The organism is Candidatus Campbellbacteria bacterium (assembly GCA_016699465.1).
Lineage (GTDB): Bacteria > Patescibacteriota > Minisyncoccia > Phycocordibacterales > EsbW-18 > EsbW-18.
This window is the reverse complement of the sequence record CP064977.1, coordinates 513,390-625,513: the sequence shown is the minus strand read 5'-3', so window position 1 is coordinate 625,513 and position 112,124 is coordinate 513,390. Positions and strand designations below refer to the sequence as shown.

The window sequence follows — 112,124 nt, the reverse complement described above, 5'->3', positions numbered from 1 at the left end:
CCATCAACAACTGAAATAGAAATATCAGTCTTAAATGATCGGCGAAGTTCACCGAGAGGACCTTTTACAACCACGTCGCCATTCACAACAGTGAGTTCTGTCTTCGGTGGTAGTGTGATGTGTTGTTTTCCGATGCGGGACATAAATGATGGTGTAAGTTCAAAATCTAAAATTCAAAGTTCAAAAAATTAGATTTAGATTTTATTTTTGGATTTTGTGCTTTGTGTTTTATGCTTTTATTATCTTTTACCAAATCTCAAAAAGGACTTCTCCTCCAACCTTTGCTTTCTTTGCTTGCTGACCAGTCATAATACCTTCTGGCGTTGAGAGAACGAGATGTCCGTATCCATTCTTCACTCCGTAAATCTCAGAAACTCCAAGATACATACGACGAGATGGTTTTGAAATGCGCTTTACACCATGAACGTGTGCTTCACCATTGTCATATGCAAGCGTTACCTCAATCTTACTTGTCTTTTTACCCTTACGTTCAACACTTGAAAGATATCCTTCCTTTTTCAAAATAGTTGCAACGGAATCCTTGAGGCGTGAATGAGGTACCACAACGGTTTCAACACCAGCTTTTGCTGCGTTTTGAAGTGCTGTTATGAAGTTTGCGAGAGGATCGGTTATCATAATTTCAAATTCAAAGTTCAAAATTCAAAGTTCAAAAAAGTTAGATTAATATTTTTGGATTTTGTGCTTTGAGCTTTGTGCTTACTCTATTACCAACTTGCCTTCTTAACACCTGGAATCATTCCCTTGTTTGCGAGTTCACGGAAACAAATACGGCAGAGGCCGAATTCGCGCATATATCCTCGTGGGCGACCGCATTTAAAACAACGATTCTTTGTGCGAACCGGTGATGCATTTTTGCGCAATACCTGAAGACCCTCGTAATCGTGGGCTTCCTTGAGCGCTGCTCGCTTGGGAGCTGACTTCACTCGCATCGCTACTCTTTTTTTGTCTCGTGCAATAATTGCTTTTCGTGCCATATATTTTTTCCAAAAAAAATGCTGCCTCTCGATGTGTCCATGGACCAATTCTTGCGAATTGACCGGCTGACAGATAACGAGGCGATGGTCTCCTCCGGTGCCTATTGGCTCTAAGAGGACAAGCTCAACTCAAAGTTAAGCCCACGTATACTACCAGAACCCGGCTTTTTGTGCAATAGAAAAGGAAAAACCCCACCCTCTTTGCCGGGCGGGGCTTTTCTGTCTCTTATTTTTTCTTCTTTGTTTTTACTTCCCCTGCTTTCTTAAATGGAATGCCGATGTATTCAAGGAATTTCTCCGCTGTTTCCTTATTCTTTGCTGTTGTTACGATACTTACAGCAAGGCCGAACACATCTCGAATTTCTTCGTCGGCTGTTTCAGGAAAAATACTGTGTTCTTTGATACCAATAGTTATGTTTCCCATAGGATCAATGGAGTCTCGTTCAATACCACGGAAGTCACGCGTACGAGGAAAAGCAATGTTGATGAGTCGATCAAGAAAATCGTACATACGATCACCACGAAGTGTAATCTGATAGCCAATCACCTGTCCTTCTCGAAGTTTAAATGATGCAATTGATTTCTTTGCAACACGTCCAGCTGGTTTCTGCCCAGTAATTTTCATCAAACGATCCTGGATAACCTCAATCTTGTTCTTATCCTTTGCTGAACCTGTACCAACAGACACAATAACCTTCGTAACACGTGGAATAGCCATGCGGTTTTTAACACCGAGTGTTTCCTTGAGGGCTTCAAATGCCTTATTCTGTTTTTCTTTTACCGTAATCATGATATGTATAAATCCAAAGTTCAAATTTCAAAGCTCAAAATTTTTGATTTGGTATTTTTTAATTTTTTTGGATTTTGTGCTTTGAGCTTTATGCTTTTACCTTCTTTACGTTCGACACGTGAATTGGCATAGACTTCTCAAGAATTTGACCTTTCTGGTTACCTTTTCGTGCTTTCTGGTGTCGTTTTGCTTTGTTTACACCCTCAACAATAACCATATCCTTCTTTGGCAACGCCTTAAGAATCGTGCCTGAGGCTCCTTTGTCTTTTCCGGTTAGTACGGTGATTTTGTCTCCTTTTTTAACGTGCATAATGATGATGATAAATCCAAAGTTCAAATTTCAAAGCTCAAAATTTTTGATTTGGTATTTTTTAATTTTTTGGATTTTGTGCTTTGTACTTTGTGCTTATTCTTATATCTATACCACTTCTGGTGCCATTGAAACAATCTTTTGAAAACCGTGATCAGCAAGTTCGCGTGGCACTGGACCAAAGATACGGTTTGCCTTTGGCTCTGGTTTTACCTTATCAACAAGCACTACTGCGTTTTCATCAAAACGAACGTATGAACCATCTTTACGACGAAACGCCTTTGTTTGACGAACAACTACCGCGTGTACCACGTCTTTCTTCTTTGTTGTCTTACGAGGTTGTGCAACTTGAATTGAAATAACTACCTTGTCGCCGATTTCGGCATAGCGACGCTTTGAACCACCGAGCACTTTGAACACACGTCCGAGAGTTCCTCCGGAGTTATCAGCTATCACAACAATTGAACGTGGTTGAATCATATAAATGTATTATGCAACTCGAAAGTGCTTATCTTTTGAAATTGGTCGTGTTGCAACAATCGTTACCTTGTCACCAATCTTTTTTGTATTACCGGCATCGTGTGCCTTAAATTTTTTGTGCTTTACAACGTACTTCTGATACTTCTCGTCTTTGACGTAACGCTCAACAAGCACCACAATTGTGTCTTTCATTTTGTCTGACACCACAGTGCCGACAAGTGTTTTTTGTTTTGTATCTTTTGTTTCCATACTATTTGTTTCTCTGTGCGAGTGCTGTGAGAGCGCGTGCAACATCTTTTTTACTCTCTCGCATCTTCTTTACATCACGACCCTTACTTCCTGAGAGGGCAAATCGATCTTGTCGAAGCGCTTCCCTCTTTTCTGCTACAAAAGCCATCAGTTCGTGGTCGCTTTTCTTTTGTATATCGAGTATTTTTGTCATGTTCGCGTATACTACAGTCTTCACACTATTTCTGCAACTAACGGCTTCGTGTAACAACCTTTGTCTTCACAGGCATTTTTGCACCACCTTTGCGCAATACTTCTCGTGCAATTGCCTCTGATACACCGTCTACTTCAAACAATACTCGTCCTTGGAATACCTCAACAACGAATCCTTTTGGATCTCCTTTTCCTTTACCCATACCTACCTCAGCACCTTTTGCTGTGTACGGACGATCAGGAAATACGCGAGTCCAAATGTTTCCATTCTTACCAAGTGCGCGTCGCATCACACGGCGGGATGCTTCAATCTGATTTGATGTCACACGTGATGGTGACATGGCCTTGAGACCAAACGAACCAAACGCAAGCGTTGATCCACGTGTTGCAGTAATCGCCTTTTTTGGATTTTGGCGCTTTGTCTGCCACTTTCTGTATTTTACTTTCTTAGGAAACAACATATAGGTATTGGTTTATTTCTTCTCGAAGATATCCCCACGGTAAATCCACACACGAATACCAATCTGACCCTGTGGAATGTGTGCCTCATCATGCGCGTAATCAATATCCGCACGGAATGTCTGAAGGGGAATACGCCCACGCTTAATTTGTTCACGTCGTGCCATGTCAGCACCACCAAGGCGCCCTGAAAGATGGATACGAACTCCTTGTACATCGCGATTTGCCATAACCTTTTCAACAGTCTGCTTCAACACACGACGGAATGGGGTTCGTTTTTCAATACCCTCAACCGCCATCGCCGCAACAATTGCTGCCTGTGATTCAGGAGATTTGATTTCTTCAACTTCCAACTTAAGTGTGTCTGCGCTTGCAAGCTTATTCTTTACCACAAACGCATCCAACTCTTTCTTAAGCTTTGCGATACCCTCACCAGAACGTCCAATAATAAGACCAGGACGGGATGTTTTGATGACGATACGCAACTGTGAGTTACGTCGTTCGATATCTACACCACTCACATACATCATTCGAGTAAGCTGTGCGATTTTGCGACGAAGCAACACATCGGTTCGGAGAAATGCTTGATACTCGCCTGCACGAGCAAACCATCGTGACTGCCAGTCACGCAAGATACCAAGACGGTGTGCAAATGGATGTACTCGATGTGTCATAAATGATAAATGAAATTCAAAATTTAAAATATAAAGCTCAAAAAATTATTGTTTGGTTTTTGGTGTTTTAGGTTTTGTGACTTTATTCGTTTTGAGCTTTGAACTTTGTGCTTTAGGCTTCTCACTTGGAGCTACTGCGAGAGTGAGGATGATGTTACTTGAGTGCTTATCAATCTTTGATGAACGACCTTGTGCTCGTGGGAGCGCTCGGTGCATCGTCAAACCCTTATCAACACGAAATTCTTTAATCACCAGTGCTCCTGTATCTGCAACACCGTGTGTCTTTGCATTTGCAGCCGCAGAATTAATCATCTTTGCAAGAGGGCCTGTTGCTCGTTTCTGTGTAGCATTCAAAAGGACGAGCGCACGCGCAACCGTCTTACCTTTTACAAGACTCGCAACGAGGCGAACCTTTCGTGGTGATTGGCGGTAGTTTTTGAGGTACGCTTTCATACTTATTTCTTAGCTACCGTAGCATCAGCTGCAGTTTTTGCTGATTTAGCTGCTGCAATTTCTGCCTCCTTCTTTGCAGAGTCGAGTGCTTTCTGCATTTGTCCTCCGTGACGCTTAAAGGTCTTTGAAGGTGAAAATTCACCGAGGCGGTGACCCACCATTTCTTCTGTAACGAACACATCAATGAAGTTTTTACCGTTGTGAACAGCAAATGTGTACCCAACCATTTCAGGTGAAATCACACTTGGACGTGCCCACGTCTTAATAGGGCCGTCTGTGGCCTTTCGTTTCGCAACCTTCTCCATAAGGCGAACGTTGAGGTAGGGTCCTTTTTTGAGCGATCGTGTCATGTTGAATAAAAATCGGCCTCGTGGCCTCAGGAGATAATAGCAAAAAGTGAGCAGATGTCAAACCTTTCATTAACCGAGCGGACCTAACCAAACCCTACCCAAGTTCAACATCTTTTTTTGTAGAGGTTTTCAACAAAAAAGTTGCAGTTTCCTTAGAACATTATATAATGACATTCAGACGTATCCTCCCACGGTAAATCGACTGGTGCAATGGCGCGCTGGTCTTAAAAGGGAGAAGGCAGATGGAGTCAGAAATTGGTAGGCGGGTCAGGTGCATCTTCTGGAGAAGTAACCGGAAGAAGTGCGGCATCATCTGCCGCTGCAACGACGGGTCGGTCGGAGTGAAGATTGGTAGAAATTTCTTCAATTTCTACCATTTCCACAGCATCGAATTGACACCGGCAAGCAGGTAACCAGACCGCCCCATCAGCCAGAAGAAGTACTGAAAACTGAAGTACTGAATAGAGGAGAGCCCTTCGTGGCTCAAAAGCAAAGGCGTCGCTCTGCGGCGCCTTGATTGTATCTACAAATACTCAACAAACTCATTTTTTGGCGACATTGTATACGAGGCTTGCGAAAAACCTACTGCACACTTGCTCTTTTTAATATATAGGGTATAGTCAGAAATGGGTGTTCTTTAAAGGGATTTGAAGGTATGCAGAAATCCTGTCTCGCAATACTGCGAGTGGATTATGAGGGAGAATCACATGTGCGAGAAGTTTGAGGTTTTGAAGCGGGCGCACAGTCAGGGGCGGCAGGTCCGTGTACACGGCCCAGGAACGTCCTCCATCGTCGGTCACGTGACCGACATCGACGAGGGGACACTCTCGGCAACCGTCAAGGGACGGTACGTCGAACTGAAGTTCGCAGGCGGTGAACACGCCAACGATCTGCACGTCGGGTTCGCCGACGCCTAACCCTCGGCACCACACAAGGGCGGCACTACAGTGACCGCCCTTTAACTTATTCAATTAGAAAAACCGCCAACAGGCGGTTTTTGTATATTTTGTATTGAAGATATAGAGAAGCCCCGCCCTCTTTCGAGGGCAGGGCTTCTCTGTATCTTATTTTTTCTTTCCAACCTTGCGTCGTGTGACGATGAGGAAGTTTGAGTACTTCTTTGGCTTGCGTGTTTTGTGTCCCTTTCCGACGTTCTTTCCGTGTCGTGTGCGTGCTCGGCGGTGTCCACGTCCTTGACGGCCTTCTCCTCCTCCGTGTGGGTGGTCTACTGGGTTCATCGCTGTTCCACGTACCTTTGGTTTCTTTCCGAGCCAACGGTTGCGTCCTGCCTTTCCGAGGTTTACAAGCTTGTTTTCTGGATTTGAAACTTCTCCAACTGATGCCCATGACAATTCAGATACTTTACGAGTTTCTGTTGATGGCATTTTGAGAAGTGTGTAGCCACCGTCGTGCGCAATCACTTCAGCAAATACTCCGGCACTTCGTGCAATCTTTGCTCCATCGTTTGGCTTTCCTTCAATGTTGTACACAAAGGTACCAACAGGAATTTTTGCGAGTGGAAGTCGGTTTCCAGGAGTCACCGGTGCCTTTTCTGATGCAATAAATGTTGAACCAACTTTCATTGATTGTGGAGCAAGAATGTATCGACGCTCACCATCTGCAAAACAAATGAGTGCAATAAATCCTGAACGGTTTGGATCGTATTCGATTGTTTCAACTTTTGCAGGGATATCTTTTTTGTTGTATCTAAAATCAACATCGCGGAATGCTCGCTTATGACCACCACCAATACTGATTGTCGTACGTCGCCCAAACGCATTGTGTCCGAAACTGCGTCGGAATCCTTTGGTGAGCGCCTTGTGTGGTTTTCCAGCAGTCAAAACCTTTCGGTAATCGATACCGGTCATTCCACGACGTCCTGCACTTGTTGGTTTATAGTGTTTCATAGTAATGGGGGTTGGGAGTTAGAAGTTGGAAGTTGGTGATTAGTTTTGGTTTAGTTATTTGATATTTGAAATTTGATATTGTTTCATTTTTTGAGCTTTGTGCTTTGAATTTTGTGCTTTGTTTAAACGATCTCAATAGTGTCTCCCTTCTTGAGAAACACGTATGCTTTCTTACCACCTCCAACAGTTGTTGCCTTTCCACGTCGTGTCATTTTTACCTTTGTTGCAATTTTTGTCACACGAACATGTGTTGGAGTAATACCGTACACATCTTTTACTGCGGCTGCAATAAGTTTTTTATTGGCATGTGGCGCAACGTCAAATACGTATACATTGTTTTGAGATACGCTTGTTGCTTTTTCAGTGATACGAGGGCGTGTCAAAATACCTGCACCCACCTTCCCTGACGCAATAGTTTGTTTAATTTTCTTATCAGACTGCTTCTTTTCTACAGCAACAACCTTTTTTGGCGCATCATCGTGAGCCTCTTCTTTCATGTGTGTTGTATCAGAAATAGCCTTGCGAGCAAACATCGCCGTCTTCGCTTTTGCACCACTTGAGTTGTCTTTTTTTCGGAATAACATACAAATTACGTTAATTAGCCACGCTTTGCTGTGATTGTTGCAATTGCACCCGTTGGATTAACCACCACAAGGTAGGTATAGGTCATCGCATCAAGCGCATTGAGGTTACGAACCTCTTCAACGGCAACATTGCCGAGGTTTCGGAAACTTTTCTTTACCGCTTCATCCGCCGTTGTGGTAAGAATGAGTGCTGCATTTTGCTTTTTACCAACCATCTTTTCAAAACCTGCAATCTTTGAGAATGTACCGAGAATATTTTTTGCATCAGCTGTCTTTGGAGCAGTAAAAGCAATTGCATCAACAAAAAGAATTTCTTTGTCTTTCAACTTTCGTGAAAGAACACTGAATAGTGCTGATGCTCGCATCTTTTTAGGAATAGTCACACTGTAGTCTTTGTCAGAACGCGGACCGTGTGTAACACCTCCTCCCTTCCACAATGGAGAGCGAACTGACCCGTGACGTGCACGTCCCGTTCCCTTTTGTCGCCATGGCTTACGTCCTCCACCGCGAACTTCTCCTCGATTTTTTGTGTGTGCACCTGCACGTCCTGCACGTGCATTGTTCTGCATACCGAGCACTACTTGGTGCACGAGGTCTGCATTCCATTTCACACCAAAAATCTCTGTAGGAAGTGCAATTGAATCAACTTCTTTTCCTTTAATATCAAAAATAGGTGCTTTCAAATCTTTAGCAGGAACTACCTTCTTTTCTTTGAGTGTTTTCTTTTGTGCTGGTTTCTTTTCCATATACAAATTATTGAGCTATCACTTCAACAACAGTGCCACGACGTCCTGGAACCGCACCTGAAATAAAAATCTGTCCGTTTGCAACGTCGACGAGTAACACCTTGAGGTTTTTCACCGTAATGCGATCACCACCCATGCGACCACCCATGCGACGTCCTTTCATAACACGTTGCACACCCCCGGCTCCGATTGAACCCGGCTCACGCTCTGAGTGTTTTTGTCCGTGTGTTCGGCGACCTCCTTTGAACCCATGACGCTTCACCACACCTTGAAAACCTTTTGACTTTGACGTACCTGAAACAGTTACCGTGTCACCAGAAGCAAATGCGGCTGCGTCAATCATTGTTCCGAGTGGAAGCTCTGCTGGATCAGTAACTGGAAATTCCATAAATCCCGCAAACATACCCTTTGACTTCTGCGCGTTGTTCACATTCTTTTCCTTTCGAATGTCGTATCCAACTTGCACAGCGGTATAACCATCAACATCTTTTGTTTTAACTTGTGTAACAACGGCAGGAGAAACACGAATAAGCGTTGCTGGATGCACAACACCGTGATCATCAAAAATCTGCGTCATTTCTTGTTTTGTTCCAACTAAGAATTTCATTGTTGTATTTTAGATACGATTTCGCCCTAGCTCGGACACATCCGAGCCAGGGCTCTAGTGTCCAGAGGTTCCTGTGGGAACATGGCGCGTACGTGAGCACTACTATACACGAGAGCGATTTTGAATGCAAGACGCCCGCAGCAGAAGCCGCGGGCTAAAAGAGCGAACAGGCTGGTGCCTTAGTGCCAGGCACCGCAGGAGCAGGGTCCTGAGTCGGTGTCGCAACGACGACCACCATTTGATCCGTGGTCCGTGAGACCCCGCTCTTGGTTCGTCGTACCACGACAGACGGGACACAGGTCGCCTTTCAGGAACTTGTTCTTTGCTACCCGCTTGCACCTCACGCAGCGGGAGGCAAGTCCGTTGAGGAGAAGCGCCACGTCGTCCATGTACTCATCACCGCCGTACGGATTAAACTCTTTGCTCATGAAGAGCTCCTTTCGTGTTTCTGACAGGACTATATGCGCAAAGTCTTTGCAATGCAAACAATGAGGAGGGTGCGCCGGCACGCACCCTCCAAAACCACATCACCCCTCACGGAGTGTCTCGGGCTCTTCGCCTGCATTCTCCATGACCGCTCCACACACACCACAGTTGTGTGGGGGTCTCTCGGAGTGGTGAACCTCTCGGTCTGCACCACACCGAGAGCAAAACATAATGAAGGCGTTTCGCACGTCGAGTACGATGCAACTTCCACCTTGTTTTCATGGCCGTAGTCTCCTATAGTCATCTACCGAGGGGTGTACTATAAAAAAACCACCCTCTCGTGGGGTGGTTTTTTTTAAAGCATCTTCACTTCGATGTTTACTCCAGATGGAAGTGACAATGAAGTAAGGGATTCAATTACTTTTGGAGTTGGGTTCAAAATATCAAGAACTCGTTTGTGTACACGCATTTCAAATTGTTCTCGTGCATCTTTGTCGATAAATGCACCTCGGTTAACGGTAAAAAGGGAGCGTTCTGTAGGAAGAGGAATTGGACCAACAACAACAGCTTCGTATTTTGTAGCAGTATCCATAATCTGCTTGACTGATTCGTCGAGCAACTTACTCTCGTATGCGCGAATTCGGATACGCAATTTGTGTGGCGCATCGTCACCCGCCTTCTTTGCTTTTCGTGTTGTTTTTGATTTTAAAGTACTCATACCTATACTGTGCAAGACACTCTATACTATTGTTTGCTCCCTGTCTAGTAGAGGGCATTCTGAAACCCCCAGATGCAAGGCGTGAGCGAGGACCAAACCGATCGCTAGTGTACTAGCGTGATGAAGGACCGGAGCTCACAACACAGCAGACGGGGGTTTCCGAATAAACTCTATGCAATAATCTTTGTCACAACTCCCGCACCTACAGTCTTACCTCCCTCTCGGATAGCAAAGCGCTGTTGTGCTTCAAGTGCGATTGGTGCTGTCAATTTAACTTTAAATGTAACTGTGTCTCCAGGCATAACCATCTGTACTCCTTCTGCAAGTGTCACTTCTCCCGTCACATCTGTTGTGCGGATGTAGAACTGAGGCTTGTATCCAGAAATAAATGGTGTGTGGCGACCTCCTTCTTCTTTCGTGAGGATGAGCACTTCTGCTTCAAACTCTGTGTGAGGTGTCACTGAACCTGGGGCAGCAATAACCTGTCCGCGGGTTACGTCTTCTTTCTTCAAACCACGGATGAGAATACCTGCATTGTCTCCTGCCATACCTGAATCAAGTGACTTATTGAACATTTCAATTCCTGTCACTGTTGATTTCTGTGTAGGTGTAAGACCAACAACTTCGATATCCTGACCAACTTTGATAACACCTCGTTCAATACGGCCGGTAACCACAGTGCCGCGTCCTTCAATTGAGAAGATGTCTTCAACTGGCATAAGGAAAGGCTTGTCGATTTCACGAGCAGGCTCAGGAATGTATGAGTCCAATGTGTTCACGAGTTCAAAGACCGCCTTTGCGTACTCATCATCCATTGATGTTGCAGCAAGACCTTTGAGTCCTGAACCACGAATAACTGGAGTCTCTTTTCCATCAAATCCATACTTTGTAAGCATTTCGCGAACTTCTTCTTCAACGAGGTCAACAAGGTCCTTGTCAGCAACCATATCAACTTTGTTAAGGAAGACAATCATTTTTGGAACTCCAACCTGCTTTGCAAGGAGAATGTGTTCTCGTGTCTGTGGCATCGCTCCGTCTGAAGCGGCAACAACGAGGATAGCACCGTCCATTTGAGCGGCACCGGTAATCATGTTCTTGATGTAGTCGGCGTGTCCAGGGGCATCAATGTGCGCGTAGTGGCGATTTGGTGTCCAGTACTCAGAGTGGTGAAGCGCAATAGTAATACCACGTGCTTTTTCTTCTGGGGCACTGTCAATCTTGTCAATTTCTTCAACGCGTGCGCCGTATCCCTTGTCCTTGTTCATATCAAGGATGTGGAGAATAGCTGCAGTGAGCGTTGTTTTTCCGTGGTCAACGTGTCCGATGGTACCGACGTTAACGTGAGGCTTTGAACGGTCAAATGAATCTGCCATATATTTGTAGATTATTAAAAATAAAGACTATTTGTAATGATTTCGTACCCCCACACATGGGCGCACATTTTGACAAAGAAAATACGCGTGAAGCGCATTTCATAGGCCCCGCCATTGTACACAGACATTTACGCATCGTCAATCACGAGACGTCTCCGCACACAGAAAACTGTGGAGAAACTGTGCATAAAAAATCGCCGCGCGATACACTCGCGCGGCAAGGAAAGAACGGTGCGAAGAAAGAGCGTCCCTCTATTACTACTTAAGCTGGTCTACGAGTGTTGATTCGGAGACCTTCTCCTTCCAAACAGGAACTCGCGGAATACGAGCAATGGCGAACATTGCTCCAGAGAAACTCCACATTCCTCCACCGACAGGACCGAAAAGTCCCTCTGAAACAAGGTCCATGAAGGAAGGAAGTCCTTGTGGGCTTGTTCCCACAAGCACGCACACCTCCAGCGTAGAAAAGATGTATTCTCCCGTAACATCACGGCCGACGAGCCTCCGGAGAAGCGCCACACTACCTGGAGACAGACCTTCCTTCATCTCATCCAGAGCATCATGGATCTTGAGCTTACGCTCAGCAACTTCAACCTCGTCAATTTTCAACATGGTTTTTACCTTTCTCTGCCACATGGGCAGTGTTTGTCTGAAGCAATACTAGCCAAAAAAAAGGGCGTGTCAATAGAGTTATACTAAAACCATGTTCTAGAGAAACTGTGTATACCTGTTGTGAGGTGATTTCATTTTGCAGGAGTCCGACTCCTACAAAATGAAACGCCGGTCGAGTTCCTCGACCGGCGTCTATAACAAAAAAGAACAGCTTGGTGATACTACACGACACTCTCAACGAGACTAATTGCCAGTTCATCTTTTGCCTGAGCGTCAACCCGAGCACGCACCTCAGCGAAGAACTCGCCGGAAAGTGCGTACTCGTCCTCATCTGAGTCATACTCCACAAACCCCGCATCGTGGACGAGACACATAAAACCTGCATGCGTCCAATCCGTGTCGTCATTTTCTGCGATGACCGACTCGATCAGGGCCCGCGGGAACCTCCTATACGGATTGCCGACCTTGAAAAGCTGCTCCAAGAAATACACCGCACCTGAAGCACCTATGTCGATGTCACGGCTTGCCTCCTCGTCAAGCTCCTCAGGGAGTGCGCCCGCCTTCAGACGCTCACTGATACTACTGTGAGCATGCTTGAGGATTTCTTTTGCCGAAAGGTCAGCTCCCCGAGCCGACCCAAGCCCTACGTCTTGACCTGGTGAAACAACCCCGTAAAAAAAGGTCCACAACGTACGAAAAAGAATGATGCATCCAAAAGCAACGAGCCCAACGATTGGCCAATCGATCGATCGAAACATCTCTTCTCCTCTCGACGGTTGCGTGTACCTGCGTATTCTGTGCCGACAATACAACACATAACAATTTAAGTCCATTGATACGACGAAGCCCCGCCTAGCACTAGGTGCGTCGGCGGGGCAAAAAACTAAAAGGAACGCAGGCTGTTGACCCTCAGCTGATCGGGAGGTCTTGGGACGGTGTCCAAAAAATCCGCCCCGAAAAAGAACAGACCCTCGTTCTCGTTGATGACCCGTTTCTTAACGAGGGCCTCCACACTTCCGAGGAACTCTTGCAAGTTCCCCGACTTGGCGAAAAGAACTCCCGCCTTGTCGAGATCCTCTTCACTGAATTGCGTCCTCAACCCAATGGTCGGGACACACATCAGGCAGAGAAGCACCTCCCTCTCTGCTCCTGTCCACGTGTTCATGATCTTCAGGCGAGTGAGGTGGCGGCACTGCTGGGATGCATACCATGCGTCATTCGCCGACACCCACCTCCACAGACAGTAGAGCGCAACGGCGAGTGAGAGAGCACATGCACTCGGAACCATCACCCAGAGAGACCCGAACACCGTGTCCCAACCAACCACGTACACGCTAATGAACAGCGCGACGATGGACAGCACCAGCGTGGCACTGCTAACAACTACACGGTTACGGAGCCACGCAAAAGTACCCTGCTTCATTTCTTCTCTTCCTTTCTGCCGGATGAACCGGCTCATTTGTGAACTATACCTGCACGCACAGTACTGAAAAACAAAGAGTAAGTCAATGCGTTTAGGAGTCGGACCCCTAACGCGGGAGTCCGACTCCTAATACAAAGCCCCGCCGACTGGATGTCGGCGGGGCTTTTAAGTTTTTCTACTTTCCACTTTCTACATTCTACGTTCTCCTCCTCTTAGTCCCTCTTCATCTCGTGGCCGAGGTGTTCAAGGTAGCGACTTGCCGCACCTTGTCCTCCGAGACCAAATGCCAAACCAAATGCGAGTGAAAGTGCAATTACCACGCCCGTAAAGAGTGTCTGCAAGAATGCAACACCAATGCCGAGTTGTGAAACAGCAACCAAAAGTGCAAAAACCAAAATTGCCCACTTTGAAAGTGTTCCGAGAAAGCTTGCTGATGCAATGTTTGCTGCTTTTGCTGATGCGATAACAATTTTGCGAACAGCGTCAGCAATCACTACTGATACCAACATGATAAGAACAGCAACAATCACTTGAGGTAAGTATCCGAGGACAACATCTCGCAAGAATGATGTTACCTGTGTGAGTTGTACAATTTCGAGCGATGCAATCAAGAACACTACAATAATGAACCATCGTACGAGTTCGCCAAGGAATTTTCCTGAGTTAAGTGAAAATCCTGCGCGTCCCAATGTTTGTTCCAAGCCCGCACCACGAAGTGCACTATCCAACTTTACTGACTTGAAAATCTGATCCACCGCACGTGCAAGAAGGGATGCAATAACCCAACCGATAACAAAAATAATAAGCGCAACGAGGAATTTTGGTAGGAATGCAATGACGCCTGCCCATACTGTTGCAAGTGATGTTGCAACGGTAACACCTGTTGTTTGAAGAACTGGAAAATCTACCATACGTGTATTAATTAAATGATAACTAAATGTATAATCAATTTTTAATGATATTCAGAACACTTTTCTGAACATCGTGCTGTACGAGCCATTTTCGACTTTTAATGTCTTTTATGATAGCACCCAATGAAGTGTCCTTTAATACCCCTGTGGATAACGCTACATTCACTTGCTCACAGCAAAGAACACACGTCCCCGCCTGCTGGTGGAGCGTTCACGCTCGGCCCAGTCGGCCTGCGCGAGTTTCTTTGCCGTGACAAGCTCACTCCGTACCACGAATTTTTGTTGCTACAAAAATTCTGTAAAAATAAAAACTCGGGATAAGTTGACATGCTATAAAAATAAGTGTATTTTTGCGACAGATTACATGTAGTTCAACCTATCCTCCAAAACGTTCGCGCAGGAGGAAGAAAGGATTGGTCGTGAAAAACAGATCGTTTCCAGAGAAGTTGACGGTATGGGTTGACACGAGCCCACGCGGCTCAAACATCGTCTTCATTGTAATGCTGGTTCTACTGTCATTTGGTGTAGGGTTCGTTTTTTCAGGACCCTCGCGACTGGCCGCTTACATTTGTTGGACAATCGTAATTGGCTACTTCACGATTTGGACCATTGGCGACTCGCGCTATCAAAAGCGCAAGACCGCTTGGGAAACGCGTGTGTGGACGCCGGAGGATTTCGTTCCTCGCCTGAAGGAGTTGCTTCCGACGGGCGACCTCGGCGTCACGGTCGAGTTTGCGAAACTGCTCGTGTGGACTCGCGGTATGGGTCCATACACTACGGAAGACCTCTACGAAACGTTGAAAAATCCTCGGAGCGTTCCCTACTCTCCAGGGCCGGGAATGATCAATCTGTTCTCAACCGGCTCGCTCCGATGGTCGCCTAAGGGCCTCGTGTGGTCGGATGAGATTCGCGAGAAGTTCTTCGGTCTCATTCCAATGCCGGACGACTTCAGTCCGGACTCATCGACCGTGTAGGGCAAGTAGACGTTCTTTCAACACTGAAGCCCGACCACCGCTACAGCGAGGTCGGGCTTTTCTTTTTGCTTGCTACTTCCCACTTCTTTGTTATTTGATATTTGTTATTGAAATTCCTTTTTCTACATTCTCTTCCCCACATACTAACTACCACATACCAGTTACCAATTTTACATTCCCAACCTATTCACCAACTTTCGATGCGGATAATCGAATACGTCACGCAACAACTTGTCATTCATCCCCATACGGTATGAAAAATCTTTTGTTGAAAATGCTGAGTAGCGGATTTCTGTTCCACATTCAGCTTCAAGATGTATCACAGCTTTTGCAATCGCTTTTTCATCAATTTTATCTGCAACAATCAGCAAATCAGTTCGTGAATCATCTTCTTCAATGAAAATACCTGATGCAACGAGGAGTTTGATAGCACCACCTTTTGCAACACGCGAAACAACAGGCACATCGGCAAGCATATTACCAAGCATGAGGTGCTTAATACTCTGCATGTGGGGAAATTCAGGGTTGAGCGACCACCCACGCGCACGCTTTTTCACAAATCCTGCAGCTTTTAAACGTGCAAGTGGTGTTTTGAGTGACGCAGACACAATACTTGTTTTTTCACCAAGTGTTGTTGTTCCAAAAATACCTTCTGGGTGAAATAGAAAGAAGCGCATCAATCGAACCGGGGCACTTCCTCCAAATAATTTTGCGAGTAAATCCATAGTAATAGAAGTTAGGGATTGGAAGCTAGAGGTTGAATGTTAGTTTGAAAAAAACAAATACATAAAGCAACAAATAGAGTATACACCTGCTTTTTAAATAAAAACACCCCAAAAAGGGGTATTTTTATACACTTTTGTGTCAAAATCCTTATTTCAACGTAACTTTAGCTCCAGCAGCTTCGATAGTTTTCTTCATAGCTTCAGCGTCTTCTTTCTTCACTGCTTCCTTGATAACGCCAGGTGCGCCATCAACGAGATCTTTAGCTTCCTTGAGACCGAGACCTGAAACTTCCTTCACTGCTTTGATAACAGCAATTTTGTTTTCACCAACTGAAGTGAGTTCAACAGTGTATTCAGATTTTTCATCTGCTCCACCAGCTGCTGCGACAGGAGCTGCTGCGACGGCGACCGCTGACACACCGAACTTCTCTTCGAACACCTTTACGAGTCGGTTAAGATCCAACACGCTCATTTGCTCGATTGCATCAATAATTTTCTTAAACTCTGTTGGAATAGCAACATCTGCCTTTGCTTCTGCAACAGGAGCAACTGGAGCTGTAGTTTCTTCTACTGGAGTTGTTGTTTGTTCATCCATATGTATTAAGTTAAATTTAAAATCCAAATTTCAAAATCCAAAAATTTTTTGAGCTTTGTGTTTTGAACTTTGTGCTTATATTATTTCTTCTCTGCAATTGCGCCAAGTGCAATAACCAACCGTTGAATTGGTGAGTTAATAACATTGGCAAACATTCCACGCAATACTGTTTGAGAAGGAATTGTTGCAATCTCAAGCATGCGCTCACGATTCAAAAACTCTCCCTCAAAAATACCGCCGAGAATACCCATACGTCCATCAAACTTTTTCTGAAACGTATACATATTTCGAGCAGGTGCTGTTGTATCTACTGCACCAGCACTTCGTGGGTACGCAATTGCCACTTCACCATCAAGCGCAGGAATATCTCCTTTTGCCTGTGCACCCTCAAGAGCTTTCTTGATGAGTGTCTTTTTTGCAACAGTGTATCCAACATCGTTTGCCTTTAACTCTTTTCGAATTTCCATAGCATCACGCACTGTGAGACCATGAAAATTAACAAAAACAGTAGAAGGTGCACTTGAAAGGATTCCTTGAAGCTTTTCAAGAATTGTTTCTTTTTGCTTTCGTGTAATAGGCATATGTTTTTTGTGTGTTTTTTGTGTTAAACAAAAAAACGGCTACAAGTGCCGCCGCTCAATAGAGTGGTCGACCTCAGTAGGACCTCTGACTCTTGCAAAGAAAAACTAATGCGTGAGTCTGCCTACTTTCTCCGGCCTTGTGAGAGAGAGTATACGTGTTTTTCAAAAAAAGGCAACCAACTACCTCTGTACGCTATAAAAGACGGCCGTCTTTTATAGCGTACATTGCAAAAAAAATGTATAAGAAATCGCCCGTCCAGCACTGCTGGACGGGCGATGTCGAAAAGAACGACTACTTGAACTACTTGGGCGGGCACCTGAAGTTGGAACCGGTGTCCTGCCACGCGACGGTGCGTCCCGGGAACGTCACGTAATGCGTGATGTTCCCGTAGCCGTCCTCGACCGTGAGCCACATGGCTCGGTCGGTGAGTCCCCCGGCATAGAGCCAGAGGCGCCCGTTGACAGCACATCCGTCGATAACCTTGAGGGAAACCTCCGGGTTGTCGTCGGACTCGACCCAGAATCCCCCGTACGAGGAACGGAACGGATTCTGAATCGTCTTTCCGGCGACTGTGTCGGTGGTCCAGTTGATGGCGAACCGAACGGTCAGCCACCCACCGTGGAGACAGAGCGTGTTCTCATCCGACGAGCACGCCGGAATCGCGGAGCGCTCCGCGAAGTTGTTGCTCACGGCATCCTGCCGAGCGACCCAGACGCCCGAGCCCGACACGAGCTCGGTTGCCGGCGACAGGTCGACGGCGCCGACCTGCGAACCAACGAGCACCACCAGCACGAATGCGAACATCCGAGTGAACTTTCTCATCTCATTCCTCCTTGCCCACACGGTGGGCGGTTGTCCCACTGTTTACTATGAATCTAATAAAAAACATACGCCAACCCAACAAAAAAAGCAAGATGTCAAAGCCCCGCCTACGCACTTTATGTGTAGGCGGGGCTTTTTGCTTTCTACTTACTACTTTTTCCTATTTGCTATTGTTTTTGTCTACTACTTCTATATCTCTTTAATAATCGGATCGTCCAACTCAGATGGATCTTCCGCGTTCTTACATCCAGGATCTTTGAGGACCGCTCCCGCACCATTCCAGTCAATCTTTCCATCTCCATCATTATCAAGCCCGTCGTTACATTGCGTGACAGGTTCAGTCTGCACTGCACATTCAGGATTTGAAGGATCTGTCTGACAGTTTACAGGCTCAGAATTTTCTTCTGTATCATCTATCAAACTCGTACACCCTGGATCTGTCGAATAATCAACCTTTCCATCACCGTCATTATCATATCCATCATTACATGCATACGGGCGTGCACCAAGAACAACAGAATCTGTAACTGTAGTTTCGGCATCTGATCTATCGCACGTAATAGTGTATGTTGTTGTAGCAGAAATAACATCGCTTCGTTCGCCAGCAATACTTTCTTCACTTTTTGCACCATCCCACCACGTGTTCAGTCGTGAATCAGTTGAGCCAACACACGTACCTTTGTTCACCCCACTTGATGTCCATGTAAACAATGCAGTACTTCCACTCACAATAGTCACGGGCCCATTTGAATTGTTCACTTTCAAATCAACACTCGGGCCACCTGGAGGAGTAACATCTGGTGTGTATGTGATAGTAAGTGTGAGTGTTCCACCAGCAAATAGTGTTCCTCCTGATTCAACTGTCACCGTGTATCCTTCTTTTTCGGGAACATTTGAAAGTGTATAGGTACCAGCCGACTGATCTTGGTATTCAACTCCTAACGAATTGGTACCTTGTGTTTGAACACCGCTCGGCCCAGTAAGTGTCCACGTTGTTGGAAGATTTGATTCAACAATCACCATGCCTGTCGTTGCTGCAGCGGGATAGTTAATGGCAAAGGTAATATCAGCTTCTGTCATGTCCTGCGTAGCAGATGGTGCCACTGTCGGAGTTCCGTATCCATCTTTTGTCGCAGGATGAATAGTGTATGTTCCTGAACCTAAATTATAGTGTCCTTTAAACGTTACTGGAGTTGTTTGATCTACTACCGTGTTCACACCCTGAGTAATTGTATAGGTTGTTCCTATGTTTGAGGTGACCCAAATTATTGGATTTGCGGTTGTTTTATATGCCGTACAATTTGCCGTGGTCCCTCCAGCGATTCCTGCACACGTCCACGTCCATGGACCACTTCCTGAAATACTCGACGCTGTTCCTACCTGACACGCAGGCGTTGGTGCGGTTGTGTAGGTGCCCCCATCCGGAGGAGCCGCACACACACCATTTGTTGGAGTTGTTGCTTTATATGCAATACAACTATCTGTCCCTGCACTTCCTACACACGTCCACGTCCATGGACCACTTCCTGAAATACTCGACGGTGTTCCTATATAACATGCAGGAGTTGGTGCGGTTGCATACGTTCCTCCATCTGGTGGTGTTAAACATTGACCTATATCAAAACCTTCTGGAGTACTTACCATTACCGTTCCACAACTAAGTGCCCCTGTTGATTCTCCATTTGATGAAATAGTAACACTTCCATTTTTTGTCCCTGATGTTCCATACGTCTTTACAATTGTTTGTGACGCTCCTGAAAGAGAATCAGTTCCGCTCCACGAATAGGTGTATGAGCCATTCCCTCCTGATGGCGACGCACTCCATGTTGCGTTTTGTCCTGTTGTAATAGAGGTTGGGGTTACCGAACACGAACCTGTGACAGAATCTCCTGTCACCGAAACATCAACGGGGGGTGCCCCTGCCCCTCCCCCCGGTCCTGTGCACGAGACAGTAAACGTGGTATTTGTTGTCAAAGGACTGGATATGTCACTTCCTGATATTGCTCCTCCCGTTGAAAATCCAGGGCCAACTCCTGTACACGATGTTGCGTTTGTCGAGGTCCACGTTAGTGTAACAGTGCCACCTGTTGTTGTTGTTGCTGGAGAAACCGAAAGCGTTGCTGTTGGAGCCGAAGATGCACCCACTGTTACTGTTGCGCTGTCAGTTGCTGTTCCACCCGCACCTGTACATGAAATTGAAAAGGTTGTGTTGGACATCAAGACGCTCGATGTGTCGCTCCCCGACGTTGTGTTTCCTGTTGAAAATCCTGTGCCTCCCGTTGCCGCACACGACGTTGCATTCGTTGAAGTCCACGAGAGAGTTGTTGTTTGCCCTTGGGAAACCGATGACGGAGTTGCTGAGAGTGAGACCGTTGGGAGGGTTGGGGCTACCGGATGTTCAACGGTAAAAGTAATATTTGCTGTCTTACTTGCAGTGCCCCCCGCCTCAACAACCGTCACTGTAACGGTGTACGATCCATTTGTAAGACCTGTTGTGTTAAAGGTGTGTGATCCATTAAAGTTTGTCGGGTCACCAAGCGCCGATGCGCCTTCATCACACACACCAACAGTTCCTGGAAGAATGGAGAGTGGAATTGTTTGACCAACGAAACCAGATGGGCCAGCTGTGATTGTTGCTGTGTCCACTGGTTGTGTTTGTGTTCCAAAACCAGACACATATTGATACGCGGGGCCACCAGTCCGCTCACACCAACATCTGCCAACAGACAGATTTCCAACCACCGAAAGCGTAACGCTGGTATCCACAGGGTTTGGACTTGCCGAACCAACGAGGTAACCGTTTGAAGAACCACACGCTGGTGCCGCAAATACGTGCTGTGTAGAACCTAAGCCAAAAAAGGTTGCCAAAAGAACTACACAGAGGCTTATTTTGAATACTTGTTTGAAATGCATAGTACTAGTAGAAATTAATTGGTAAGTGAGTAGGCGATTTGCACAGTAACGGTACTGTCTTCATTTTGAGTAAGTGTTATATTTAATTGTTCTTTTTCCTTTACTGCATAAAAGTTCGTTACGGGTGTCTCGAGAATAGAACCTTGTTTGGTAACAGCCCACGCCTGCTCCTGCAACAGTGTCTTGAATCCATCGATATTTTCTTGGTAGGTCTTTGCTGATGTGTAGCGGGCAAATGGTAGTGATTGGTTCTTGTTTAGATAATCAATACGAAAACTTTCTGAAATAGCTGCGTTTGGCTCAAATGCAAGGAGTGCCTCAGGAAATCCGCTCACCAGCGTTCCTGCGTCTGCCGTTGTAATAGGATTACCCTGATCGTCGTATGTGACGGCCTTTTGGTTCAATAGTACGAACAATCCCCACCCAACAAGAATCACAACTAGAATGACAAGAAAGATTCGGAGTGGTTTTGACGAGTGGTGAAGTGGCGGTTGCATCATTCCATTTTGAACAGTGGACGCAAGTGGTTGTGATGGTTGTGATGGTGTGTACATGTCTTCCATATAAAGTATGTAAGTTACTAGGTAATGATGTGCCTGTGCACGTTGGTGTGCACTGATATACATACATAGTACACTCCCACGAGCAACTACCATACCTGCAGTGTTGATAAATGTCTTCGAAGAAATCAGTCTTCTTTTGAGACACACGACTTCTTTTTAGAAAACACGCGCGAGAAAGTTTTTAAAAAAGAAATCAGCTGTACAAAACACTGTCGGGATTGACTTTTATTTTACCCAATAGTATTCTAGAGCCGTCAGTGCAGTACTGAATGTCGCGCCGTAACGGTCGCGATTTTTGTTTAAAGTACTGGGTGTTGGAGGTTGGGAGTGTGAAGTTGGAAGCTTGCTTCTTCCCACATACCACTGCCTATATTCCACATACTAGCTACCACATACTATTCACTAATCACACACATATATGCAATTTGATCTCAAAGCATTAACAACCGTTCTTGGAGAGCTCGAGGAGGAACGCGGAGTTACAAAAGAAAAAGTATTAGAAGCAATTGAATTTGCTCTCGCAACTGCATACAAAAAAGAGTACGGAAAACGTGACCAAGTTGTTCGCGCACGATTTGATATCAACACAGGAACAACAGAGTTCGAACAAATTAAAACAATTGTTGACGACACCACTGTCCGCTTCAAAGAAGATGTGGGTGACGAAGCTGTTGCCGAAACAGACGAATCGCAAACAAAAAAAATACTCGCCGCAACTGGCGACGCACCAACGAGTTCGGACGTAGTTGAAGATGAAATAAAACTTCCTTTGTTCAACACCGAAAAACACATGTTGCTCGACGATGCAAAAAAAATTAAAAAAGGCGCGCAAGTTGGTGATGAAATTGTATTCCCTCTTGAAATGCACGACGACTTCGGGCGCATCGCTGCACAAACAGCAAAACAAGTTATCATTCAAAAAATTCGCGAGGCAGAGAAAGAACATCTTTCACACGAATACGGAGAACGCGAAGGAGAAATTCTTGCAGGAACAGTACAACGAGTTGAGCGCGGAAACGTATTTGTTGATCTCGGTCGCGCTGTTGGAATTTTGCCGTACGATGAACAAATTCCCGGCGAACGATTTCGTGCAGGTGAACGCATTCGCGCATATCTTTTCAAAGTAGAAGAAACACCTCGCGGTGTCTTCTTGCGCATGTCACGATCACACCCACAATTTCTTGTTCGTCTTTTTGAAGCAGAGTCACCAGAAGTTGCGCAAGGTATTGTTGAAATAAAAGCAATTGCACGCGAACCGGGAAGTCGTTCAAAAGTTGCCGTCTTCTCAAACGACGAACACATCGACCCCGTTGGTTCACTTGTTGGTCAACGCGGTGTTCGTGTCTCAACTGTTATGAGTGAACTCGCTGGAGAAAAAATTGATGTCATTGAATGGTCTGAAACCCCTGAACACTTTATCGAAGACGCACTCTCACCAGCAAAAGTATTGTCCGTTGAAATCACCGACGAAGAAGCACACAGCGCCATTGTTCGTGTCACCGAAGATCAACAATCTCTCGCCATCGGACGCGGAGGACAAAACGTTCGCCTTGCAGCAAAACTTACTGGCTGGCGTATCGACATTCAATCCGCAGGGACAGATGAAGCTGGTGTTGCACCTGAAGAAACTCGTTCCTCAGAAGTAGTGACGCCGGAGAATGAAACGCCTGTCACACCCGATAGCGACGCTGCACCCGAAACACAACCTGAAACAACAAAAGACTCGGATGAAACACCTACACAGGAAACAGAAAACAGCCCTTCTGAAAAGGGGGAATAAATAAGGATATATCGACAGAGATAAAATCTAGATAAAGTCCATCACACAATATACTACAGTCAAGATTTCTCGTTTCACACCATGCCGTGAAACGTCTGGGGCTTTCGAGACCACACCTTCTGCAAAACTAAAATCAATTACCAACTTCTCACATCTAACTTCCACTTTATATGAACTACTGGCACGACGTTCCAATTGGAGAAAATGCCCCCGAAGAATTCAATACTATTATTGAAATTCCAAAGGGATCAAATAATAAATATGAGATAGATAAAGAAACAGGACTCATTGCACTTGATCGCGCAAACTTTAATGCGTCTGGATATCCGTTCGATTACGGATTTGTTCCACAAACATTGTGGGATGATGGCGATGCACTCGATGTGGTTGTCCTCACCACCTATCCTCTCGCAACAGGAATTCTCGCAACAGTTCGTCCTGTTGGATTTATGGACATGGTTGATGGTGGACAGCCAGACCATAAAGTTATTGCCGTACCCGTCCACGACAAACGTTGGGAAGATGTACAGAACTTAGAAGACCTCAACAAACACACCCTTCGTGAAATTCAACACTTCTTCGAAACATACAAGGCACTCAAAGACGACACTCCTGAGCATAATAAAGTCATCGTTGCAGGATTCACAGGAAAAGCAGATGCTATTAAAGCAGTAGAACGCGCCGCTCGACTCTACCAAGAAAAGATGGAACTCTAGTGCATCATGTAACGTTACACGTCATTGTCTTCATACCGTTGGTAGGGGTATACTATCCTTAAATTATTATTTTAATTACTAATGCATAATATCTACGTCGCGCCTTAGCGGACAGTTGCGCGACGTGATTTTGTGAAATCATATGAAAAAAATATTTGTAGGAACTCTCATGACATTTATCCTTGTAAGCCCACTCGCACTTCTCCATGCAGAAGACGCGACAACATCAACATCAACAAAAACACTTCGCAAAGAAGACCATAAAGAGTGGCGTGTTAATTTGCAAGAAAAGATACAAACGGGGAAAGATCGTCTTGAAAATCTAAAACAAAAAGTAGAAGTACGTCGAGAAGAAATGCGCTCACGTTTTGATGAAAAACGTGCAACAGTTATCAGCGACATTCTCGGAAGATTGGAGAAACGATTTCAAGAAACAATTACTAAAATGAATACCGTAGCTGCTCGTATTCAAGGACGCATCGACACGCTCGAGCAAGGTGGAGCAACACTTACTGAAGCTCAAACAAATCTCGATTCAGCAACACACATTCTCGGTGATGCACAAAAAGCACTCGACGCTATCAATTTTGACGGAGTTGGTGCAAGTACAACAGCTACAACAACAAAAGCATCCGTACAAACAATTCGATCAGAATTCAAAGCACTCAAAGAATTGCTTAAGAGTGCCCACACAAAACTTGCTGATGCAATCAGCTCAATCAAGAAGGGTGTGTCAGATGGTGACAAAGAAAATAATGGTCAATCTGACAACGACACTGACAACCGATAATACCGCTAGGCAATCAGGGTGCGTATACATATCATCCTGATACCAACCACCACTTTCAACTTCTCGTATTTAGAGTACACTGTACTCATTATAGGTAACCCTTACAGCATATGGATCAAATGCAAAACATAGAAGGTATGCCGAAGTCGGACAATCAAAACGGTCCTGTCGTCGGAATTATTATTGTCATCATTGTTCTTGCGATTGGAGGATACTACCTCTTCGCACAACTACAAGCACAAAAGCTACAACGCGACGCCGACCAGATCCAACAACTGCAAGGTGACACCACCACGGGCTCAACATCAACAGAAGTTTCTGATATCCAAACAGATATTCAGACACAACAAAAAGATCTCGACACACTCAATACACAAACAGACGCAGATCTTAAGGCACTTGATACTGAGTTGAACACTCTCTAACCACAGTACTCTTTCGAAAAGACCCGCCCTCCAAAGCATCGCGCGTTGGAAGACGGGTCTTTTCATTTTCTACTGATACTGGTACACTGCCAAAAATCAAGGAGCACAGCGACTATGATTTTTGAGCATCCAGCACCCAGAAAAGAAACCGCCTGAGTGCTGGATAAATTTTCAAAGTCTCGCTATTGCTCACTAATAAAATCAATCATGTACACAAACTACACCGTAACAAAAAACGACAACAGCACCGTCACTATTGAAGGTGAACTTCCACACGAAGAACTCCATAAGCACCGCGAACATGTGATTAAAGAACTCGGACAAGACATCAGCATTGATGGCTTTCGCAAAGGGCACGTTCCTGAAAAAATTGTTATAGAACGTGTTGGTGAGCAAGCACTTTTTACAGAAATGGCCGAGCATGCACTTTCTGAACACTATCCAAAAATGCTCATGCACCACGACATCGACGCAATTGGACGCCCTGATATTACGATTACAAAATTAGCTGCCGGAAATCCTCTCGGGTTTAAAATCACTACGGCAGTTTTTCCAAAATTTGACCTTCCCTCTTATAAAGACCTCGCACAAAAACACGTCAAAGAACACGGAAACAAAGAAGTTGTGGTAACTGATGAAGATGTTCAAATATTCATCGACAATGCGCTCCGACAATACCGTGATGCAGAAAATAAAAAGAATGGCGTCGAAACAAAAACAGATGACGCGCTCCCAGAACTCACCGATGATCTCGTTAAAAATTTCGGCACATTCAAAGATGTGGACGATTTCAAACAAAAAATCCGCGAAGGCATCATGTATGACAAACGACACAAGGCGCAAGACGCACTTCGCATCGATATCATGAATGATATTCTTGCGCACACAAACGTCACGCTTCCTGATATTCTCATTGAAGCTGAGCTCGACAAAATGTACGCGCAGTTTAGAGGAGATATTGAGCGTTTTGGAATCAAACCAGACGAATACATGGAGCACCTTAAGAAAACAGAGGCTGATTTGCGAAAAGAGTGGCGAAGTGACGCAGAAAAAAGCGCGAAACAACAACTCATTCTTCACGAAATTGGTCTAAAAGAAAACATTCAGCCATCTCCCGAGGAAATTAAAAAAGAAACCGATCATATTCTTGAACACTACCCAGACGCAAAGCGACCAAATGTTGAGGCGTACGTTGCCACAACACTCGGCAACCAAAAAGTCTTGGAATTTTTGGAAAAACAAAAAAACGCATAATCCCTTCCGTTTTCTCATTCATACGAAGAAGCGAATGATTGTATAGAAAAACCCGTCGCGCATGATAGCGGACGGGTTTTTGTGTGTTCGGTGTACCAGCTCTATACCTCCGTTGACGGCTTGAAGTCGAAGAACAACTCGACAACTTCCTTCTTTCCATTCTTCTCGAAAAGACAGAGGATCTTCCCACCATCACGAACAAGGTGGTATATCCTTCGCGCAATAGCGAAGCTCGCGATGAGCGTACGCATAATGCTTCCTTTGTACCCCATCACACCCGAGAAATTCAGAATCTCCTCGTGGAGCGACCTCGGAATGATGAAGCGCACCTGTTGTGTGTTTGAGATTTCAGCAACATCACGAAGAAATTCGTGGTCAATGCCACCACGAAACCATGCGGGGCTTTTACTTGTCATTATGCATTCCTTTTCTGCGTGAATTGTGCGTACAACACGAACACAAAGCATCCGAGGGCACTATACCTGAAAATATAGTATTATCAAACTCTAGTAGTACTTAAAAACAACCACCATGAACATCGACAACAAAATGTATCGTGTTTCAGCAAAGGCACTTGTGCGCGACAACGATGGACGTGTTTTGTTAGTGCTTGAAAAAAAGGGTGTGTGGGAATTACCCGGTGGAGGTATTGAGCACGGTGAAAATGCTCAGGAAACAGTCAGGCGTGAAGTAAAAGAAGAATGCGGATTTGATGTTGAATCGGTTTCATCAGTACCAAGCTATGTTTGGACAGCGGGACCAACACCAAAAGGAACATGGGTTATGATACTTCTCTATCAAACCACCCTCAAACAAATGAATTTCATTCCTTCCGATGAAGCGGTTGAATATCGCTTTTTCTCTCCTGAAGAAATTTCCAAGTTACCACTTGATCCAAGTATTAAAAAACTTCCGGACTTATTACAGAAAAAATAAATAGAAACAAGAGAGGCCCGGCACGCGAACGCACCGGGCCTTTTTCTCACCGCTGAAGAACGTGTAGCCGACTAGTGCCGGCCAAAGAGGGCGTCCGCCAGACCGTTCATCGGAATCTCGATGATGGTGACGCCGTGGATCGGCGACTTCTGCGATTTCTCGGGCATCTTGAACAAGACGCCTCCCTACGCCTCCCTTGACGATGCGCAAGTTATACTCGGACACCTCTTCTCCTTGGGGTTTTACACGTGACTCCAATGCCACGATTTTCTAGAAAGAATTATAACGTATAAAACACTATTGTCAATATTTTGTGTTTCTGTTATACTTGTCTTAAACTTATTAGCCAAGTCTCTAATATCCAATATCTAGTCTCTACTTATATGTTAATCCCAACAGTTATTGAAAAGTCCCAATTTGGTGAGCGTGCGTATGACATCTATTCTCGCCTACTCAAAGACCGCATCATCTTTTTAGGTGGACCAATTGACGACCACGCGGCAAATATTATCATTGCCCAACTCCTTCATCTTGAATCACAAGAAACAGACAAGGATGTGTGGTTTTACATCAACTCTCCTGGGGGTTCTGTCACCGCAACCATGGCAATTATTGATACGATGAACCATGTGAAGCCCGACGTGGCAACGGTGTGTGTCGGCATGGCGGCATCTGGTGCTGCATGGATTCTTTCATCAGGTACAAAAGGAAAACGACACGCACTTCCAAACGCCGAAGTGATGATTCACCAACCACTTGGTGGTGTTGAAGGTCAGGCAACCGACATTGCGATTACTGCAGAGCACATCTTGAAGATGAAAGACAAACTCGCATCGCTCATGGCAGCAAACACGGGCCAATCAAAAGAAAAAGTAACGAAAGATATTGAGCGCGACTTCTTTATGTCAGCTGAAGAAGCAAAGAAGTATGGTGTGATTGATTCTATTTTGACAAAGAAGACGACGAAAAAATAACCGTACGAAAATCACATAAACCTACCGGCTTATTCGTGCAAATAAGCCGGTAGGTTTCGTATACAGATTGACTTTCACACTACACCTGGGCTATAACACTATCAGATGCCCACACCAAAGGAGGCACCAATGCGTCTTCTTATGCCCTTCCAGAAGTTTCTGCAACGATGGCGGCTGCGTCGGCGACTACAAGCCCAACTCAAAAGCACGCAAGCTGAGTGGGCACGTGTTGATGTGGAAATCAACGAAGTCCGGCAAGCACTATACACCAGGCCTGCCACGGGGGGTCAAACGGTTCTTCATCTTCTGACAGCCGACATCGCCTTGAGAGAGGAACTCTTCGCACGCACAAAGTCTCTCCTTCGTCGACTTGACCGAGTCACTATCCGCTAGAGCGATCTAGCCCACAGCCCGCCAAAAGAGTCCATTACTCTCAAAGGCGGGCTTCTTTTTTGATCCATCACAACACGGACCCAACACCTTGTCACATGTCAAAAAAGGGCGTATGATGTACGCATTACAACAATAAACCGTGAAGTCCGCTTGAAACTTTTTGCAACTATATGACAACCCATTCAGCTCAATTCTCGAAACGTTTTTCTTTTCTACCAATTCTCGCTGTGGTTTTCTAATTTTTCCAAAAATTTCACGCGGTTTCCTAAAACCGTATGGATTTAAAACTTGTCGCCTTCCTTCTCGCCGCTGCGGGTTTGGTCGGCATCGCTCTCGGATATTTCCTACGCTACCTTGTTTCTCTTGGTCAGCGCGGATCCGTTGAGCTTGAAATAAAACGTAAGTTACTCGAAGCACAAGAAGAAGCAAACAAAGTCCTCGAGAGCGCCGAAAAAAAATCACACGAAACACTCACTAATACCCGCGCTGAAGCACGCGAACTTGAGGAAAAATTAAAAAAGACTGAAGACCGTCTTATCAAAAAGGAAGAATTTCTTGATAAGCGCCAAACAGACATTGATCAGACAGGTGAAGAACTCAAACAAAAAATTGAGGAAGTGAAAGGATTGCGCGCGGATGCAGAACAGTTGACCGAAAAACGTCAACACGAATTGCAATCACTCTCACACCTCACTGAAGAAGAAGCAAAAGATCTCTTCATTAAAGAAGTTGAGAAAAAATACGAAGAAGATCTCATGGTGCGCATGCACAAACTTGAGATTGTTGGTAAAGAACAACTTGAGAAAAAAGCGCAGGATATTTTGGTTACCTCTATTCACCGACTTGGAAGCAATGTGTCATCCGACGTGATGTCATCATCCGTTGAATTGCCAAGCGACGACATGAAGGGAAAGATTATCGGAAAAGAAGGGCGCAACATCAAGGCATTTGAACGTGCGTCTGGTGTTGAGGTTGTTGTTGATGACACACCGGGAATGATTATTCTCTCATCATTTGATCCCGTTCGACGTGCAGTTGCCAAATTAGCATTGGAGCGCCTCATCAAAGACGGGCGCATCCAACCATCGCGCATCGAAGAAGAAGTTGAGAAAGCGCGACTTGAAGTGAACAACATCATTAAAGAAAAAGGAGAACAAGCCGCATACGATGCCGGTGTCTTCACACTTGACCCGCGCGTTATTTCCATTCTCGGACGTCTTCACTTCCGAACAAGTTACGGGCAAAACGTGTTGCAACATTCGGTTGAAATGGCACATCTTGCAGGTATGCTTGCAGAAGAATTGGGTGCAGATGTTGCCGTGGCAAAAGCAGGAGCACTCGTGCACGACATCGGGAAAGCGGTTGACCACGAAATTCAAGGAACACACGTTGAAATTGGACGACGTATTTTGCAAAAGTTTGGTGCCGATGAAGCAATCATCAAAGCGATGCAAGCACACCACGAGGAATATCCGTACGAAACAATTGAATCAATCATTGTGCAGGTCGCCGACTCAGTTTCTGGAAGTCGTCCTGGCGCACGACGTGATACGGTTGAAAATTACCTCAAGCGTTTGAGTGATTTGGAAAATATTGCCACATCATTCGACGGTGTTGAGAAAGCATACGCAATTCAAGCAGGACGCGAGATTCGTATCTTCATCAATCCTGAAAAGATTACTGATATCGAAGCAAAAACGATGGCACGTGCCATTGCTGATCGTATTGAAAAAGAATTGAAGTTCCCTGGTGAAATAAAGGTCAATGTGATTAGAGAAAATCGTGTTATTGAATACGCCCGGTAGTCATGTTACACGCAACGTATAACATGTAACAGAAAACGTATTGGATAGCAAAAAGGTCGACTCGTGAGAGCCGACCTCTGTCGTTGTGAAAGAACGTGGTAGATCAGGCAATGATTCCACTAGCTTGGCGGACTTCGGGAAGAGTAGCTCGCTGGCGAGCTTTGGCCATCTTCTCCTGATGTTCCACCTCGTGGAGCCATCGAGAGAGGACCTCAAGAAGTGCCCTCTCGTTGAGATCCCTCATCTCCTCACTCGTGCGGAGATTGAAGGCCCTGAAACTTTCCCCGTAAGGGTAAATTCTCAAGAGACCAACCCACGTGGTTTCCGGGGTGCCGTACCAGAATCCAAGAACATTCCTCTTGAACTCCTGGCAGTATCTCGGCGGGCTCCAAACGAACTCGTGCTCACCCACCAAGAACGACTGTCCAGTAATGACCATCATGAGTATCCCTCCTGAAATGTAAGCACCTCGGGGAAAACCCAGTCCCCACTGATCTCAAGGACATTGAAAGTCCTTGTGTCAGCGACGACATAGTCAACGGCACACACGGCGCCGTTGAATTTGACCTCTCTCGAACCGAGCACAATACCGCGTACTCGATCGTGCGTGGTACTTTGACACCACACAGGCGTCCCCCTCTCCAGCGGTTTCTGAACCCAGATCATTATTTCCCTCTATCAGCACGTGAGTCGTTCAAGCGACTCGTCTGGCGACAGTTATAACTTAATCAATATATTTTGTCAAACCACATTCTCTATCCACACAAAATGCTACAGCTATTGCTAAAAAAACGGCTTCGTTGCTATACTTTTATATACGGTCGAACACAAACCATTACCAACCACTAGTGGTTATAAAAAATCATATGAATAAAGCAGCACTTGTTGAGCGCATTGCAGAACGCCACGGAGTTACCAAGGCAGACGCAGAGCGCATCATGGACACAGTCATTGATTCAATTACATCAACGCTCAAAAGCGGAGGTGAAGTTGCAATCGCAGGATTGGGTGCATTCAAAGTTCGCGCACGCGCAGCACGAACAGCACGCAACCCACGCACAGGAGCGATGGTACAAGTTCCAGCAACAAAAGTACCAAAGTTCACAGCAGCAAAGGCGCTCAAAGAAGCAGTGAAGGGAAAATAAACTTCATTGTCTCACATACAAAAATACCACCGCATGGTGGTATTTTTGTTTTTAAGAAAATAAAGTGTTAGGAGAATTGATCACAAAATTTTATGGACAAGGAGAGCCGTCCTGCGATATCTAATTCGCAGGGAGAATCAGTCACGAGTTTTTCAAAGAGAATCGCCCACAAATCACTAAGTATTTTTTCGCATACGCTCAAAAATACAAAGTGTTCTCTCAGCCTTCTTCGGCACAATCTACTGATTGCCCGTCTCAATGAGTACATTGACCTACTGGGTCGGTGCTTCCTCGTCCACAGGACGCGCACCTGCGACTTTCGATTCTCTCCAACGGCAGAAATAAAAATACCCCAGCGTGATGCTGGAGTATTTTTATTTCTGTGCGGGCAGGGAGAATCGTCCCGCGATATCTAATTCGCTTCGATCATAAGATTCGCTGGACGCGACTCACAGTTGCTTCGCAACATGCTCCGTCGTTCGATTCTCCACACAAACAAAGAAATTTGTTTGCTCTACCTCGCAAAACATAAGAAAAAGCCGGACACATATCCGGCTTTTTCTTTGTTTGTGCGGGCAGGGAGAATCGAACTCCCGTCTACTGCTTGGAAGGCAGTCATTCTACCACTAAACCATGCCCGCATCTGTTAAAGCTCAAACGGGTACCCCATTAAACAATGCTATAGAAGCATAGTACCAAAAAATGCAAAAACGACAACGCCCACCATTACAAGGTAGGCGTATCGGCTCTGTATTTTATACAAATTACTCTTCGTCCGTTGTCTCATCGTCAAAAAATTCATCCACCTCTTCTTCATCTTCAATCCCTTCACCTTCGAGATCTAGACCCCTTTTAAGGTCCTTCGAGACCTCCTCCTCATCTCCATCCGTTGGAAGCACAACATCATCTAAATCTGACATATGTACGTATATTAATTAATATGATTCGCCGTATGCGAATGCGCACGAGTATAGCAACGCACCCCTACAGAGTCAACAACACCCGCACAACCATTTTATCTTTCTTTAACAACGATAAAACACACACACCACACATACTATTTACTTTTGAAAAGGAGTGATAGATTCAGATGCCCACCGCGCGAGTATTTCTTTGTCTTCAAGTACGTCTGCTGGAACTTCGTAATAATTTTTTAACACCTGGTCTTTACTCGGGCGAAAACAATCCATACCTGCGTCAATAAATTTCTGCTTGCTTTCAGCGTCCGTTTTTAAATACAAAACACCGTCATCAATAATCGCAAAAAAGTTTCCTTCAGAATATAACCCAAATGCCCCAAACATCTTCCGTTCTGTTACATCAGGGATATCAACAAGTTGATCCAATACAAAGTCTTTAAATGATTCGTCTTTCATCCCGTTAGAGATAGGAAATACTTCTTATTTCCGTAGTTATTGTACGTTCATAAAATAGAGAGACAAAAAACATCTCCTCTTATTACAGAGAGAAACAAACTGAGTAATCTCTAACAGGATTCATGGTCGGGGCGCCGAGAATCGAACTCGGTCTATCTGCTCCCAAAGCAGACGTACTACCGGTATACTACGCCCCGAAATGCCCAAACACTCTAACATTTTATTTACCGTTTTCCAATGACTTCCACACGATTTCAAAAATCTCACGCATTGTTTTAGTGATTGCGGGATTTTCAATAATAAGTCCTTGCAAATTAAGTGGATCAAAAAAGCGCACAAATGTTGGACCAATTTCAACAGCAATGTCTGATGAGTATTCTTTTTCAGACACCTCAACGAACTCTCGTCCGTATTCTGTATCCTTTTCTCTAAATGATTTCAAGGAAGAATCTTTTGGTGCAATCCCTTGCATGTGCACATTATGTTCTTTCAACGCGTCATTGTAATCGGTATATCCGCCAAATGTTTTCATGACCTCGGGGGATGTTTTTGCGTAGAATCCTTTAATAGTTTTGTTCTCAAGTGTACTCAAACCATAGCGCAGTGCTTCTTTGACACCCTCAACACCTTCAAAATACAACACCTGTGGTTTCTCTGTGCCAACTTTTTCAAGTGCTTTTATTTTTGGGAGCGCCTCTTCGACACGTTCAAGCCTTGCTCGTGCACGTTCAAGAAGATTCTCGGGTGGTACTGCACGATACAACTTCTTTGTAGTGCGAGGGACTAAAATTGCTGCACCCTTTCGGACCAACTCATCAAGAATGACATATGCCGTTGGTCGCTTGAGCCCACTAGCGACGGCAACTCCATAGGCAGACACAGCCCCTCGCTTTAGTAGGGCAAGATAGACGGATGCCTCTTTCTCGGAAAAGCCGAGTGATTCAACGAGTTCTTGAAATTCCATATAGAAACAGCATATACGAAGAAAGTATAATAGTCAATATTATTGACAACTTAAAGTGGAAATCTATATAAACCATTATTTAGGGCTATTTTATAGATATCACCACTAAACATTTTAGTCATCTTGTTTGACAATATATTCAAACTCATGTACACTGTGTCCAGAACGATGAGCAATAACGCACATCGAGATCTTTGAGGAGAAGAAAATGACCAACGAACTCGTGGTTTGGAACGATTTCGGCCAGATTGACCGCAAGTTCATTCTCGCCGAGGTTGGGTCGTCACCCCTTGTGGTGCTTCGTATCGGAGAGGGCTACCACAGAGAACTCTTCAAGAAGCTCCGCGAGGAGGTGGGTAACCAGAAAATCCAGTGTCTTGGAGGAGGTAAGATTCAAGCATTTGCCGACTTCAAGCACATTTGGATTTTCGAGGAAAGTGCGGATTTCGGGATGGAACCGCGTGAAGTGACCGAAGAAATTGTTCGACGTCACTTTCCGGATGCCACCCTCGAAATTGAGGTCAGCGCATGATCCTGACCCAGCACTTACGGAGCCCGCGGAGAGCCTGGCAACAGAATCTCCGAAGTCGTGAGCCGAAGCTCACGCACAGCCAACGGGAAACCGGGGGCTGTTTTCTTTTCTAAACCAACTCCCAAACTAATCTCTAACCTCTCACCTCTAACTTCCAACCTCTATTATTTTTAAAGGACATTCTCAATAAATAGTGTGCGCGCTGTTTTGTCCTTTAGATTGAGGCGAATAGCAACCACATCTACCTGATACCGTGTTTCACGTGAAATACGTTTCTCTGCTAAATATGTTTGAATTGTTCGAGAAAGTCGCTCAAGCTTTTCACGTGTAACGTTTTCCTCTGGCCTTTTCTGTGTTTCACGTGAAACTACACTATTCCCTGTTTCGCGTGAAACGCACTTAACTTCAACAAATCTTAAAACTTTGTCTTTGTTTGCAATAATATCTATCTCTCCACATTTCTTTAAATAGTGTCTTTCCACGATCTTAAATCCTCGTTTCACAAGAAACAGACAAGCCAATTCTTCTCCAATTTTCCCTATTTGTATGTGTTTTGGGTCATTTTTCATAAAAATACCGTTACACGTGTAACAGTTTAGTGGTTGTTTCACGTGAAACATATATATCGGACATTATCAGAGACAAAATACATAAAACGGCTTAACTAGGCTATATTATTGTCATTTTTGCCACCATTTTACATGTGTCCAATTGCCTGTCTTTTACACATATCCCCCTAATTGTCCACAGTTTTCCACATTTTACCCTTTAAAATACGCATTCATTAAAGACCATATGAAAAACTAACTGTCTTTTAATATAAAGACCTTTAACAGTGACCGACTCTCAAAAATGCATGGTCGAAGAATATACTAGTATCCTAAAATTGTTATAAACATATGGTAAATTGACGAAAAATAGATATACTGTTCTTTGTGGTGGACGTGTCCATCAAAGCATCAATAAAAGCGGGCATGGTTTAGTGGTAGAACACGTCCTTGCCAAGGACGAGACGGGAGTTCGATTCTCCCTGCCCGCACAAACTAAGAAAAAATCTGATATCTTCCGGTTTTTTCTTATGTTTTGCGAAGCAGAGCAAACAAACTACTTTGTTTGCGTGGAGAATCGAAAAGCGCAGTCATCCGCTGAAGGTGGGGACGAGCTGGAGTCGAGAGTTCTTGCGACGGAATTGTGCGAAGCACAGTGAGGAAGCTAGAAACTCGTGACCGATTCACCTGTATTATTCTTGGGCAATAGTATTGCTCCCGTGGTGAAATGGATATCACGACAGGCTTCGAACCTGTTGTTGGGGGTTCGAATCCCTCCGGGGGCACTGAAGCGAAGCGAGGTGTTCCTGAGGTCGTGCTTTAATGCACGACCGTGAGGGATTCGAACAACGAGTTGGTGCCCAGTCCGAAGCGAGCGACGACGAGCTGAGAGGCGCGGGCGAATCCTTCGAAAGTTCGGTCGAATCTCTTACAATAAAGTCATGAAAGATCTACCAAAAGAAGCGCGTGGAATTGTGGCTCTTCTCCAACATAGTGGGTATGAAGCATATCTTGTTGGTGGTTGTGTTCGAGATATGTATCTTGATCGAACACCAAAAGATTGGGATGTGACCACAAACGCAACACCTGAACAAATCCAGGCGCTTTTTCCGCACACCTTCTACGAAAACGAATATGGAACCGTTGGTGTAGTCAACGATGAAACAGAAGATGCAACACTCAAAGCAATTGAGGTCACACCGTATCGAAAGGAGAGTGGGTATAGCGACAAACGACACCCTGACGAGGTTTCTTTTGGTACATCACTTGAAGAAGACTTGGCACGACGTGATTTTACTATTAATGCGTTTGCATTTGATACAACAACCAACACACTCGTTGATTTGTACGATGGAAAAAAAGATTTAGAAGATACACTGATCCGTGCGATTGGTGACGCAGAAAAACGATTTAACGAAGATGCACTTCGCATGTTGCGTGCTGTTCGTTTTGCAACAGAACTTAGTTTTGAAATTGAAAAAAAGACATCAGATGCAATTCTCAAACATGCAGATGATCTTGCACACATCTCAGCTGAACGAATTCGTGATGAATTTACTAAAATGCTTTTGTCAGACAGTCCATTTCGAGGAATACAGCTTCTCCATGAACACAAATTGCTTTCATATGTTGTTCCAGAATTAGAAAAGGGAATTGGGGTAGGCCAGAATCAGGCCCATTCGTACACGGTTTTTGAGCACATTGGACGTACTCTGCAAGCGGCTGCTGATAAAAAGTTCTCACTTGAGCTTCGTCTCGCGGCACTCTTCCACGACATTGCAAAACCACACACAAAGGCAATGGATACAAAGAAAAACGATTGGTCATTCCATGGACACGAAGTTGTTGGCTCACGACTTGCACGCAAACGCATGCAAGAATTGCGATTTCCAACAGAGGTTGTTGATAAAGTAGTGAAACTTGTTCGGTGGCACATGTTTTTCTCAGACACAGAACAAATTACGCACTCCGCAGTGCGTCGTCTCATTCGAAATGTTGGACCAGAGAACGTTGAAGATATTTTAAACATGCGTGTGTGCGACCGAATCGGGACAGGACGACCAAAAGAACAACCGTATCGTTTGCGTAAGTATAAAGCGATGATTGATGAGGTGATGCGTGATCCTGTTTCGGTAGGAATGCTACAGATTGATGGAAAACAACTCATGGAGCTCCTTGGAGAGCGCCCTGGACCACGTATAGGATGGATTCTCCACGCACTTCTTGAAGATGTACTTGATGACCCAACACAAAATACAAAAGAGTATTTGGAAACTCGTGCACACGCGCTTGCAAAACTACCTGATACAGAACTCCGCGTGCTTGGTGAAAAGGGGAGAGATGCGCAAGAAGAAGCCGAGGAAAAAGAAGTCAAAAAAATTCGCTCAAAACACCACGTTGAATAGCGGGGAGTGCTAACTTATAGCTTCGTAGCTTTTTAGGTTGAGAGAAAAGAAAATCTGCCCGAAACCGAAGTTTCGGGCAAATGTACGTTGCTTGGTCGAGGGATTCTACTTGTATCCCCCCTGGTGCAACACCCACATGAAGAACGCAACGCCAGCCACATACCTGTAGGCATAACCCACAGCGGCCTTCCAGTTGCACTTCCCACTGAAAAATTGGGCCAGGAACGGTACGGCTATGAGAATAGCCATCGTCTGAAAACCAAGAGAGTACATCGTCTTGTCTCCTGTTGTTTTTTCGAGCATGGTTGCTCGAGAACATTCGTTAGTATTATATTACATTTTTTGTCCGTGTCAATATCGGCTAATTCGCATGAATTAGCCCTCTTCCAACTTCTTCCAAAAATTAATGAGCATAGCGAATATAATTTTTGAGAACCCCGCCATGGCGGGGTGGTGATTTTATGCATCTCGCTATCGCTTGCTAATAAAATCAACCACATGCAAAAAGCCGCCTTGGAGTCACGGAACGTAATTCGGTGAAGAATAACCTTCTGTAACAGTGCAAGACGGCCTTGGCTTCAGGACCTCTCAGTGAGAAATCCTTAGTGTGTGGATGTGGGGTAAGAAAGATCTAAACGTATAGCTTGAGGTGCGAAAGTGGTGCGCACTATTCTCGTGCTGTGTCCCGCGAGAGATTCACGCGAAACCGTTGACGATTGTTTTCCTCGATCCCTATCCAGCTGGGAAAGAACAAAGTGTCACAAACGGGCAAGGAGATTGTTGTGTGGGGTATATATTTAATTAGGCCCGTTCACTGACTTCTGGTAGTAAGTGTAAAGGACATGCTTATGGTTGTAAAGGACATGAAGTGGATAACTCTCCACTCGCCTATATTTTCAAGGGCACGCGTCCATTTCTGCTGAAATGGCGATCACACTCAAGCTCTTCGCTTTCCGTGGGTCCCTTCTTGAAAATATAGCCTCGTTCCGTATGTTTAAATATATAAAGGACATAATGTCCTTTATAAAATAAAAACCCTATCATATTCGATAGGGTACTGCTTGTCCGGCGGGCCTCTTGCGGGCGGGGTCGCGATGGCCTGCGCCATGACCGTCCTCCTTCACGTTTTCTCCGCGAGGTCATCTCGCAGAGGTAAAAGAACAGCGAACAGTGAATGAAAGCTGGACCTGTGTATCCGTTCTCGGCAAGAACCTTCGAGGTTTTGTTCCTCAATTGATTCCGCAACGGAAATCGGCCTCGCAAGGGAACTAGGGGGTTAAGCCCCCGACATCCCAGCACCCTCACTCACTGTCCGAAAAGTATTATATACAATATAAATAAAAAGTCAAGTGTTTTTGCGTTAAGTTGAGAATACAGCAAAAATATGGCCTAAAAACAACGCTTTTTTGAATACACCAAAAAATTTCTAAAAGAAAAACCCCAGAACCATGTTCCGAGGCGCGGAGTCGACCAGTTTCCTAGGACTGGAGGCTTCCGCCGTTTGGGAGCGTCCGACCGGACCGATCTCCCCACCTGAGCATCGTCTGTGTACCGGCACTTATTCGCCAGAGAATGAACGTCTCCTTGCGAATGGCTCAGGCCTAGCTCCTTTGTAACATAAACAAAAATAAAAGTCAAATGTCTCGTATTTTACTACAACAACAATGACTGCATTCTATATTCTACATTCCCAACTCTATCCCCACAGGGCAATGATCCGAACCAAATACATCAGTCAGTATCTCCGATCGCTTGATTTTAGGGAGTATATCTTGTGAAACAATGAAATAATCAAGTCGCCATCCAACATTTCTATCGCGAGCGCGAGTAACCGTATCCCAGTATGAATATGCGTTTTTCCTGTCAGGATAGAAGTGTCTAAATGTATCAACAAACCCCGCAGAAAGTACTTCATCCATCCACGCACGCTCCTCAGGCAAAAATCCAACATGTCCCTCGTTCTCTTTTGGTCGAGCGATATCAATTTCTTCATGGGCAACATTGACGTCCCCACAAAAAATCACCTTTTTGCCATCTTTTCTGAGTTTTTGAATGTGTTCTAGAAAAGCATCATAAAAATCAAGCTTGTACTGGAGCTTCTCGGGAGAACCGCCACCATTCGGAAAATAGACGTTCAAAAGTACGAAATCATCAAAAACGGCCTCAATGAGACGCCCTTGGGTGTTGAATCTTTCTGGAAGCACGTCGAAGGACACGTTTTTGGGCTCTATTTTTGTGTACAGAGCAACACCACTATATCCCTTTCGTTCTTTTGATGAGTTGAAGTAGGCGAAGTATCCGAGTGGTTTTTGAACCTCAGGAGCAAGTTGGCTTTCTTCCGCCTTTGTTTCTTGAAGACAAAAAATATCCGGTTTTTCTTGTTCAAACCAATCCCAGTAACCCTGATTGAAGAGGGCACGGAGTCCATTTACGTTCCATGAAATGATTTGCATCCCATTAGAGATAGAAAATGAGAGACATTTTCACATCTTAAGTTACAACTTTTATAAGACGACCCGCCACGACACTCCGATTAAAAGAATGTCTAACGAGACGTATCCTCTGAGTATATCATTTGTTCACTTATCAGTAATATTGCACGAGATTTTTTCTGATACAATAGAACTGCTTATAACATTATTTATATAACCTAGAGATTGGGAATCCGATCTCCAAAAAAATATGATGAAAGGAAAATGTGGTATTGCAATGGTAACGTGGATTTTGGTCATTGTTGGTGCAGTTAACTGGGGTCTCGTTGGTCTTGGTGGTTTCTTTGGAAGCAATTGGAACCTCGTAAACCTTATCTTTGGTAATTGGTCATGGCTCGAGGGTGTTGTCTACATTCTCGTCGGTGTTGCAGGTGTGATGTCAATCTTCAGCTGCAAGTGTAGCAAGTGCAACTCATGCGAAGTGAAGCAAGCACCAACACAGCAGATGTAGTAATAGAAAAAATCAGATACAAAAAGCCCCGCTCGAGAACGAGCGGGGCTTTTTATTTTTGCTTTTGTTTTTAGTTGCCAACACCACCTCCACCAATTTTGTAGAGGTATGCACCGTAACTATTTGTAACAATAACAGCGCCACTTGGAGAAATCGCAATACCACGAATAGCCGGTGGAAGAATTTGTGAACCGTCGTTCGTCGTTGCATTAGGTATTCGTTGTACAGTCATACGTGTTGTACCTTTCAAAACAGCGAGACCGCATTTTGCAGAAGATAGATTGTCTCCTGTTCCGCTAGGCGCAGGAAGTGCAGGTAATCCACAATCATTGAAAGCAACGTACTCACCGGTTAGTGCAAATGCATTCTGCCATCCTGTAGAGGTAAATGTTGTTGTCGAAGGGAGTGTTACCTTTTTTACAAACTTAAGCCCCGTACTACCAACAGTGTAGATATCTGCGTGATTTTTTCCTGTACCACCATCATTTATAAACAAGAATCCAACACGTGTACCGTTTGAAGACGGGTCAACTGCAGCAGCAACAGGGCGAATATTCGTCGTTACTTTGTTTACTAATTCCAATGTGTTATTTGCTACCTTATACAAAACCAGATCTTTATTTCCAGGAGTTGGTGTTCCGACGATATAATTTCCGACACCCGTAATTGGTTGGAACTTTCTTGAAACACGTTGGAGCACATTCCAATCCGGCAACGCATAGAGCACATTGTCCGTTCCATTTTCAATAACAACTGCATACCCAGGTATTCCCGCTATGTCACTCGTAACATCAGTGCCATTACCACTCATTCCTCGCGCATTCCACGCTTTGGAAATTAAATCGCCATTAGAAACGTGGTAGAGAAGTGGTGGACGATTATTGTATGGTCCCATTTCTTTTAGAAATTGACCATTACCAACCAATTGTACGTTTGGCGTAACGCCCCACGTGTGATCTGTGGAACCATTTTGATCCTCACCAGCATCACGACACGCATTGCGTTCGGCAATCTGCGTGCCACTCTCGCTGAAAATCCAGAGACCTTTATTATTTCCAGTAGCGCTACAAAAACTCGAGAGAACAAATTTTCCATCAACCCACCGAGCACCAACTAGTGCTACATCAGATGAACCTGTAGTAGCAGAAAATCCTGGCTGAGTAATAAGCGTCTTGCTTAACGAAACAGCGTTTGATACCTGAGGAGGCATCAGCGGTATTGGATGTCGTTGCAGTGATGTTGGTGTATTTGATGAGATTGGAGGACTTGTATATGGACCACTTAGTGATGTTTGGAGTAAACAATTAAGAAACGCACTCAATTGTGCTGGTCCTGTCGTGTTGATTGTTGCACCTGATGATGGTGGAAGGGGACAGTTACCAATTCCCATTTGTTGCAAAATACTTTTTGTTACCGTAGTGAGTTCTTTTTCGGTTGTTCCTGGAGGCAATCCATTAAAACCACTTCCCACACCCGTCGGTGGTAAAATTGAAACCGGAGGTGTAACCGTTCCACTAAGCGCGTACAACAACACATTTTTAGCATTTGCGACGGCGAGTTTTCCATCACGACCAAACGAAACACTTGAAACATTCCACAGTGTGCCTGCAGGGGCGCTTCCAATCGTTAGCTCCTTCGTACCCTTCCACACGCGAGGGCCACCTGTAGCAAATGCTAGGTAGTCACCAAAGATTGAAAAGTCAGCGCCATACACATCACTAGGTATAGTTCTCTCATCAATTTTTTGTATACCTGAAGCACTCGCTCGGTAGCGAACTATTTTTGTATCTCGTGGACCTGTTCCTGTTTTAATAGCAAACACCGATGCATCACTAGGATCTTTTTCAAAGCGGATGTGCCCCACGATGATTTCCATAATCCATTGATTGGTTCTCGGTCAATTTCAGTTACCCCACCACGACTCACGCGATATACAACGAGTTCTTTGGGATAATTTCGTGCGTTGGTTTGAATGAACATATCTTTAATACCACCAACGATCTCTCCCGTTAAATTTTTTGTCCACAGCGCACCGAACTCTGGCAGACTAAACGCAACAAGACGGTCTAGTTGTGGAAAGTACCCATCTCCACCTTTCCTCATCACCAGTATGTCATCCGAGGTAACAACAGGATCGTAGTAGCTTGCCCATGTATTCCAGTCATTTTCTGGACCTTGGGGATACATATACTCATCGCTTGATTTTGAAAAAAGAGTCGAGATACAAACGAGAGCCCGTCTGATGCAATAGTGTAGACAGCAGGAGAGCGTCGAACAAAATTGCGGCTTTGTCCTAAACGTACAATTGAACCATCTGGGCGCTCAGCAATAGCGGTCCCCAATTGACATCCTCCCGCCTCCGAACAGCCCAACCTAATAGAGCTTGTATCACTACATGTGTTTCCAATTCCTTTATATACACCATCACTTCCGAAGAGAAATGCGCCTCCTGTGTGGTCCTGTTTGCAACTTCCTGTGACTATCAAATCTCCTCCTGAAAGCCACGCTGTACCTTCAAAAGCACGGGAGCCCCAGGAAGAGTTATATCCATTTTGATCATAGGTTCGAAGTACTTTTTGAAAAATAACGTCTTCCGCACGAGCAAAGAGTGGACTTATAACACAGACAAAAAGTACGAGTATGTAATATTTTTTCATAAAAAATAAAAATGAATAATGACACACACATTGTACCCCGTGAAATATTGGTTCGCTATTCTTCTCGACCTACTTCACACAAGAACACAAAGCCCCACTCGTACTTGAGCGGGGCCTTATTAGAGATGTACTTGAATTTTATCTAGCGTTTACTTGTTGTAAATCCTTGAAGAGCACTATTGAGCATACAATTAAAAAATGCACTTGTGATGGGTGAGTTAAATTGAACATCGCCCGTAGTCATCTTTAATGTACAATTCCCATACTTCAAATCATATAATGGAGCACCTTTCCCCGAGCCACCTGGTGGAGGAATGGAAACCGGAGGTGTAACCGTTCCACTAAGCGCGTACAACAACACATTTTTAGCATTTGCGACGGCGAGTTTTCCATCACGACCAAACGAAACACTTGAAACATTCCACAGTGTGCCTGCAGGGGCGCTTCCAATCGTTAGCTCCTTCGTACCCTTCCACACGCGAGGGCCACCTGTAGCAAATGCTAGGTAGTCACCAAAGATTGAAAAGTCAGCGCCATACACATCACTAGGTATAGTTCTCTCATCAATTTTTTGTATACCTGAAGCACTCGCTCGGTAGCGAACTATTTTTGTATCTCGTGGACCTGTTCCTGTTTTAATAGCAAACACCGATGCATCACTAGGATCTTTTTTCAAAGCGGATGTGCCCCACGATGATTTCCATAATCCATTGATTGGTTCTCGGTCAATTTCAGTTACCCCACCACGACTCACGCGATATACAACGAGTTCTTTGGGATAATTTCGTGCGTTGGTTTGAATGAACATATCTTTAATACCACCAACGATCTCTCCCGTTAAATTTTTTGTCCACAGCGCACCGAACTCTGGCAGACTAAACGCAACAAGACGGTCTAGTTGTGGAAAGTACCCATCTCCACCTTTCCTCATCACCAGTATGTCATCCGAGGTAACAACAGGATCGTAGTAGCTTGCCCATGTATTCCAGTCATTTTCTGGACCTTGGGGATACATATACTCATCGCTTGATTTTGAAAAAAAGAGTCGAGATACAAACGAGAGCCCGTCTGATGCAATAGTGTAGACAGCAGGAGAGCGTCGAACAAAATTGCGGCTTTGTCCTAAACGTACAATTGAACCATCTGGGCGCTCAGCAATAGCGGTCCCCAATTGACATCCTCCCGCCTCCGAACAGCCCAACCTAATAGAGCTTGTATCACTACATGTGTTTCCAATTCCTTTATATACACCATCACTTCCGAAGAGAAATGCGCCTCCTGTGTGGTCCTGTTTGCAACTTCCTGTGACTATCAAATCTCCTCCTGAAAGCCACGCTGTACCTTCAAAAGCACGGGAGCCCCAGGAAGAGTTATATCCATTTTGATCATAGGTTCGAAGTACTTTTTGAAAAATAACGTCTTCCGCACGAGCAAAGAGTGGACTTATAACACAGACAAAAAGTACGAGTATGTAATATTTTTTCATAAAAAATAAAAGCGCCGATAACGATACGTGTATTGTACTATTGTTTTTGTTGGCCGTGGAATTTGTTGTGCACCTCTTTCAAATGTTTGTCGGTCACGTGCGTGTACACTTGCGTCGTGGTGATATTTGCATGACCGAGGAGTGCCTGCACACTTCGTAAATCAGCACCATTCTCAAGTAAATCGGTCGCAAACGAGTGGCGAATGACGTGTGGTGTTACTTTCTTACTGATACCTGATTTCACTGCATATCGTTTTACCAAACGCTCAACAGAACGAGCCGTTAACCTCAAGTCTTTTGCATTTTTTGACGCCTTTCCAAACTGGATAAAGAGTGCATCGTCCATGTCAGTTCTTTTTTCTAAATACGCATTAACCGCATCTCGTGCAGAAGGGGAAACGAAGACCACACGAACCTTTTCACCCTTTCCACGAATAGAGAATTCGCCTCGCGACAAATCAACATCGCGCGGAAGTGATACGAGCTCCGATACACGCATACCTGTTGAAAAGAGTAGCTCCAACAACGCCTTATCTCGCAGTGCTTGCACAGAGCTTCCTTTTGGGGCATCCATAATACGACCAAGCTCCACTGGTGTAATTAAATCAAGATCACGTTCGCCGACTTTTGCGAGTTCAATTGCTTCTGGTTGAAGTGTTTCCACGTTTCGTTTACGTAGAAACTTTAAAAATGCACGGAGGGCGATGAGGTAGTAGTTCTGTGTATTCTTTTTCAAGGTGTTACCTGCATCTTTTTTCTGGACACGCGATGTTTGGCGGTTCAACCACAAACGAAATTCACGAACAGATGTCTCGGTAATATCACTCGTCTTGGACACCTTCGAAAATGCAATAAATCGAGAGAGGTACCGGTCGTAGTTTTCTATTGTCTTAATAGAACGACCTCGCTCAATCTCGAGGTATTCAAGAAATTCTCTTTTTAATGTTTCAACATCTTTGATCATATAATATGAAAAATACTAATGGATGTGGACATATTTTTGTACTGTGATAGTGTGTATATGGAAAAGGGTTTGGGGAGAAGTTGCCTAAACTCGAGACCTGGGTACACCACCTGTCGCGTTCGGCCCGAGTTCTCGGTCGACACAAAACGCAAGGTGCCTAGAATCTCTCGAGTGTGAGCGTCCCGAACCCCAGTTCTTCAGACCCGTCCTCCTGTGGCGGGTCTTTTTCTATTCAAAAACTTTTGCCGTCACAATATATCTCTATGTGATATTGTGCGACACATCTGTTAAAAAAGAAATACATTGACAATGCCTTTGTACAAGCATATAAACAACGCTAGATAGTTCAACAGACAATTACGCCTCACTAACAAAAGGGGTGCGAGATGAACTGGATAATTGCGCTGTGTTGGATAGTCGGAGCATTTGGGTACATCTTTCTCGGTGGGTGTTGGGTGTGGGCACTTCGAAAGTCTGGGGGCACAACGGGATCCGGAACCCCTTGGATGTACCGGCCTCAGCCGTCTACCGCTCTTATCTGGCCACTCTCCTTCGGGTTCGCGTCTATAATTGCTCTCGCTAGAGGACTCGTTTTCGCAGTTATCTGGATTGCCAACGGGTTCAAATAAATCACTCCTCCGGCCGGTGTGCACACTGTTTTTCAACAGAGCATGCCGGCTTTTTCTTTTGGTATATAAAAACGCGGGGTCAGTGAATGATGAGTTTTTTCTGACCCCGCGAAAGGGTCCACTGTATACTAGACACGGCCCAGAAATACGGTGGATCCGAAGAACGTACCTTCAAAAACTACACAACACCAAAACAAGATAAACAATACCTTCCACACGTATCCAGACACATTTTCCCTACACACCAGCGACACACACCCTAACTTGCGATATGTCCAAAGTTTTGATATAGTATTTTCCGTTGGAGGCCCTAACCCCAACATTTTTGTATCACCGCCCCACATTCCATATACCTCATTCCACATTCTACATACCACATACTATCCACCCATATTCTATTCATATGTTATCCAAGAAAAAGAAAATCAAAGTTATCAAAGAAAGCGCTCGGCACGATGCTGACACTGGTTCTCCAGAAGTACAAATCAATTTGCTCTCAAAACGTATTGATGAACTTTCGAAGCACCTGAAAGACAACCGCAAGGACAAACACTCACGACGTGGTCTTCTCGGAATGGTGGCACAACGCCGAACACATTTGGCATACCTCAAAAAGAAAAACCCAGCAAAGTACACTGAGTTGATGAAGAAGATCAAAGAGTAATCGTACCGTAAGCTCAAAGTATAAAATCCAAAGCTCAAAAAATTTACATATATAACACATTGAGCATTACTTTTTTGGATTTTGAAATTTGAATTTTGAGCTTATTAAAATCATTTTATGACCATAATCAAACAGAAGGCACAGCGCGTTGCCGTTTTTATCGACGCGCAAAATCTCTATCACAGTGCACGACATCTCTACAACGCTCGCGTTAATTTCGCAGCAATCGTTAAAGATGCAATAGGGGAGCGACCGCTCGTTCGTGCAATCGCATACGTTATTTCAACTGAATCAGGTGAAGAAAAAACATTTTTTGAAGCTCTTACCAAGATGGGTATTGAGGTGAAGACAAAAGATTTACAAATTTTCGCAGGAGGTGCAAAAAAGGCCGACTGGGACGTTGGACTCGCCATGGACGCAGTGAAACTCGCACCAAAATTGGATGCCGTTGTCATTGTATCTGGGGACGGAGACTATGTTCCACTTGTGCAGTATCTTCAAATTAGTGAAGGGTGCCAAGTAGAAGCAATCGCATTCGGACGTTCAACATCCGCAAAACTCATCGAGGCTGCAGATCATTTCACAAACCTCGACGAAGACCCTCGTAAGTACCTCATGGGGTACCGAGGTGGACGCAACGATCGCAAACGACCTCCGCAAGAACAGAAATAACAAAAGAAGAACGCCCCGCCGACAGAACGTCGGCAGGGCTTCTTCATCTTCGTTGACAAAGCACGCATATCGGACTATTGTTTCGCCAGAATTGTTGTTCAACACAGAGACTCGAAAGGAGTCCCATGAGCGACGTACAAGAAATCCGCAAAGAAGTTGAGCCGGTTCTCCTGGCGGGAGAAACCACCTCACGATGTCTGTGGGGGATTTTCATCGTTTCGAACGGAAAGTGCGTCGGCTTCAACACAAAAGGATACACCATTCGAATTGGAGACCGCGTTGTCTCTAGAGGCATCTGGTACATCCCAAAGGGAAGTACCGGAACAGTGGTAGAGATCGAGATGAACACACTCTCTCCAGGAGACCTCATCAACGTTCTCTTCGATGGGGCAACCATACGCGCGTATGTTATTCCGGACGACATCCTTCCGAAAAGTGTCTAACCCCGCCCCGCCGACAGAACGTCGGCGGGGCTTCTTTTTTGTCGATGGATTGACTTCTTCTCACATGAAGTGCAAAATCACCGCAGATTTACGTGTTCGTTGTCGTACAAGAAACGCAGCACTGAGGCCTACGGGTCAAGGAGCGGGGCGATGTCAGAATCCGGGAATCAAATTCAACTACGAGAAGGCGAGACTCTGAAGCGCTGCATGTGGGGAGATCTCATCCTCGATAGCGCCGAGTTCTACGCCGGAATCATTCCACGAGGTAGCACGCGAGTCATTCGCGAGGGTGATCGGTTCATCACCACCGCTGAAGCTCAACTGCCCAAAGGACTCAAAGGAAAGGTCCTTGGTATCTGGAGCAACGGGAATCTCGGGAATGGGGGAAGCGAACGAATTGTGGCGGTCGAACTCGATGGGGCATCAGAAGCGATTCTGGTGAGCCCGTTCACCATCACAACAATCAACGACTGAAGCGCCCCCGCACGAGCCCCGCACTCGCGCGGGGCTTTTGTTTTGTTGAACAAAGGTGTTGCCTCGGATTGACTTCTTTGTATTTTAAGCGCAGAATCTGCGCGGATTTGGGTTGTTCGTTGTCGTACAAAAATGCAGTTCGATGGCCTACGGGCCGAGAAAGGAAGGGAAGTCGTGCAAAAGAGTCCGTTTTGGGGGATTCTCACGGGATGCCTCACAGGTGTACTGCTCGGACTGGCCTTCGTGGCCCAGTTCGGCTGGCCGTGGGCGTCGCTCGCCCTGGCCGCCATCGTCGGAGCCGTCGTGGGATGGATCGCCTACGACTGGCAGAGCGCGTGCGTCGCTTTCGTGCGCGCGGTCAAGGAGACGATGGTCGGTATGCCGGAGGAGATGCAACGGATAAAAGTCTATCTGACTCTGTCCGTGTGGATGACCCTCCTCTCTTTCTTCTTCAACCTGTACATGACAAGCGCCCTCTGGTTGTTCGACAACTTGGCCAACACATTGCCCGGAGCAATCGCGCTTGGTGCCTTTCTGGCCCCAGTATTTGGTTTTCTTCTTTCGGCTATGGAGTTGTGGCCGTTTGACGACCTTCCTACTAGGAGGTTCATAGTTGCTCTCTACAGAAAGGCCCTCCTGAAATACCTCAATCCGATTGCCGTTGCGTACTGGGGTGGCAGGGCGCTACTTTGGCTCATCAAGGCCTTGGCGAAGAGTCTCACCCACACCCTCTCGGCCTGCGCCGAAGATCTTCGGGAGCTCCTCGCACACCCCACACTGATCCTGCGTGACCTCCTACAGTTGTTCTCCGCCTTCACCCGCACCATCCTTCTCTTCGTGAAGTACACGAACGAGGAAGGACGGCGAGCGGCGGCGTTGGCAACCCTGTTCTCGCTGTCCATCGCCATGGCGGTGGGAGCTTGGCTCAACGAGAACCTCGTTGCCTACGCGCTGGTGGGCCTCGTGCTCGGCCCCGTCGTGGGGCACATCGAGCACAAGGTGTACCGGGCGCTCGAGCGGCGCGGGCGGATCGAGTGGGCGCTCGCCAAGCTCGGGACCAACAAGGCCGACTGATCAGATGTACCTCTTCCAACGCCGACCTCCCCGAGGTCGGCGCTTTGTTTTGTTGATCGGAGGCGTTGCCTCGGATTGACTTCTTTGTATTTTAAGCGCAGAATCTGCGCGGATTTGGGTTGTTCGTTGTCGTACAAAAATGCAGTGCGCAAGGCCTTCGGCCAAGGGAGAAAAATGGACTCAAACACAAGACGGTTTCGCTTCGCCGTGAAGGTGTCTGCGGGGTTCTTCCTGGTTTGCATCATGTTTATGATGTATTACTGGGTAGTGCCCAACTGGAAAACACTCGCCACGGGACCTGACCCCGCCACAACAAGAGCTGCGAAGGTCCATACGGCCGAGATGGAGCAAAAGCTCAACCACGTCATGTTTCCCGCGGTGGGAATAATCTCGAGCCCTCCCCTGATTGCCATCATCAACCCAGTAGAACCGCTAGATGATGGTACGCCCATGTTCCTCGTGAAGTACGCGGGCGCTAGCCGTGATTACCTCTCACAGAAGGATCTAGCAGAAAGTCTCGACCAAATCGCCGGACGAGATGAGCCGGAGAAGGTCGCAGAGATGTTCTATTGGTACTACTACGACCGGTGGCAGTAACCGTTTCATCCTCGCCCCCCCCGCACGAGCCTCGCGCATCGCGCGGGGCTTCCTTTTTTATTCAAACCCAGAGCAACACCTCATACAAACAAAACGAAACCCCCGTTCACACGGGGGCACCAACAACATCTTCCGGTTCCTCGGGGGTCTGGGCAGGCTCTTCGCCACCCACCGCGGAGCTGACGGCATTGCCACTTCCCCCGATGCGGCGCCACTTGCTCGGCGTCGGGTAACCGTCAAACACAGACGGAATTGACGGGGTTCCCGGCGGGGGGTTGTGACCAAAACACCCCCGCTCGCGGTGTCTCTTCCGCGCCCCTGCCGCCCAAGTGTACTCGTCGCGCTCGTCAAGCACTCGACACCTCCCTAGCGAGTAAGAAGACCAAGTCCAAGCACCACTCTACACACGCTCGCGCCAAATGACAAGTCAACAACCAAGACAACGCCTTGGTTTTGAACTAAAAACCCCGGACAACCTGGTCCGGGGCATGGGGGAACTCTGCCCCCCCCACTCTCACTTCTTGTGCAATGCCCTCGGACGACGCGCCTTGGACATCGCATATGCCCGCTTGAGGCTGGCAAAGGGTGGGAGGTGGTCGAAGAGACCCCTCACTCCGTACAACACCACGTACCGGGAGGGCTGATCGCTATTCAAATACTCCTGAACCCGCGCACTTGGCGTTTTTCCTTCTCCCATACTCTCAGCTCCTTTCACGAACCCGAAGAACCTCATTCCAAGAACCATTCTCCACACAAAACACAAAAAGACAATCAGTGACACTAACCACCAAGGCAACGCCCCCGTACGCCTCCCACTTTGCTATACTCATATCGATATGGAGAATCCTCTTTCGAACAACCCCGAGGCGACGCCGACGGCTCCAATCGAACCACAGACCGATGGCTTGAATAACCGCAGCTCTTTCACCCCCCCCCACAAGAAGCCCCGCGCTTCTGTGGGGCTTCTTGTATACAGGCTAATTCGTACGAATTAGCCACTAGCGTGTTTTGTGCTATATTTTCAGTATTACAAAGGGGTAATTGCTCGCCTTTGCATATACGGATTTGAACAGGCACCCGAGGCCTTCGGCCGAGGACACGTCAAAAGTCAGATCTGCAATGTGAAGACGAGCTCCTATAATCTGCGTTAATCTGCGTGCATTCTCATTCGCGCACATTCGCGTAACAAGGTATGAAAAGTAAAACATTCGAGACGGTTTTTGGTGAAAAAACCCTCTCCGCAGAGTTTAACGACCTCGCCATGCAGGCGAATGGTTCCGTGATTGTTCGCTATGGCAACACTGCCGTTCTTGCCACTGCGGTCATGGGTTCAAAAGAGCGTGAAGGAATAGATTATTTTCCTCTCACTGTTGATTATGAAGAAAAGTTTTATGCGGCAGGACAAATTCTTGGAGGTAAGTACATGCGCCGAGAAGGGAAGCCGTCGGACGAAGCAATCCTCTCTGGTCGCATTGTTGACCGCACCGTACGCCCACTTTTTGATCAACGCCTTCGTATTGAAGTACAAGTAGTCACTACTATTCTTTCTATTGGAGAGGACGACCCAGATGTTATTGCAACTATTGCCGCATCACTTGCACTCGGTGTGTCAGATATTCCATGGGCAGGTCCAGTTGGTGCAGTACGACTGGGGAGAACTCCTGAAGGTGCGTGGATACTCAACCCGAACTACGAGCAACGCAAAACAAACGTACTTGATTTACTTGTCTGCGGACGAGATCAGAAGGTCAACATGATTGAAACAGGAGCACACCAAGTTCCCGAGGACATCATCATCGAAGGACTCACTAAAGCAGTTGAGGAAATTACAAAATTGGAAACATTCCAAAACAACATCATCAAAGAATTAGGAAAAGAGAAAAAAGTATTCACATTTCCAACGCTCTCCGACGCAGCACTCGCATTGTTTGAAAAAGAGATTGCCCCGCAACTTGAGAGCGCTGTGTTCTGTGGCATTTCCGGAGGAGAGAAAGTGGGCGAACTCCACCACGTATGGCACGAACTCCTCAAAACAAGTGCACCAGATGAAAGTCGTGAACTTGCTGATTTATTTTTTGAAGAAAAAGTTGAAGCAGTGTTTGATGTTGGAATCCTCGCCGGCAAACGTCCCGACAACCGAGACTTTGATCAAGTGCGAGAAATCTACACGCAAGCAGGAGGCGTTGCACCAATGCTTCACGGAGCGGGTGTGTTCTACCGAGGTGAAACACACGTACTCGCAGCACTCACGCTCGGTGGTCCAGAAGCAGTTCAAGAAATGGAAGGGATGGAGGTCAAAGGAGCAAAAAGTTTTATGCTGCACTACAACTTTCCTCCATATTCAACAGGAGAAACAGGACGTATGGGTGGAACAAATCGCCGCATGATTGGACACGGGGCACTTGCAGAAAAAGCCCTTTCTGCTGTTATTCCTCCCAAAGAAACCTTCCCTTATACGATTCGTATTGTGTCAGAAGTGATGTCATCAAACGGTTCATCATCAATGGGTTCTGTGTGCGGAGGAACGCTGGCACTTCTTGATGCAGGTGTACCAATCCTCGCGCCAGTTGCTGGTATTGCAATGGGAGTTGTTCTAGAAGCTAATGAAGCTAGTCAGCTAACCAGCTTCCGCGTGCTGACCGACATTCAAGGACCAGAAGATCACTACGGCGACATGGATTTCAAAGTTGCCGGAACACGTGATGGTGTGACTGCAATGCAAATGGATGTAAAGGTTGCTGGAGTTCCACTTTCTGTTTTTCCAGAAGCATTTGAAAAAGCGAAGAAGGCGCGCCTCCACATTTTAGATAAAATCGCAGAGGCGCTTCCTGCACCACGAGCAGAAATGAATCCAAATGCACCGCGTATTCTCGTCACAAAAATTAAAAAAGAATTCATTGGTGCCGTGATTGGTGGTGGGGGAAAGACCATCAACCAAATTCGTGAACTCACCGGAACAGAAATTACGATTGAAGAAGACGGGACCGTATTCATCACGGGAAATGTTGAAGGTGCAGAAAAAACAAAGAAAATCATTGAAGGAATTGCGCGTGAATACAATGTTGGTGAAAAATTTGAAGGTGTTGTCACACGCATTGCCGACTTTGGTCTCTTTGTCCGCATGGGTGATGAAATTCCTCTTTCTGGAATGAAGGACACCGAGGGATTAGTACACATTTCTGAGATCGCACCATTTCGTCTTGCATCAATGGATGGGGTAGCAAACGTTGGAGACATGGTTCCCGTCATAATCAAAGAACTGGGTGAGGAAGGGAAGATTAAACTCTCCATTAAGGATGCAGACCCTGACTTTGCAGTTCGCAAAGGTTTGAAGGAAGGTGCAGCACCATCAGGAGACTTCCGTTCTGGTGGAGATTTCCGCCGTCCTGGTGGTTCTGGAGGATATCGAGGGGGATCTAGAAGGTAAGCACAAAATCCAAAGCTCAAAGTTCAAAAAAACTAACCACCGTAAGTTCGACCTTACGAAAACTGCTCGCACAAAAATCTGCTTCGCGGCCGATTTTTGTGCTTTGTATTCTGAACCGTTGAACCATTACGGACAAATTGACAAGTATACACATAAGACATAAGGTATTCTCAGAATATTGAACCCAACGTGCGCATATCGTGCACTCACACAACGAGGTGAAGCATGCCGTCACTGTCACAGATTCTACTCGTACTGCTCGTCACCGTCGGGGCAATCGTTGTCTTTTTCTATCTCAAGAGATTGTATTTGAACCTCCGTTACAGACGTTGCACGTGCGGAAGTAAGAGGATATCTGTCTGGACGAGTACGACGAGGTACTACTCAACAGATACGCACTGCTTTCGGTACCGAAAACAGACAATCAAGTTCTGTGCCGATTGTCAGGAGTCAGAGGTCATTGGACAAAGATATGTGAAACGCCCGTGGTTTGAGGATTAACCCTTCCACCACCACCGCCCGAAGAGCCGCCGCGCTCATCGGGCGGTTCTTTTTTTATATTTACTGATAAGCGAGGTTAAACCTCTCTGTGTTTTATACTCTCTAATTCGCGCGAATAGGCGAATAAAAAAGCACCCTTTTTGTTACATACTTCATGTTACATGTTGCACGCTTCCACCTTCGTCATTTGTTATTTGATATTGAATTTTTCCACATACTACATACCATCTACCACATACACGTATCGCCTTATCCTTTTTTGGACTTTGGATTTTGAACTTTGCATTTTTACCCCGTGAGATATTTGGTGAGAAAATCATCCACACAACACGGCATACACATATTTATCTCACGGGGTATACTATGCATATATGGTTGATCCACTTCCAACGAATCCATCATTTGGTCTTCCGCCAGAAATTCCAACAGGAACATCGACACCCGTTCCTGATGATGTTGTGTTTGCACAATCAACTCCTTCTTCTCAAGCGTCGTCAGACACCCCAGCAATGCGATCGGCAATGCCAAAACAAACACTCATTGACGTGCTTGGACCAGAAGCCGTTTCTACACCCTATACACAAACACCAGAACCCCTGTCTGCAACACAATTTGCAGTATCGGGCGTTCCAAAATCAGCACCTGCTCCAGCACCTGCTCCTGAAACAACACTGCCAGACATTGTCGAAGCTCCTTTTGAACATGCAATTCAAGACGCTCCAAAAAAAGTAATTGCATTCGGCATCCCTGCAGAACAGTCACCTTCAGAAGCTAAGCTTCCGACGAGTGCTCGCCTGACACCCGAATCAACACCACCTGCGCAAAGCACACCTGCCGAAGCATCATTTTCTCAATCAACATCTGCAATGGAACGCGTTTCAGAAGCAGCTCGGCGAGCATCTATTCGCACACTTGAATCAGACGCCGCAGAAACTATTCACAATCAAAATCTTTCTGTTTCTGGAATTGCACTCGCCCAACAACAGGCAACAAAAAAAGAATTGTACGACACACTTCCTGACGAAGAGCGCACACACAGTATGCCGTGGATTCTCGGGGGAGTTGGCCTCGCAGTACTTGGTGCAGTTGTGGTAACCGTTGCATTTCTCATGCAAACCCAAACACCAACCACCCAAATAACCATGACCGCACCCGATGCGCTTATTCCAGGTGTGGAAGAAACAACGCTCGACGTGACCGACATGTCACGAACAAAACTTTCACAAACGCTCGGCGCGTTGCCCTCTGTATACACACAAAAAACCGGCATATCGCTTGTGCGTCTCGTAACATATGCGGACACAACAGACGCAGATGGAAATGTAACCCGTGTAGTTAAAAATGTGGTGCCCGATGATTTTTTTACAACACTCTCCGCACGCAACACGGATCGTCTTGCGCGCTCTCTTGGAACACTCTCATACGTTGGTGTTGTGTCAAAAGCAGGAAAAACTTCACCATTTCTCGCATTTGAAGTAACATCATACGAATCAGCATTTGCTGGACTTCTTGAATGGGAGAACACACTTCCTGAAGATATTGCATTTATGGTTCGCACCCCAGCACCTCTTCCTCCTCCACCTGCGCCCACACTTCCGCCCGTTTCCACATCAACTGTTGCAACAACCACAGGCGTATCCACAACAACAGTCGCAACAACCACACTAATACAAGTACCAGTTGCTGTGCCCGTTATGACTTCAATCACGCCTGTCTTTAAAGATCTCACCATCAAAAACAAAGACACTCGCGCACTCCTTGGAACTGACGGCAGTGTGCGCGTTCTTTACTCATTCCTTTCACAAAAACTGCTTATCATCGCCCCCGACGAAGATACACTCGCGGCGGTTATTGACTATATTTCCACCGCCCGCTTTACGATGTAACATTTTAGGTTGCCACACGACTACTTTGGTGTTCACACATACCGGCTTATTCGCACGAATAAGCCGGTATGTCTCATTTGGATTTTGAGCTTTGTGCTTTGGACTTTAAGTGTATATCTGGTAAGATGTCCCCGTATGAATACTATAACTACCGAGCAACTCGCTCATTTCAAACAAGTATTAACCGATGAAAAGGCACGCCTTGAAAGCGAACTTTCAAATATTGGTATTAAAAATCCAAACATGACAGGCGACTGGAGTCCTATTGTTGATGAAGCAATCGACGTTTCAACCGCAGACAAAAACGAACTCGCAGATAAATTTGAAGACCTAGAAGAAAACACTGCAATTTCAGGAACACTCGAGACACAGCTCAAAGAAGTTACTGACGCCCTCGCACGAATAGAAAATGGCACGTATGGCATTGATGAAAAGACAGGTGAACCAATCTCTGTTGAACGCCTTGAAGCAAATCCTTCAGCGCGAGAAAATGTGTAAGTGAATGGAATGTTGAAGATAGAATGTAGAATGTAGCAAAACACCCGCTCGGCATACGCCGGGCGGGTTTTGTGTTCTACTTTTTTCTGTGGAGAAGGCTCATGAGAACCCCGAGGGCCGTCTCCTTTCCGACTCTGGAATCGACGGCGCAGGCCTTTCCGTTGGCTCCGCACTCGATCATCACGTCATTTGCAACGTCGCTCGAGGAAGACGCTACAATGATTCCCGTGTACTTGAGACAACGAACAAATCCAAGAACCTTGGGGCTATCGAGAACAATCCCGTCAAAGATACCCTTGTGTGAGTTGAACACGCCAACCGCCTCATCGAAGGACGGGGCTTCTACAACATCCACCACTCCCCAGATTTTCTTGAGCTGGCGACACAACGTCGCCCGCATTTTTGCGTCGCTCTCAACCACGAGAATTCTGAGTCCCATACCGTTCTCCTTTCTTACTAAGTCCAACAGAAACATACATGTCAAAACACAACAAGTCAATACTTTTTAGTCACATACACAAAAACCGTGAGTACTGAAAGCACTCACGGTTTTGCACAAAGAACACCCCACTACCTATCACTTCCTACGAATCTCGATTCGAGCAAAAATCATTTCCTTCTGACTTTCTCCGACCTCAACAAACACACCGAGAATCTTCTCCCTCTCGGGGTGATTGTAGAGATAATTTTCCCATTCACACATCGGACAACAGAGGTGACACACCTTCGTTTGAGAGTTAACCCAATAATCACCCTCTGTACATCCATGCGGTGCAACGTAGTACATCGACTGAATAAAAACCCACTGAGATAGAGGGGCCTTGCGTCCGCAGTGTTCACATGTAAAGGAAATATCTCGTGCGATGTTACGTTTTTGTTGGAGGATGGTTTCAACCGCCTGTCTGAACCTCGCCAACTTTGCGTTGACCTTCGCAAATGGGTCTTCTTTTACCAACTGTCTGCCAACTTTCATGACCTATCTCCTCTCTGTAAAAAATGATCCGAGGTATGGCACATCCAGATCCTGTCCAATTCTGGTTACACCAACAGAAATCACGAGGTCAAATTTCTCCCCGACGGTTCCTAATTCCAACCCGAATCCCAAAATGGGTCGAATATCTCTCTCGACGATTTCCGCATCAGGACAAACCCCGCGAAGAATTTTTACAACCTCTTCGCGGTTTTCTGTGTTATCACCTTCAACGAGAATGCGCACGGCGTAGCTCCTTTCAGTATATATCCACGTGGACTATACCCGCCAGAGTCGCCCCGGTCAATCACCACACCATTGCTTTCTACTTACCCCGCCTCCAGCGGAGCACGCTACTTTCTACTCGTCACTTTTTGATATTTGGATTTTGAATTTTCATTGGTTATTGCTGCTTGGTTATTGGTTATTTCGGATTTTATTTTGATATTTGATATTTGAACTTGGCACTTTATCAGTTCTTTATGATGAACTGATAAAGTGCCTGTATGTCTTTCGCAAAAGTGTACAGTGCACAAACGTCGCTTCTCACAGCGCACATTATTTCTGTTGAAGTAGATGTGTCCAATGGCTTGCATGCATTTTCAATCGTGGGACTTCCCGACAAGGCCGTCGAAGAATCGCGCGACCGAGTATCTGCAGCAATAAAAAACAGCAACTTCGAATCACCCAAAAGTAGAAACCAAAAAATAGTTATTTCTCTCGCACCCGCTGACATCAAAAAAGAAGGCCCATCATTTGATATCGCCATCGCACTTGCATATCTATTGTCGCAAGATGATATTCGTTTTAATCCTGACAAAAAATTATTTCTCGGGGAACTTTCTCTTGATGGAGACGTGCGTCGTATTGCAGGTGTCCTTCCACTTGTTATCAAAGCACAACACATGGGATTCACGGAAGTGTATGTCCCCACCGAAAACACGACAGAAGCAGCACTCGTTCGTGGTATTTCTGTGTTTGGAGCACGTTCACTTACAGAACTCATCGCGCATCTCAACGAAAAGAAAAAGCCAGAGGAACCAAAGAGGGCGCCACAAAAAATAGCCGTCACACCAGAGACAGAATACATCCCAACTGTTGCGCCATACAGTATTGATTTCTCGGACGTGCGTGGACAAACAACTGCAAAACGCGCACTTGAGATTGCGGCAGCGGGCGGACACAACATTGCGTTGTGGGGTCCGCCCGGAACAGGAAAAACACTTCTTGCAAAAGCGCTCGTCGGTATTCTCCCGCCACTCTCATTTGATGAGATGTTGGAAGTAACAGCAATTCATTCTGTTGCAGGATTACTCAAGGAGCACACCGTCACACACCCACCATTTCGCTCCCCACACCATACAAGTTCGTATGTCTCTCTCGTTGGTGGCGGAGCATTTCCAAAGCCAGGAGAAATCACTCTCGCACATCGCGGTGTGCTTTTTTTAGATGAGTTTCCTGAATTTGATAGACGCGTCATTGAAAGTTTGCGACAACCACTCGAAGATCGTGTCGTGTCGGTTGCACGCGTCCGCGGAAGCGCACAGTTTCCCGCCGATACACTTTTAGTTGCAGCACTCAATCCATGTCCGTGTGGAAAGTGGGGGAGTGGACGAGCCTGCACGTGCTCGCCGCACATTTTACTTCACTACCAACGAAAGCTGTCTGGACCAGTTATGGATAGAATTGATTTGTGGGTTGAAGTTGCGCCTGTTGAACATGCAGACCTCTCACGCGGTAGTGATGGTGAGGCAAGTAGTGTCGTGCGGGAGCGCGTTCTTTCTGCACGCACGTACCAAACAAAAAGATTTGAAAATACACCACGAAGAAAAAACAGTGATATGAACGTGCGCGACCTGGATACGTTTACACCACTGTCAAAAGAGGTGCGAGATATTCTCAATGTATCTGCAAAAAAGTTAGACCTCTCGGCCCGTGCGTACCATCGCGTCATAAAAATTGCTCGCACCATTGCTGATTTAGAAAATGCTGAGCACATCGAAAAACACCACATCCTCGAAGCACTCCAGTATCGACCAAAAATGTTCACGACATAAAAACTCTTACAGCACACGCCACGCAAATCTTTAAGGTCGCACATTGCGACCTTAAAGACCGACCAGTTTTGAATTTTGATATTTGAGATTGGTCATTCGCATAAAAACCGCCATCACTGGCGGTTTTTATGCTTTGGGTATTTCTAGATCAAAACCCGTAGCGCGTGTCCCCACACACTACCAGCTTCACCCTAGAACTTCTCTTTTGTGTTTTTCATGTGCTTTCTGCTTACCATTTTTACTATCTTCAACCTTTTCCAACTACCAAACCAATCACCAACTCCTCACCTCTAACCCCACCACTACTTAGAAAGGGTTTGTTGCCCCACGAACTTCAAAGTGCAAGTGCGCCCCTGTTGAACGTCCTGTTGAACCAACAGCTCCAATCACGTCACCTTGTCCAACACTATCACCAACGGCAACCGACGTACTACTCAAGTGTGCATACAGCGTCTGTGTTCCATTACCGTGCTTCACCACAATGTAGTTTCCGTATCCACCATTCCATCCACCGCTTTGAGAAACAATGACCTCACCCGCAGCTGAAGCGTACACAGGTGTTCCCACTGGTGCGGCAATATCAATACCATTGTGTCCGTGCAACCCTTGAGATCGCACCCCATGTGTTGGTCGTAGGTAGTATCCAGCGTATGTTGGCCCTGAGTATGCCCGAGATGCACCACCCGAAGCACTCTTTGAAGACGTCACAACAACCTCACCGTCAGGAATAATAATTTCACTCGCAACAACAAGAGCTGTTCCTTCTTCCAAACCGTTGTACTGTATAATTTCTTCAACATCACCCTTGTACTTCTTTGCAATACTTTGTATGGTGTCACCTTTCTTCACTATGTGACGAATACCTGTCACCGGAAGAATGACGAGTGTTTGTCCTGGCTGAATCGTCGATTTGCCGGTCATGTTGTTTGCCCAACGAATAGTGTTTATGGAAACGTTAAACATGTCCGCAATCATTGAAAGGGAGTCTCCTTCGCGAACAACGTATGTAGAAATTTGATCAGATGTTGCCGAAAGCCGACGACCATCAGCAATTGGGTTTTCATCAGAAGCGAGCGCAACGCCGTATACAATATTAGAAGGCGTTGCTACAGCGAGTTTTGGATTTGGATTTCCTGTACTTTCCAATAATGGCATGTTGAGTGACGTGAGTCGAATACCGGGAAATTCTTCCTGAGCACCCACTGAAGGCAATGCACCATATATACCAAGCAACGCACCGTAGGTCACGAAGGGAAGTAGTGAAACAACGACACGAAAGACAAAAGCGCGCCAGAAGCGCTTTGACTGAACACCATGTTTCATTCGGTTCGTTAAAAGAGAAAACCACGAACCAAAATCACGATAGGAAGATATTATATAGTTGGGTTAGATTGTAATTCCGCGGTGTCTGGCGTACCCGCCTTATGCGGGTGGACATTCTTAACTCCTGCAACATCAATAATTCTACGGGAATAGGGATAAAGGGGCAATAAAGAAGTGGACTACTCCGTGGATAAAAATTATGTCAAAAATGGCTTTGTAGAGCCGTTTTTTGAATTTTTGACCATCCACTATCCATTGACATTACACCTGTTTTTATTGTAAAAAACATTTACTCCCTAACTTTTGAGGTCTTGACATGACACAATTTTCTTATAGAATATCTTCAGAAAGTACCCAACCCGAGCATTACGCTTGGTTTGGTCAAAAATTGGGAGGTTTCAAATGCTTACCGGATCCAGGGTCTTTTTCTTTCTCGGTTTGGTCCTGTTCTTGTTTCTGCCGGCAGTGATGGCTCGGGGCACGGGAATCGAGAGATTCTTATCTGCAAGTGCGGGAGTCATCTGGGCAATCACCATGATGGTCATCGGCATCAGTATTGAGATCTTCCGCAAGAAGTAGCCGTTCTTTCCACCTTCCGCCGAGCACGCACCCGCGTCGCTCGGCGGTTTTTCTTTTTTGCCTACTACTTCCTACTTTTTAAACTTCTAATTTCATTGGTATTTGATATTGGATATTTGTTATTTGGCGCCCATGCGCCGTGGTATGATGCGTCCATGCATTACCTTGAAAGCTTAAATCCTGCCCAACGAAGGGCTGTTGAGCATATTGATGGCGCCCTTATGATTATTGCTGGGGCCGGAACAGGAAAAACACGCGTTATCACGACCCGCATACTCCACCTTATTAATAGTGGGGTACTTCCAGAGAAAATCCTTGCCATTACGTTCACCAACAAAGCAGCAACTGAAATGCGCGAGCGGGTCGGCCACCTCCTTGGAAGGACCCTACATGCCAGCTACCACATACCAGCTACCACTTCTCCCTTCGTCGGAACCTTCCACTCCCTCGGTGTCAAAATCCTTCGAGAAAGTGCAGCGCGACTCGGCGTAACTAAGTACTTCACCATTTTTGATCGAGATAATTCGCTCTCGGCAATAAAACGAATTGTAAAAGATCTCGGTTTGGATCCAAAACAACACTCACCAAACGCATTCCTTTCAGTTATTTCAAAAAACAAAGGTGAAGCGACGACACTTTCAAAGTTTAAAGAAAAAGCAGGTTCGTCCTATTTTGAACGATTGGTTGTACCTGTGTGGGAAAAATACAATGACGTACTCACCAAAGAAAAGGCATTTGATTTTGACGACCTTCTTCTCTCAACTCTTGAACTCCTCAAAAAAAATCCAGATATTCTAGAACACTACCAACAGCGATGGTCACACGTGCACGTTGACGAGTATCAAGACACCAACACGGTGCAGTACGAATTTACCAAACTATTAGCAGGCGGACATGGAAATATTTGCGTTGTTGGCGATCATGACCAGTGTATTTACACATGGCGAAGTGCGGACATGCGTAATCTCGCGCGGTTTGAAAAAGATTTTGCAAATGTCACCATCGTGATGCTTGAAGAAAACTATCGTTCAACGCAAACAATCCTCTCCGCAGCAAACAGTGCCATTGCACAAAATGAATTTAGAAAAGAAAAAAATCTTTTTACCAATAGCTCCAACGGAGAAAAGATAGAGCTCTACACTGCAGCAAACGAAACAGATGAAGCAACGTGGGTTGCAACACGCGCACAGGAATTAATTGCGAGCGGGGTTCCAGCAAATGAAATTGCTGTGCTCTTTCGCGCAAACTTTCAGTCACGTGTACTTGAAGAGGCGTTTTTAAACACGCACGTGCCGTATCAAATGCTTGGCGTACGATTTTTTGAACGAAAAGAGGTGAAAGATATTCTCTCGTACATTATCGCCGCACTCAACCCAGACAGCACCACCGCCATTGCGCGCATCATTAATGTGCCCGCACGCGGAATTGGGAAAACAACACTGCTCAAAATTCTTTCATACCAAGAACACGATTTGCCTGCAAAGATGAAAGAAAAAATCGAACGCTTCCGTGCACTTCTCGGACGCGTTGCAGAAGTAGCGCGCACACACAAACCCTCCGACGTGGTGAAGTTTGTAATTAAAGAAAGTGGACTTGAACTCGATCTTATACACGGAGGTGACGACGACATAGAACGCCTTGCCAACATGAAAGAGCTTGCAACGATTGCAACGCGATACGACGCACTTCCGCTCGAAGAGGGAATCAGTGCATTCCTTGAAAACGCATCACTAGCAAGCGATCAAGATGCACTCAAAAACGACGAGTCATCCGTAAAGCTTATGACCATCCACGCCGCAAAAGGCCTTGAATTTGCTCATGTTTTTATTGCCGGACTCGAAGAAGGGCTGTTTCCGGACGAGCGAAGCGAGACACGTGATACGCCAGAAGAACGTGAGGAGGAGCGCCGACTTTTTTACGTTGCACTCACCCGCGCACGCCACCAAGCACACCTTTCCTACGCATTCATTCGTACTATTTATGGAACGGCGACTATCAATACGCCCTCGCGATTTGTTACCGAAATGGATACCGATCTTATTGAGGACGTCACCCCAACAAACGAGTGGAAACCGCAAGGTGGTTTTGGAAAAGGACTCCTTGATATAGACTTTTAAAGAGTGGGGGTGGGGAGTTAGGAGTGAGAGATTGGTGATTGGTTTAGAAAATAGAAGGTAGAATGTAGGAAGTAGTAAGTGGTAGCAAAATAACACAAATATTTTGTACCGATATATCGGTACAAAACACAAACACACATAGAAACTACTTTAATTTTTTAAACATGACACATCGTGCAAAAAAAGAACTAGGGCAAAACTTTTTAAAATCAAAAGTTGCACTCAATAAAATTATTGAGGTAGGTGAACTATCCGCAACAGACACTGTGCTTGAAATTGGACCAGGGAAGGGAGCCCTGACGCGAGCACTCCTTGATACAGGATGTCGTGTGCTCGCGATTGAAAAAGATGCCGACCTTGTTACATACCTGCAGGAAATATTTGCTCCAGAAATTACATCAAAACAATTACAGATTGTTCGAGATGACATTCGCACGTTTGATTTTTCTCATTACGCGCTAGATGATTCACGTTACAAGTTAATTGCAAACATTCCGTACTACATCACGGGAGAAATTCTCGAATTATTTTTAGCAGGAACACACAAACCTGAACGCATCGTAGTGCTTGTACAAAAAGAAGTTGCACAACGTATTGTCGCACACGATGGAAAGGAGAGTATTCTTTCGATGTCAGTTAAAGTCTTTGGCACACCGAAGCTTGTCATGAATGTTTCAAAAAAATATTTTTCTCCTGCGCCAAAAGTTGATTCCGCAATTCTTCTCATCACCAACATCACATCGCACCTTTCACCTGTCGACGAAACAACCTTCTTTACCCTCGTTAAAACAGGATTTGCCCACAAACGAAAACAACTCGTTCCCAATCTTGCGAGCCTCATACCAAAAGAAACGCTTTCGCGTTTCTTAATCGAGCGTGGTTTTTCTCCAAATGCTCGGGCAGAAGAACTATCCGCCGAGGATTGGGTTGCATTGACTACGGTAATGAAGACCCCATAAAGAAGGTCATCACTCCCATCGTTGGAATCAACACTGTGTACGGGCCCGCTTGGAAGTAACACGTCTGAACTCCTGGCGTATACCACCCCGCAGTTATAAGGGCAAAAGGCATCTGCCAGTAGGCAAACTTTTGAACGTACGTATACCCAAGCCATGCCGGCATAGGTAACCCAACAACAATTGCCCACGTTCCGCTTGCGGTACACAAAAAACGGTAGTATACATACCCTCCAAAAATCGGTATAGCAAAAGCATCAGCTTGTTTTGGTCGAAACATACTCAGTAGAGAATCCCCAAAACCAGCCAAAAGCGTCGTTGGTTTTTGCACCTCTGGAATTTTCCACGCAACATCTTCAGTAGCTTTCACCAGAGACATAATATCCTTCTTGGAGTTTTCACGAATCTGTTTTTTAACCGCATCTTGTACTTTTGCATCCATATCTTTTAGATATCCACCTTCTTGAAGAAGTGTGATGAACAGTTCTGCATTTTTTTCATTTTGTTTTTGTTCAAGATCTAGTATTGCCTGCGTCGTTGGTGGGGTTATTTTTGTTTCAGAAATAACCTGCGTGTCTTTTTTTGCCTCATCTATTTGTTTTTGAGAAATAATAGACGGCTTAGCTTTTGTCATAATGCTGGTAAATAGCTCCTTCGTCTTTTTGTCAGGATCTACCGCTGTATCCACAACAACCGGCTTGACCATGCCACTAAATGTACTCGTACCACCCGTACCAGAATCCTTAGTTTGGGTTGTTTGTTGTGGAGATACACCCATGGACACATTACCTTGCCCAAGACCAACAGAAAGCCCCACAAGTGCGCGTGTTCCCGCACCAAAAACACCCGTTCCCGATTTTAAGCCATATGGAACAAGGATTTCTTGGGAATGCAGTTCTTGGTATCGCCGTACCGCATCGGCTGTCAGTGCGCCATAATATGTCGTTTCTTTTCCTGGAGACCCTGGTCCTGTTCCCAAAATCTTAGTTGCCGAATTTTGATTTAAAAAAACCTGTAACTGCACCACGTCAGAGCCGGAATCACCAATGGTTAAGTTACGAAAAAATAGTTCCGTTGATGCATTAGAAAAAAGTGGTGTCAAAAAAATACCGACGCACATACCTATACACAGGAAAATATTTTTTTGCATAGACATACGCATAGTATAGCGTAGAATGGAGAACGACAACACGTGGTGTGTTTACTTTTCATTGTATGGAATCAGAATTAACGTTACACAAACCAGGCAAACGCGTTTTTGCTATTGGTATTATTGCCATTGCGATTATTGTTGCCACAATTGTCCTAAAAACACACCCGCCTACTTCGGAATCAACCATCACACCCAAAAATAACTCAACGGCTACTCGCACGACGTTTAGTGAAACAGATTCTGATGCAGATGGCCTTAAAGATTGGGAGGAGTCACTCTGGGGAACCGATCCTACCAAGAGCGATTCAAATGGGGATGGTGTTAGTGATTTTGCCTATGTACAAAATCAAAAGGCAACCGCAGAAAAAACAAAGGAGGAAATCGTGAGTTCGGCAACAAGTAGTTTATTTTCCTTTTTTGAACAAAATAAAAACCTGACCAAAACCGACGCCCTTTCTCGAGCACTTTTTGAACAAGTTATTGCCTTTAAAAACGCCGGAGTTCCACTTACTACCGATGACGCAAATCAAGTAGCAGCACTTTTAGGCAACGCCATCGTTACACCAGCAAATCTCGATCAAAAAATGGTCCAGTTGAGCGACCTTACGATTATTTCTCAAGCAACCCCCGAGCAACTACATGCGTATGGAAATGCCGTTGCTGGAGCACTTAAGGTCACCTCGTCTGAACAAAATAATGAATTTTTTGCACTTGCCGAATTTGTAAATACCGGCGCGGTATCATCTCTCAAAAAACTTGCACCTGTTATTGAACACTACAAAATCGTACTCGCCAGACTTCGCTCTATTCCCGTACCAAAAGAGATTGCTCCAACATATATTGCTTTCATGAACGGCATACAAACAAACACACTTATACTTGAACGCCTTGAGAATCTTTCGGCAGATTCAGTGACTGTTCTTCCTGTATTACAAAAATATCAAGGAAACATTGAGGCAACAACATCAAAATTGCGCGACATTAAATCATTCCTTGTTTCAAAAAGGGTTACCTACACAAAGTTGGAAGACGGCTTTTTACTTGTTACCATGTACTAACACTCTTTCATGAACTCTTTTTGTACAAAACTACTCACACTCTTCCTTATCACACTTTTTGTGGTGATGCCCATCAGTCTCTCTCTTTCAACTGGCCTTAAAATACAACGGCTAGAGGCCGCCGGTGGAATTCAACTTGGTGAGCTTGGAAAAGGTTTTGTCGCCGGAGCTGCCTCATGTGTTGTTGTCGCAACCGCAATGAAATATATTTCTGCAGGAGTCGCACTTATGCCGGCAGCAACACTTCCTGGATCAGAGGCCTCAACCGGTGTTAAGAAAGCCATCGACTGCATTCTCTATCAAGTGGTCAATACTATTATTGAAGACATGATAAAGAGTATTACCGTCTGGGCACAGAGTGGTTTTGAAGGAAATCCTGTATTCGTCACAAATGTTAGTCAGCACATGCTTCAAACCGCAGATGCCGTTATGGGACAACTCCTTCTCGAAAAAGCCCCCCTCCTCTGTTCACCATTTAAAGCACAGATTCAACTTGCACTGATGCGGTCATACCAACAAAACAGCGGGCGAATAACATCTCAGTGTTCTCTCACAGGAGCGGTGAGCAACATTGATGACTTTATGAACGGTGATTTTAACGCCGGAGGATGGAACGGGTGGGTAGAAATGGTAAGCAACCCATACAACAACCCGTATGGTGCATACCTTGAGTCTGATATGGAAATAAAGATACGACTCATCAACGCCGCTGGAGAACAAACAAAAGATATTTCTCTTGGAAGTGGATTTTTATCTAAAAAAGTCCAAGATTGTTATCTAACACCTGCGGATGGTATGGGGCCACCAGCACCATATGACGAAACGCAAGAAGGCCCACCTCAAGGAACTGTAAGTTGTGACCCGGAACGGACGGTGACTCCTGGCTCATACATTCAAGAACAAGTTGCAAAATCAACAGGTTTGCAAATGGACCGTCTCTCGTTTGCAGACGAACTCAACGAAATGATTACCGCCATCATGGCATACCTCATTCGTGACGTTCTCTTGGGCGAAAAAGGACTTGCAGGATACGACCCAGCCGACTTCGCTAACGACAAATTCCCAGCAAACCTTCCTTCCGCAACAGAAATTCCTGATGGTACCGGAGGTATTGGTGCCTCATGTCAGGCAACCGCAGAAGATGGCAACGGATCCGGAGCAGGGGACCCAATCTCGTATTCAGAAAACGGAACGTTCTTCACCACAACCGCAGACGACACTGTTCGTGATTATTACTTTGGCGATGAGAGTACGGACACAAAATACACAAAGGTAATTGTTGGTTTTGATGTCAAAGTTGGAGAGTTTACCAACATAGACGGTAGTTACAACTTCCACGAACTCTTTTATCTTGCGCGTGGAGATAAGTGGTGGAACAACCTCATCGGAGAAGTCGGATTAAAAATTCAAGGAGCCGATGGAAGTAAACTTGTCACACAAGCACACCTGGCGGGCGCATGCAAAGAAACGCAAACTTCATTCGAACCTGCAGTAGGTGATACGCTTCATATAGAATATACCTACGACACACTTGAAAAAGTTGCTGGTGTAGATATAAAGTCAGGGAACGATATTATTGCGAGCGCATGGGATGGAATAACCGCTGATGTTATTGAAAACAACAACCAAAGTTTCCACATTAGCATTGGAGGAGTAACTGATGATAACGGAGAATACCAAGTAAAACTTGGACCTGGATGGGAATTCTCAAATCTGAATGTTGAAATGACGTATGTCGGCGAAGGAATTCAACCATAATACACAGTGTTGCGTACATCAGAACGCAGAGTATGTAGTACCATAAAAGTAACAATGTTCGTGGGGATTAAAAAAAGAATACATTGGGCACTGCCACTTCTTCTTGTGGTTGTTCTTCTTGTATCTGTTCCACTACCAACCAATACACACCTTGCACGAGCCGAAACCTCAACAGTAAATGAAACAACACCTGCACCTACTCCAACCCCGGCCAACCCTCCAACTGGAGAAACAACACCTGCGCCAGGCACTCCTGAAGAATGTCGTGCCAAAGGTGGAACGTGGCAAAACTCATCTAGTACCTGCATTGGCGGTGAGGCAAAAGGCGCAATGTCAACAACAGGCGGTGGAGCAAATTTTTGGGACATCATAACCATGCCACGAGTTTTGGTTGCGTGGATGCTCTATATCGTTCTTGAGATATTGGGATGGCTTCTTGCTATAGCTGCCTATATTTTGGATTCTAGTATTTCATTCTCCATAGTTCACATGGGTGCATTTATGGACACCCAAGGGGGGATCGGCGCTGGAATAAATGCTGGTTGGGGGATTATCCGAGACCTCGTCAATATTGTATTTGTCTTTGCACTCCTCTTTGTGGGTATCAATACCATTCTTGGATCGTGGTCGTCCTCTGGTTTTAATACAAAACTCATTCCCAAAATTATTCTCGCCGCACTACTGATCAACTTCAGTATGTTGTTCACAAAAATTGTGATTGATACATCAAACATCCTCACCCTTGAACTCTATACCGCCACACAAAAATACGATACAAAGAGCACAGTTTTGGGAGTAGAAGAAAGCCAGGGTCTTTCTGGTGCATTTATGGACAAGTTGGGTGTTATGAAGTTCATGAAAGGAGAACTCTCAGACAACGGTATCGCAAATGAAGCTAATATAAAAAGTGCTGACAAAAGTATATTAACTGATGTAATTATGGCAATTATTATTGTTCTCATTGCCATGTTTATGTTTCTTGTTATGGCATTTATGCTCTTGGGACGACTGGTCATTTTTCTTATTTTAATAATTACGTCCCCGATTGCATTCATTGGTGAACTTTTACCGCAACTCAAATCACAAGCAGGGAAATGGTGGGACACACTCTGGGGGCAGGCATTTTTTGCACCTATCTTTTTTGCGTTACTTTTAGTTGTATTTGAAATCCTTAAAGATCCAAACTTTAATAATCCGTCTATTATTATTGCATCCACCGGTACAGGCCTCACAGGTTTTCTTAGCACCACCGCCGTCGATCTTATCAAATACTTCATCGTCATCTATCTCCTCATCTCTGCGCTTGTTATCGCAAAATCTGTTTCAGGTGATGCTGGAAAGGGTGTCGCAAAACTCGGCTCAACACTAGCTGGTGGTGCGGTGTTTGGAGGAACAGCATTCTTGGCGCGCAACTCTCTTGGACGAGCGGGTGCTAGATTAGCAAACTCTGCTACGGTTGGCAAAATGACTGAGTCAAACAGCAAATGGGTACGTGGAATCGGCAAAACCTTTTCATACACCGGAAACTTGGCACAAAAAGGAACGTTTGATGCCCGCGGAACACGACTTGCTGGAGGGCTCGCTGACATGGCAGGTGCTGATTTAGGAAAGGTTGGTAATAAGGGTGGTCTCGTTGGTTCCCGTGAAGCAGGTGCAAAGAGAATTCAAGAGAGAGCAGAGATGTACGGAAAGAATCAAGCGGTTGCATCACAAGAGGCAAAGGTGCGAGAGGCACAAGATAACCTTAGAGCAGGATTGGGCACCGATAAACAAGCAGAGCATGAAACAAAACTCAGAGAGGCACAAGATATACTCACTGAAATGAGGGGTGGTCGCTCACAAACACGCACAGAGCTTGCACGAACAAGCGCTGCGCTTACAGACGAACAGAGGAAGTTGATAAGTACTACTTCAGCAGTTATTGATGCACAAAATGCATACATTAAAAAGACTGAAAAGGCGTTGGAAAATATCAACCTCACCCCTGAAAAACGTGCTCAACTGGAAGCCCAGAAAGAGAGAGCGGAAACAAACCTCAGGGGATACAAAGAAGGCAAGGATAAAAACATAATAAACTTTATTGAACTAAAATCATCTGCAAAGAAAATTACCGACGCAGTCAAATCAGCAAATGAACTGACTAAGACAAAAATTGGTGAGGCATATACAGGTGGACTCACTTCTGCAACGAGAACTGCGGGGGACAAATTACGTGCAGGAAGCGAGAAAAAACCATCAGAGAATATTGCAAAAGAGATTGAAAAAATAATGGAGCAAAACAAAGAACCAGAAATAATCGCAGAAACTCCACCACCAAAAGCACCGGCTGGTTTTAAACCATAGTCAACGTTAAGTGTAGTGTATAAAAATATGGACCAAGAATCCCGCGACATCATCAAAAAAAGACTTACCGAAATACCCGAGTCACTTCGAAAAGCTTTTGCAGAACTCGATTTGCTTGGACGCGTCCGAAAAATCATCACAAAAGAGGGCCTTCGTGTTGACGATGGGGGAATGTTTGAGGACGAAGTAATGCTTGTGTTATTGGGATTAGAACACCCAGATGCATTCGTTTCAAATCTTACTTCTCGACTACACATTTCACTCAGTGTTGTCGAGAGGCTCGTTATTGATACGGAAAATGAAATTTTCCACCCTGTACGAGAATCGTTAATGAAGATGTTCCCAACCGGAGAACATGCGCCATCTGTAGAAAGTTCCACCACAGCAACAACCCAACCAATCATCCAGGCAACACCACACCCTATCGTTCAACCAAGCGTACAACCCGCACCACGGCAACCACACGCCACACCAACACCATCTTCTGTACCATCAGCATCCATAACACACACACTTCCAAAAGATAGCGCACAAACAAAACTTGAACAAAGTTTTCGTATTCCAGCATCTGCAACCACGATTAAAGAAGGCCCCGCGGTATCGCAAAAGGTAATTGACCCATACAGAGAGCCGGTGGAGTAGGGGAGGTGCAATAACAAATATCCAATATCAAATATCAATTTTGAATTGATTAGGATTTTATCTCGACCGTATAAGGTACGTGGTATGCCTGATTACAAAATACCAACACTAACTCAACGCACATCAAGGTTTGGAAAAACCATTATACAGTTTGTCAAAACTATTCAACCAACATACATAAATAAACCCCTGTTGATGCAGATCGTTCGTTCAGGAACAAGTATTGGGGCAAATTACATGGAGGCCGATTGTGGGGAATCTCAAAAAGATTTTATTCACAAACTTTCCGTTACGCGAAAAGAAGCAAAAGAAACAATGTACTGGGCGCATATGTTGCACGTAACTAATCCTGAAAAACGAGATGGGTGTGTAATGGTGTATACTGAAGCACAGGAATTGGTTAGAATATTCTCATCAATTATTAAAAGAACACGATCAAAAAATCTTTGATATTTGTCATTTGATATTTGTTATTGTAATTTTAAACACCATGCGTTTCGAAGTTCCACAATTTATCGACATAGAAGACAAAGTATTTGGACCACTTACTTTTAAACAGTTCATCTATCTTGCTGGTAGCGTAGGGCTTTCTGCGGTTCTGTGGATTTTTGCACCGCTCCTTATTGCACTTCCTCTTATTGTGCTTGTCATTGCACTTGGTGTTGCTCTTTCATTTTACAAAATAAACAACAAGCCTTTTATTGCCGTTATTGAGTCAGCATTCAAGTACTCTCTCGCACATAAACTCTACATTTGGAAAAAAGAAGCAAAAAAAGCAAGTGCTGAAAAAGAAATAGTCGAGCAAGATCCCGGTATTACCGTTCCTCGCATTTCAGATAGTAAATTACGTGACCTCGCGTGGAGTTTGGATGTACACGACGCTCTGAGTGGAGACCAAGAGCAACGCTAGCCCATTGGTGAGACGCAGTTTCTCGGCTACAATAGAAATATCATGGCTCAACCTAAAGCTGCATCAACACAAGCATTCGTGCCTATCAAAGAAATTCGTAGTGGTGTCGTTATTCTCAAAGACGGCTCTCTTCGTTCAGTACTTCTCGCATCATCACTTAACTTCGCTCTCAAATCAGAAGATGAGCAATCCGCCATCATTATGCAGTTTCAAAACATGCTCAACTCTATTGAGTTTCCCATTCAAATACTAGTGCAATCTCGCCGACTTGATATTCGCCCCTACATTGCACTTCTTGAAGAGCAAATGAAGGAGCAAACGATTGACCTCATTAAAATGCAAACCCGCGAATATATCGATTTCGTAAAAGGGTTCACTGAAAACGTCAGTATCATGACAAAATATTTTTATATTGTCGTACCATACACTGGCGCAATTATTTCAGCATCAAAGGGCGGTATTCGCGGAGCACTGAGTGGCCTGTTTGGTACAAAAAACAAAGCCGCTGATTCAGAACAAAAACTCACCGCGTTTGAAGAAAGCCGCAGTCAACTCGAGCAACGAATTGGGGTAGTCACACAAAACCTTGCGCGCACAGGTATTCGCGCCAGACAACTTGGCACCGAAGAACTCGTTGAATTGTATTACAAAATGTTTAATCCTGGAGATTCAGAAAAACCAATCGTGCTTCAAGGACTTCAAAAATAATATATGGGACTTTTTGATATCATCAAAGGAAAAAAGAAAGATACCGTTCAGATTACCCCTGTGCTTCCAAAAGATATTTATGAGGCGGGTGTACTTGAGCTCCAAGATGTCATTGCACCATCTGCGCTCAAGATAACACCGCGCGCGCTCAATTTGGGAGACAGTGTAGTGCGCACCTTTTTTGTTATTTCATACCCACGATTTCTTCCTGATAACTGGCTCTCGCCAATTATCAATATGGATAAAATATTTGATCTCTCACTCTCCATTATTCCCGTTGATACCGCACAAGTCCTTAAAGAGTTCCGTAAACGTGTTGCCGAAGTACAAAGTCAAATTCACATGCGCGAGGAAAAAGGTCTTGTGCGCGACCCAATGCTTGATAGTGCCTACGAAAACCTCGAATCACTCCGCGACCAACTCCAACAGGCAACAGAAAAACTTTTTGATGTCGGGCTCTACATTTCTATTTATTCAGAAAATGAAAACGACCTTGATAAAATTGAATCAGAGATTCGATCCCTTCTCGAATCTCGTCTTATTTATCTCAAACCAGCACTCTTTCAACAAGAACAAGGATTTAAAAGCATTCTTCCTATTGGCACCGACGAACTTGGTATCCACAACAAACTCAACACCGCGCCACTTTCGAGCTTTTTCCCATTTGTATCATTTGATCTTTCATCAAACAAAGGAATTTTGTACGGAGTTAACCGCCACAACTCAGGCCTTATTCTCTTCGATCGTTTTTCAATGCCAAACTATAACTCGGTGATGTTTGCCACGGCCGGCGCTGGAAAAAGCTACGCAACAAAGCTCGAGATCTTGCGTACGCTTATGTTTGAAACAGAAGTTATTGTGATTGACCCTGAACGTGAATATGAAATCATGGCAAGCGCAATGGGTGGGCGCTATTTTGATATTTCTCTCACGTCTCAACACCACATCAATCCATTTGATTTGCCACCTGTCCGTGAGGACGAAACACCTGCAAACGTACTTCGTTCAAACATTATTACACTCGTCGGACTTTTCCGTATTATGTTTGGAGGACTTACCCCAGAAGAAGATGCCATCATCGATCGCGCAATTACCGAGGTGTATGCACTCAAGGATATTACTGGTGAACACGACTTCACCGGAGTCGAACCGCCACTTCTTTCTGATTTTGAACTCGTACTTGCGGGCATGGAGGGAGGGGAGTCACTTGTACAACGCCTTTCAAAGTACACCAAAGGAACGTGGGCGGGTTTCATCAATAACGCAACGAACGTAGACATCAATAAGAAGTTTATTGTCTTTTCTGTCCGCGATATGGAAGACGAGCTTAAGCCTGTTGCTATGTATTTGATTACGCACTACATCTGGAGTGCTGTTCGTCGAGAACTTAAAAAACGCCTTCTCGTTGTTGATGAGGCGTGGCTTATGATGAAAGATGAGAACACAGCATCACTCTTGTTTGGTCTTGCAAAGCGTGGACGAAAATATTTCCTTGGTATTGCAACCATCACGCAAGACGTGGGCGACTTTTTACATTCTCCGTATGGACTTCCCATTATTACCAACTCATCTATTCAAATCCTTTTAAAGCAGTCTCCGTCATCCATTGATCTCGTGCAACAAACATTCAATCTTACTGATGAAGAAAAATTCTTACTCCTTGAATCAGATCGCGGGGAAGGGATTTTCTTTGCAGGTCTTAAGCACGTGGCAATAAAAAGTATTGCATCATATACAGAGGATCAAATCATCACCTCAGACCCATCGCAAATTCTTGCACTTAAAAAATCGCGCGAGGAGCTCAAAGAGTCACGCCAAACTTCTCAACAAGTACCCGATGAAGGACCTCTTATAGAAAAAATATCTAGGTCCGAAGAACATCAAAACGAACTTCTCACTCAAGGAATGGACGTAAAGAATATAGAGTAACTACACTATGGCAGAAAATGATTCTCAAGAAAACAAAAAGCCACGACGAATCGATCCGGTGACTCGTTACAAACTGATTGGAACCGCCATTATATTTGATCTCATCAGTATTATTCCTGTCGTTGGGCAATTTCTTGCTATTGGTGGAGCTGGTATCACGTTTTACATCTGGTTTAAAATGCTCGGCGTATCATTCATAAGCCCCAAAAAAATTGTAACAACTGTTGTGGAATACATTGGTGAAGCAATTCCGATTGTGAGTGCACTTCCCCTTATTACCACAGGAACAATTATTATGATTGTACTGACTGATATTGAGGACAAAACAGGAATAGGGGTGGCCGGACTAGCAACAGGAAAAATACCCAAAGACCAACTTAAAAAAGATATTTCCCGCACAGCAAATAAGACAGTTCGTCGAGAAGCAAACCCAGAACGAGTGGCCCGCGCCCGTGAGCGACTTGCAAGAATGAAGGAGCGACAAACAAACGGAGGGTCGGCCACACTTGCTGGTCGACAAACCATGAAAGACATCACCCCGCGCGAATCCGTTCGTCAAAACAACTTATCACCTCAACAAACGCAAAATCCCCAGCGATCGACACGGGTCCAAGATCGTCCACACCTAGTTCAACGACAAGGTTTTAATCAAGAAATAGCAGCCCCAAACCAAATTCTCGCAAGTAATAGTGGCCCATTAAATGATTACTCTCCTTCATCTGGCGGTGTGGAAAACGAGGAAAAAATAGCCGCTTAAAATAAAAAAGGGTGATAGTATATACGTATGAGCGTATTCCAAAAAATAATACTTCTCACCCTTCTCTTTGTATGTGAACTATTTGTGTACGGAAACGTCGCAAACGCACAAATAAACGTCTCAACCAACCTCATTAAGCCAACAGTTGAAATGATATGGGAGGTTAATTCATATATTCCGCCCTTTTATAAAGGAAAGGCACTCTATCCTGTGGGTGGCAAGACAACGGTTCTCGCTCTTCCTCCTGCTTCTATGGGTGATCCTGCAACGCTTACCTATAAATGGAAGCGTGATGGCACGGCCCAAGGATCTCTTTCGGGAGTTGGTAAACAGTCATTTACATTTGAAGGTTCACAATTTGGTGACGTACCCCTCATTGTTGTTGAAGTTTCTAATGGAAAAACAAAAGAGATCGGGATGGTTAAAATGCAGAAAGTAAATCCCATTATACGATTTTATGAAAATCGTCCGCTCGAAGGTATTGCTCTCGAACGCGTACTTCCAACATCTTTTACAACAACAGAAAAAGATATGATCATCGAGGCGTACCCTTACTTTTCATCAACACATGCTCGTGAGGAGGGTTCGTTGAGTTACACGTGGACCGCAAATGGACAAAAAGTTTCTGGCGCAACCGGCGCAAGTGTTGCAATACAAAGCGACGAACCACGAACAATACAATTGCAACTTTTAATCAACCACGTTACGGAAATTCTTCAACGCGCATCAAGTAGTATAACCATCACCCTTGAATAATATGACACTATTCTCCAAAAAAAACATATTATGTGTCGCACTTTTTATTCTATATATCGTACCAATATTTTTTACACACGCGGCGGCCCCAGTTGCATACAAACTTCTTGTTAGCGATCTCCCAGGACTCGGCTCATCAGTAACACCTGGAGCTGGTGGTGGGGTGGCGGGATATCTCAACACCATTTTTAAAATTGGTCTTGGAATTGCCGTAACGCTTGCCATTCTTATGTTTGTCTACAACGGTGTCATCTACATGATGTCAGATGTTGTTGGAAAAAAAGAAGAAGCAAAAAAAGCATTCTATAGCATTATAGGTGGTCTCATTCTCGTATTTGGTTCTGTTATTATTCTCAACACTATCAACCCACAACTTATTAACTTTGGTCTTTTTGACAGATTAAATACAATTACCGCACCAGCGGGAGGTACTGGTGGAACTGGAGTAACACCACCAACTAGTGGGGGAAATGGCACAACCGACCCCGTACAAGAGGCGAATGTCCGCAACTCACTACTTCCTGGAATCACCGTAAATCACGACGCTTGCCCCGCCGGACAAACACAAGGTTGTACGAATGTTGGAGATCTACCCCCTTCAGCAATAAGTCGACTTCAAGAATTACAACGAGTCGGGGGGGATTTGATTATTAACGGGGGGACAGAGGGCGGACACACAACCCACGGACCAGGACAACCTGTGGTAGATTTAGCGCACAGTATGCAACTCGATGCTTTTTTAAAAAGCCAAGAAGATAAGGGTGAGGCGTCTGTTGGAGGACATGTTTATAAATGGGGGGACAGTTATTTTTGGGACGAACCCACAGGTACTGGGCCTCACTGGCATTCGTGTCTAGGAATAAAGTGCCGAATTAACGGGGTGTCTTTATAAGACTTGTATGAAAAAAATCTTTATCATTCTTGTTGTTGTCATTGTTCTTGCTCTATTGGGTGTGAGTATGTGGTGGTTCTTTTCTAGAAATACTTCGTCCACAGCAACGGGCACTTCACAAACATTCAACCCGTTTGGACTTTTTGATACCACTTCAAACACAACCACGACGGGCACCATTGCAACAAGTACCAACGGACAACCTGCAGGTATTGGTGAACAACAAAAACAATTTGTTACCATTGTTTCTGAAAAAGCAGTCGCTGGTTCAACCTTTGCAACAACAACGCTCGGAACATCCACAGAAACATTTTTACGCTTCGTTGAGCGAGAAACGGGACACATTTTTGACTACTCAACAGCAACTGGACAAAAAACTCGTATATCAAATACCACCATTCCACGTATTCGCGAGGCGGTGTGGGGAAACAATGGATTAACGGTTGCCCTTCGATACCTTGGGGATGGAGATACTATCGAAACATTTCTTGGAACACTTGCATCAAGCACGAACCCAACAAATGAATCTCGACTAACGGGTTCGTATCTTCCGAAAGATATTTCTACACTTTCAATTCACAAAACACTTCCTGAAACGTTTTATCTTATGAAAACTGATGTTGGTGGTATCGGGTATGTGGTAAACAAGGGGGTAACCGAAAATGCATTCTCTCACCCGTTTTCACAGTGGCAAGTCGCATGGAGTGGCCCTTCATCTATTCTTATGACCACAGCACCATCTGCACAATCCAGTGGAAATGGATTTTTACTTAACATACAAACAGGCACATTTACTCGCGTTGCAAACAGTATTGTTGCCCTCACGGCACTTCCTAACACTGACGGCTCTCTTATTCTTCTCGGCTCATTGGCACAATCCCTTCCACGACTTTCCTTGTATAATGTAAAAACCAGTGAACGAACCCCCATAAACATCAGTACCCTCCCTGAAAAATGCACGTGGACAAACACAACGGTGGTATATTGTGCTATTCCTGTTACGAATGTACGGGGGAGTATTCCTGATGATTGGTATCAAGGTGTGATCTCTTTCTCTGATGAAATTTGGAAAATTAATACAACAACAGAGAATTCTGAGTTTGTTCTTGATCCAAAAAAGTACGTTCCTGAAGGGGTTGACGCCATTGATCTCCACGTAAGTTCTGATGAAACATACCTTTCCTTTGTAAATAAAAAAGATGGTTCGTTGTGGCTCGTTGATTTAACTCTCCAAACGTATTAAGAAATTAAAAAGGTCTCGCCCCCACGTGAGGGCGAGACCTTTTTGTTACATGTTATATGTTTTTGTTACCCGTTGTGTGTTTTTTCCATATCTATTTTTCTTCGTATCATTTTTTCTTGTGCAATTGAAAAAAGGTTACTCGTTGTCCAATAGAGAGCAACACTCGCAGGAAGTGCATACGAGATAAATACAATAACAATAGGAAGTACATACTTCATTTGTAAAGACATACTCTTTGCAAAATCAGCACCAAATCCTTGTTTTGACCCAACCTGAGGGGCCTTCATAAAGTACGCTTGAAAGAATTGTGCAATACCCGCAAGAATGGCGAGGGGTAGACTTTTTTGTGCAACATCAAGAAATCCTAGAAACATTGTTGAAATTGGTCCTGGGTTTGATACAAACGAATACAAAAAGTCTGGATTAATCTGGGGTAATCCTGTACGTACAAACATGTAGTAGAGTCCAAAAATAATAGGGATTTGAATGAACAAAAAGAAAATACTTGCAAATGGATTTACATTGTATGTTTTGTACAACTGCATCATTTCCTGCGCTTGTCGGGCCGAATCATTTTTAAATTTTGTTCGTACTTCATCCATCGCCGGTTGAATTTCCTGCATCGCCATTTGTGTACGAAGTGCTTTTTGTGCAAGAGGAAAGAGAATAAAACGAACAATAATAGTAAATACAATAACAATGACGCCGAGATCAGCCCACGGGAGCGCGTGCATGAGAAGAACAACCCCGTTATAGAGCGGTTGCGTAATAAGAGTAAAGAAAAATCCTTGTGACATGAGAGTATTGTACACGCTTTACAGCATGCGTCTAGTTACTGCACTATGTATCTCATTATATATTTCTGCAATACATAGCGTTTCTTTTTTTGTAAGAATAACAATGTAGTGACCCGTAAAAGATTTATTTTCTTTTAGAAGCATTTCAATTGCAGAATATATTTGTCTTCGAAGTGTGTTTCGAGCAGCTGCCGTGCGAATGTGTTTTTTAGGAATAACAACCGCCCACTGGTTTTTGAGTGGGGAAGTATGGTGTCGGATAAGAAAATGTGGCGTACGAATAACTTGTCCAGCTGAAAAGGCTGTATCAAACTGTTGTGTGGCGAGTCGTTTGTTTTTTGGAAGCATGAAGGCAGAGCGGCCTTATGCGGAGATCTTCTTTCGTCCTTTTGTGCGACGACGCTTGATCATTCGTCGGCCTGTTGATGTTCGCATACGAACACGAAATCCGTGTGTCATTGATCGCTTTCGTTTTTTTGGTTGATATTTTCGTTTCATAGTAGTGGGTGTGGGGAGGTTAGAGGTTGAAAGTTAGTGGTTGTTTTAGCTTAGGTGTTGGTAAAAGTGGTGAAAATCATTGACTTTTTTATTTTGTGTTTTATGTTACCTGTTTTGTATTTTTGTTGTCCCCATATTATTAACATAGTTTTCTCCTTTTCTCAAGCCCTTACTTTTTTGAATGAGTATATAATGACCAGGCACCAAAAACCTATGACTTCCATTTCACCAACAGACACAAAAACGCTATGGAGGGACGTTCTTGGAATAATCGAACTAACGGTCTCCAAAGCTGTGTTCCGAACATGGTTTAAAGATACACATATTGTCAAAATAGAGGATGGAGTGGTGTTTGTTGGAGTTCCAAACCTCTTTGCGAAAGATTGGGTGTCAGAAAAGCACCATAAAACAATACTTAAGTGCCTCCGAGACATTTCAGATACCATTCGATCTGTTGAATACATTATTTCAACAAAAGCCCCAAGTGATACAAAAATACAGTCATACATACAAGTTTCTCCCACAAACCCTTCCGATGAACTACCCCTCAAAGACCTCTATATCAATAAAACAGACAACCTAAACCCTCGATATACCTTCGACTCGTTTGTTGTTGGTTCGTTCAATGAGCTGGCCTATGCTGCCGCACAGGCCATTTTAGAACGACCAGGAACCCGCTATAACCCATTTTTTGTGTATGGACAGACAGGACACGGAAAAACACACCTTATTCAAGCTCTTGGAAATGAAATTCATAAAAAATTTCCTGATAAAAAAGTGTATTACGTAACATCTGAACGATTTGCACAAGACCTCGTAAACTCTATTCAAACAAATACCACGAGTTCTTTTAAAGAAAAATACAGAAAATTTGATGTACTCATCATGGATGACGTTCAGTTTCTTTCAAATAAAGAGAAAACCCAAGAGGAACTCTTCCATTTATTTAATGAAATCTATGATAAAAATGGTCAAATCATCTTTTCTTCAGATAGACACCCTAATTACATTCAAAGTATTGCAGACCGCCTCAAATCACGCTTTAACGCTGGTATGACGGTAGATATTCCTGCACCGGACTCTGAATCAAGAATGGCTATTGTTAAAACAAAGGCAGCAGAAAACAATATTGTATTATCAGATGAAATTGTTTCGTATCTTTCCAATTCTATGGAAGGAAACATTCGTGAAATTGAAGGGGCTCTCAACTCAATAATGTGCCAAATTCTCCTTAAAAAGAGAGACTTGAACATACAAGAAATAAAAGATGTTGTTAAAAATAATATTAAACCAAAAAAACTAGTTGCTGTGAAAGATGTAGTAAAGATTGTTGCTGGATTTTATAACCTTGACGAAGAGAGTATATATAAAAAGAGTCGTAAAAAAGAGGTGGTAAAGCCACGACAGGTGATTATGTACATTCTTCGTGAAGATTTTTCACTTCCATATCCAACTATTGGACAAAAACTTGGAGGACGGGATCACACAACAGTTATTCATTCCTATGAAAAAATTAAAGATGAATTAAAAACAGACCATCAATTAGAGCAAGAGATAACTCAGTTGCGTGCGATGTTATAAGTGTGGATATGTCTTGTATAACTGTGTGGAGTACATATGTACAAGTGAATTACAAAATGTGTTTCAAATGTTAATAAAAAGTATCTAAACATAAGAACACTATTTTTTATCCTTTTATATCTCCGTTCTATACATTCTTATTCAAATATCATGTTCTTAAAAACTCTTATTTCATCTATCAGTACACACTTATTCACTTATCCACGCTCTTAATAGTAATAATAATTTTTTATATATGAAAATACTCCTACAAAAAGAACAACTACATACAGCTCTATTAGCTACAGAAAGAATCACTGGAAAAAATCTTTCTCTTCCTGTTCTTCGATGTGTTCTTCTTGTTGCGGAGAAAAAAGAACTGGTGGTGCGAGCTACAAATTTGGACCTTGGAATTGAAGTGCACATTCCTGCAGATGTTTCTGAGGAGGGAACGGTAGCTGTTCCAGCAGATACGTTTGTAACACTTCTTTCAACACTTTCGTATGAAGGACCACTCACACTTTCTGTTATTGAGGATTCTGTGGTACTCACGACGCCAAAAAGTACAACTCGTATCGCAACACTTTCTCATGAGGATTTTCCAAGACTGCCAAAAATATCTGAAAATAACCTTTTTACGATACAGGCAAAGGATTTTGTGACGGGTCTTAAAAGTGTGTGGTGGAGTGCGTCAGTTTCAAGTATTAAACCAGAGCTTTCAAGTGTGTACTTGTATCCTGAAGGAGAGCATCTCGTGTGTGTTGCAACAGATTCGTTTCGTCTTGCTGAAAAAAAAGTAAACATCTCAAAGATAGAAAAACTCGAAACACTACTTATTCCTCTTAAAAATGTAACAGAAATTATTCGTCACCTTGAAAATTATTCAGGAGACGTTTCAGTGTTTGGAGATGTAAATCAAATTGGGTTTATGCTTGGAAATGTGTATATAACATCACGTGCTGTTGATGGAGTATTTCCAGATTACAAACAAATTATTCCTAAAGCGTTTGAAACAGAGATGACATTACTCAAGCAAGATCTTGGAGATGCTCTCAAACACGTTAAAATCTTCTCAGGGCAATTTAATAAGCTTATGGTGATGATTGACCACGCAAAGAAGCAATGCGTTGTGCAAACGCAAAATGCAGAGTCTGGAGAGAGTAGTATTTCACTTGATGTAGCGGTTACTGGTCCAGATATTCAAATGAGTTTTAATTACGCATACATTCTTGATGCACTTCAATCAATAGCAACAGATTCAGTAACATTACAATTTGCAGGCGTCGGTAAACCGACACAACTACGTAGTGTCGGAGATCAATCGTTTGTGTACATTGTGATGCCAATGAATAGATAAATTATGAAGGGAATACTCGATTTTCTTTCTCGGTATAAAGATATTACACCTCCAGATATGGTGGTGCGAAAAAAACTTATACAAATTATTGAAGAAAAAACGTCAGTACAACTACAAGAAAAAGATATTCGAATAATTGGTCCAGTAGCATACTGTATTGCAGAAAGTGGACTAAAAAACGCACTCTTCCTAAAAAAGGGAGTTATACTCCAGCAACTCGAAGAATCACTTGGAAAAAAAGTAGTGCGCGATATTCAATAGTACTACTTAACGGTAAATGTTTTTGAGATACCTACTTTTGAACCGTCTTTTTTGTAGAAGACGAGATATAGTGCGTGTACTGTTTCAGATGGTGAAAGAAATTGAATAGGAAATGAAAGAGAATATGACCCTCGAGTAACATCAGACAACTGAGTAGAATCTATAAATACGTCGGTGGTTGTATTTGTGTAGTCAGCGGGTAGTGTAAGTTTAAGAGAAATAGTGTCATTTTTTTCATACGACGATGCGAGCCCTGAAATACCTATAGAGGTTGAATTAGTGCTTGTTTGTGAAGAAGATAGGGGGCTAGTAACAATAGTTTTTGCGCCAGATACATATCCATGTTGTGCGGCCCATGATCGAATGGGATATTCCCAGTATGCGTATTGAGGGTCAGAACCAGGGTTACTTGGAACAGGACCTGTTGGATCATCTTTGTCTATCCAATACAAAATAGAGTGAACATTTTGTACTACTTCTGTTTTACGAAATACGTCAGGTGTGCTTTGTGTTGCGGTTGCACCGGTTCGTGAATCAATTTCATGAGCGACACCCCCTTGCCAAATTCCATTGAGAATTGGTTTTGTTGTTTTTGATACTGTAGGAGTAGGGAATGAGGTATCAGGATATTTTTGTAGAGCAACTTCCATAAAACGATGCCAGAGTGGCGCAATAACAAAACCAGCAACTTTTTTGTCGATAGAGGTGTTGTCATTATTTCCTCCCCACGCACCAACAGAGATATTGGGTGTATATCCAATAATCCACACGTCGCGATAATCGTTCGTTGTTCCTGTTTTTACCGCAACATCAGTACTTGGAAAATATAACCCAGACGCAGAACCAAATGCGGGAGTACGAGCAACGTTGTCAGACAAGACATCTGATAGTTGCAGTGCAATATTTTGATCAAGGACACGAGAAGGGTGTGCGGTAAATTCTTCCAAGATAGTTCCATCAGATTTTTCTACTTTAAGAATAGCCGTTGTTTCGTTGCGCACGCCTTCGTTTGCAAAAACACCGTAGGCACTTGTGAGATCGAGGAGTGTAACTTCTCCTCCTCCAAGAACGAGGGTAAGTCCATAACGCGATGCATCTGTAAGAGTTGAAATACCCATATCGCGCGCGGTTTTAATAGAATTAGAAATTCCGGCAATATAGAGAGCTTTAACTGCTGGAATGTTTACCGATTGTGCGAGTGCGTCACGAATACTCATTGGTCCACGATACTTTCCATCGTAGTTTTCTGGGTAATAACACGGAGAGGCACTTTGAGTGCTTTGTACAGAACACGATGTTGAGAATTGTGTAGGAAGATCAAAGAGAACCGTTGCGGGTGTAAGTCCCTTTTTAAATGCGGTTGCATACACAAACGGTTTAAACGCAGAACCAGGCTGTCGTTTTGCGGTTGCAATATTTACATTACCGTCAATTTTTGTGTCAAAGTAATCACGCGAACCAACCATTACAAGAATTTGTCCTGTTTTTGGGTCAGTTGCTACAAGTCCAGCATTTTCTGCTTTAAATTTTGCTTCGTTTTCAAACGCGCCTTCCTTTACAATTTTTTCAGCTTGTTCTTGTAGTTCGTAATCAAGAGTTGTGATGACACGTAGACCATCTTCTTCAAGTGCAGTCTGTCCATATTTTTGTTCCAAGTATTGGCGAACATAAAATACAAAGTGAGGAGCAAGAAGTCCTTTTTCTGGTCGAGGTTTGAACGCAACAACCTCTTTTTTTGCCGCGTCGTACTCTTCTTGAGTAATAAATTTGTCTTCGAGCATACGACTCAACACAAGATTTTTTCGGCTCTCGAGTTTGTCTACATTGTTGCCGTATGGAGAATAGAATGTCGGCGCTTGTGGTAGTGCAGCAATATAGGCAGCTTCAGCGAGAGTCACATCCTTGGCACTTTTATGAAAAAAGCCCTGACTTGCTTCTTCAACACCGTACAAACTTCCTCCGTAGGGCGCTTCATTGAGATATAGGTTAAGAATTTCATCTTTCGAAAGATTTTTTTCTAGCTTAAGTGCGAGTACCCACTCTTTTATTTTTCGCGAGATTGTTTTTTCCTGAGTAAGAAGAGAGTTTTTTACCACTTGTTGGGTGATAGTTGAACCACCTTGACTGTATTGCAATGAAAGAATGTTAACGAGAACTGCTCGGAAAAACGAACTCCATTTAATACCGTGGTGCTGATAGAATTCGGCGTCTTCAATAGCAACTGTCGCATTTTTTATATGTCGAGAAATTGAATCAAAGGGAATCACTGTTCGTTGTGCGTTTTCATGCAAGTCGTAGAGGAGCACTTCACCTGTTCGGTCGTAAATCTTTGTTGATTGTTCTACTTTTCGTTCCTCAAACACATCAAAATTGGGAAGACGGAGTGTTGCTGCCCATAGTAATACAATTCCGCCGATAAACGCACCAAGGCCAAGAATAAAAAGTGTTGCTGTGTAATAAGGGTTATGTTTTGTATGTTTCATATGTGATGTATAACACCAAGTATAGCTCTATTTGTATAGGGAGTCATTATAATTTGTTCAATAGCTTCTTACCTCAAGTTTCTTACCTCTAAACTTCCAACCCGCCAGTATTTGGGGTACACTACTACATGTATGGCAGTAAAAAAAGCACACACGGCTGTTATAACTGACCCTCAACGAATTCAAGAGGTGTTGTTGCGAGGTGTTGTTGAAATAATTTCAGCAGACAATCTTAAAAAGAAGCTCGAATCGGGGAAACGTCTTCGTATAAAGCTCGGTATTGATCCCACAGGCTCAAATCTCCACATTGGTCATGCTAACAATCTCTTAAAATTACGTGATTTTCAACAACTTGGACATATTCCAGTACTTATTATTGGGGACGCGACGGGTGTTATTGGTGACACGTCAGATAAAGAGTCGGAGCGCCCCATGCTTTCCCAAAAAGAAGTGAAGGCAAATGAAAAAACATATCTTAAGCAAATTGGAAAAATTATTGATCTCTCGCGAGCAGAAGTGCATCACAACTCAAAATGGCTTAATACATTATCGTTTGCAGAGATTGGTGAACAAGCAGACCAGTTTTCAATTTCTGATTTTATTGCCCGAGACATTATTAAGCGTCGATTAGTTGCAGGAAGACGCGTTTCACTACGCGAAACACTCTACCCACTAATGCAAGGATACGATAGTGTCGCAATTAAGGCCGACGTAGAACTTGGAGGGACCGACCAGCGGTTTAATATGCTTTCAGGACGAGTGTTACAACAACACTACAAACAAGAACCACAAGACATCATGATTATGGAGCTTCTCCCTGGAACAGACGGGCGAAAAATGAGTAAAAGTTTGGGAAATACTATCAATATTTTTGATACACCAAATACCATGTATGCGAACACAATGCGTGTGCACGATGATTTGATGATGAAGTATTTTGAAATTTGTACTCGCGTACCAGGAGAAGATGTTGCATGCCTCCAAAAGGAATTCGTATCTCGTCCACGAGAATTAAAAATGCGTCTTGCTCGAGAAATTGTAACGATGTACCACTCTCCTGATGCTGCACAGAAAGCCGAAGAGGAGTTTGTAAAGGTGTTTAGTAATAGAGAACTTCCTACAACAATACCAGAAGCATCTGTTGGCGATTCAACATCACTAGAAGATGTTCTTGTACAAGAAGGTGTTGTTCCTTCAAAGTCAGAAATACGACGCCTTGTTGAAGGGGGAGGGTTGCGTGATGCAGAAACGGGAGAAAAAATTCAGGAAGTAAAAATGCCGATAGCTAAGTCAGTCATTCTTCGTATAGGAAAGAAAAAATTTCTCAAAATTACTGTCAAACGCGTTCTAAAAAAGAAGGAATAACAAAAACCACCCTGAGGGGTGGTTTTTGGTAGAGAACGCTATAGTTCTTCGTCCCCAAAATCATCTGAAGAAAGGCCAAATTCATCGGCCTCCTCATCATCCTCGTCCTCTTCACTGAGTGGATCGAGTGGTTTTGGTGGGACAAGGTCGCCCCCCTCTTCGTCTGGTTCTACAGGAAGAGCGGTATCGTCGGTGTCGTCCCACGGAGAGAGCAGGTCGTCATCATCCGTAATGGTTGGTGACAAGGTTGTGTCTGCATCAAACATAGGTTGCTGTTATGTGATAATCTCCTGCAAAAATAGTGTGAGTGCAGAAGTGAGTACTGTTGTATCAAATCATGCGCAAGAGTTCAAGTGGTCAATGTGGCCACCGTGGATAATATGGGGACAACGATATGGGGAAGTATGTAGTAGTTGGTATGCAAGGGGTGGTATGTGGTAGTTGGTATGTGGGGGTGGCATGTGGGTTATGAAATCGGACGGGAAGAAACGGTTTTGATGAGTGCCGTTAGCATTTTTCCTATTGAAACAATTTGTTCAAAAATGAGCTGGGTATTTTGCTCGGGTACATATCCAATATCTTTTGCGAGCAACACTTGTGAATAAACTTCACGTAATGAAGATTGTGCAATGTGGTAAAACAGGACCTTTTCTTTTGAAAAATTTCTCCCGAAACCTTCAGTAATATTTGATGAAACAGAAACTCCTGCTCGTCGTAGTTGACCGGCCAAACCAAACACCTCTTCTTTTGGAAAAGGTGCTCTTGTTTTATATAACAAAATGGCAAGTTGGTGTGCCGATTGCCAGACACGGAGATCGGTAAAATCTTTTATGGTGTTCATAACAAACGCTATACATCATGTACATAAAATTTTTCTAAACCCACACACCACATACCACATACTAGCTACCACATACTACTTGCAACTCACCATGTGTGTAAGGGCTACAGCAATAGCATCGTATTCATCATCGCGTATTTTTTTATTTGGAATTGAAAGAAGTTTGTGGAGCATACGGGCAATATCATCTTTACTTCCACGACCGCTTCCTGCAACAGCAACCTTTATTGCCTGTGGTGCATACTGATGGGCGGAAATGTGAGCATCGGTTATCGCAAACAAAAGTGCTCCACGTGTTTCGGCCACGTGCATAGCTGTTTTTTGATTGTTACTAAAAAAAAGTGTTTCAAGTGCAACGTTGTCAGGTGTATAGGTGTGTAAAATATCTCGCACATGAGACACGGCGGCGTGGAGGCGAGTTTCAAAATCGTCTGCTGAACATGTTTCAAAACACTCAGAAAAAATAATCACTTGTTTTTGTCGGTCGCCTTCAAGGAGTGCAATACCAAGTCGGTCGTAGCCGGGATCAATACCAAGAGTAATCATAAAAGCACAAAGTTCAAAGCACAAAATCCAAAAAATGTTTCAAAGTGTAATAATTTCATAATTTTTTGAGCTTTAAATTTTGGATTTTGAGTTTTTGCATCATTCTGCATTTGTATACACCTCCTGCACATCGTCGTTGTTTTCAAGTTCTTCAATAAGTGCAGAAAGTTTTGCGCCATCTTCTTCTGAAAGGGGAACGGTGGTTGTTGGTGTCCAACCCTCATGTGTTTTTGTAAATGCCCAACTTGCAGAACCTGGGGCTGCGAGTGCAAGATCGTGTTCTGAAAGAAGATGTTTCATTTCCTGGGAAGTCCGGTTTTTACTATCGGTAAGTCCTTCAATAATGAGCGCACATCCACCTGGACCAAATGCTTCGTACACAACTTTTTCATCAGCGGCTGTATTTTGCGCACTTTGTATTGCGCGGTCGATGTTATCTTTTGGCATATTCGCCGTACGTGCTTTTTCTATTGCCGCTTTAAGCGTTGGCGCATTGAGGTCACCCTTTGTGATGCGGGCCTCAGTCTTAATTAATTTTACTAATTTGGTAAACAACTTACCGCGCTTTGCGTCAGTAGCTCCTTTTTTTTCTTTTATTTGACTCCATTTATTGTGGCCGGACATATGAATAGAATATTGAATATAGAATGTGGTTGGGACATAGAGAGTATACCAAAAAAATCCCCGCCGCGGCGTAAGCCGGGCGGGGCCTGGGGAAGAGGCGACTATTTTTACGGATGGAGCTGCTTCTCGTATTCCCGTCCTTCCTCCTGGACGCGGGCGAGGAGGAGACCCCATGCTTCTTGCTGTTCAGACGGCGTCATTGTTCGGTCGCGCATGTACATCGTGAGTGTGATGACAACGTTCGAAGTGGCGATTGGGTTCATGTTGCCACGGAGCACGGTGAGTGTGCAGTTGACTGCGTGGTTGACGGAAGCAGATGCGCTGGGTGGTGCGGTCATGGCGGGCTCCTTGCTCGGTAGACCTGCATTTTGACTAGAACGACGCGAGGGGTGATGACAGAAACAGATTGCGTCCACTGAAGAGCTTCTGGTAGGATAATACTTAACTTTTTTGAGTATGTCAATAGTTATCGCTAGATAAGAAAAAGCCGGACGTGGTCCGGCTGGTGGAAATCCTTTGGTCCGTCGGGCGCATGGGACAGCTTCCGCGTGTTTCCTGTGTGTCATCGAACAGGTCAATGACCGCAAACTTGCGTTCGCGCACGCTTCATATCCCCCTAGGAATTAAGGATGGCATTCCCCAAAGAACTTCCATTGGTTATGATAAAGGCGATGTTTCTTTAGGTCAATCTCTACGGTGGATAACTGTAGCGGCGAGATTTAACCTCGCCCACACTGTTACAGTAACGAATCTTGAGATGAATTGTCTTTATCAATGTGGGCACGACCTTTGCTTGTAATGAGTCGTCCGCGAGGTGAGCGTTCAATAAAGCCAAGTTGCATGAGGTAGGGTTCGTACACCTCTTCAATGGTTGCAGGGTCTTCTGAAAGGGAAGCAGCGAGTGTTGAGAGTCCAACTGGTCCACCATTGAACGTCGTCACAATGAGTTCTAAGAGTTTTTGATCAGTGGGTGTCAGTCCCTTATCATCGATGCCGAGGAGTGTGAGTGCGTCGTGCACAATGGGGAGGGACAGTTTTTTCTTGTGTACCTGAGCATAATCACGAGCACGTTTGAGTAAATAGTTTGCTGTGCGTGGTGTACTGCGACTTCGTTGTGCAATTTCATGGAGTGCATCGGCATCAGCCTCAACGCCAAGTAAGTGTGCTGAACGTGTGAGGATAGTAAAAATTTCTTCGTCAGTATAAAACTCGAGTCGAAACATCCCGCCAGAAAAACGTGAACGAAGCGGCGCGGAAAGAAGCGCAATGCGTGTCGTTGCTGCAATAAGTGTGAACGGAGGAAGATCTAGTTGCACTGTGCGCGCGGAAGGACCTTTTCCAATGATGATATCAAGACGTCCGGACTCCATCGCAGGGTATAGCACTTCTTCAATTGCAGGATTGAGCCGGTGAATTTCATCAATAAATAAAATATCATTTGCGGAGAGGTTGGTGAGTAGGGAAGCAAGGTCACCAACGCGTTCAATTGCAGGTCCTGACGTAATTTTTATTGCAGCATCGAGTTCGTGTGAAATAAGGTGTGCCAATGTTGTCTTTCCAAGACCTGCGGGGCCATAAAAAAGGATGTGTTCAGGTGCGTGTCCGCGCTCTTTTGCCGCTGAAAGTAAAATATGCAAATTATTTTTTGTTTGCGCCTGTCCCACGTAATCATCCCAACGAGTTGGGCGTAATGACGCATCCAAAAAGACATCATGAACCTCTGGCGTAGTCTCTCGGGCGGGTTTTTGAGAGGGGCTTGACATATCAGAGTGGGTATGCTAGGATACTGTTGTTCTTTTAAGAAATAGATGTGGTAGGGGTAGGCGCACAAAAAGTCCTCGTACGAGGGATTTTTGTTTCGCTGAAAGAATTTTGTTTGCTAACACAGCAAACAGGCGAGAAACCTCTAAGCAAACGTCATGGTCACATGCACATAGTGGGTGAGGATCCGTTGGTTGTCTCGATCTCGCATCGAGATAGCGAACAGTCTCCTTAACAAACAATGTGGTTTTGCTTAGAGATTTCTCTTCTGTTGAATTTACCTACACTCAATAGTACCCGTTTTAATGAATAAAGAAAGCCACACTATGCACTGGAGTGTGGCTTTCTTGTTTTGTAAAGTTTTTGTTTTTTTAACTTCCAATTTTTAACTACTAACCACTAACTTCTAGTACGTTAGAACGCTTCTTTTGCGTTTTGTCTACGTATTTTAGATTTCAGGAAGTGGTGTTGGAGTTTCTGGGGTTGTTGTTTCAACGCTCAAATCAACCACGCGCATAATTTCGTCCGTGGTTGTTTTTCCTTCGAGTACTTTGATCACTGCGTCTTGGGTCATAGTGAGCAATCCCTGTGCGTCGGCAACTTTTCTAATCTCGCGCTCGCTCGGTGATGATTCAACAATTTCTTCGATTGCTGAGTTCACCACAATTCCTTCATACAACCCCATGCGTCCCTTGTAGCCAAGACCATTGCAGGCTTCACATCCTTTTTCGCTTGCGTGCCACACCCGTTCTCGCTGAAGTCCTGCAATTTTTGTTGTATCCACAACCGTACCAAGTACGCGTTCGATTTTTTCTTTCTCATCGCCCTCAAGTGGTACTTCTTGTTTGCAGGTTTCGCATAGTTTTCGTACAAGTCGTTGTGCAAGTGCGAGTGAGAGCGCAGAGCCAAGGATGCGGGGATTAATACCAACGTCGATGAGTCGAGTGAATGCACCCGCTGCGGAGTTGGTGTGGAGTGTTGAGAACACAAGGTGACCAGTGAGTGCGGCGTGAATCGCAATTTCGGCCGTTTCATTGTCTCGAATTTCACCCACCATGATGATGTCAGGGTCTTGTCGAAGTGCGGCGCGCAATCCGCTTTGGAATGTGTAGTCGTGATTGCTGTCCACTTGTGTTTGTACGACACCTTTCAAGTGGTACTCAATTGGATCTTCGATGGTGATGATTTTAATGTCGGGCGTGTGCACTTTTTTGAGAAACGCGTAGAGTGTCGTCGTTTTTCCTGAACCGGTTGGACCCGTGGTGAGAATGAGTCCGTTTGGTTTTGCAATCGCTTGATTTACTACCGCAAACAAATCATCGCGCATGCCGAGTTTTTCGATGGACACAGAAATAGAATCAGGGTTGAGAATACGCATCACAATAGACTCGCCGTACTGTCCTGGGAGAATAGAGGTACGAATTTCAATGCTGACATCTTTGAAGTTGATACTGAATCGTCCGTCCTGCGCCTCACTTTGTACGTTGAGTTTAAGTGCAGAAAGTAATTTGAAACGAGAGAGTACGAGATGATATGTTTCTGCGTCAATATTTGCAACGTCAGCAAGCACACCGTCCAGACGCATACGAATACGCACGCTGGTTTCTTCGGGTTCTATGTGAATGTCGGATGCTTTGGTGGCAAGGGCACTGGAAAGGAGCACCTCAATGATACGAGAAATGCGGTGCGTTTTTTGCATGCCAAGCGCCTCTTCAAAGAGTTTTTTAATATCTTCAAGGTGGCGAACTTTGGAAACGAGCTCAGTCATGTCTTCGCTACCCACATCAAGCATTCCTTTTTTGCTTCCGGCACTGTAGGAGAGGTCTTTGTATCTATCCCAAATAAATTCCAAACTTTTTGTTGAAGTGAGAAAGAGAGTTGTTTTGTATCCGCGATTTTCCAGCTCGGCAAGAGCGGACTTTGTGGCTGTATTTTCTGGTGCGTGTACAGCAACAGAGACAACTTTTCCAGTTATTCCAAAAGCAGCAAGCATGCCCTCACGAGCTAATGCTTCAGGAACAAGAATGAGTGCGTCTGGGTTAATGGGGGTTGCCGAGAGGTCAACGTAGGGAAGAGTATATTTTTGCGAAAGCACCTGCATTAACTCCTCTTCTTCTTGTTCGCGTAGTTGTTGAAATTTTTTATTTTGTTTGTCTTCGTCAAAAATAACCATACCTATAGTGTACCCAGCACTTAGCTTTTTTGAAAGCTACGTGCTGGGTGTAGCAAATAAAGTGAAGAAAAAAGAAGAAGGTCGCCTACGGGGCGACCTTGTGAGAAATCCTCGAAAAAATCTCGAGGGCAACGTGTGTGTGCGACGGAGGCCGCTTGCCTCGAAGTGCTGCACTGCGCATCTTGGCGATAGCGGACTTCCATCGACCGGCTACGGCAACCTCTTTGAGGAGCATGAGTTTCTCGAACACAGGCTCTTTCTGGGACATGCAGATGAGAATCTCGCGGTTCCACCCAAGGGTGCGTAGTCCAAACGCGACGTGGATGGGGTCTTTGTCGCCGGGTATCCGTTCCACAAGTAGGTTCCTCCAGATTAGTTCTTGTCTACGTGTGAGCATACCACATGCCACCATTTCATCAATAAACGACACACCAATGAGGTGCTACAATGTCCATATGAAAAGGGTAGAATGTCGGTCACTTGAAGAGGTGAGTACGCTTGCGCGGGCTTTTGTAGAGACGCTCGAATGTCTGGACGGTGGTGCGACACTCGTTGTTTTGAAGGGTGATCTTGGCGCAGGGAAGACGGCATTTGTAAAAGAGGTCGCGCGGGTGCTTGGTGTAACTGAACACGTAACGAGTCCAACGTTTGTCATTGAAAAACGATATGGACTTAATTCCAATGACCAATATCAAATATCAAATTTCAAATCGCTCGTTCACATTGATGCGTATAGAATGGAAAGCGCACATGAGCTTGAAGTGTTGGGGTGGCAGGAGCTCCTTCGTGAAGGAAAAACATTAGTGATGGTCGAGTGGCCTGAACGAGTTGCAGAAAGTATTCCTGAGGGAGCGCGCGTTGTTGTGTGCGAGTTTGTAGATGAAACAACGCGCGCGTTTACACTGTAAGTATGGCAAAAGTTCCAACAAAAAAAACTGTAAAAAAAGAAACAAAACGTCTTGTGCTTCTTGATACGCATGCCATTATTCACCGTGCATATCACGCACTTCCTGATTTTGCATCTCCTACAGGAGAGCCAACAGGTGCGCTCTATGGTCTCTCGGCAATGTTGTTAAAAATGGTGGCAGAACTCAAGCCGGATTACATTGTTGCTGCGTACGATTTACCAAAACCAACGTATCGGCACGAAGCGTTTGTTGGATACAAAGGAACGCGCGCAAAAATTGAAGATGATTTGGTACGACAAATTGAACGTAGCCGTGATGTGCTCAAGGCACTTTCAATACCACTGTATGAGTGTGAAGGATTTGAGGCGGACGATGTGTTGGGCACGATTGTTGAGCAAATGAAAAAACGGGATGATATTGAAATTGTTATCACCTCGGGTGATATGGATACGCTTCAGCTCGTGGATGGAAATCGGGTTCGTGTGTTTACGCTTCGCAAAGGAATGCATGACACTATTTTATACGGAGAAAAAGATGTGCAGGCTCGTTTTGGATTTGGTCCAAAATTGCTCCCAGATTACAAAGGTCTTCGCGGGGATCCATCCGATAATATTCCAGGCATTGCAGGTATTGGTGAAAAAACAGCAACAACACTTGTCACCACATTCGGTTCGCTTAAGGATATATACACCGCACTCAAAAAAGATGAGCAAAAAGTTATTGCATCTGGAGTTACTGCACGCACAGTAAAACTCCTACAAGAAGGGAAAGAAGATGCTGAATTTTCAAAAATGCTTGCAACGATTCGTCGTGATGTGCCGATTTCGTTTGTGTTGCCAGAAAAAACATGGAGCGAGAGTGTGGACACATCTGTGGTTACGACACTTTTTACCGAACTCGGGTTTCGGTCGCTCACAGCGCGTCTCAAGGAGCATTTTGGTCGTAGTGAAAAACTTTTTGAAGATGCACCAGAGCCAGTAAAAGAAATAATTTCAGCACGCGATCTTGAAGAAGCACGCCTCGGGTTGTGGTTGCTCAATTCAGATATGACATCGCCCTCTGAAGAAGATATTCTCGCGTATGCAAAAACAGAATCACTTAAGGTTGCACACACAAAAATTGTCGCAGATCTTCACAAGGAGGGACTCACACCCCTTTTGGAAACAATTGAAAAACCGCTGACGCCCGTACTCACAAAAATGACCGATGTGGGTATTCGTCTCGACGTTGAGTATCTCAAGGAGTTGTCGCGAGATTATCACAGTGAATTGGACGCGCTTGCTCGTAGAATTTACCAGCATGCGGGGGGTGAATTTAACATAAACTCACCTCGACAACTCGGGGATGTCTTGTTTGAAAAAATGGGATTGAAGGGTGGCAAAAAAACATCAACAGGACAACGCTCTACGCGAGAGTCGGAGTTACAGAAGCTTGTTGATGCACATCCGATTATCAACGAAATTTTAGAGTATCGAGAATTGCAAAAACTACTTTCAACATACATTGATGCGTTCCCGTCTCTAATTGGTGAAGATGGGCGCTTACATACAACGTTCATGCAGATGGGAACAACAACAGGACGACTCTCTTCGCAAAATCCAAATTTACAAAATATTCCAATACGAACAGAACTCGGTCGCGCAGTGCGTGGAGCATTTGTCGCTGAAAAAGGATATGCACTCGTGGCATTTGATTACTCGCAGATTGAATTGCGCATTGCCGCAATCATGTCGCGCGATGAAAAATTGGTGAAGACGTTTCACGAAGGTGGAGACATTCACACAACGGTTGCGGCAGAAATTTTTGGTGTTGCCCCAGAAGATGTCACCGTGGATATGCGACGGACAGCAAAGGTGATTAACTTCGGTATTATTTATGGCATGGGTGCAAACGCACTCGCCGCCACAGCAAAGATGTCGCGCAGTGACGCACAAAAATATCTCGCGGAATATGAAAAAACATTTGTTGGGTTGCGGGAATACATTTCTCGAGCAAAGGGCGAGGTGCGTAAAAAAGGTTATACAGAAACACTTTTTGGGCGCCGACGGCAACTCTCCGCCATTCGTTCACCGTTGCCATTTATGCAGGCCGAAGCAGAGCGTCAGGCGGTGAACGCACCAATTCAGGGAACGTCCGCAGATATTATTAAAGTTGCGATGATTCGCGCAGACGAGTACATTACAAAAAATAATCTCTCACCAGATGTGCGGTTAGTGTTGCAAATTCATGATGAACTTATTTTTGAAGTACGTGAAGACAGTGTCTCAACAATTGTTCCTGTGATGAAAGAGATTATGGAGACGGCACTTTCACCAGAGAAGGCAGGAGGCGTTCCTGTTCTCACAGAAGCATCGTCAGGAAAACGTTGGAGTGAGATGAAGAGAGTAAGCACAAAGCTCAAAGTATAAAGCTCAAAAAATAACCAACGTTCCAAACCAATCACCAACTTCTCACTCCTAACTTCCAACACCTATTATTTATGTTATACGTCCTTCACGGAACAGATAGAAAAAAAGTGAGAGAGAGGTCGCATGAGATTCTCAGCGCTCTTGCTCTTAAGCGCCCACACGCGCAGGTGTTTCGGCTTGTGGATGAAGGAGCAACACCAGATCGCCTCCGGGAGCTTGTAGAAAGTAAAGGGCTTTTTGAAGAAAAATATATTGTCATTGTAGAGTTTGCTCTCGGCATCGAGGCGTTTAGCGACGCTGTTGTAAAACTAGCGCAAGCACTCGCAGAATCTGAGCACATATTTGTTATTCTCGAGGAAAAACTTTCTACACCACTTCGCAAAGCACTTGAGGAGCACGCAACAAAAGTACAGGTATTTGATGTGCCAAAAGAAGAAGAAAAAAAGTTTAATGCATTTGCTATAGCAGATGCATGTGCGCGTCGTGATAAAAAAAATGCGTGGGTGCTATTACAGCAGGCATTTCGTGAAGGCAAGGCCTCTGAAGAAATTCACGGAATTATATGGTGGCAATTCAAAACACTTGCTCTTGTGGAAATGGGGGACACTGAAGGAATGAAATCATTTTCAATTACCAAGGCACGAAGTGCGCTTACTCGTTTTTCTCACGAAGAATTGCATAAGCTTACACACGAACTTGTGACACTCTACCACGAGGCACGACGTGACGGCCCCCCACTTGAAATTGCTCTGGAGAAATGGATTTTAGCTTTGTAAAAACAGCACCTGTGTGCTGTTTTTACGAATGGTCCGCCCGGTTGGATTCGGACCAACGACCCACTCCTTAAAAGGGAGGTGCTCTACCAGGCTGAGCTACGGGCGGATATATCTATTACTAGTGGAAACAGAGACACTGTACAACAAAATGCGTTTTCAGACAAACGTTTTTTACTGTTTGGGTAAAAAGATAACACCCCATCACACTTTCGAGTGACGGGGTGGATAATACGTGAACCGCGGTGTTGCTAACGCTTCCGCGGAGCTGACTTGTCGGTGTTCAGTAGCGCTTCCGGCAGGATGACGGGTTCTTGGAGTTCGACGTGAACTCCTGGGGGAAATTCTTCACCCTCGATCTGCATTGACGCAAGAACAGATTCAAGAATGGCGTTTCCAACCATCTTGGAAAGCAGTTCTCGCGACATGATGACGTGAGTGACGCCACCCTGTCCATCGTCGGCGGTAATTCTATGGTCCATAGGACCCCCTTTGTTGTTTTCTATTTTACATTATATAAGATATAATATAAATAGTCAAGCTATGCGGTAGATCACTGTCATTAATTAGGGAACGGTTTCTGTATCAATAGTAGGATATGTTTTATTGCCGCATGTTTTTTGCTACATCCTACATGTTTTGTGTTTCGTGTTGTATGCTACACGCTACATGAATACGTACGTCATTCTCGATAACATCCGAAGCGTGCACAATGTGGGATCTATTTTTCGTACGTGTGACGCTGCGGGTGTTTCAAAGTTGTATCTGTGTGGCGTGACACCAACACCCGTTGACCGTTTCGGGCGCAATCGAAAAGACCTAGCAAAAGTTGCTCTTGGTGCGCAAGATTGTGTAGCGTGGGAATATGCCGAGGAAACAAATGACGTCATACAAAAACTTACAAAAGACGGTGTGCGGGTTATTGCCGTTGAGCAAGACCCGCGTTCAAAACCTTGTACCGATATATCGGTACAAGGGCCTGTTGCGTTTGTGTTTGGTAATGAGGTTGGCGGAGTATCCCATGACGTTCTTGCAGAATGTGACGAAGTGATTGAAATTCCAATGAAAGGAAAAAAGGAATCACTCAATGTATCGGTAGCCGTGGGAATTATTTTGTTTCGGTAACTGTCCACGATACTTACGATCGTGAGTATCGTGTGCGGTGCTTATTTTTTGTCAGGTAAGAATACGGCCCGCGTTGCGTGCGGGCCGCTTGTGGCTTGTTGGACGAATCTTTCTATTCGCCTCCGAAGAGTTCGCCGATCTGCTTCTCCAGCGCAACCTCCTCTTCCGGCGTCAGGGCAGGTGGAGGAACGAGTTGGTTGTGAGGCTTTAACCTCAAGCGTAGATCGGCGTAGCCTTCTCCCCTCGGTGGCCGGTTACCTCCTTCGTTGAGGTGGAGGGCGGGAAGATCTGTCTGGAGCGCTAGGATTTCTTCGGCAGTCATGATTCTCCCTAAGTCACCATTTTCCAAAGAGACACGTGGTATTTTCATACGAACTCCTTTTGGTGATAGTGCATCTGGAACGAGCGTATCATGTAGAACGTTATTTTTCCATCGTCAATTTTTATAAAGAAAAGGCCGCCTTTGTGGGGCGGCCTGGGATGTCATTCTGAGAACATCTTGCCGATGAGTGTGTCAAACGACCGACGCGATTCTTCGAGTCGCGCCTCTGCCGTTCGGGCTTGCTCCAGTGCCGTGTCGTGTTGCATCTTGAGGGCTGACTCAGAGTTATTGCTGGCTTCTTTGAGTCGAACCAGCTCTCTGTGGGCCTCTTCCAGATTTGCTTTGAGGGTGGCGACCTCTCCCTCAAGCATGTCCGTCAGAACTTCGTAGGAAACCAGTTTGAGTTTCAGTGGCAGTCCCTTGAGCGCTTCGATTTTCATGGTGCCTCCTTTGGTTGGTTTGTTGCACGTCCGACGTCATTAATACTTGAAAGTGGCGCTCTTGTCAATAATAGAAAAGAAGAGGGCGGACCCTCTTCTTGTGCAATGCTGCGTCCTACATGAACCATTCGGGGAGCCCAAGCACGTCTCGTGGGTTGAGGTGGCTGTAGCCAAGGAACACTGTATATGTAGTGTTTCCGTCCTCGATTATAACGTATGCCCCGAGATGACTCCTCCCGTGCTTCATCGGGAGTTCAAAGCGGATCGCTTTTTGGCGAACGATCTTACCAACCGATCGCCATGATTCAGAGTTGGTTCCGTTTCCCATGCGTGCTCCCCAGAAAAATTCAAAGGTCGCATGAGAGGGTAGTCCTGTGACCCGCGTCCCCGGAGTGACACTCTTGATCACACCGTAAAAGGCCGGGTTCCTATTGACAGTTATCAGTAGCGAACTTCCACTGCGGATTTCTCCGATAAACTGTCCATCAAAGCACTTTTCAGACGTGGTGGGCATGAGCCCCTCCTGTTGTTTGGGTGTGTCTGGTGGCACGATACCACGCAAATATAGTTTTGTCAGTAGATAGCTTTTGGGGGAAGATTAGTAGAGTTTGAGTATGTCTACCACTTTTCCGGAGTCATCGATGAGGGCAATTGCTTCGCGCTCATTTCTCCACACGTCTTTATTTGATCCTAAGAACAAACGCCACGTGTCTCCAAAAAAATCACTATCTGTTTTATGGAGTTCGAGACATCCGTCGTATGTGGAATATTTTTTTATGAATGCTTTACAGATACTTGGTGTTGTACTTGCGTATGATCCACGTTCACATGAGCGAGCGCTTTCTATTCCGTCCATACATGTGTCGTACGCATCGGTATTGTGAAAGGCACTCGGCGTAATACCAAAAGTGGAAAGATTCTCGTTTTTAAGAGAGGGGCATGAGCGGGTAAGTGGTGGTGAAATGGTGTATCTCGGATCAATGTAGCCCGTGCATTTATTTTCCAAAAATCCTGTGTTGATACCAACGGCGTATCGTGAGTTGATGATGGCGCGCTCTCCTGGCGCAAGAAATACATTTTGTTCGTGTCGCTGTGGATAGGCACCCTCAAGAAGGGCAACACCTTGTGGAATTGAAACACGTGTTCCTGAAATGATACTTTCAAGTTTCCATCCAGAAATAACAATAGGCGCTGGGTTGTTGCTCGATGCTGCGACAACGACGTATTCTTCGCGCGAACTGTCGGTATAGGTGTTGCCGTACTCAAGATTCACCATGCCGTAATAAGGTGAACGATTTTTTTCGTCGAGTGCTTTTTGTGTGGCTTGTGAAATACTTAAGAGTTCTTGCGCAATGCGATCGAGTTCACCTTGTTTGTATTCGGCGTCGCTAATAGTGCCGTCATTATTGCTATCGTATGATCGTGTGTATGCTGCAGGACCTTGATTTGTGCCGCCGAGAAGACTAAATGATCCAGGGTTTCCAAGGAGAGGGCCACTGTCTTGAACATAGGAAACAAAAAAGATTGCCGCGACGATGAAGAAAATAAATTTAATGAAGTCGTTCATCCCGTTAGAGATAGAAAACACAACGTGTTTTCATTGCTATTGAAATAATACATGTATAGTAGCTCTTTTTACCCAAAAAAGAAGTGGAACGCATAATCGAAGAATCTCTAACGGGATTCATAAATAATGGAGGGTTGGAGGTTGGAAGTTGGGAGTTAGTGATTAGTTTTGGTTTGGCTATTTGATATTGTTTCGGGTTTCGATATTCGGATTTTTTAATATGCCTATTTCAGCATATTCTTCAGTTCCTCTCTCACAATAGTGGCATCATCCCAAAGTAATAGGGTTAGGGGTTGGAGTTTGGTGGTTGGTTTAGTGAGTTTTGTAATTCTTCGCGGACAACTGTGGCATCGTCCCAAGCCTGCTTACTTCCGTTTGGTCCCATAATAAATGGGTCGGTGCCTTTTCCGGTAATAAGAACAACAACGCGTTGGCGGGTGTTTGCAGATGACATTGTTTGAGCCATGTTGAGTGCCTCGCGGAGCGCCTGTCGTCTATCAAGAATTATAGAGAGTTTTGTTTTGTCTTGAATACCTGCCGACATTTCTTCAAGAATTTTTTCAGGATCCTCGTCATACGGATCTTCATTGGTGAGAATGATATGTTCACAGGAACGTTCGGCTATACGTGCCATCTCGGGACGTTTCCATGTATCACGTCCACCACCGGTGTTTCCAAGAACGCCAATAACTCGTGCAAGAGAAAATGCTTCGTACACACTCTTGAGTGAATCAGGTGTGTGGGCGTAATCGACGACAACATCAAACGCTTGACCTTCGCGAATAAATTCTGCACGTCCGGGAATGCGCGTTACGTGCTCGAGTCCTTCTTTGATGTGTCGAGCTAGAATGTTTTGACTACGCGCAAATGCGGCAGCTGCGAGTGCATTGTATACATTAAAAAGTCCTGGTATAGAAAGGTGAATACGCGTGCCCTCGAACCCAAACTCGTATCCGCTGGTTGTTTGGGTGTATGGTTTTGCGTCAGTAAGTCGAAACGGAATTGCGCGGTCAGCACCACATTCCAAAAAGAGGTGCCCCTCAAGGTCGTCTGCATTAGCGATAATCGCAGTATTTTTTTTGTGTGACCGTGCAAGTTGGCGCGCAATAGAAAGTTTTGCGTCTTTATATTTTTCAAATGAACCGTGTGATTCAAGGTGTTCTGGTGCAAGATTGGTAAAAATGAGAGCGTCCATGTCGATCCACTTTTGGCGAAATTGTTTTGCGCCCTCACTGGTCATTTCTATAATTGCCCAATCACACTGTGCGTTGACGGCATCTCGGAGAAATTTTTGAACAAAGAATCGTCCGGGCATGGTCATTTTGTAGAGGTTGCGTGTTTCGGTGTCGGCAATTTTAAATCGAATGGTGCCGAGTACGGCGGTTTTGTGTCCGCTTGCTTCGAGAACCGCGTTTACAAGTTCTGCGGTTGATGATTTACCTTTCGTGCCGGTAATGCCCACGACGTGTATGTGGCGTGAAGGAAATCGATATATAACAGCCCCTACAAGTGAGAGAAGGTAGTGGTACGTAGGTTGAAGCTTCTGGAAGAGCTGAGAAGGGATGAATTGCTTAATGAAACGAAGTATTGTATTGAGCATACCCAAATCATACCGTATTTGTGTTAAAAAACATTATTTTGATTTTGTGAGGTGTCGGCGATATACTACAAGGTATTACAAACCTCTTAGGTACTACACATATGAAAAAAACATGGCTTATTATTCTTGCGGTTGTCGTTATTCTCGGCGGTTTTTTGTGGTCAACATACAACTCACTTGTAACACTCAATGAGCAGGCGGATGGCCAATGGGCGCAAGTTGAAACACAATACCAACGTCGTTTTGATCTTATTCCAAACCTTGTTAATTCAGTGAAGGGGGTTATGGCACAAGAGCAAAAAGTGTTCGGTGATCTTGCGGATGCGCGTACAAAGTATTCTGGTGCGCTAACACCTGATGAAAAAGCAGCCGCAGCAACACAGGTTGAAGGCGCGCTCGGACGCCTCCTTGTTGTTATGGAGAACTACCCACAACTTAAATCTGCAGATACGGTACAAACACTCATGTCTCAATTAGAGGGATCTGAAAATAGAATTAGTGTTGAGCGAAAGAGGTTTAACGATATTCTCAAAGAATTTAATCTCCGTGTAAAACGTTTTCCAGGAAACTTCATTGCTGGCTTGTTTGGATTTTCTGAACGAGCGTACTTTGAGTCGGTAGATGCAGCGGCACAAGCACCAGAAGTACAACTTTAATCCATGCGTCGATTTGCCTCATTTTGTTTTAGTGTCTTGTTTCTAACGAGCGCTATATGTGCGTATGCATATACAAGTCCAGGCGCTCCGTCAGGATTTGTAAATGATTTTGCAGGGATTCTTACCGTGGATCAAAAGACGGAACTCGAAACAAAACTCGATGCATTCCAAAAAGCAACAACAAATGAAATTGCGGTTGTTACCATTTCCTCACTTGGAGAAGATACTATTGAAAACTATGCTGTAGAACTTTTTGCTGAGTGGGGAATCGGAAAGAAGGGAAAAGACAACGGACTCCTTATTCTTGTTGCACCAACAGAACGAAAAATGCGGATTGAGGTTGGGTATGGGCTTGAGGGAGACATTACCGATGCGCAAAGTTCTTGGATTATTAATGACGTGATGACGCCTGCATTCAAGAACGGCGACTATGCTGGTGGTATTAACGGTGCGGTGGATGCAATTATAGGAGCACTTTCCGGAGGAGAGGCACTACCTGAAGCTTCCCCTGAAACAAATGGTGGGTTTTCAGTTGATTTGTCTTTCTTTTTTTATTTTATCCTTGTGTATATTGCGAGTGTTCTCGCGCGCTCAAAGTCGTGGTGGGCGGGTGGAATCATCGGCGGGGTTATCGCAAGCATTATCTGGCTTTTCTTTGGTTTTATGTTTGCAGGTCTCATCGCCTTCGTACTCTTAGTACCGTTCGGTCTCCTGTTTGATTTTCTTGTATCAAAAAAATACACACAACATAAAGCAACAGGTTCTACTATTCCGTGGTGGATTGGCGGTTCTGGAAGTGGTGGGAGTAGTGGAGGGGGCTTCGGAGGATTTGGTGGAGGAAGTTCTGGTGGGGGAGGTTCATCTGGAAGCTGGTAATATCTCCTTCGTTTAGAGGCACAATCCAAGAAAAACGGTCATATTGACTTCTTATTTTTTATTGGTACAATTTCTCTCAGAATAATCTCAGTAAAGCCAAAGGAGGAACATCGTGCTGACACCTAAAGAGTGTTTGGACCGGCTCGAACGTGTTGGGCCGGATGAAGTGGCAATCGCAAAGGAGGGAATGAAAATTTTCCAAGAGATTTGGGGGAGTGTGGTCCTCTCTCTTGAAGAAGGGGCGATTTCAGGCGCGTCGGAAGCGCAGTTTCTCGACCCCCTCGACGGCGCGAACGGTCTGTGGAAAAAGGTGGTGGAGCGCTATCCGCGAATTTTTCTGCGGGGAGCGTTCGTTGCAACGGTGAAAGAAAAACTCCCCGGAATTTACAGGGAGTGGGAACTCCACACTCGTCGCCACAAGCAGTGGCTGGCCTGAGATTTTGGCCCGCGCGAAGTACTTCGCGCGGGCCTTATTGTATCTACAATCGGGATCCAAGAATTTTCAATGCTTCTTTGGTGCGTTCGTTGGTGCCGTTTTTTGTTGGGTCAATTTTTTTGACGGTATCTCGCGCCTCTGTTTGTGAATATCCAAGTGAGACAAGTACTTCAACAACATCAGCGTCTTCTTTAAGTTCTCCACTAAGTTCACCCTTACTTCCAAGTTTATCTTTGAGTGTAATAACAATGCGCTCTGCGGTTTTCTTTCCAATCCCGGAGACTTTCGTAAGATATGTGATATTTTCTTCAGAGATTGCTTTTCTAAGTGTATCGGCACTTGCAAGAGAAAGCACAGCGAGTGCTGACCGAGGGCCAATTCCAGGAACCGCTAAAAGCATTTCAAAAAGAGAAAGTTCATCTTTGGTGGTGAATCCAAAAAGTTCCATAGACGTTTCTCGGACCGCTAAGTGTGTCCAGAGGGTGAGTGTATCGCTTGTATGGAGCCCTGCACCCGTATCTTTCGCTATATTTACTGCGTATCCGACACCGCCAACCTGTAGAATAATGAGTCCAGGTTCTGTATAGCTGATAGTTCCTGTGAGCTGTGAAATCATGGTGTCAGTATACCGCACGTTGACGTGCATAAAAAATCTGCTATTCTGTCCTCACATATGCCAATAATTAAAGCAGCAAAAAAAGCACTTCGCAGTTCAGCACGAAAACGTGTGGTTAACTTGCGCCGCACACGTGCAATGAAAGAAGTGGTTAAGGATATTCGAGATCTTACAGGAAAAGGTAGTGCCAAGGATGCACAAGCAAAACTTGCGAATGCCTACCAGGCTATCGACAAGGCTGCAAAGCTCGGTATTATCAAAAAAAATGCCGCTTCCCGAAAGAAGTCACGTCTCGCGCAACTTCTTAAAAAAACAGCAAAATAACAAAAGGCACCAGCGTCACGCTGGTGTTTTTGTTTGTGCGGTGGTATTGTCTCGCCAGATTCGATCGTGAAAGGAGGAAGGACATGAGTACTGTGTGGTACATCAGAGCGAAGCCCGGACACACTTCGGAAGTGATCGGGAGGGTGACCGCCGACGAGGATCTGTGTTACGAAGTGAAGTGCTCGGACGGGAAGAGAAGGAACCTCTACCGCTGTGTGTGGGGGGTTCTCGAGACCGCCATGGGTTCGGCAGAGAACATCCATCTTCACTTCGATGTCTGGAGACAGCGTGGAACCAGTCTCCCAACCCCTTTCAATCCGCGAAAGGTGTTCGCCGGATCCGAGCTCCCCAAGGCTCAGGCACGTACGTGGCTCGCCAAGCAGAAGGCGCGCAAGGCCGCTCAGAAATGAGCGGTCGCTTCTTATTCAAGAAGTCCTTTTTCAATAAACCGTCGGGCGAGTTTGTTGAGAACAATGATGGCAATAATGATGAGCGCAATACCTGCTTCGAGGCGTGGTATGAAATGTCGTGTTGAAAGGATAGAGGCGCTCAATGCGTAGGCAATAATCCACACAAGAGAGGACCATACGAGCGTTGTGACTATATTTGCTTCAAGAAATTTTTTAATTGGGATGCGAAGCATGCCCATACGAATGAGTGTTGGTCGACTGAGCCCGTACAAAAAACGCGTAACCAAAAGTGATTTGAATGTGTGTGCTTGGAAGATGTGATCAAATCGTCCCGCCTCTCTTTCAACCCATGCACTGATTTTTTTATATAACGAGAGGTGCTCTCCCAAGGTAAACCACAGAAGATCCCCGAGAAAAACCCCAAGCAATGTCAGAGCAAGGGTGTCATATAAATTTAAAAAACCTTGGTGCACCAACAACGCCGCAAGAAAGAGGGTGACTTCTCCCTCGAGAAGAAGACCAATAAAAATAACTGCGTACGCAAATAGGCGGTAGGTTTCAAGATACTGAAAAAATAAAGCGTGCATGGTAAGTGTTCAGGCCTTTTTATTATAAGCTCATTTCCAAAAAATGAGGGTTATGGCAAGGAGACCAAGCAGGACGCCGGCTATCTCGTAGTACGTAAGTGGTTCGTGATATACAAAAAGTCCGAGTGCGACGGCAAGAATGGCAGAAGCTACAGAAAAAATTACGGCACCCCGAGCAAGACCGGCGCCGTTCTGAAGGGCAAAAAGCCAAAAGGTGTTTGCAAGAAAATATGCGATTAGCGCTCCTCCGGCAAGTAGCCAACCTCCTCGTAGGGACCAGTTTTTTGCAAGAACATCTGCAATGAGTTCAAACAATACGAGGATACTGATGGGTATGAGCCACTTCATAATTTTGGCGGTAGGGGTGAGATTCGGTCACGAATCACTAAGTATTTTTGCTTCCATTGGAATCAAAAATCCTAAGTGTTCTCGACCCCGTCTCCCTCGCTTTGCTCGGTCCGACTTTCGAATCTCGTCCTCCTGACACAAAAAATACCCCTTGCGGGGCATTTTTGCATCAGGTGCGGAGGAGGTGAGACCACGAGTACGTTTTTCTCCCGCGACTAAATTTTGTCGTCAAAAAAATTTGTCTGGGCACCGACTCGCGATTTTGTCTACTGACAAAATATCGCTCCGTCGTTCGAATCTCACCTCGCCCTAGTAGACGATTCACAAGAAGTGCCGAAGGGCACTTCTTGTGAATCGTTGCGGAGGAGGTGAGATTCGAACTCACGGTGCCTTGTGGGCACGGCGCATTTCAAGTGCGCTGGAATAAACCACTATCCGACTCCTCCGTAAACCTAGTGTAGCAATAATGGGTCTTTTGCTCCACTGGTACCAAGAAGATACTAACAAAGTGGACTTTGAGCAAGGAGTAAATGTGCTATCGTATATGTGTACACTTTTTGTATTTCCCCTGACCAAGTTCCAAACTAATCTCTAACTTTCACCACTAACTTCCAACTTCTATTACTATGCAAACACACCTTACGTGGGAGACGTACGAATACGAACACAAAGCACGAAGCTCCGATTGGTTTTGGGGGCTTGGTATTATTGCAATCGCTGGAGTTATTCTTGCGACGTTTCTAGGAAATTTTTTGTTCGGGCTTGTGATTGGTATTGGTGCTGTGGCACTTGGTCTTCATGCCCTACGTCATCCAAAAATAATTCAGTATGAAATTCAAGAAAGGGGAGTGCGTATTGATGATACTCTTTTTCCCTATCGTACCTTGGAATCTTTTTGGGTAGATGAACGCGTGTTGCCAAATCGACTTCTTCTTAAATCACAAAAGATGTTTATGCCGCACATTATTGTGCCTCTTGCCGATGTCTCGGCAGACGATGTTCGTGATATTTTGTTGGACTACCTTGATGAAGAGGAGGTGCACGAAACATTCTCTGATCGAATTGTAGAACTTGCTGGTTTTTAGTGGCGCAGAACACGCAAGTTTGCTAGAGTGTGCCTGTTGAGTTTCGTATGGGGTATCATATAAAAGCTCAGTCGGGGAACATGGCCGCTCGAATTTCCGTCTCAACGACTTCATTCTCGCGCCCGCGTACAACCCTTTTTATGCTCTCGTCGTTCAACGGATAGGACGGCAGCTTGCGGAGCTGCTGATGTAGGTTCGATTCCTACCGAGGGCACACTGTATGGATACAAAGTCTCTTAGTATAGGTTTGGTTGTTGGAATACTCATTGGGGTTTTTGGTTATTATGTGTTGGGTGGTTTAGTAAAAAACGAAGAAATCTCTTCTTCTGTGGATACTAACGAACCAGGAGAAATACTTTTTTCTGGTTTTGAAAATGAACCCGATGCTGTGAAAGGTATTCAAGAAACCGTTCGTAAAGATAATGAAAACGAAGGAAGAATTGGTCCAGGTTCATATATTAGAAGTGTTCAGCTTGTAAGCTCGGAAAAAATTGTATGGCCGAACGACTGCCTCACTTTTTGGACGGAAACAATGCCGTCTTCGTGTGTGGGTGGGGTATATCCTGGATACGATGTATTTGTAAGTGTTGATGGAGAACTTCAACATTGGAAAGTTTCAGAGGATCAAAAGTTTGGTTCGATAGGAGTTGGGTTAGGTATGTATAAGTCTTTTTCACTCTAAATATATATGGAAGGTTTTGAACATCATGCATCAGAGGTGCCAGTGACACCAGAATTACCCGAGAGACGTCTCGAGCTTGTTCATCGCAACATGCTTCGGCGGTGTATCATTCAACGCTCGCTTGGTGCAGCTGCATCAAACTCAAATGCTGTCTACGAATGGGGACAAAATTACTTAGGGCGTATAAGTGAAGCCCTCGACTCTCCCGAACGTGAAGATATTCGTGAACGCGCCCGAAAAGGTGACTACGAAGAAGTTGCCGCTGAAGTCATTGCACTACTCCATATACCTGTTGAGGAACCTCCACGTACATGATTCTTGGTATTGATTATGGAACAAAACGCGTAGGTATCGCGCTGTCGGACACCAGTGAAACGCTCGCGTTTCCACGGGAGGTTTTGCAAAACATTGGCCGGTGTGTTTTTGGTCCGGTGGTTAACTTGCAACAGTATTTTTTTATTGTATAGTTCTTTTGGATCGTTTCATAAACCTCAAGGGGGAATAGGTCGTGTTAAAAAAAACAGCTCTAGCTGCCAGTATCCTTATGGCTCTAATGCTTCTTGTTGGATTACAAGGGAAGAGTATTCACAGAAACCATTTGGTACGACAGGAGAAGGCTCCAATCAGCTACGGAAACAGTCTGTACTTTTTTCCAACAGCTGATGGGGACTTCTTCTCCTCGTTTGTTGCCTTCAGCAGACAGAATCCCAAGCTGCTGTGCAACTTCATCAATCTTGGTAGTGAATGGATAGAGAGTGATGGGGTTCCGCCACGAGACATTGAAGGAAATACACTCCAGTGTGAGGACCGTGGAATCCAAGCAGTTCCGAACTATCTCCCGAAAGAGGAATGCACTTGGTATGACGGTGTGGCGGGTTGCAGGTATCGAGATTCGTTGGTCGCATTTCTTTCCAAGAGTCCTCCTGGTCTGAAGTGCAACTATGTTGGACCACAAACACGTTGGCTCACAGACGATGTGGATGGTGATTCGAACTACGAAATCGTCGGTTTTGTCGTTCAGTGTTATTAGTGAGAGATGGGTTTTGAAAGGGGTCGCTATGCGCGACCCCTCTAAGTTTTTATAAAGGTGAATTATTAGAATGTGTGGTCGTATATTATAGTTATATTGTCATGATCCTCGGCATTGATTATGGAACAAAACGCGTAGGTATCGCGCTGTCGGACACCAGTGAAACGCTCGCGTTTCCACGGGAGGTTTTGCAAAACACACACACGCTTGTGTCGGATATTGTTGCGATTGCGCAAAAAGAGCATGTGAATATTATTGTGCTTGGATATTCAGCAGATACGAAAGGAAACGATAATGTGATTATGCCTGAAATTCAGAATTTTAAAAAAAATCTTGAAAAAGAAACTACTGTGCCAGTGGTGTTTGAACACGAGTGGTTTTCCTCACAGGAAGCAACACGATTTACGGGAGCAAATAGTATGATAGACGCATCTGCAGCTGCAATTATTTTACAGAGATTTTTAGATAGAAAACGAGCGAGCAAGTAGAAAGTAGAAAGAAAAATAATTTTTTGGATTTTGATATTTGGATTTTGAACTTATACTTATATATATGATTACTATCGACCAACTACACGAAGCAGACATTCGTATCGGGCAGATTCTTTCTGTTGAGGAAGTTCCTGAAACAGACAAGCTTCTAAAATTGTCTGTTGATTTTGGAGAGGGTTCACCACGACAAATTGTTTCTGGAATTAAACAGTACGTTTCTGATATTCAGACACTCGTCGGAAAGAAAACGGCGTTTGTAGTAAACCTTGAACCGCGCATCATTAAAGGACTTGAGAGTAATGGTATGTTATTTGCCGCGTCTATGGGCGAGGGTGAAGAACGAAAGTTTTCTTTCATTATTCCTGATACAGACATACCGCCAGGAGCCCGTTTAGGATAAGTCTGTGTTTCGAAACCTTTCTCTTTTTGTTCGACAATAACACATTTTTTATTGCGCTTGTTCTCTGTCGTGAGTAGAATAGAGGCATGACCTTTTCGTCACGAGTTCTTTCTCTTTTTCCAACACCAGCGTATCTCACAACGCCAGCTGCTGGTATTGATGTATCTGATCACTCTGTAAAATTTTTAACATTTTCAAAAAGTCATACGCACGGCAGACGAGTGAGTGGCTATGGAGCGGCAACTATTCCAAAGGGAGTTGTTGTTAATGGAAGGGTGGTTGATGCACTAAAACTCATTGAGGTATTATCACGTTTTCGAGAAGAGCACGTGCTTCACTTTGTGCGAGCATCACTTCCTGAGGAAGAGGGGTACATTTTTCCTGCGTACGTTCCGGCAAACATTTCCGACAAAGAGGTGCGAGATGTTCTCGAGTTTAAGTTGGCAGAAAATGTGCCACTCGCTCCAGCAGAGGCGGTATTTGATTTTGATGTAGTGCAAAATACGCCACCTGTTGGAGATCAGCGTTTGGTATCTGTATCTGCGTATCCACAAACCGCTTCACAGGAGTACACAGATCTTCTTATGTCAGCAGGTCTTGAACCACTGTCCCTTGAAATAGAGGCACAAGCAATTGCACGTGCCATTGTCCCAAAATCTTTTATGGGAGCATGTATGGTTGTTGATATTGGTAAAACGCGTTCTGGTATCTCGGTTGTTCGTGGACAATCTGTGCGTTTTACCGCGACCGTTGCAATTGGAGGAGACAGTGTTGATGATGCGATGCGTATGGCGCGTCCAGAAATGACAGAAGAAGAAATAGTGCGAATAAAAAATGAAGAAGGAATGCGTTTTGCAGGAGATGCGGCCATTCGTGGAGGACTTGATACGTTCGTAAAAAATATAACCACGGAATTAGATCGGTACATCGTCTATTGGCAGACGCACAAAGATAGTAAAGATGCCAGTGCCCCGCGTATTCCTATTGAGCGAGTATTTCTTTCTGGGGGGAATGCAAATATGCACGGTCTTGCGGATTATCTCTCTGCTCAGTTGCACATTCCTGTTGAAGTTGGAAATGTGTGGGTGAATGCTTTTTCTTTGGAGGGGTATGTTCCGGAAATGTCGTTTGCTGAATCGTTGGGATATGCGTCCGCAATAGGTCTCGCACTTCACGAATAGCGTTTGTTACAAAAAAGTATTCCACGTGCGCGGGGTATTTCAGAAAGTGTGCGATGCGTTACAATACACATGTGATTAATTTGCTCCCAATAAAAAATCAACGCACTGTTGCATGGGAACACCGGAGAAGAATTCTTTTGGTGGTGTTAGTGTTTGGTATTTGTTCACTTGTGCTTCTGGGTCTTTTTTTGGTTCCTTCGTGGATAGTCACCACATCAGCTATTGGTGGTTTAAAAGACCAGCTTGCTGCGACAAAAACACTTGTTGATTTACAGCGTAAGCAGAGTGGCACAGAGGTACTTACTGATTTACAGGATCGCTCCGACTTATTGCAAGGCGTGCTTTCTCAGAGGTCTCTCACATCTATTTTACAAGATGTTATGCCCCGTATTCCTACAGGCGTTTCTGTGCACAATATATCGTATGGTGCCAAGGGGGCAGAAGTCGCAGTAACACTTACGGGGCGTGCCCAAACTCGCACGGCGCTCATTGCGCTTGGTGATTCACTTCGCTCATCACCACTTTTTTCTCGAGTAGATGTTCCGGTTTCAAGTTTGGCACGAAGTGCAGATATTGATTTTGTGATAACACTTGTACTTACTGCAATAGGAAATCCTATTGAATATCTTGAATCATCTACAACAACGGCAACATCCTCGTCGGTGCGCACAGTGAGCACTCTTACGTCGTCGACAACACAAGGGACTCTGGGTGGTACGACGTCCCCTGAGGTGCAGCGTATAACACCATGACAACAGTAGTTCAAAAAATAAAACGATACTACGCGGTGTATGCAGCAGCTCTTGTGGCGGTTGTGTGTGTCGGTATGTACGTGTGGGTACTTATTCGTACGAATCAGTATCATGCTGAAATTCTTCTCACCCAAGAAGAACTGTTAGTGCAAGTTGAGCGCGAACGAAACGTACGAGATACCGCAGGAGTTCTTTCGAGTTTAAAAGAAGAGCGGGCGTTGGTAAATACATTTTTTAAAACGCCGAATGATATCATTTCAATTATTGAAGATATTGAAGGACTTCGTCGTGTGGTTGGA

125 protein-coding genes and 7 tRNA genes (2 of these 132 cut by a window edge) are annotated in these 112,124 nt (G+C 44.7%); 63 read left to right on the top strand and 69 right to left on the bottom strand.

Annotated features, from left to right (window positions below; translation table 11 throughout):
* The 12 genes from rplF to rpsS form a co-directional block, all read right to left on the bottom strand.
* Positions 1 to 143, bottom strand: partial view of a 50S ribosomal protein L6 gene (gene rplF / locus IPJ70_03520; GenBank protein ID QQR82322.1) — the start only. 391 nt of this gene lie to the left of the window's left edge; 143 of the gene's 534 nt are visible here — the first part of the coding sequence; its start codon is at positions 141 to 143; its stop codon lies off the left edge, out of view.
* Between the two features lie 103 nt (positions 144 to 246).
* On the bottom strand, positions 247 to 657 hold the full coding sequence (gene rpsH / locus IPJ70_03515; protein QQR82321.1) for a 30S ribosomal protein S8: 411 nt from the start codon (positions 655 to 657) through the stop codon (positions 247 to 249).
* Positions 658 to 725: 68 nt separating this feature from the next.
* Positions 726 to 995, bottom strand: a complete 270-nt coding sequence (gene rpsN / locus IPJ70_03510; GenBank protein ID QQR82320.1) for a 30S ribosomal protein S14 — start codon at positions 993 to 995, stop codon at positions 726 to 728.
* Between the two features lie 226 nt (positions 996 to 1,221).
* Positions 1,222 to 1,785, bottom strand: coding sequence for a 50S ribosomal protein L5 (gene rplE, locus IPJ70_03505; GenBank protein ID QQR82319.1), 564 nt, complete (start codon positions 1,783 to 1,785; stop codon positions 1,222 to 1,224).
* An 88-nt stretch (positions 1,786 to 1,873) separates the two neighbouring features.
* Positions 1,874 to 2,095 (bottom strand): 50S ribosomal protein L24, encoded by a 222-nt coding sequence (locus tag IPJ70_03500; protein QQR82922.1) that lies wholly within the window; start codon positions 2,093 to 2,095, stop codon positions 1,874 to 1,876.
* Between the two features lie 108 nt (positions 2,096 to 2,203).
* Positions 2,204 to 2,575 (bottom strand): 50S ribosomal protein L14, encoded by a 372-nt coding sequence (gene rplN / locus IPJ70_03495; GenBank protein QQR82318.1) that lies wholly within the window; start codon positions 2,573 to 2,575, stop codon positions 2,204 to 2,206.
* Between the two features lie 9 nt (positions 2,576 to 2,584).
* Positions 2,585 to 2,824 (bottom strand): 30S ribosomal protein S17, encoded by a 240-nt coding sequence (gene rpsQ / locus IPJ70_03490; GenBank protein QQR82317.1) that lies wholly within the window; start codon positions 2,822 to 2,824, stop codon positions 2,585 to 2,587.
* A gap of 1 nt (position 2,825) precedes the next feature.
* Positions 2,826 to 3,017 (bottom strand): 50S ribosomal protein L29, encoded by a 192-nt coding sequence (gene rpmC, locus IPJ70_03485; GenBank protein QQR82316.1) that lies wholly within the window; start codon positions 3,015 to 3,017, stop codon positions 2,826 to 2,828.
* A 37-nt stretch (positions 3,018 to 3,054) separates the two neighbouring features.
* Positions 3,055 to 3,477, bottom strand: coding sequence for a 50S ribosomal protein L16 (gene rplP / locus IPJ70_03480; GenBank protein QQR82315.1), 423 nt, complete (start codon positions 3,475 to 3,477; stop codon positions 3,055 to 3,057).
* A 12-nt stretch (positions 3,478 to 3,489) separates the two neighbouring features.
* Positions 3,490 to 4,149: a 30S ribosomal protein S3 gene (gene rpsC, locus IPJ70_03475; GenBank protein QQR82314.1), complete on the bottom strand. Its 660-nt coding sequence runs from the start codon at positions 4,147 to 4,149 to the stop codon at positions 3,490 to 3,492.
* A gap of 45 nt (positions 4,150 to 4,194) precedes the next feature.
* A complete protein-coding gene (rplV, locus tag IPJ70_03470) occupies positions 4,195 to 4,602 on the bottom strand; it encodes a 50S ribosomal protein L22 (GenBank protein ID QQR82313.1) in 408 nt (135 codons plus the stop codon).
* 2 nt (positions 4,603 to 4,604) lie between these two features.
* Positions 4,605 to 4,952: a 30S ribosomal protein S19 gene (gene rpsS / locus IPJ70_03465; protein QQR82312.1), complete on the bottom strand. Its 348-nt coding sequence runs from the start codon at positions 4,950 to 4,952 to the stop codon at positions 4,605 to 4,607.
* Positions 4,953 to 5,644: 692 nt separating this feature from the next.
* Here rpsS and IPJ70_03460 point away from each other — a divergent pair.
* Complete coding sequence (locus IPJ70_03460) at positions 5,645 to 5,869, top strand: hypothetical protein (protein ID QQR82311.1); 225 nt, start codon at positions 5,645 to 5,647, stop codon at positions 5,867 to 5,869.
* 147 nt (positions 5,870 to 6,016) lie between these two features.
* On the opposite strand, the gene rplB is transcribed toward IPJ70_03460, so the two are convergent.
* The 10 genes from rplB to IPJ70_03410 all read right to left on the bottom strand — a co-directional run bounded on the left by rplB (position 6,017) and on the right by IPJ70_03410 (position 14,259).
* Entirely contained in the window at positions 6,017 to 6,859 is an 843-nt protein-coding gene (gene rplB, locus IPJ70_03455; protein ID QQR82310.1) for a 50S ribosomal protein L2, read from the bottom strand.
* 122 nt (positions 6,860 to 6,981) lie between these two features.
* Positions 6,982 to 7,443 carry a 50S ribosomal protein L23 gene (locus IPJ70_03450; GenBank protein QQR82309.1) on the bottom strand — a complete coding sequence of 154 codons (462 nt, stop codon included), beginning with the start codon at positions 7,441 to 7,443 and terminating at the stop codon, positions 6,982 to 6,984.
* 14 nt (positions 7,444 to 7,457) lie between these two features.
* Complete coding sequence (gene rplD / locus IPJ70_03445) at positions 7,458 to 8,189, bottom strand: 50S ribosomal protein L4 (GenBank protein ID QQR82308.1); 732 nt, start codon at positions 8,187 to 8,189, stop codon at positions 7,458 to 7,460.
* A gap of 7 nt (positions 8,190 to 8,196) precedes the next feature.
* Positions 8,197 to 8,796, bottom strand: coding sequence for a 50S ribosomal protein L3 (gene rplC, locus IPJ70_03440; GenBank protein ID QQR82307.1), 600 nt, complete (start codon positions 8,794 to 8,796; stop codon positions 8,197 to 8,199).
* 781 nt (positions 8,797 to 9,577) lie between these two features.
* Positions 9,578 to 9,940: a 30S ribosomal protein S10 gene (gene rpsJ / locus IPJ70_03435; protein QQR82306.1), complete on the bottom strand. Its 363-nt coding sequence runs from the start codon at positions 9,938 to 9,940 to the stop codon at positions 9,578 to 9,580.
* Positions 9,941 to 10,110: 170 nt separating this feature from the next.
* Entirely contained in the window at positions 10,111 to 11,313 is a 1,203-nt protein-coding gene (gene tuf, locus IPJ70_03430; protein QQR82305.1) for an elongation factor Tu, read from the bottom strand.
* Between the two features lie 258 nt (positions 11,314 to 11,571).
* A complete protein-coding gene (locus tag IPJ70_03425; protein QQR82304.1) occupies positions 11,572 to 11,925 on the bottom strand; it encodes a hypothetical protein in 354 nt (117 codons plus the stop codon).
* A 221-nt stretch (positions 11,926 to 12,146) separates the two neighbouring features.
* Entirely contained in the window at positions 12,147 to 12,683 is a 537-nt protein-coding gene (locus IPJ70_03420) for a hypothetical protein (protein ID QQR82303.1), read from the bottom strand.
* A 125-nt stretch (positions 12,684 to 12,808) separates the two neighbouring features.
* The gene (locus IPJ70_03415; protein QQR82302.1) at positions 12,809 to 13,348 is read right to left on the bottom strand and encodes a hypothetical protein; all 540 of its coding nucleotides are present in this window, start codon (positions 13,346 to 13,348) and stop codon (positions 12,809 to 12,811) included.
* A 212-nt stretch (positions 13,349 to 13,560) separates the two neighbouring features.
* A complete protein-coding gene (locus IPJ70_03410) occupies positions 13,561 to 14,259 on the bottom strand; it encodes a hypothetical protein (protein QQR82301.1) in 699 nt (232 codons plus the stop codon).
* Between the two features lie 500 nt (positions 14,260 to 14,759).
* Between IPJ70_03410 and IPJ70_03405 the strand changes: the two genes are divergently transcribed.
* On the top strand, positions 14,760 to 15,233 hold the full coding sequence (locus IPJ70_03405) for a hypothetical protein (protein ID QQR82300.1): 474 nt from the start codon (positions 14,760 to 14,762) through the stop codon (positions 15,231 to 15,233).
* Positions 15,234 to 15,403: 170 nt separating this feature from the next.
* On the opposite strand, the gene IPJ70_03400 is transcribed toward IPJ70_03405, so the two are convergent.
* From IPJ70_03400 to IPJ70_03375, 6 genes are all read right to left on the bottom strand, one after another.
* Positions 15,404 to 15,958, bottom strand: coding sequence for a hypothetical protein (locus IPJ70_03400; GenBank protein QQR82299.1), 555 nt, complete (start codon positions 15,956 to 15,958; stop codon positions 15,404 to 15,406).
* Between the two features lie 148 nt (positions 15,959 to 16,106).
* Positions 16,107 to 16,553: a 50S ribosomal protein L7/L12 gene (gene rplL / locus IPJ70_03395; protein QQR82298.1), complete on the bottom strand. Its 447-nt coding sequence runs from the start codon at positions 16,551 to 16,553 to the stop codon at positions 16,107 to 16,109.
* A gap of 80 nt (positions 16,554 to 16,633) precedes the next feature.
* Entirely contained in the window at positions 16,634 to 17,134 is a 501-nt protein-coding gene (locus IPJ70_03390; GenBank protein QQR82297.1) for a 50S ribosomal protein L10, read from the bottom strand.
* 301 nt (positions 17,135 to 17,435) lie between these two features.
* Positions 17,436 to 17,957, bottom strand: coding sequence for a hypothetical protein (locus IPJ70_03385; protein ID QQR82296.1), 522 nt, complete (start codon positions 17,955 to 17,957; stop codon positions 17,436 to 17,438).
* A 189-nt stretch (positions 17,958 to 18,146) separates the two neighbouring features.
* Positions 18,147 to 20,870, bottom strand: coding sequence for a hypothetical protein (locus IPJ70_03380; GenBank protein ID QQR82295.1), 2,724 nt, complete (start codon positions 20,868 to 20,870; stop codon positions 18,147 to 18,149).
* Between the two features lie 14 nt (positions 20,871 to 20,884).
* Positions 20,885 to 21,496, bottom strand: coding sequence for a hypothetical protein (locus IPJ70_03375; GenBank protein ID QQR82294.1), 612 nt, complete (start codon positions 21,494 to 21,496; stop codon positions 20,885 to 20,887).
* 355 nt (positions 21,497 to 21,851) lie between these two features.
* On the opposite strand from IPJ70_03375, the gene nusA reads away from it, so the two are divergent.
* The 5 genes from nusA (at position 21,852) to IPJ70_03350 (ending at position 26,398) form a co-directional block, all read left to right on the top strand.
* Complete coding sequence (nusA, locus tag IPJ70_03370) at positions 21,852 to 23,213, top strand: transcription termination/antitermination protein NusA (GenBank protein QQR82293.1); 1,362 nt, start codon at positions 21,852 to 21,854, stop codon at positions 23,211 to 23,213.
* Positions 23,214 to 23,383: 170 nt separating this feature from the next.
* Positions 23,384 to 23,929, top strand: a complete 546-nt coding sequence (locus IPJ70_03365) for an inorganic diphosphatase (GenBank protein ID QQR82292.1) — start codon at positions 23,384 to 23,386, stop codon at positions 23,927 to 23,929.
* A gap of 142 nt (positions 23,930 to 24,071) precedes the next feature.
* Positions 24,072 to 24,719: a hypothetical protein gene (locus IPJ70_03360; GenBank protein ID QQR82291.1), complete on the top strand. Its 648-nt coding sequence runs from the start codon at positions 24,072 to 24,074 to the stop codon at positions 24,717 to 24,719.
* Between the two features lie 110 nt (positions 24,720 to 24,829).
* Positions 24,830 to 25,144, top strand: coding sequence for a hypothetical protein (locus IPJ70_03355; protein QQR82290.1), 315 nt, complete (start codon positions 24,830 to 24,832; stop codon positions 25,142 to 25,144).
* A gap of 207 nt (positions 25,145 to 25,351) precedes the next feature.
* A complete protein-coding gene (locus IPJ70_03350) occupies positions 25,352 to 26,398 on the top strand; it encodes a hypothetical protein (protein QQR82289.1) in 1,047 nt (348 codons plus the stop codon).
* Positions 26,399 to 26,499: 101 nt separating this feature from the next.
* Here the strand turns inward: IPJ70_03350 and IPJ70_03345 are convergent, their stop codons facing one another.
* Positions 26,500 to 26,814: a hypothetical protein gene (locus IPJ70_03345; GenBank protein QQR82288.1), complete on the bottom strand. Its 315-nt coding sequence runs from the start codon at positions 26,812 to 26,814 to the stop codon at positions 26,500 to 26,502.
* Between the two features lie 115 nt (positions 26,815 to 26,929).
* On the opposite strand from IPJ70_03345, the gene IPJ70_03340 reads away from it, so the two are divergent.
* From IPJ70_03340 to rny, 3 genes are all read left to right on the top strand, one after another.
* Positions 26,930 to 27,334: an NUDIX hydrolase gene (locus tag IPJ70_03340; protein QQR82287.1), complete on the top strand. Its 405-nt coding sequence runs from the start codon at positions 26,930 to 26,932 to the stop codon at positions 27,332 to 27,334.
* A 383-nt stretch (positions 27,335 to 27,717) separates the two neighbouring features.
* Complete coding sequence (locus IPJ70_03335; protein ID QQR82286.1) at positions 27,718 to 28,308, top strand: ATP-dependent Clp protease proteolytic subunit; 591 nt, start codon at positions 27,718 to 27,720, stop codon at positions 28,306 to 28,308.
* Positions 28,309 to 28,976: 668 nt separating this feature from the next.
* Positions 28,977 to 30,506: a ribonuclease Y gene (gene rny / locus IPJ70_03330; GenBank protein QQR82285.1), complete on the top strand. Its 1,530-nt coding sequence runs from the start codon at positions 28,977 to 28,979 to the stop codon at positions 30,504 to 30,506.
* 103 nt (positions 30,507 to 30,609) lie between these two features.
* Here rny and IPJ70_03325 read toward each other — a convergent pair whose 3' ends face one another.
* Positions 30,610 to 30,948 carry a hypothetical protein gene (locus IPJ70_03325; protein QQR82284.1) on the bottom strand — a complete coding sequence of 113 codons (339 nt, stop codon included), beginning with the start codon at positions 30,946 to 30,948 and terminating at the stop codon, positions 30,610 to 30,612.
* Positions 30,949 to 31,372: 424 nt separating this feature from the next.
* Between IPJ70_03325 and IPJ70_03320 the strand changes: the two genes are divergently transcribed.
* The gene (locus IPJ70_03320) at positions 31,373 to 31,651 is read left to right on the top strand and encodes an HU family DNA-binding protein (GenBank protein QQR82283.1); all 279 of its coding nucleotides are present in this window, start codon (positions 31,373 to 31,375) and stop codon (positions 31,649 to 31,651) included.
* Positions 31,652 to 32,221: 570 nt separating this feature from the next.
* Here the strand turns inward: IPJ70_03320 and IPJ70_03315 are convergent.
* From IPJ70_03315 to IPJ70_03295, 5 genes are all read right to left on the bottom strand, one after another.
* Positions 32,222 to 32,292: transfer RNA gene (locus IPJ70_03315), tRNA-Gly, on the bottom strand.
* A gap of 123 nt (positions 32,293 to 32,415) precedes the next feature.
* On the bottom strand, positions 32,416 to 32,571 hold the full coding sequence (locus IPJ70_03310) for a hypothetical protein (GenBank protein QQR82282.1): 156 nt from the start codon (positions 32,569 to 32,571) through the stop codon (positions 32,416 to 32,418).
* A 141-nt stretch (positions 32,572 to 32,712) separates the two neighbouring features.
* A complete protein-coding gene (locus tag IPJ70_03305) occupies positions 32,713 to 33,027 on the bottom strand; it encodes a TfoX/Sxy family protein (protein QQR82281.1) in 315 nt (104 codons plus the stop codon).
* Between the two features lie 123 nt (positions 33,028 to 33,150).
* Positions 33,151 to 33,224 (bottom strand) — tRNA-Pro (locus IPJ70_03300).
* 23 nt (positions 33,225 to 33,247) lie between these two features.
* Positions 33,248 to 33,991 (bottom strand): hypothetical protein, encoded by a 744-nt coding sequence (locus tag IPJ70_03295; protein ID QQR82280.1) that lies wholly within the window; start codon positions 33,989 to 33,991, stop codon positions 33,248 to 33,250.
* A gap of 208 nt (positions 33,992 to 34,199) precedes the next feature.
* Here IPJ70_03295 and IPJ70_03290 point away from each other — a divergent pair, with 208 nt between their 5' ends.
* Positions 34,200 to 34,523, top strand: coding sequence for a hypothetical protein (locus IPJ70_03290; protein ID QQR82279.1), 324 nt, complete (start codon positions 34,200 to 34,202; stop codon positions 34,521 to 34,523).
* 170 nt (positions 34,524 to 34,693) lie between these two features.
* Here IPJ70_03290 and IPJ70_03285 read toward each other — a convergent pair whose 3' ends face one another.
* Positions 34,694 to 35,092, bottom strand: a complete 399-nt coding sequence (locus IPJ70_03285) for a YraN family protein (GenBank protein ID QQR82278.1) — start codon at positions 35,090 to 35,092, stop codon at positions 34,694 to 34,696.
* Between the two features lie 399 nt (positions 35,093 to 35,491).
* On the opposite strand from IPJ70_03285, the gene IPJ70_03280 reads away from it, so the two are divergent.
* The 3 genes from IPJ70_03280 (at position 35,492) to IPJ70_03270 (ending at position 37,476) form a co-directional block, all read left to right on the top strand.
* A tRNA-Gly gene (locus IPJ70_03280) sits at positions 35,492 to 35,562 on the top strand.
* Positions 35,563 to 35,784: 222 nt separating this feature from the next.
* Positions 35,785 to 35,856 (top strand) — tRNA-Arg (locus IPJ70_03275).
* 156 nt (positions 35,857 to 36,012) lie between these two features.
* Positions 36,013 to 37,476, top strand: coding sequence for an HD domain-containing protein (locus tag IPJ70_03270; protein ID QQR82277.1), 1,464 nt, complete (start codon positions 36,013 to 36,015; stop codon positions 37,474 to 37,476).
* Between the two features lie 105 nt (positions 37,477 to 37,581).
* Here the strand turns inward: IPJ70_03270 and IPJ70_03265 are convergent, their stop codons facing one another.
* Together IPJ70_03265 and xth are read right to left on the bottom strand one after the other, a co-directional pair.
* The gene (locus IPJ70_03265) at positions 37,582 to 37,779 is read right to left on the bottom strand and encodes a hypothetical protein (protein QQR82276.1); all 198 of its coding nucleotides are present in this window, start codon (positions 37,777 to 37,779) and stop codon (positions 37,582 to 37,584) included.
* Between the two features lie 1,379 nt (positions 37,780 to 39,158).
* A complete protein-coding gene (xth, locus tag IPJ70_03260; protein QQR82275.1) occupies positions 39,159 to 39,929 on the bottom strand; it encodes an exodeoxyribonuclease III in 771 nt (256 codons plus the stop codon).
* A gap of 232 nt (positions 39,930 to 40,161) precedes the next feature.
* Between xth and IPJ70_03255 the strand changes: the two genes are divergently transcribed.
* Complete coding sequence (locus IPJ70_03255) at positions 40,162 to 40,419, top strand: DUF378 domain-containing protein (protein ID QQR82921.1); 258 nt, start codon at positions 40,162 to 40,164, stop codon at positions 40,417 to 40,419.
* A gap of 70 nt (positions 40,420 to 40,489) precedes the next feature.
* On the opposite strand, the gene IPJ70_03250 is transcribed toward IPJ70_03255, so the two are convergent.
* The 5 genes from IPJ70_03250 to IPJ70_03230 all read right to left on the bottom strand — a co-directional run bounded on the left by IPJ70_03250 (position 40,490) and on the right by IPJ70_03230 (position 45,526).
* Positions 40,490 to 42,295: a hypothetical protein gene (locus tag IPJ70_03250; GenBank protein QQR82274.1), complete on the bottom strand. Its 1,806-nt coding sequence runs from the start codon at positions 42,293 to 42,295 to the stop codon at positions 40,490 to 40,492.
* Complete coding sequence (locus tag IPJ70_03245; protein QQR82273.1) at positions 42,196 to 42,522, bottom strand: hypothetical protein; 327 nt, start codon at positions 42,520 to 42,522, stop codon at positions 42,196 to 42,198. The genes IPJ70_03250 and IPJ70_03245 overlap by 100 nt, the downstream gene beginning before the upstream one ends.
* Positions 42,522 to 43,076, bottom strand: coding sequence for a hypothetical protein (locus tag IPJ70_03240; GenBank protein ID QQR82272.1), 555 nt, complete (start codon positions 43,074 to 43,076; stop codon positions 42,522 to 42,524). Before IPJ70_03240 ends, IPJ70_03245 begins: the two co-directional genes overlap by 1 nt.
* A 142-nt stretch (positions 43,077 to 43,218) precedes the next feature.
* The gene (locus IPJ70_03235) at positions 43,219 to 44,562 is read right to left on the bottom strand and encodes a hypothetical protein (protein QQR82271.1); all 1,344 of its coding nucleotides are present in this window, start codon (positions 44,560 to 44,562) and stop codon (positions 43,219 to 43,221) included.
* 37 nt (positions 44,563 to 44,599) lie between these two features.
* Complete coding sequence (locus IPJ70_03230; protein ID QQR82270.1) at positions 44,600 to 45,526, bottom strand: tyrosine-type recombinase/integrase; 927 nt, start codon at positions 45,524 to 45,526, stop codon at positions 44,600 to 44,602.
* A gap of 1,032 nt (positions 45,527 to 46,558) precedes the next feature.
* Between IPJ70_03230 and rpsO the strand changes: the two genes are divergently transcribed.
* The 9 genes from rpsO (at position 46,559) to IPJ70_03185 (ending at position 56,391) form a co-directional block, all read left to right on the top strand.
* The gene (gene rpsO, locus IPJ70_03225) at positions 46,559 to 46,819 is read left to right on the top strand and encodes a 30S ribosomal protein S15 (protein QQR82269.1); all 261 of its coding nucleotides are present in this window, start codon (positions 46,559 to 46,561) and stop codon (positions 46,817 to 46,819) included.
* A 117-nt stretch (positions 46,820 to 46,936) separates the two neighbouring features.
* Positions 46,937 to 47,491, top strand: a complete 555-nt coding sequence (locus IPJ70_03220) for an NYN domain-containing protein (protein QQR82268.1) — start codon at positions 46,937 to 46,939, stop codon at positions 47,489 to 47,491.
* Positions 47,492 to 47,616: 125 nt separating this feature from the next.
* Positions 47,617 to 47,934 (top strand): hypothetical protein, encoded by a 318-nt coding sequence (locus IPJ70_03215; protein ID QQR82267.1) that lies wholly within the window; start codon positions 47,617 to 47,619, stop codon positions 47,932 to 47,934.
* Between the two features lie 150 nt (positions 47,935 to 48,084).
* Positions 48,085 to 48,408 carry a hypothetical protein gene (locus IPJ70_03210; protein QQR82266.1) on the top strand — a complete coding sequence of 108 codons (324 nt, stop codon included), beginning with the start codon at positions 48,085 to 48,087 and terminating at the stop codon, positions 48,406 to 48,408.
* A 132-nt stretch (positions 48,409 to 48,540) separates the two neighbouring features.
* Positions 48,541 to 49,482 (top strand): hypothetical protein, encoded by a 942-nt coding sequence (locus tag IPJ70_03205; GenBank protein QQR82265.1) that lies wholly within the window; start codon positions 48,541 to 48,543, stop codon positions 49,480 to 49,482.
* Positions 49,483 to 49,656: 174 nt separating this feature from the next.
* Entirely contained in the window at positions 49,657 to 50,079 is a 423-nt protein-coding gene (locus IPJ70_03200; GenBank protein QQR82264.1) for a hypothetical protein, read from the top strand.
* A gap of 1,192 nt (positions 50,080 to 51,271) precedes the next feature.
* Positions 51,272 to 53,506 (top strand): polyribonucleotide nucleotidyltransferase, encoded by a 2,235-nt coding sequence (locus tag IPJ70_03195; protein ID QQR82263.1) that lies wholly within the window; start codon positions 51,272 to 51,274, stop codon positions 53,504 to 53,506.
* Positions 53,507 to 54,378: 872 nt separating this feature from the next.
* Positions 54,379 to 55,893 (top strand): hypothetical protein, encoded by a 1,515-nt coding sequence (locus IPJ70_03190; protein ID QQR82262.1) that lies wholly within the window; start codon positions 54,379 to 54,381, stop codon positions 55,891 to 55,893.
* A gap of 135 nt (positions 55,894 to 56,028) precedes the next feature.
* The gene (locus IPJ70_03185; GenBank protein ID QQR82261.1) at positions 56,029 to 56,391 is read left to right on the top strand and encodes a hypothetical protein; all 363 of its coding nucleotides are present in this window, start codon (positions 56,029 to 56,031) and stop codon (positions 56,389 to 56,391) included.
* 76 nt (positions 56,392 to 56,467) lie between these two features.
* Here the strand turns inward: IPJ70_03185 and IPJ70_03180 are convergent, their stop codons facing one another.
* The 3 genes from IPJ70_03180 to IPJ70_03170 all read right to left on the bottom strand — a co-directional run bounded on the left by IPJ70_03180 (position 56,468) and on the right by IPJ70_03170 (position 57,607).
* Positions 56,468 to 56,830, bottom strand: coding sequence for a hypothetical protein (locus tag IPJ70_03180; GenBank protein QQR82260.1), 363 nt, complete (start codon positions 56,828 to 56,830; stop codon positions 56,468 to 56,470).
* 138 nt (positions 56,831 to 56,968) lie between these two features.
* Complete coding sequence (locus IPJ70_03175) at positions 56,969 to 57,364, bottom strand: hypothetical protein (GenBank protein QQR82259.1); 396 nt, start codon at positions 57,362 to 57,364, stop codon at positions 56,969 to 56,971.
* 3 nt (positions 57,365 to 57,367) lie between these two features.
* Positions 57,368 to 57,607 (bottom strand): hypothetical protein, encoded by a 240-nt coding sequence (locus tag IPJ70_03170; GenBank protein ID QQR82258.1) that lies wholly within the window; start codon positions 57,605 to 57,607, stop codon positions 57,368 to 57,370.
* Positions 57,608 to 57,867: 260 nt separating this feature from the next.
* On the opposite strand from IPJ70_03170, the gene IPJ70_03165 reads away from it, so the two are divergent.
* Positions 57,868 to 59,418 (top strand): YifB family Mg chelatase-like AAA ATPase, encoded by a 1,551-nt coding sequence (locus IPJ70_03165; protein QQR82257.1) that lies wholly within the window; start codon positions 57,868 to 57,870, stop codon positions 59,416 to 59,418.
* A gap of 306 nt (positions 59,419 to 59,724) precedes the next feature.
* Here the strand turns inward: IPJ70_03165 and IPJ70_03160 are convergent, their stop codons facing one another.
* Complete coding sequence (locus IPJ70_03160) at positions 59,725 to 60,741, bottom strand: M23 family metallopeptidase (protein QQR82256.1); 1,017 nt, start codon at positions 60,739 to 60,741, stop codon at positions 59,725 to 59,727.
* Positions 60,742 to 61,415: 674 nt separating this feature from the next.
* Between IPJ70_03160 and IPJ70_03155 the strand changes: the two genes are divergently transcribed.
* Both IPJ70_03155 and rsmA read left to right on the top strand, forming a co-directional pair.
* Positions 61,416 to 63,437 carry a UvrD-helicase domain-containing protein gene (locus tag IPJ70_03155; protein QQR82255.1) on the top strand — a complete coding sequence of 674 codons (2,022 nt, stop codon included), beginning with the start codon at positions 61,416 to 61,418 and terminating at the stop codon, positions 63,435 to 63,437.
* Positions 63,438 to 63,601: 164 nt separating this feature from the next.
* A complete protein-coding gene (gene rsmA, locus IPJ70_03150; GenBank protein QQR82254.1) occupies positions 63,602 to 64,396 on the top strand; it encodes a ribosomal RNA small subunit methyltransferase A in 795 nt (264 codons plus the stop codon).
* Here the strand turns inward: rsmA and IPJ70_03145 are convergent.
* Entirely contained in the window at positions 64,374 to 65,543 is a 1,170-nt protein-coding gene (locus IPJ70_03145) for a peptidoglycan-binding protein (protein QQR82253.1), read from the bottom strand. The genes rsmA and IPJ70_03145 overlap by 23 nt on opposite strands.
* 65 nt (positions 65,544 to 65,608) lie before the next feature.
* On the opposite strand from IPJ70_03145, the gene IPJ70_03140 reads away from it, so the two are divergent.
* The 12 genes from IPJ70_03140 to IPJ70_03085 all read left to right on the top strand — a co-directional run bounded on the left by IPJ70_03140 (position 65,609) and on the right by IPJ70_03085 (position 78,542).
* Positions 65,609 to 66,604: a hypothetical protein gene (locus tag IPJ70_03140; GenBank protein QQR82252.1), complete on the top strand. Its 996-nt coding sequence runs from the start codon at positions 65,609 to 65,611 to the stop codon at positions 66,602 to 66,604.
* A 9-nt stretch (positions 66,605 to 66,613) separates the two neighbouring features.
* Positions 66,614 to 68,362, top strand: a complete 1,749-nt coding sequence (locus tag IPJ70_03135; protein QQR82251.1) for a hypothetical protein — start codon at positions 66,614 to 66,616, stop codon at positions 68,360 to 68,362.
* 54 nt (positions 68,363 to 68,416) lie between these two features.
* Positions 68,417 to 70,705 (top strand): hypothetical protein, encoded by a 2,289-nt coding sequence (locus IPJ70_03130; GenBank protein ID QQR82250.1) that lies wholly within the window; start codon positions 68,417 to 68,419, stop codon positions 70,703 to 70,705.
* A gap of 27 nt (positions 70,706 to 70,732) precedes the next feature.
* Entirely contained in the window at positions 70,733 to 71,347 is a 615-nt protein-coding gene (locus IPJ70_03125; GenBank protein ID QQR82249.1) for a hypothetical protein, read from the top strand.
* Positions 71,348 to 71,431: 84 nt separating this feature from the next.
* On the top strand, positions 71,432 to 71,797 hold the full coding sequence (locus IPJ70_03120; GenBank protein ID QQR82248.1) for a four helix bundle protein: 366 nt from the start codon (positions 71,432 to 71,434) through the stop codon (positions 71,795 to 71,797).
* A gap of 40 nt (positions 71,798 to 71,837) precedes the next feature.
* A complete protein-coding gene (locus tag IPJ70_03115) occupies positions 71,838 to 72,257 on the top strand; it encodes a PrgI family protein (protein QQR82247.1) in 420 nt (139 codons plus the stop codon).
* Positions 72,258 to 72,299: 42 nt separating this feature from the next.
* Positions 72,300 to 72,965: a hypothetical protein gene (locus IPJ70_03110; protein QQR82246.1), complete on the top strand. Its 666-nt coding sequence runs from the start codon at positions 72,300 to 72,302 to the stop codon at positions 72,963 to 72,965.
* 3 nt (positions 72,966 to 72,968) lie between these two features.
* Positions 72,969 to 74,894 carry a conjugal transfer protein TraC gene (locus IPJ70_03105; GenBank protein ID QQR82245.1) on the top strand — a complete coding sequence of 642 codons (1,926 nt, stop codon included), beginning with the start codon at positions 72,969 to 72,971 and terminating at the stop codon, positions 74,892 to 74,894.
* A gap of 7 nt (positions 74,895 to 74,901) precedes the next feature.
* On the top strand, positions 74,902 to 75,651 hold the full coding sequence (locus IPJ70_03100) for a hypothetical protein (protein ID QQR82244.1): 750 nt from the start codon (positions 74,902 to 74,904) through the stop codon (positions 75,649 to 75,651).
* A gap of 27 nt (positions 75,652 to 75,678) precedes the next feature.
* Positions 75,679 to 76,407, top strand: coding sequence for a hypothetical protein (locus IPJ70_03095; protein QQR82243.1), 729 nt, complete (start codon positions 75,679 to 75,681; stop codon positions 76,405 to 76,407).
* Position 76,408: 1 nt separating this feature from the next.
* Positions 76,409 to 77,299 (top strand): hypothetical protein, encoded by an 891-nt coding sequence (locus IPJ70_03090; GenBank protein ID QQR82242.1) that lies wholly within the window; start codon positions 76,409 to 76,411, stop codon positions 77,297 to 77,299.
* A gap of 7 nt (positions 77,300 to 77,306) precedes the next feature.
* On the top strand, positions 77,307 to 78,542 hold the full coding sequence (locus IPJ70_03085; protein ID QQR82241.1) for a hypothetical protein: 1,236 nt from the start codon (positions 77,307 to 77,309) through the stop codon (positions 78,540 to 78,542).
* Between the two features lie 65 nt (positions 78,543 to 78,607).
* Here IPJ70_03085 and IPJ70_03080 read toward each other — a convergent pair whose 3' ends face one another.
* The 3 genes from IPJ70_03080 to rpmH are packed head-to-tail and all read right to left on the bottom strand — an operon-like array spanning position 78,608 to position 79,837.
* Positions 78,608 to 79,339 carry a YidC/Oxa1 family membrane protein insertase gene (locus tag IPJ70_03080; protein ID QQR82240.1) on the bottom strand — a complete coding sequence of 244 codons (732 nt, stop codon included), beginning with the start codon at positions 79,337 to 79,339 and terminating at the stop codon, positions 78,608 to 78,610.
* 18 nt (positions 79,340 to 79,357) lie between these two features.
* Entirely contained in the window at positions 79,358 to 79,687 is a 330-nt protein-coding gene (locus IPJ70_03075; protein QQR82239.1) for a ribonuclease P protein component, read from the bottom strand.
* 15 nt (positions 79,688 to 79,702) lie between these two features.
* Positions 79,703 to 79,837 carry a 50S ribosomal protein L34 gene (gene rpmH / locus IPJ70_03070; protein ID QQR82238.1) on the bottom strand — a complete coding sequence of 45 codons (135 nt, stop codon included), beginning with the start codon at positions 79,835 to 79,837 and terminating at the stop codon, positions 79,703 to 79,705.
* A 213-nt stretch (positions 79,838 to 80,050) separates the two neighbouring features.
* Between rpmH and dnaA the strand changes: the two genes are divergently transcribed.
* From dnaA to IPJ70_03055, 3 genes are all read left to right on the top strand, one after another.
* A complete protein-coding gene (gene dnaA, locus IPJ70_03065; GenBank protein QQR82237.1) occupies positions 80,051 to 81,418 on the top strand; it encodes a chromosomal replication initiator protein DnaA in 1,368 nt (455 codons plus the stop codon).
* 235 nt (positions 81,419 to 81,653) lie between these two features.
* Entirely contained in the window at positions 81,654 to 82,754 is a 1,101-nt protein-coding gene (gene dnaN / locus IPJ70_03060; protein QQR82236.1) for a DNA polymerase III subunit beta, read from the top strand.
* A gap of 3 nt (positions 82,755 to 82,757) precedes the next feature.
* On the top strand, positions 82,758 to 83,015 hold the full coding sequence (locus tag IPJ70_03055; protein ID QQR82235.1) for a hypothetical protein: 258 nt from the start codon (positions 82,758 to 82,760) through the stop codon (positions 83,013 to 83,015).
* A gap of 2 nt (positions 83,016 to 83,017) precedes the next feature.
* Here the strand turns inward: IPJ70_03055 and IPJ70_03050 are convergent, their stop codons facing one another.
* Positions 83,018 to 85,498: a PBP1A family penicillin-binding protein gene (locus IPJ70_03050; protein ID QQR82234.1), complete on the bottom strand. Its 2,481-nt coding sequence runs from the start codon at positions 85,496 to 85,498 to the stop codon at positions 83,018 to 83,020.
* A gap of 132 nt (positions 85,499 to 85,630) precedes the next feature.
* Between IPJ70_03050 and IPJ70_03045 the strand changes: the two genes are divergently transcribed.
* Entirely contained in the window at positions 85,631 to 86,863 is a 1,233-nt protein-coding gene (locus IPJ70_03045) for a tyrosine--tRNA ligase (protein QQR82233.1), read from the top strand.
* 38 nt (positions 86,864 to 86,901) lie between these two features.
* Here IPJ70_03045 and IPJ70_03040 read toward each other — a convergent pair whose 3' ends face one another.
* From IPJ70_03040 to IPJ70_03010, 7 genes are all read right to left on the bottom strand, one after another.
* Entirely contained in the window at positions 86,902 to 87,129 is a 228-nt protein-coding gene (locus IPJ70_03040) for a hypothetical protein (protein QQR82232.1), read from the bottom strand.
* Between the two features lie 200 nt (positions 87,130 to 87,329).
* On the bottom strand, positions 87,330 to 87,704 hold the full coding sequence (locus IPJ70_03035) for a four helix bundle protein (GenBank protein ID QQR82231.1): 375 nt from the start codon (positions 87,702 to 87,704) through the stop codon (positions 87,330 to 87,332).
* A 75-nt stretch (positions 87,705 to 87,779) separates the two neighbouring features.
* Positions 87,780 to 88,250 (bottom strand): crossover junction endodeoxyribonuclease RuvC, encoded by a 471-nt coding sequence (locus IPJ70_03030; GenBank protein QQR82230.1) that lies wholly within the window; start codon positions 88,248 to 88,250, stop codon positions 87,780 to 87,782.
* Between the two features lie 99 nt (positions 88,251 to 88,349).
* Positions 88,350 to 88,874 (bottom strand): YebC/PmpR family DNA-binding transcriptional regulator, encoded by a 525-nt coding sequence (locus IPJ70_03025; GenBank protein QQR82229.1) that lies wholly within the window; start codon positions 88,872 to 88,874, stop codon positions 88,350 to 88,352.
* A gap of 737 nt (positions 88,875 to 89,611) precedes the next feature.
* On the bottom strand, positions 89,612 to 90,637 hold the full coding sequence (ruvB, locus tag IPJ70_03020) for a Holliday junction branch migration DNA helicase RuvB (GenBank protein QQR82228.1): 1,026 nt from the start codon (positions 90,635 to 90,637) through the stop codon (positions 89,612 to 89,614).
* 446 nt (positions 90,638 to 91,083) lie between these two features.
* Positions 91,084 to 92,808: a type II/IV secretion system protein gene (locus IPJ70_03015; protein QQR82227.1), complete on the bottom strand. Its 1,725-nt coding sequence runs from the start codon at positions 92,806 to 92,808 to the stop codon at positions 91,084 to 91,086.
* Between the two features lie 85 nt (positions 92,809 to 92,893).
* A complete protein-coding gene (locus tag IPJ70_03010) occupies positions 92,894 to 93,238 on the bottom strand; it encodes a hypothetical protein (GenBank protein QQR82226.1) in 345 nt (114 codons plus the stop codon).
* Between the two features lie 25 nt (positions 93,239 to 93,263).
* On the opposite strand from IPJ70_03010, the gene tsaE reads away from it, so the two are divergent.
* The 3 genes from tsaE to IPJ70_02995 all read left to right on the top strand — a co-directional run bounded on the left by tsaE (position 93,264) and on the right by IPJ70_02995 (position 96,900).
* The gene (gene tsaE, locus IPJ70_03005) at positions 93,264 to 93,716 is read left to right on the top strand and encodes a tRNA (adenosine(37)-N6)-threonylcarbamoyltransferase complex ATPase subunit type 1 TsaE (protein ID QQR82225.1); all 453 of its coding nucleotides are present in this window, start codon (positions 93,264 to 93,266) and stop codon (positions 93,714 to 93,716) included.
* Positions 93,717 to 93,718: 2 nt separating this feature from the next.
* Positions 93,719 to 96,124, top strand: coding sequence for a hypothetical protein (locus tag IPJ70_03000; protein QQR82224.1), 2,406 nt, complete (start codon positions 93,719 to 93,721; stop codon positions 96,122 to 96,124).
* A gap of 71 nt (positions 96,125 to 96,195) precedes the next feature.
* Complete coding sequence (locus IPJ70_02995) at positions 96,196 to 96,900, top strand: hypothetical protein (GenBank protein ID QQR82223.1); 705 nt, start codon at positions 96,196 to 96,198, stop codon at positions 96,898 to 96,900.
* A gap of 29 nt (positions 96,901 to 96,929) precedes the next feature.
* Here IPJ70_02995 and IPJ70_02990 read toward each other — a convergent pair.
* Both IPJ70_02990 and IPJ70_02985 read right to left on the bottom strand, forming a co-directional pair.
* Positions 96,930 to 97,006 (bottom strand) — tRNA-Lys (locus tag IPJ70_02990).
* Positions 97,007 to 97,148: 142 nt separating this feature from the next.
* Positions 97,149 to 97,379, bottom strand: a complete 231-nt coding sequence (locus IPJ70_02985) for a hypothetical protein (protein ID QQR82222.1) — start codon at positions 97,377 to 97,379, stop codon at positions 97,149 to 97,151.
* Positions 97,380 to 97,566: 187 nt separating this feature from the next.
* Here IPJ70_02985 and IPJ70_02980 point away from each other — a divergent pair, with 187 nt between their 5' ends.
* A complete protein-coding gene (locus tag IPJ70_02980; protein QQR82221.1) occupies positions 97,567 to 98,022 on the top strand; it encodes an RNA methyltransferase in 456 nt (151 codons plus the stop codon).
* 112 nt (positions 98,023 to 98,134) lie between these two features.
* Here the strand turns inward: IPJ70_02980 and IPJ70_02975 are convergent, their stop codons facing one another.
* The 4 genes from IPJ70_02975 to murE form a co-directional block, all read right to left on the bottom strand.
* On the bottom strand, positions 98,135 to 98,392 hold the full coding sequence (locus IPJ70_02975; protein ID QQR82220.1) for a hypothetical protein: 258 nt from the start codon (positions 98,390 to 98,392) through the stop codon (positions 98,135 to 98,137).
* 113 nt (positions 98,393 to 98,505) lie between these two features.
* Positions 98,506 to 98,784: a hypothetical protein gene (locus tag IPJ70_02970; GenBank protein ID QQR82219.1), complete on the bottom strand. Its 279-nt coding sequence runs from the start codon at positions 98,782 to 98,784 to the stop codon at positions 98,506 to 98,508.
* Between the two features lie 598 nt (positions 98,785 to 99,382).
* Complete coding sequence (locus IPJ70_02965; protein ID QQR82218.1) at positions 99,383 to 100,351, bottom strand: hypothetical protein; 969 nt, start codon at positions 100,349 to 100,351, stop codon at positions 99,383 to 99,385.
* A 286-nt stretch (positions 100,352 to 100,637) separates the two neighbouring features.
* The gene (gene murE, locus IPJ70_02960; GenBank protein ID QQR82217.1) at positions 100,638 to 101,951 is read right to left on the bottom strand and encodes a UDP-N-acetylmuramyl-tripeptide synthetase; all 1,314 of its coding nucleotides are present in this window, start codon (positions 101,949 to 101,951) and stop codon (positions 100,638 to 100,640) included.
* 101 nt (positions 101,952 to 102,052) lie between these two features.
* Between murE and IPJ70_02955 the strand changes: the two genes are divergently transcribed.
* The 3 genes from IPJ70_02955 (at position 102,053) to IPJ70_02945 (ending at position 103,919) form a co-directional block, all read left to right on the top strand.
* Complete coding sequence (locus IPJ70_02955; GenBank protein ID QQR82216.1) at positions 102,053 to 102,607, top strand: LemA family protein; 555 nt, start codon at positions 102,053 to 102,055, stop codon at positions 102,605 to 102,607.
* Between the two features lie 3 nt (positions 102,608 to 102,610).
* Positions 102,611 to 103,483 (top strand): TPM domain-containing protein, encoded by an 873-nt coding sequence (locus IPJ70_02950; GenBank protein ID QQR82215.1) that lies wholly within the window; start codon positions 102,611 to 102,613, stop codon positions 103,481 to 103,483.
* A 133-nt stretch (positions 103,484 to 103,616) separates the two neighbouring features.
* On the top strand, positions 103,617 to 103,919 hold the full coding sequence (locus tag IPJ70_02945) for a hypothetical protein (protein QQR82214.1): 303 nt from the start codon (positions 103,617 to 103,619) through the stop codon (positions 103,917 to 103,919).
* Positions 103,920 to 103,962: 43 nt separating this feature from the next.
* Here IPJ70_02945 and ruvA read toward each other — a convergent pair whose 3' ends face one another.
* Complete coding sequence (gene ruvA, locus IPJ70_02940) at positions 103,963 to 104,535, bottom strand: Holliday junction branch migration protein RuvA (GenBank protein QQR82213.1); 573 nt, start codon at positions 104,533 to 104,535, stop codon at positions 103,963 to 103,965.
* Positions 104,536 to 104,592: 57 nt separating this feature from the next.
* Here ruvA and rpsT point away from each other — a divergent pair, with 57 nt between their 5' ends.
* Positions 104,593 to 104,859: a 30S ribosomal protein S20 gene (gene rpsT / locus IPJ70_02935; protein ID QQR82212.1), complete on the top strand. Its 267-nt coding sequence runs from the start codon at positions 104,593 to 104,595 to the stop codon at positions 104,857 to 104,859.
* A gap of 421 nt (positions 104,860 to 105,280) precedes the next feature.
* Here rpsT and IPJ70_02930 read toward each other — a convergent pair whose 3' ends face one another.
* The 3 genes from IPJ70_02930 to IPJ70_02920 form a co-directional block, all read right to left on the bottom strand.
* Positions 105,281 to 105,856: a VTT domain-containing protein gene (locus IPJ70_02930; GenBank protein ID QQR82211.1), complete on the bottom strand. Its 576-nt coding sequence runs from the start codon at positions 105,854 to 105,856 to the stop codon at positions 105,281 to 105,283.
* A gap of 30 nt (positions 105,857 to 105,886) precedes the next feature.
* A complete protein-coding gene (locus tag IPJ70_02925; protein ID QQR82210.1) occupies positions 105,887 to 106,204 on the bottom strand; it encodes a hypothetical protein in 318 nt (105 codons plus the stop codon).
* A 360-nt stretch (positions 106,205 to 106,564) separates the two neighbouring features.
* A tRNA-Ser gene (locus tag IPJ70_02920) sits at positions 106,565 to 106,650 on the bottom strand.
* A 180-nt stretch (positions 106,651 to 106,830) separates the two neighbouring features.
* On the opposite strand from IPJ70_02920, the gene IPJ70_02915 reads away from it, so the two are divergent.
* The 11 genes from IPJ70_02915 to IPJ70_02865 form a co-directional block, all read left to right on the top strand.
* Positions 106,831 to 107,289, top strand: a complete 459-nt coding sequence (locus tag IPJ70_02915) for a hypothetical protein (protein ID QQR82209.1) — start codon at positions 106,831 to 106,833, stop codon at positions 107,287 to 107,289.
* Positions 107,290 to 107,431: 142 nt separating this feature from the next.
* Positions 107,432 to 107,503: transfer RNA gene (locus tag IPJ70_02910), tRNA-Arg, on the top strand.
* A gap of 6 nt (positions 107,504 to 107,509) precedes the next feature.
* Positions 107,510 to 107,971, top strand: a complete 462-nt coding sequence (locus tag IPJ70_02905; protein QQR82208.1) for a hypothetical protein — start codon at positions 107,510 to 107,512, stop codon at positions 107,969 to 107,971.
* 6 nt (positions 107,972 to 107,977) lie between these two features.
* Positions 107,978 to 108,286, top strand: a complete 309-nt coding sequence (locus IPJ70_02900; protein ID QQR82207.1) for a hypothetical protein — start codon at positions 107,978 to 107,980, stop codon at positions 108,284 to 108,286.
* Positions 108,283 to 108,438, top strand: coding sequence for a Holliday junction resolvase RuvX (gene ruvX / locus IPJ70_02895; protein QQR82206.1), 156 nt, complete (start codon positions 108,283 to 108,285; stop codon positions 108,436 to 108,438). The genes IPJ70_02900 and ruvX (IPJ70_02895) overlap by 4 nt, the downstream gene beginning before the upstream one ends.
* A gap of 77 nt (positions 108,439 to 108,515) precedes the next feature.
* On the top strand, positions 108,516 to 109,001 hold the full coding sequence (locus IPJ70_02890) for a hypothetical protein (protein ID QQR82205.1): 486 nt from the start codon (positions 108,516 to 108,518) through the stop codon (positions 108,999 to 109,001).
* Positions 109,002 to 109,102: 101 nt separating this feature from the next.
* Entirely contained in the window at positions 109,103 to 109,489 is a 387-nt protein-coding gene (ruvX, locus tag IPJ70_02885; GenBank protein QQR82204.1) for a Holliday junction resolvase RuvX, read from the top strand.
* Between the two features lie 64 nt (positions 109,490 to 109,553).
* Positions 109,554 to 109,892 (top strand): methionine--tRNA ligase, encoded by a 339-nt coding sequence (locus IPJ70_02880; protein ID QQR82203.1) that lies wholly within the window; start codon positions 109,554 to 109,556, stop codon positions 109,890 to 109,892.
* 86 nt (positions 109,893 to 109,978) lie between these two features.
* On the top strand, positions 109,979 to 111,073 hold the full coding sequence (gene pilM, locus IPJ70_02875; protein ID QQR82202.1) for a pilus assembly protein PilM: 1,095 nt from the start codon (positions 109,979 to 109,981) through the stop codon (positions 111,071 to 111,073).
* Between the two features lie 71 nt (positions 111,074 to 111,144).
* On the top strand, positions 111,145 to 111,825 hold the full coding sequence (locus IPJ70_02870; protein QQR82201.1) for a PilN domain-containing protein: 681 nt from the start codon (positions 111,145 to 111,147) through the stop codon (positions 111,823 to 111,825).
* A protein-coding gene (locus IPJ70_02865; protein ID QQR82200.1) for a hypothetical protein crosses the window boundary here: on the top strand, positions 111,822 to 112,124 show its 5' portion. The gene runs 252 nt beyond the window's last position; 303 of the gene's 555 nt are visible here — the first part of the coding sequence; the start codon lies at positions 111,822 to 111,824; the stop codon falls past the right edge of the window. Before IPJ70_02870 ends, IPJ70_02865 begins: the two co-directional genes overlap by 4 nt.

Excerpts from the sequence above, each read along its gene's own strand:
- IPJ70_03245 (QQR82273.1), bottom strand. The coding sequence starts at position 42,522 with ATGAGGAAAGGTGGAGATGGGTACTTTCCACAACTAGACCGTCTTGTT.
- ruvX (QQR82206.1), top strand. The coding sequence starts at position 108,283 with ATGATTCTTGGTATTGATTATGGAACAAAACGCGTAGGTATCGCGCTG.
- IPJ70_03200 (QQR82264.1), top strand. The coding sequence starts at position 49,657 with ATGGACTCAAACACAAGACGGTTTCGCTTCGCCGTGAAGGTGTCTGCG.
- rpsT (QQR82212.1), top strand. The coding sequence starts at position 104,593 with ATGCCAATAATTAAAGCAGCAAAAAAAGCACTTCGCAGTTCAGCACGA.
- rplP (QQR82315.1), bottom strand. The coding sequence starts at position 3,477 with ATGTTGTTTCCTAAGAAAGTAAAATACAGAAAGTGGCAGACAAAGCGC.
- IPJ70_02950 (QQR82215.1), top strand. The coding sequence starts at position 102,611 with ATGCGTCGATTTGCCTCATTTTGTTTTAGTGTCTTGTTTCTAACGAGC.
- IPJ70_02915 (QQR82209.1), top strand. The coding sequence starts at position 106,831 with ATGCAAACACACCTTACGTGGGAGACGTACGAATACGAACACAAAGCA.
- IPJ70_03135 (QQR82251.1), top strand. The coding sequence starts at position 66,614 with ATGAACTCTTTTTGTACAAAACTACTCACACTCTTCCTTATCACACTT.
- IPJ70_03045 (QQR82233.1), top strand. The coding sequence starts at position 85,631 with ATGGCAGTAAAAAAAGCACACACGGCTGTTATAACTGACCCTCAACGA.
- IPJ70_03125 (QQR82249.1), top strand. The coding sequence starts at position 70,733 with ATGGACCAAGAATCCCGCGACATCATCAAAAAAAGACTTACCGAAATA.
- rpsN (QQR82320.1), bottom strand. The coding sequence starts at position 995 with ATGGCACGAAAAGCAATTATTGCACGAGACAAAAAAAGAGTAGCGATG.
- IPJ70_03385 (QQR82296.1), bottom strand. The coding sequence starts at position 17,957 with ATGAGAAAGTTCACTCGGATGTTCGCATTCGTGCTGGTGGTGCTCGTT.
- IPJ70_02980 (QQR82221.1), top strand. The coding sequence starts at position 97,567 with ATGAATACGTACGTCATTCTCGATAACATCCGAAGCGTGCACAATGTG.
- IPJ70_02930 (QQR82211.1), bottom strand. The coding sequence starts at position 105,856 with ATGCACGCTTTATTTTTTCAGTATCTTGAAACCTACCGCCTATTTGCG.
- tuf (QQR82305.1), bottom strand. The coding sequence starts at position 11,313 with ATGGCAGATTCATTTGACCGTTCAAAGCCTCACGTTAACGTCGGTACC.
- IPJ70_03415 (QQR82302.1), bottom strand. The coding sequence starts at position 13,348 with ATGAAGCAGGGTACTTTTGCGTGGCTCCGTAACCGTGTAGTTGTTAGC.
- rpsS (QQR82312.1), bottom strand. The coding sequence starts at position 4,952 with ATGACACGATCGCTCAAAAAAGGACCCTACCTCAACGTTCGCCTTATG.
- IPJ70_03100 (QQR82244.1), top strand. The coding sequence starts at position 74,902 with ATGGCAGAAAATGATTCTCAAGAAAACAAAAAGCCACGACGAATCGAT.
- rplV (QQR82313.1), bottom strand. The coding sequence starts at position 4,602 with ATGAAAGCGTACCTCAAAAACTACCGCCAATCACCACGAAAGGTTCGC.
- rplB (QQR82310.1), bottom strand. The coding sequence starts at position 6,859 with ATGAAACACTATAAACCAACAAGTGCAGGACGTCGTGGAATGACCGGT.
- IPJ70_03085 (QQR82241.1), top strand. The coding sequence starts at position 77,307 with ATGAAAAAAATCTTTATCATTCTTGTTGTTGTCATTGTTCTTGCTCTA.
- IPJ70_03185 (QQR82261.1), top strand. The coding sequence starts at position 56,029 with ATGAATACTATAACTACCGAGCAACTCGCTCATTTCAAACAAGTATTA.
- IPJ70_02880 (QQR82203.1), top strand. The coding sequence starts at position 109,554 with ATGATTACTATCGACCAACTACACGAAGCAGACATTCGTATCGGGCAG.
- ruvA (QQR82213.1), bottom strand. The coding sequence starts at position 104,535 with ATGATTTCACAGCTCACAGGAACTATCAGCTATACAGAACCTGGACTC.
- IPJ70_03105 (QQR82245.1), top strand. The coding sequence starts at position 72,969 with ATGGGACTTTTTGATATCATCAAAGGAAAAAAGAAAGATACCGTTCAG.
- IPJ70_03420 (QQR82303.1), bottom strand. The coding sequence starts at position 12,683 with ATGTTTCGATCGATCGATTGGCCAATCGTTGGGCTCGTTGCTTTTGGA.
- IPJ70_03030 (QQR82230.1), bottom strand. The coding sequence starts at position 88,250 with ATGATTACTCTTGGTATTGATCCCGGCTACGACCGACTTGGTATTGCA.
- rpsO (QQR82269.1), top strand. The coding sequence starts at position 46,559 with ATGTTATCCAAGAAAAAGAAAATCAAAGTTATCAAAGAAAGCGCTCGG.
- IPJ70_03115 (QQR82247.1), top strand. The coding sequence starts at position 71,838 with ATGCGTTTCGAAGTTCCACAATTTATCGACATAGAAGACAAAGTATTT.
- IPJ70_03410 (QQR82301.1), bottom strand. The coding sequence starts at position 14,259 with ATGGTAGATTTTCCAGTTCTTCAAACAACAGGTGTTACCGTTGCAACA.
- IPJ70_03320 (QQR82283.1), top strand. The coding sequence starts at position 31,373 with ATGAATAAAGCAGCACTTGTTGAGCGCATTGCAGAACGCCACGGAGTT.
- IPJ70_03160 (QQR82256.1), bottom strand. The coding sequence starts at position 60,741 with ATGAAACATGGTGTTCAGTCAAAGCGCTTCTGGCGCGCTTTTGTCTTT.
- IPJ70_02975 (QQR82220.1), bottom strand. The coding sequence starts at position 98,392 with ATGAAAATACCACGTGTCTCTTTGGAAAATGGTGACTTAGGGAGAATC.
- IPJ70_03165 (QQR82257.1), top strand. The coding sequence starts at position 57,868 with ATGTCTTTCGCAAAAGTGTACAGTGCACAAACGTCGCTTCTCACAGCG.
- rplC (QQR82307.1), bottom strand. The coding sequence starts at position 8,796 with ATGAAATTCTTAGTTGGAACAAAACAAGAAATGACGCAGATTTTTGAT.
- IPJ70_03335 (QQR82286.1), top strand. The coding sequence starts at position 27,718 with ATGTTAATCCCAACAGTTATTGAAAAGTCCCAATTTGGTGAGCGTGCG.
- IPJ70_03025 (QQR82229.1), bottom strand. The coding sequence starts at position 88,874 with ATGTCCGGCCACAATAAATGGAGTCAAATAAAAGAAAAAAAAGGAGCT.
- IPJ70_03305 (QQR82281.1), bottom strand. The coding sequence starts at position 33,027 with ATGAAAGACGAATCATTTAAAGACTTTGTATTGGATCAACTTGTTGAT.
- IPJ70_03250 (QQR82274.1), bottom strand. The coding sequence starts at position 42,295 with ATGGAAATCATCGTGGGGCACATCCGCTTTGAAAAAGATCCTAGTGAT.
- IPJ70_02900 (QQR82207.1), top strand. The coding sequence starts at position 107,978 with ATGGAAGGTTTTGAACATCATGCATCAGAGGTGCCAGTGACACCAGAA.
- IPJ70_03095 (QQR82243.1), top strand. The coding sequence starts at position 75,679 with ATGAGCGTATTCCAAAAAATAATACTTCTCACCCTTCTCTTTGTATGT.
- IPJ70_02985 (QQR82222.1), bottom strand. The coding sequence starts at position 97,379 with ATGGACCATAGAATTACCGCCGACGATGGACAGGGTGGCGTCACTCAC.
- IPJ70_03340 (QQR82287.1), top strand. The coding sequence starts at position 26,930 with ATGAACATCGACAACAAAATGTATCGTGTTTCAGCAAAGGCACTTGTG.
- IPJ70_03180 (QQR82260.1), bottom strand. The coding sequence starts at position 56,830 with ATGGGACTCAGAATTCTCGTGGTTGAGAGCGACGCAAAAATGCGGGCG.
- IPJ70_03190 (QQR82262.1), top strand. The coding sequence starts at position 54,379 with ATGGTTGATCCACTTCCAACGAATCCATCATTTGGTCTTCCGCCAGAA.
- IPJ70_03360 (QQR82291.1), top strand. The coding sequence starts at position 24,072 with ATGAAAAAAATATTTGTAGGAACTCTCATGACATTTATCCTTGTAAGC.
- IPJ70_03450 (QQR82309.1), bottom strand. The coding sequence starts at position 7,443 with ATGTTATTCCGAAAAAAAGACAACTCAAGTGGTGCAAAAGCGAAGACG.
- IPJ70_03230 (QQR82270.1), bottom strand. The coding sequence starts at position 45,526 with ATGATCAAAGATGTTGAAACATTAAAAAGAGAATTTCTTGAATACCTC.
- IPJ70_03035 (QQR82231.1), bottom strand. The coding sequence starts at position 87,704 with ATGAACACCATAAAAGATTTTACCGATCTCCGTGTCTGGCAATCGGCA.
- rny (QQR82285.1), top strand. The coding sequence starts at position 28,977 with ATGGATTTAAAACTTGTCGCCTTCCTTCTCGCCGCTGCGGGTTTGGTC.
- IPJ70_03290 (QQR82279.1), top strand. The coding sequence starts at position 34,200 with ATGACCAACGAACTCGTGGTTTGGAACGATTTCGGCCAGATTGACCGC.
- IPJ70_03015 (QQR82227.1), bottom strand. The coding sequence starts at position 92,808 with ATGGTTATTTTTGACGAAGACAAACAAAATAAAAAATTTCAACAACTA.
- IPJ70_03240 (QQR82272.1), bottom strand. The coding sequence starts at position 43,076 with ATGAAAAAATATTACATACTCGTACTTTTTGTCTGTGTTATAAGTCCA.
- IPJ70_03050 (QQR82234.1), bottom strand. The coding sequence starts at position 85,498 with ATGAAACATACAAAACATAACCCTTATTACACAGCAACACTTTTTATT.
- IPJ70_03310 (QQR82282.1), bottom strand. The coding sequence starts at position 32,571 with ATGTCAGATTTAGATGATGTTGTGCTTCCAACGGATGGAGATGAGGAG.
- IPJ70_03270 (QQR82277.1), top strand. The coding sequence starts at position 36,013 with ATGAAAGATCTACCAAAAGAAGCGCGTGGAATTGTGGCTCTTCTCCAA.
- IPJ70_03390 (QQR82297.1), bottom strand. The coding sequence starts at position 17,134 with ATGCCTATTACACGAAAGCAAAAAGAAACAATTCTTGAAAAGCTTCAA.
- IPJ70_03090 (QQR82242.1), top strand. The coding sequence starts at position 76,409 with ATGACACTATTCTCCAAAAAAAACATATTATGTGTCGCACTTTTTATT.
- IPJ70_03220 (QQR82268.1), top strand. The coding sequence starts at position 46,937 with ATGACCATAATCAAACAGAAGGCACAGCGCGTTGCCGTTTTTATCGAC.
- IPJ70_03265 (QQR82276.1), bottom strand. The coding sequence starts at position 37,779 with ATGCTCGAAAAAACAACAGGAGACAAGACGATGTACTCTCTTGGTTTT.
- IPJ70_03235 (QQR82271.1), bottom strand. The coding sequence starts at position 44,562 with ATGAAAAAATATTACATACTCGTACTTTTTGTCTGTGTTATAAGTCCA.
- IPJ70_03255 (QQR82921.1), top strand. The coding sequence starts at position 40,162 with ATGAAAGGAAAATGTGGTATTGCAATGGTAACGTGGATTTTGGTCATT.
- IPJ70_03425 (QQR82304.1), bottom strand. The coding sequence starts at position 11,925 with ATGTTGAAAATTGACGAGGTTGAAGTTGCTGAGCGTAAGCTCAAGATC.
- IPJ70_03075 (QQR82239.1), bottom strand. The coding sequence starts at position 79,687 with ATGCTTCCAAAAAACAAACGACTCGCCACACAACAGTTTGATACAGCC.
- IPJ70_03120 (QQR82248.1), top strand. The coding sequence starts at position 71,432 with ATGCCTGATTACAAAATACCAACACTAACTCAACGCACATCAAGGTTT.
- ruvX (QQR82204.1), top strand. The coding sequence starts at position 109,103 with ATGATCCTCGGCATTGATTATGGAACAAAACGCGTAGGTATCGCGCTG.
- IPJ70_03405 (QQR82300.1), top strand. The coding sequence starts at position 14,760 with ATGCTGGTTCTACTGTCATTTGGTGTAGGGTTCGTTTTTTCAGGACCC.
- IPJ70_03215 (QQR82267.1), top strand. The coding sequence starts at position 47,617 with ATGAGCGACGTACAAGAAATCCGCAAAGAAGTTGAGCCGGTTCTCCTG.
- IPJ70_03295 (QQR82280.1), bottom strand. The coding sequence starts at position 33,991 with ATGGAATTTCAAGAACTCGTTGAATCACTCGGCTTTTCCGAGAAAGAG.
- pilM (QQR82202.1), top strand. The coding sequence starts at position 109,979 with ATGACCTTTTCGTCACGAGTTCTTTCTCTTTTTCCAACACCAGCGTAT.
- IPJ70_02955 (QQR82216.1), top strand. The coding sequence starts at position 102,053 with ATGAAAAAAACATGGCTTATTATTCTTGCGGTTGTCGTTATTCTCGGC.
- rsmA (QQR82254.1), top strand. The coding sequence starts at position 63,602 with ATGACACATCGTGCAAAAAAAGAACTAGGGCAAAACTTTTTAAAATCA.
- IPJ70_03210 (QQR82266.1), top strand. The coding sequence starts at position 48,085 with ATGTCAGAATCCGGGAATCAAATTCAACTACGAGAAGGCGAGACTCTG.
- IPJ70_03130 (QQR82250.1), top strand. The coding sequence starts at position 68,417 with ATGTTCGTGGGGATTAAAAAAAGAATACATTGGGCACTGCCACTTCTT.
- xth (QQR82275.1), bottom strand. The coding sequence starts at position 39,929 with ATGCAAATCATTTCATGGAACGTAAATGGACTCCGTGCCCTCTTCAAT.
- tsaE (QQR82225.1), top strand. The coding sequence starts at position 93,264 with ATGAAAAGGGTAGAATGTCGGTCACTTGAAGAGGTGAGTACGCTTGCG.
- IPJ70_03110 (QQR82246.1), top strand. The coding sequence starts at position 72,300 with ATGGCTCAACCTAAAGCTGCATCAACACAAGCATTCGTGCCTATCAAA.
- nusA (QQR82293.1), top strand. The coding sequence starts at position 21,852 with ATGCAATTTGATCTCAAAGCATTAACAACCGTTCTTGGAGAGCTCGAG.
- IPJ70_03400 (QQR82299.1), bottom strand. The coding sequence starts at position 15,958 with ATGGATTTACTCGCAAAATTATTTGGAGGAAGTGCCCCGGTTCGATTG.
- dnaN (QQR82236.1), top strand. The coding sequence starts at position 81,654 with ATGAAAATACTCCTACAAAAAGAACAACTACATACAGCTCTATTAGCT.
- rplL (QQR82298.1), bottom strand. The coding sequence starts at position 16,553 with ATGGATGAACAAACAACAACTCCAGTAGAAGAAACTACAGCTCCAGTT.
- IPJ70_02925 (QQR82210.1), bottom strand. The coding sequence starts at position 106,204 with ATGAAGTGGCTCATACCCATCAGTATCCTCGTATTGTTTGAACTCATT.
- rplN (QQR82318.1), bottom strand. The coding sequence starts at position 2,575 with ATGATTCAACCACGTTCAATTGTTGTGATAGCTGATAACTCCGGAGGA.
- rpsC (QQR82314.1), bottom strand. The coding sequence starts at position 4,149 with ATGACACATCGAGTACATCCATTTGCACACCGTCTTGGTATCTTGCGT.
- IPJ70_03145 (QQR82253.1), bottom strand. The coding sequence starts at position 65,543 with ATGCAAAAAAATATTTTCCTGTGTATAGGTATGTGCGTCGGTATTTTT.
- IPJ70_03175 (QQR82259.1), bottom strand. The coding sequence starts at position 57,364 with ATGAAAGTTGGCAGACAGTTGGTAAAAGAAGACCCATTTGCGAAGGTC.
- IPJ70_03195 (QQR82263.1), top strand. The coding sequence starts at position 51,272 with ATGAAAAGTAAAACATTCGAGACGGTTTTTGGTGAAAAAACCCTCTCC.
- IPJ70_03460 (QQR82311.1), top strand. The coding sequence starts at position 5,645 with ATGAGGGAGAATCACATGTGCGAGAAGTTTGAGGTTTTGAAGCGGGCG.
- rpsJ (QQR82306.1), bottom strand. The coding sequence starts at position 9,940 with ATGAGTACTTTAAAATCAAAAACAACACGAAAAGCAAAGAAGGCGGGT.
- IPJ70_03040 (QQR82232.1), bottom strand. The coding sequence starts at position 87,129 with ATGTTTGATGCAGACACAACCTTGTCACCAACCATTACGGATGATGAC.
- rpsQ (QQR82317.1), bottom strand. The coding sequence starts at position 2,824 with ATGGAAACAAAAGATACAAAACAAAAAACACTTGTCGGCACTGTGGTG.
- IPJ70_03325 (QQR82284.1), bottom strand. The coding sequence starts at position 30,948 with ATGATGGTCATTACTGGACAGTCGTTCTTGGTGGGTGAGCACGAGTTC.
- IPJ70_02995 (QQR82223.1), top strand. The coding sequence starts at position 96,196 with ATGTTATACGTCCTTCACGGAACAGATAGAAAAAAAGTGAGAGAGAGG.
- IPJ70_03345 (QQR82288.1), bottom strand. The coding sequence starts at position 26,814 with ATGACAAGTAAAAGCCCCGCATGGTTTCGTGGTGGCATTGACCACGAA.
- ruvB (QQR82228.1), bottom strand. The coding sequence starts at position 90,637 with ATGTCAAGCCCCTCTCAAAAACCCGCCCGAGAGACTACGCCAGAGGTT.
- IPJ70_03140 (QQR82252.1), top strand. The coding sequence starts at position 65,609 with ATGGAATCAGAATTAACGTTACACAAACCAGGCAAACGCGTTTTTGCT.
- IPJ70_03350 (QQR82289.1), top strand. The coding sequence starts at position 25,352 with ATGTACACAAACTACACCGTAACAAAAAACGACAACAGCACCGTCACT.
- IPJ70_03365 (QQR82292.1), top strand. The coding sequence starts at position 23,384 with ATGAACTACTGGCACGACGTTCCAATTGGAGAAAATGCCCCCGAAGAA.
- murE (QQR82217.1), bottom strand. The coding sequence starts at position 101,951 with ATGCTCAATACAATACTTCGTTTCATTAAGCAATTCATCCCTTCTCAG.
- IPJ70_03355 (QQR82290.1), top strand. The coding sequence starts at position 24,830 with ATGGATCAAATGCAAAACATAGAAGGTATGCCGAAGTCGGACAATCAA.
- rpmC (QQR82316.1), bottom strand. The coding sequence starts at position 3,017 with ATGACAAAAATACTCGATATACAAAAGAAAAGCGACCACGAACTGATG.
- rplD (QQR82308.1), bottom strand. The coding sequence starts at position 8,189 with ATGGAAAAGAAACCAGCACAAAAGAAAACACTCAAAGAAAAGAAGGTA.
- IPJ70_03055 (QQR82235.1), top strand. The coding sequence starts at position 82,758 with ATGAAGGGAATACTCGATTTTCTTTCTCGGTATAAAGATATTACACCT.
- IPJ70_03080 (QQR82240.1), bottom strand. The coding sequence starts at position 79,339 with ATGTCACAAGGATTTTTCTTTACTCTTATTACGCAACCGCTCTATAAC.
- IPJ70_02965 (QQR82218.1), bottom strand. The coding sequence starts at position 100,351 with ATGAACGACTTCATTAAATTTATTTTCTTCATCGTCGCGGCAATCTTT.
- IPJ70_03500 (QQR82922.1), bottom strand. The coding sequence starts at position 2,095 with ATGCACGTTAAAAAAGGAGACAAAATCACCGTACTAACCGGAAAAGAC.
- IPJ70_03375 (QQR82294.1), bottom strand. The coding sequence starts at position 21,496 with ATGTATATCAGTGCACACCAACGTGCACAGGCACATCATTACCTAGTA.
- dnaA (QQR82237.1), top strand. The coding sequence starts at position 80,051 with ATGACTTCCATTTCACCAACAGACACAAAAACGCTATGGAGGGACGTT.
- IPJ70_03285 (QQR82278.1), bottom strand. The coding sequence starts at position 35,092 with ATGAAAAATGACCCAAAACACATACAAATAGGGAAAATTGGAGAAGAA.
- IPJ70_03205 (QQR82265.1), top strand. The coding sequence starts at position 48,541 with ATGCAGTTCGATGGCCTACGGGCCGAGAAAGGAAGGGAAGTCGTGCAA.
- IPJ70_02890 (QQR82205.1), top strand. The coding sequence starts at position 108,516 with ATGGCTCTAATGCTTCTTGTTGGATTACAAGGGAAGAGTATTCACAGA.
- IPJ70_03000 (QQR82224.1), top strand. The coding sequence starts at position 93,719 with ATGGCAAAAGTTCCAACAAAAAAAACTGTAAAAAAAGAAACAAAACGT.
- IPJ70_02905 (QQR82208.1), top strand. The coding sequence starts at position 107,510 with ATGGATACAAAGTCTCTTAGTATAGGTTTGGTTGTTGGAATACTCATT.
- IPJ70_03380 (QQR82295.1), bottom strand. The coding sequence starts at position 20,870 with ATGCATTTCAAACAAGTATTCAAAATAAGCCTCTGTGTAGTTCTTTTG.
- rpmH (QQR82238.1), bottom strand. The coding sequence starts at position 79,837 with ATGAAACGAAAATATCAACCAAAAAAACGAAAGCGATCAATGACACAC.
- IPJ70_02970 (QQR82219.1), bottom strand. The coding sequence starts at position 98,784 with ATGAAAATCGAAGCGCTCAAGGGACTGCCACTGAAACTCAAACTGGTT.
- rplE (QQR82319.1), bottom strand. The coding sequence starts at position 1,785 with ATGATTACGGTAAAAGAAAAACAGAATAAGGCATTTGAAGCCCTCAAG.